Below are 113,850 nucleotides of genomic sequence, written 5' to 3' on the forward strand. Positions count from 1 at the left end.
CCGCGCGCGCGGCGGCCAGCTGCTCTGCCGCCAGTCCGGGATCGCCGTCGCCGCCGCGGGCACGCAGCCCGACGGCCTCTTCGGCAGCCGCACCTGCCTCACGTCGTGCAGCTTCAAACGCCTCTTCTGCGCGGCCCGCCTCCGCCTTGGCCGCCTGCTCCTCCTCCCGGGTCACCGCTGCCTCGCCGTCGCCCAGCGTTGCCGGGTGCGGATGTTCGACGCCGCCGCACACCGGACACGGTGCATCCTCCGCCAGACCGGCGGCCAGCTCCGCTGCGGCCTGGTCCAGCCTGGCCTGCAGCAGATCCTGCCAGGCTTCACGGAGGTCCTGGTATTCCTGCCGGGCCTGGGCGGCTGCGGCATCCGCGGCCTCGGCATGTTCCCGTGCCGAGGCATAGGCTGCGATGGCAGCCGCCAGTTCCTCAGCGCGCGCGACGTCGCTGCCGGCACGCTCCTGATCTGCTGCCAGCCGTTCCAGTTCCGCCGCGGCGCCGGCGAGCGAGGTTTCCTCGGCGCGCAGGGCTTCCAGCCTGGCTGCGGCAGCTTCCGCCCGTTCGCGCAGCCCGGCAGCCGCCGTTTCCTCATCCCGGGCCAGTACCCGCAGCTCCCCGATCCGTTTCTCATCCTCCAGCGCCGCCGTGGCCGCGGCGAGATCAGCGCCGATGAGTGCTTCCAGCCCTTCCGGCAGTTCGGGGCTTGAAAGGTATTCTTCCGCCAGCGCATGTTCCGTTAGCTCCGTCAGGGCAGCGGCAGCGGCCGTACGCCTCGTCTCGGTGCGCTGCGCTGCCGCGTCCGCTGCCCTGACCGGGCCTTCCACGGCAGCCGCTGCGGCGTGCACCTGCAGTGCAGCGCGCCGGGGGGCAATCTCCGCTTCCGCCCGGCGATGCTCGTTTTCATCCCGGACCAGCTGCTGCAGGGCCAGTCCCCGGGCACGGCGGTGTTCCAGCTCGTGCAGCTGCCTTTCGGCGCGTTCGCGTTCGGTACCCAGCTCGTCGAGCTCTTTCCGGGCAGCGGCCGCGCGGGAGTCCAGCTCCGCCCGGAACACGGCAATTTCCTCTTCGGGACGGTCCGCTGCGGGACTGTCCTGTCCGGAGCCCGGTGCGGGGCTGTCGCCGGATTCGGCGCCCTGTTCCGTCCGGTAGCGCCGGATTTCATCGTCGGCGCGGCGCAGGACGTGTTCGGACCGTGCCTGCGCAGCGTCGAAGCGTTCGGTGGCTTCGGCCAGATCGAGCTTCAGCTGCCGCTCAATGTCTTCGAAGCGGGAGGTACCGAAGAGCTGCTGCAGCAGCTGTTCGCGGGACGCGGCATCAGCACGCAGGAAGGCGGCGAAATCCCCCTGCGGAAGCATAACCACCCGGGTGAACTGCTCCCGGTTCATGCCCAGGAGTTCCGTGATTTCCGTCGATGCTTCGTCATTGCGGGAGGACTTCTCCACCCAGGCACCGTCAACGTACTCGCGCAGCAGGGTTTTTGCCTGTTCGGTGACGGTGCTTCGTCCGCCGGCGCGTTTTGCCGGGCGTTCCCACTGCGGGCTGCGGACCACTTCGAACCGCCGGGTGCCGGAGCTGAATTCGCACACTATCTCCGGTGCCGTCTGCGGGTCCGCGTGATCGCTGCGCAGCCTGCGTGCCTGCTGCCGGGCCCCCGGCACGGCGCCGTAGAGCGCAAAACAGATGGCGTCCAGGACACTGGTTTTCCCGGCGCCGGTGGGACCGTTCAGCAGGAACAGCCCGTGCTCCCCGAGCTGGTCGAAGTCGATGACCTGCCGGTCCGCGAACGGGCCAAAGGCCTGCATTTCCAGGCGGTGGATTCTCATTTGGCTGCCTCGGCTTCCCGGACCCTGTCGAGGACTTCGACAAAGAGGTCCTTCTCTTCCTGAGCGGCGCTGCGGGACCGTACGTGCTCCAGGAAACCGCAGCAGATATCCAGGTCATCGGTGGCGCCGGCCAGGCGCTGGCTGTAGGTGCGTGCCGGCCCGGCAGCCCCGCCTTCGGGTTCAAAAGCCAAGACGAGGGTATCCGGGAAGCGGGTGCGCACCTGGTCCATGGCCTTGGCTGGCCGCTCACGGTCTGTCAGGGTGACCTGGCAGTAGGCGGTTTCGGCATCGGCAAGGGCGGGGTCTGCCAGCAGATCGGCCAGCCGCCCGCGCAGCACGGCAAGCCTGCGCCGGGCAGGCCAGGTGACCGCTTCCACCGAGACCGGCACGCCGTCGTCGAACTCCAGGAGCCAGCCGCCTTTGTCCTGTCGGGCCTCCGAGAAGGAATACGGCAGCGGGGATCCGCTGTAGCGTGCATCCTCCCTGAGCTGCTGGCGCCCGTGCAGGTGGCCCAGGGCGGTGTAGGCGAAGCCGTCAAAGAGGTCCAGCGGAACAGCTCCAAGGCCCCCGACGGCGAGGTCACGTTCGCTGTCGCTGCTGATGCCGCCGCTGGCGAAGGTATGCGCCATGACCACCGCCGCAACCGGGGCGCCGGCCTGTTCCCGGGCCAGCAGATCCGCACGGATACGTGCCACTGCTGCAGCGGTCACCGTAAAGTGGCTCGGTTCCTGAACCTCCAGTTCGGCCGCTGCCAGCCGGGGCTCGAGGTAGGGAATGCCGTAGACCGCTACCGGCATGCCGGCAGCGGGCAGGATCACCGGCCGGGCAATGTCCGCGTAGCGGGTCCGCAGGTGGACTCCGGCGCGCTCAAAAAGCGCGCTGCCGAAACCGAGGCGGGCCGCGGAGTCGTGATTGCCGCTGGAGAGCACAACCACAGCCCCGGCGGCAGTGATGCGTTCAAGGGCCGAATCCAGCAGGCGGACGGTGTCCACCCCCGGAAGGGCACGGTCATAGACGTCGCCGGCAATCAGCACGGCGTCCACGCGCCGTTCCCGTACCGTCTCCACCAGACGGTCGATGAACTCCGCCTGCGCGGGGAGCATCCCTACGCCGTGGAAGGATCGGCCCAGGTGCCAGTCTGAAGTGTGCAGTATCCGCATGCCTTCAAAACTACCCGCCGGCTCCGACAGTTAACGGATCGGGGGCAGCGGCGTTCGCCACTGCCCCCGGAGGTTGCTACGGTTTTGCGGTCCTAGCCGCGGGTGCCCGGCGTCCCGTCCTGCGGGTTCTCCGGCGAACCGGCCGCGGGCTTGTCGAAGAAGCCGCGGGCTTCCTCATCCACGACGGGGGCCTCTGTGTCCCCGGTCCGGGCGGCCGGCTTGCCGGTGCTGCCCGTGGCGGGTGCGGGTGTCTCAGCGGCTGCAGGGGTCTCATCCGCTGCGTGGGTGTCCGGCTCCACAGCATAGAAGGCGGGATCGGAGCTGCGTGCTGCCAGCGTCATGTCCACACTGCGGAAAATCAGGCCTGCGATCACGGCGCCGAGCAGGGGCGCGGCCCAGAACAGCCAGAGCTGCTGCAGGGCCCAGCCTTCAGCGAAGATGGCAGTGGCCGTGGAACGTGCCGGGTTGATGCCGCCGTTGGTCACGGGGGCAAGCACGGTCAGGAGTACGGCGTAGGTCACGCCGACGGCGAAGGCACCGGCGACTGCGCCGGACCGGCGTGCCACGGAGCCGAGGAAGACGGCGGTCAGCAGGGCGCCGGCAATAACCTCAAGCAGCAGGGCGCTGGGCAGCGGGAACAGGTTCACCGAGTGATCCCCGTAGCCGTTGGAGACGCCGGTAAGGAACTGGCGGGTCTGCTCGCCGATCTGCTGGTGGCCGGTAATGGCCACCCAGAGGATGGCGACGGCGAGGATTGCGCCAAGCAGCTGCGCCAGGACGTAGGGCAGCACGTACTTCCACTGGGTGCGTCCGGCAACCGCGCTGCCCAGGGTGATGGCCGGATTGAAGTGCCCGCCCGAGATGTAGCCGAAGGCGACCATGGCACCGGCCAGCGCAAGCCCGAAGGCCAGCTGCGGGCTGATGCCGCTGCCGGCGGTGAAGATGCCCACTCCGATGCCCGCGAACACAAGCAGGAATGATCCAATCCCCTCGGCCACGGTCCGTCCCACGAACCCGTAGTCGTGGCCGCGGGTGTCGGACGCTGCGTCGCGGACGGGCGTTACGGCCCGGGCTCCGCTGGTTGATAAGGGCTCAGATGACATGGGAGAGACATTCCTAACGTGTGGTGGGCGGCGTGAACAGGCATGCCGCCGATATATAAGTCTTCTTATCGAACTCACAACAAAACTACCCCACCGTGTCAGTGCAGTCTGTTAACCCGCTGAATGCCCGCTGTGTGGCAGGTGAATCGAGTCTTTCCGGCCCAGCCCCGGCACCTATGCTGGAACAGTGAGCTCCGAACCGTATTCCGCACCCTTGTCCTCTTCCCATACAGCCCTTGGCGCCAAAATCCGAGCCTGCCTGCTCGGCGGGGCTCTGGGCGACGCACTGGGCACAGCCGGCCCGGAGCGCCTGGAGGACACGCTGTCGGTTTCTTCGGCTACCCAGCTGGCCCTGTATTCACTGGACGGGCTGCTCGAAGCCGTCGAATGGGCGAATTCGGGAGTGGGAGCCGATGAAACCGCCTGCATCTGGCTCGCCTACCTTCGCTGGCTCCGGGGCCGCGGCATAGCCCTCCCCGAGACCGGACTGGTTCCCCTCCCCCGGCCCCTTGATGCTGAGGAACTGCTGCACCCGACGCCGGCTGGCACAGCGGACGCGGGCACGGCGGACGCCGGCCTGGATCCGGAGGTGGTATCCGCCCTGTCCAGCGGTGAAATGGGGACACGCCAGCGGCCAGTGAACACGGAATCGGACAGTCCTGCCGCGCTGGTGCGCTCGGCGCCGTTCGGCCTGCTGCCCTATGTACCCACCGAAACCGTCTACAAGCTCGCACTGGATGCCGCTTCGCTGACCCACGGCCATCCCGCGGCCCGTCATGCGTCTGCCGTTTTCGCTGCGACCGTGCACGGGCTGCTGTCGCCGGGAACTACTCTGGCCGCAGCAGCGGAGAAGGCCCTGGCACCGGCAGAAGCTGCGGCGGACTCCGACGGCGGCGTCCCCGGACTTGCTGACCGGCTCCGCTCGGTCATCTCCGGACCGGACCTCGCGGCCGGCGGCACGACAGCCAGCGGCACGACGGCCGGCGACACGACGGCCGGCGGGACGACTTCCGGCAGCGGGGCAACCGGCGGGACGACTGCGGAAGGTGCGTTGACACTTGGACTGTCGGCGGCACTCAGGGCAGAGAATGCGCTCGCCCGGCAGGCGGCGGCGGGAGCCCCTGCCTCACCGGAAGACACCGTGACGGCGGCCCTTCGCGAAGCTGCGGCTGCCGGCGGGGCGCCGGCCGCCGTCGTCGCCGGCAGCCTGCTGGGCGCGCTGTACGGTGTGCTGGCCGGCCCCCTGCTCGCGTCGCTGCGTGAACGCGCAGCGGTCGAGCGGCTGGCCGACAGCTACGTCTCTGCGACAATCGCGCCCTAGCCCGCGGCTCACGGACCGGTTACTGCGAGCCTCGGGGCCAGATACCGCCCAGGGTTTGCAGGAACTCGGCTTCGGAGAGCACCTCGATGCGCTGGCCCCGCTCGTGCAGGTCCAGGACCCTGCGCGCCTTACCGGTGAGGCGTCCGCTGCGCAGGTCCGCCGGTTCAAAGCCGTCCCCCACCACCAGCACCGTGGTGGCGCGGGTGACGTTGCTGGCGGTGCGGGCTCCGGCCTCGGCCGCGCGGTCCTTCGCGGTCTGGCGGGGCATGCCCAGGTTGCCGGTGAAAACGATCGTCTGGCCGAACAGCGGATGGCGCGGATCCGCCAGCGGGTTGGGCGGCGGGTTCTCCCCTTCGGACGGCCAGCCCTGCCAGGGTGTTCCGGCAGCCGCCACCGCGGCTGCGGTGCCGGTACCCCGGGCCAGTGCGTCCCGGGTGGCCTTGGACAGCTGATGAGTGCCCGGCACATACGCGGGCAGGTGGGATGCCTGCAGCCCCTGGCGAAGGAAAAAGTCCGGCATGGACACCGCTCCGGCCCGGCGGGCAATGTCAATCATGATGCCCGCGCAGGCGCGGGCATCCTCGGTGGCATCGTGATGGTTCAGGAGCGGAACGCCCGCTGCCTCGGCAGCGAACGGCAGCGAATGTGAGGGCAGCTGATAGGTGCGGCGGGAATGCACCACGGTGCAGGTGTAGTCATAGGCCGGGCCCGCCAGTTCCGAGACTTCCAGCGCGGAGCGGATCACGCCCAGGTCGAACGCGGCGTTGTGCGCCACGAGCAGGTCGCTGCCGATGAAGGCACCGATTTCCGGAAAGAGTTCACCGAACCGCGGAGCCCCGGCCACCATGTCCGGTTCGATCCCGTGAATGCGCACATTGCGCCGGTCAAAATAGTCGTGCCCCTCCGGGGGACGCATCAGCCACGAGGCTTCCTCGACAACCTGCCCGTTCCGGACCCGGACCAGGCCCACGGAGCAGGGCGAACCGCGGAAGCCGTTGGCGGTTTCGAAATCTATTGCGGTGAAACTAAGCCCGGTTTCAGGCATCGGTGCCGGACACCGGCTTCCGCCGCCTGCTGCGGATCTTGGCGGTGATGAACCAGACCGCCGTGATGATGACCGCCGCGATGACAATCTTCTGGAACACGCCGGCGTAGGCCTCAACAACGTGCCAGCTTTCGCCCAGGTAGAAGCCGGCGACGATAAAGATGGCATTCCAGATCAGGCTGCCGGCGGTGGTCAGTGCGGTAAAGGTCAGCAGGTGCATGCGTTCAATGCCCGCGGGGATCGAGATCAGGCTGCGGAACAGCGGGATCATCCGGCCGAAGAACACGGCCTTGTACCCGTGGCGCTCAAACCAGGCCTCGACCTTGTCCACATCCTCAAGGTCCACCAGGGGAACCTTCTCCACCAGGCGGCGCATCCGGTCCCGGCCCAGCCAGGCCCCCAGGCCGTACAGTGCCAGCGCACCCACTACCGAGCCGAGCGTGGTCCAGAACAGTGCCGCCGCCATGGAGAAATTGCCCTGGCTGGCGGTGAAACCGGCCAGCGGCAGGATGATTTCGCTCGGCAGCGGGGGGAAAAGGTTTTCCAGGGCGATGGCCAAACCGGCGCCCGGGGCACCGATGGCCTCCATCACCCCGACCGCCCAGTCGGCCACACCGCCGAGGGCCGACGGCTCGGCAGTAGTAGAAGAGGTGGCTGCGGGAACGGCTGCTGTAATAGTCATCTCGCGGTCAATTCTGCCCTAGGCCCCCGGCCCGGGAAGAATCCCCGCGCGTCCCCGCGGCGTGTTTGGGACGCATCACACATCCCCCGGCCTGCGCCTAGGCGCCGGTTTTTTCCTCCGCCAGGGCGGCAACAAGGGCCGGAACCAGTGCCCGGAACGCCTGGCCGCGATGGCTGATCGCGTTCTTTTCGGCTCCGCTGAGTTCGGCGCAGCTGCGCTCCTCACCGGCCGGAAGCAGGATCGGGTCGTAGCCGAAACCGCCTTCGCCGCGCGGGGTTTCAAGCAGGGTGCCGCGCAGCTCGCCGCGTTCCACGGTTTCGACACCATCGGGAAGCGCCAGGGCCGCAGCACAGACAAAGGCCGCACCGCGGTGCTCAGCGGCAATATCCGCAAGCTGGGCCAGCAGCAGGGCCAGGTTGGCGGCGTCGTCGCCGTGCCGGCCGGACCAGCGGGCGGAGAAGATGCCAGGGGCCCCGCCAAGAACGTCCACCGCGAGGCCGGAATCGTCGGCGACTGCCGGAAGGCCGGTGGCAGCCGCGACGGCGTGGGCCTTGAGCAGTGCGTTTTCCTCGAAGGTCACGCCGGTTTCGGGAACGTCGGGAACTCCCGCCGCGGCGGCGTCGATCACCTGGGTGTCCACGTCGAGGCCGGGAACCTGCCCGCGCAGCAGTTCGCGCAACTCACGCAGCTTGCCCGGGTTGCGGGTGGCCAGGACCAGGCGGGGTGCCGGCGCCATTTATTCGCCGCCCAGGGTCCGGCGCTGGATTTCGGCCAGCTCCGCGGTCCCCTGCAGGGCCAGGTCCAGCAGCGCGTCCAGCTCGGCGCGGTCGAAGGGTGCGCCTTCCGCGGTGCCCTGGACCTCAACGAACTTCCCTGATCCGGTCACCACCACGTTCATGTCGGTTTCCGCGCGTACGTCCTCCACGTAGGGCAGGTCCAGCATCGGGACGCCGTCGATGATGCCAACGCTGATCGCGGCCACACTGTCCGTCAGCGGGTTGGCGTTGCGGGCAATCAGCTTGTTGTCCCTGGCCCAGGCCACGGCGTCTGCCAGCGCCACGTAGGCGCCGGTGATGGCTGCGGTGCGTGTGCCGCCGTCGGCCTGCAGGACGTCGCAGTCCAGCACAATCGTGTTCTCGCCCAGTGCCTTGGTATCGATAATCGAACGCAGCGAGCGGCCGATCAGCCGGGAGATCTCGTGGGTGCGCCCGCCCAGTTTGCCCTTGACCGATTCGCGGTCATTCCGGGTGTTGGTGGCACGCGGCAGCATGGCGTATTCGGCAGTGACCCAGCCCTTGCCTTCACCCTTGAGCCAGCGGGGAACCCCGGGGGTCAGGGAGGCGGTGCACAGCACGCGCGTATTGCCGAACTCGATCAGTGCCGAGCCTTCGGCCTGCTTGGACCAGCCGCGGGTAATGGTAATGCTGCGCAGCTGGTCCGGGGTGCGGCCGTCGGCGCGCAGGCTTGATGCAGGGGTGGGTGCGGTAGTCATGGGTTCAGTCTATCGCCGGGGCCGTACGGGCCCGGACAGGACCTAGACGCTGCGTGCCTTCTGGACCGCCAGCGGGGCGGTAAAGGGGGAACCGACGTCGTAGGAGACGCCGGCGACGGCGACGGCCAGGTCACCGCTGTAGGACCGGCGTGCTTCGGCGACGCTGACGCTGGCATCGTTCCACACCGGAAGGTGGGTGAGCAGCAGGCGGCGGGCGTTGGCGGCTGTGGCGGCGGCTCCGGCGCGCAGGCCGGTGAGGTGCACACCCTCGATACCGTCATCGCGGCCCTCGTGGAATGCGGCCTCGCAGAGGAAGACGTCGGTATCCCGGGCGGCTGCCTCCAGCCCGGGACAGGAATCGGTGTCCCCCGAGTAGGCCAGGGTCCGCAGTGTTTCCACACCGTCCGCGTCGGTGCTGCGGGCTTCCACCCGCAATGCGTAGGCTTCTTCGGCAGGATGCCGCACCGGGTACGGAGTGACGGTGAACGGGCCGATCTGCTGCGGCTGGCCCGGCGTCCAGTGGGAGAATTCGAAGTCCTCGTGCATGCCCGGGTCCAGTTCCAGGCCGTAGGCAGTGGCCATCCGGTCCGCGGTGGCGACCGGGCCCCATACCTTGATGCGGTCCCGGTTCCAGCCCGCGGGATCCCAGTGCACGGCCACATGCAGCCCGCACAGGTCCATGCAGTGGTCCGGATGGAGATGCGTCAGGAGCACCGCGTCAATATCGCGCAGGTCCATGTAGCGCTGCAGCGCGCCCAGGGAACCGTTACCGAGGTCCAGCAGGATCCGCCAGTCACGTTCGCCGTCGTTGGCGGTGACGAGATAGCAGGACGCCGGAGACGCCGGGCCGGGGAAGGAGCCGCTGCAGCCTACGATGGTCAGTTTCATGCTGTGCCGTTCCAGAGGGCACCCTGTGGCGCCCCCATGCGTTCGGGGGCGTCTGCCCGGGCTGCGGCAATCATCTGCGGAGTAACCCGCGCCATGCTGCCGGTGGGGTAATGCGCTGATACGTGGTCCACCTGCTGGACGCTGAGCACTTCGGGTCCCAGGAAACGCCGGGCCAGAAGTTCAAAGGAGGCCGCATCGCCGGTGGCGACAAAGGTGTGCTGGGGCGCCGTCCGCTCCTGCCGTTCAATGCCGTGGCTGATCAGGGCCCGGTAGACATCCTTGGCGGTTTCCTCGGCGCTGGAGACGAGGGTGACGCCGTCCCCCATGACATAGGAAATCACGCCGGTCAGCAGCGGATAGTGGGTGCAGCCCAGCACGAGCGTATCGACATCCTGTGCCCGCAGCGGCGCGAGGTATTCCTCGGCCGTTGCCAGCACGTCCGGCCCCGAGGTGACCCCGGCTTCCACGAATTCCACGAAGGCAGGGCAGGCAACCGAGGACACCCTCAGGTGGGGTGCGGCCGCGAAGGTGTCGTCATAGGCCCGCGAGCCCACAGTGGCAGCAGTGCCAATGACGCCGATCCGTCCGGTGCGGGTGGCCGCCACGGCGCGCCGTACGGCCGGCTGGATGACCTCGATAACCGGAATCCCGTACCGGTGTGTGTAGCGTTCGCGGGCGTCCCTCAGCACAGCGGCCGAGGCGGTGTTGCAGGCGATGACCAGGAGCTTGACTCCGGAGTCCACCAGTTCGTCCATAACGCCCAGCGCGTTGGCGCGGACCTCGGCAATCGGGAGGGGGCCGTAGGGGCCTTTGGCCGTGTCCCCCACGTACATCACGGCCTCGTTCGGCAGCTGGTCCAGGACGGCCCGGGCCACGGTCAGTCCGCCAACGCCGGAATCGAAGATACCGATGGGTGCATCCGGGTTGCGGACGCGGACTGAAGGCTCAGCGGACGTCGCGGGCACCTGCCCCTGCGGCGTCTCCGGGGAGCCGGATCCGGGTGCCCCCACGGGCTGCCCCGGGGACCTCTCCCCTGAATGTGCGGACGGATGGACCGGGTTTGAAATCATAATGTACTGACAATAGTCCTCCCTGCAGCGAGCGCACATTCACTGCCGCGTGCCCTTGCTCACAGGTACACCGGCAGGAATCACATGTGATCCTGCCGGCCCGCGCAGTGCCGCGGCGGAACCGGTATCAGGGCAGGGATTTCAGCAAAGCCTGCATCAGTGTGTCCTGCAGCCATGTGACGAAGTTGTAGACCAGCGCCAGGTATCCGTCCACGTCACGGGCCCGGGCCGGGTCCGTAATATCCTGCAGGCGTTCGGCATCTTCATCGCTGGCCAGGCCCAGCCGGTCCCCCAGGACCAGCCGGACGTCATTCAGCGCGCGGGCAAAAAGCTGCGCCTGGGCCGGGTCCAGCCGGAGCGGCGCCGTTTCGAGCTGCAGGGCCGCGGCGCGCAGGGCCGCCTGCTTGGACTCGCGCAGGGAGCGTTCAGTGAACCGGCGGAATTCCAGGGCGTCCTCGTCATTGCCCTCAATCCCGTTGGGGAGCAGCCGCTGCAGGGCCGTGTCCTGCGGGACGGCGGCGCTCATGTCAATGCCCACCATCGCTGCCAGGGGATCGCTGTCCGCCGCCGTCTCCGGTTCCAGCAGTTCCTGCACATCGGCAAAGAGCTTGCGCAGCAGATCCCGTTCCCCCGGTTCCAGGTTGGCGGTAATGCCCTTGCGGGTGAGCTTGAATCCGGTTGCCACTACTGTCCGTTCCTGTTGACGCGATCTTCAAAGCCTGCTGCCCGGCACCGGCTCACGCGGCGTCCGCCTTCTGGAAGGTGGCCCACAGCCCGTAGGAGTGCATCGCGAGGGTGTCGCGCTCCGCTGATTCCCGTGACCCGGTAGCCACCACCGACCTGCCGGCCTGGTGGACCTCCATCATGAGCCGGTGGGCCTTGGCTTCGGAGTAGCCGAAGTAGCTCTGGAAGACGTAGCTGACGTAAGTCATCAGGTTCACCGGATCATTCCAGACGATCACGACCCACGGGACGTCCGCAGCCACCAGGGACTCCGTCTCCTCATATGTCAGGGTGTCCGTGCCGGGGGCAGTGCTGGTAACCATGGGTTCAATTGTAGTGAGGAATCCTTGCGGACCCCGCCCGGGTCCCTCTTCTACTCAACGGGGATGCGCGGGTTAGAGTTTTGCCTGTGAACAGTCCCGCCGCTTGGCACACCCCAAACTCCGCCCTGTATACGGATCACTACGAGCTCACGATGCTCCAGGCTGCCCTCCATTCGGGCACCGCCTCCCGGCGGTCCGTCTTCGAAGTCTTTGCCCGGCGCCTGCCGGACGGCCGCCGCTACGGCATCACCGCCGGTACCGGCCGCATCCTTGAGGCGCTGGAAAGCTTCCGCTTCGAGGCACCGCAACTGGAATTCCTGGCCCGCAACAACGTTGTGGACCGGCGGACCCTCGACTGGCTGGCGGATTTCCGGTTCTCCGGGAACATCTACGGCTACGCCGAGGGTGAAGCCTACTTCCCCAACTCCCCGCTCCTGATTGTGGAGTCCACTTTCGCCGAGGCCTGCATTCTCGAGACCATGGTGCTGTCCATGCTCAACCACGACAGTGCCATTGCCTCTGCCGCGTCCAGGATGACCTCCGCCGCGGACGGCCGGCCCTGCATCGAGATGGGTTCGCGCCGCACGCACGAGGAGGCAGCCGTCGCGGCAGCCCGTGCGGCAGTGATTTCCGGCTTCCACAGCACCTCCAACCTCGAAGCCGGGCTCCGGTACGGGCTCAAGACCGTGGGAACCGCGGCGCACTCCTTCACCCTCCTCCACGACTCCGAGAAGGAAGCCTTCACCGCACAGACCGGTGCCCTGGGCCTGGACACCTCGCTGCTGGTGGATACGTACGACGTCGAACGCGGCGTGCGCAACGCCGTGGAAGTGGCGGGGCCCGCCCTGGGCGGGGTGCGGCTGGATTCCGGCGACCTGGTGGCCCAGGCACGCTGGGTGCGGGACCTGCTTGATGACCTGGGCAACACAAACACCCGCATCATGGTGACCTCTGACCTGGACGAGTACGCCATCGCCGCACTGGCCTCGGCACCAGTGGACGCCTACGGCGTCGGCACCTCGCTGGTGACCGGGTCCGGCGCACCCACCGCCGGCATGGTCTACAAACTGGTCAGCCGCGAAGGTGAGGACCATGAGTTTGTTTCCGTGGCCAAGGCGGCCAAGAACAAGATTTCCCGCGGCGGACGCAAGTATGCGCTGCGGCGGCTCGACGAACGCGGCAAGGCTACCGCTGAAGTCATCGGAGTCGGCCACGCGCCGGCCGACGACGGCAACGACCGGCCCCTGCTGCACCAGTTCGTGGCCGACGGACAGATCCTGCCCGGCTGGACCGGGCCGGAAGCCGTAACCCGCGCAGCGGAGCGGCATGCACTGTCCCTGGCCGAACTTCCGACCTCGGTAAACCGCCTGCAGCGCGGCGAACCGGCTATCCCCACCGAATACGAGGAGTAAGCATGGCCCGCGCCCTGATTATTGTCGACGTACAAAACGATTTCTGTGAAGGCGGTTCGCTGGCAGTGCCCGGCGGGGCGGATGTGGCCGGTGAGATCACCGACTACGTCGAAAGTTCCGCAGGACGCTACGATCTGGTGGCTGCCACACAGGACTGGCACATTGATCCGGGAGCACACTTCTCCGAAACACCGGACTTCGTGGACTCCTGGCCGCGCCACTGCGTCGCGGGAACCCCGGGAGCCCAGCTCCACCCGGATCTGGATACCGAGCTGGTGGACGCGGTGTTCCGCAAAGGCCAGTACGAGGCCGCCTACTCGGGCTTCGAGGGCGTCCTGGCCCCGGAGGAAGAAGTTCCCACGGGAGATCCCGAAGCCGAGCCGGAGTCAAAGGAGGAAACCCTGAGCCTGGATGACTGGCTGCGGGAAAACGACGTGGATGAAGTGGTGGTGGTGGGCCTGGCCGCGGATTACTGCGTCCGTGCCACCGCACTGGATGCCGTGGCAGCCGGTTACACCACTGCCGTGATCCCCGAGCTGACCCGCGGCATCACCCGGCAGGGCGCCCTGGCTGCCTGGGCCGAGGTTGAAGACGCCGGCGTGGAGATCATCGACCTCTAGCCGGCCCCTTGGCGCAGGAACACCACCGCGGGAACACCACTGCGGGAGCACCACTGCACTGAAACGCCCGCCGCACCGCGGCGGGCGTTTTCAGCACCTGACACTATTTCCGGCCGATGAACCAGTCCTGGAGCTTCTTCAGCCGCTTGTTCAGCTGCTCCTCGTTGGCCTGGGCCACCGGCGGTCCGCCGCAGATCCGGCGCAGCTCACTGTGCACCACGCCGTGGGGCATGCCGGAGCGGGCGGACCAGGCGGAAACGTTCTTCGCCAGTTCCCCGCGCAGCTCGGTGAGCCGGCGGTGGTCCACCACCTCGGGAGCTTCCGCCGGCACCTGGGCCTCGGCACCGGCGCGTTTGCCCCGGCGGGAGAGCTGCTCATGCTGGCGCTGGCGCAACAGCACGCTCATCTGCTCCGCATCCAGGAGCCCGGGAATACCCAGGAAGTCCTGCTCCTCCTCGCTGCCCAGCGCGCCGCCGGTGCCGAACTCGCCGCCGTCAAACAGGACCCGGTCAAAGGAGGCCTGGGATTCCAGCGCCTCGAACTTCTGCTTCATCAGCTCACCGGAGGCTTTGTCCTCGCGATTGGCCGCCTCCATGAGGCTGTCCTCGAGCCCGAAGCCTTCCTCTTCCAGATGGTTCTCCGGCCGGTCCAGGGCGTGGTCGCGTTCGACTTCCATCTGGTTGGCCAGCGCCATCAGGTTCGGCACCGAGGGCAGGAACACGGACGCCGTCTCGCCGCGCTTGCGGGCACGGACAAAGCGGCCCACGGCCTGGGCGAAGAACAGCGGTGTGGCGGTGGAGGTGGCATACACACCGACCGCCAGGCGGGGCACGTCCACGCCTTCGGACACCATCCGCACTGCCACCATCCAGCGCTGGGTGCCGGCGGAGAACTCCTCAATCTTCTCCGAGGCCTTCGCATCGTCGGAGAGGATGACCGTTGGGGATTCCCCCATGATTTTCTTCAGCCAGCCCGCGTAGGCCCGTGCGTCGTCGTGGTCGGTGGCAATCACCAGGCCGCCGGCGTCGGGAACGGACCGGCGGACCTCCGTGAGACGCTTGTCCGCGGCCGCCAGAACGGCCGGGATCCACTCGCCGGTAGGGTTCAGTGCGGTCCGCCAGGCCTGCGCCGTGATGTCCTTGGTGACGGCCGCTTCGCCCAGCGAGGCAGCCATTTCGTCGCCCGCACTGGTGCGCCAGCGCATCTGTCCGGAATAGGCCATAAACATGACCGGGCGGACCACATGGTCCTTGAGCGCCTGGCCGTAGCCGTAGGTGTAGTCGGCCTTGGACCGGCGGATCCCGTCCCGGTCCTCGACATACTCCACAAAGGGAATGGCTGCGGTATCTGAGCGGAACGGCGTACCCGTCAGGGAAAGCCGCTTGACCGCCGGTTCAAAGGCCTCCCGGATGCCGTCACCCCAGGACAGCGTGTCGCCGCCGTGGTGGATCTCGTCCAGGATGACCAGTGTGCGGGCCGCCTCCGTTTTGGCGCGGTGCAGCATGGGCTTGGAGGCCACCTGGGCGTAAGTGACGGCCACGCCGATAAAGCCGTGGCCGTGCCGGCCGTCGGCGTTCTTGAAATTGGGGTCGATCGCCAGGCCCACCTTCGCTGCGGCGTCGGCCCACTGCCGCTTGAGGTGGTCGGTGGGGGCGACGACGGTGATGCGGTTGACGATCCCACGCTCCACGAGTTCATTGGCAACCCGCAGCGCGAAGGTGGTTTTGCCGGCACCGGGGGTGGCGACAGCGAGGAAGTCGCTGTTATTGGAGGCAAAGTACTTCTCCAGCGCTTCTGCCTGCCATTGGCGCAGCTTCGGGGCGGTGCCCCAGGCGGCGCGTTCAGGATAGGCGGGAGGCAGGGACGCACCGGCGCCGAAAAGCGTTTCGGAACTCACGCTGGGAACGCAACCTTTCCAGGTACTCGATTGGTTGTTGCCGTGCGGGTGCCGGACGGGGACAGCTGGTGGCGCATGCAAAGGCGCGCAGGGGTTAACACAGAGGTCATGCAGGCATCAGGACTAACTGCCCTCGCAGGGGCTTGAAAACGGTGAACACGTCCGGGCGGACGGACTACTTCTTGTCCTTGGGCTTGTCTCCACCGGGGCGCAGGCCCTCGTAGATTTCCTTGCACGTGGGGCAGACCGGGAACTTCTGCGGATCGCGTCCGGGCGTCCAGACCTTGCCGCACAGGGCAATGACAGGTTCCCCCGACAGTGCGGACTCCATGATTTTTTCCTTGCGCACGTAATGAGCAAAGCGTTCGCTGTCGCCGGGTTCAATCTCTTCGCGCAGTTCTTCGCGCTCGATGGTGGCCGTGGACGTCCCGTTGTCATCCAGGCGGCGGGGATCGGATTCGAAAGGATCTGGGGGCAGGCTCATGGCTTCCATCTTAGTACCCGCCATCTACTTGTTGACGGAGACCTGCTGCAGCAGTTCCGGACCGCGGGCGTCCATCCAGCGTCCGCCCAGCCGGATACCGGCCACCAGCACCGCAGAGCCCAGCACGGTGCCCGCTGCCAGGGTGACAAAGCCCCAGGCCATGTTCTCCGTCACCACGGCGATCACTGCCGGGACCAGCACCGGCACGAGCAGTACCAGCAGCGCCATGGCGAAAATGCCTTGCACAAGGAAGGTCCGTCCGGCTGATCCGGGCGGCGTCTTGAACGCGTTTTCGCCCGGGACCGGAACGTTGTAGGTGTAGCGGGCGGACACGGCACTGGAAACCCCCATACCCATCAGCAGTGCGCCCAGGCTTACGCCGAGGACGGTGGGAGCCAATTGCGTCAAACCGCTCAGGAACGCCGGCAGGAGCGAGGCCAGCAGCACGGCCGGAACCGCGAATACCGCGCAGGCCAGCACGCGTCCCGCCCGGTCCGCCCGGCCGCTGACACCGGTGGCGAGGTGCAGCGCGAAGGCGGTGTTGTCGTAGGAGACATCGGCGTGGAGGGTATACCCCAGCAGGAACCCGACCAGAGGTCCCATCACCAAGGTGACCAGCAGCCCGGCGCTTCCGTCCGGCCCCGCATTGTTGGCCATAAACACCACCAGCACCGGCAGGATCGGAATAATCAGCAGCGAGGCGCTGTACCGCGGATCGCGGAACCAGTAGGTCAGGGCACGGGCCGCTACGGCGCCGGTGGGAGTGGCCGGGAAACGGGCAAAGAACCCGACCCCTGCGGACTTGCGTCCGCCGGCTGAGACCTGCGGCGGGTTTACCAGCGCCCGCAGCAGCAGCGCCTTCCACAGGAGAACCAGCACCGCCAGAAACACGACGCTGATGACGGTTTTGGCCGCTGCGGCACCGAAATGGCCCAGAGCAATATCCCCCGGGACGGCCCAGACTGCGCCCAGCGGTGTCCAGGAGAGTCCGTCAGCCAAACGGACGAGGAAGTCCCCGTTCATGCTGATGCCTTCACCCACTGCGGACAGCAGCGGGCCCACCAGGATGAGAGGGACAATCAGCAGCAGCCCGGTCACGTCGCGGAACCGGCGGGATCCGGTGAGGGAAACCGCTGCCGCCACGGTGACCCGGGCGGCTATCAGGCAGGTGAACAGAGCGACGCCGGCCAGCACCAGCGCGGCGGCCAGGGCGGGCGGCGAACGGAACCAGCTCAGTGCCTGCACCAGTACGGCCAGCAGCATGGTTGCCCCGGGGATGCCGATCAGGCCGCCCAGAGCCAGCCCCGTGAGCAGCTTGGGCACCGGAATGGCGAAGGTGGTGAACCGGGCGGGGTCCAGGGTCAGGTCCAGGCCGGAGAACACCACCGGTATCAGTGCCCAGCCGAGGACGGCCAGCGCGCCGCCCAGGATGACACCGGTCCGGGCAAGGGCAGGATTCGAGCCCGCCACAAACAGCGCACCCAGCAGCAGGGCCAGGATGCCGACCCCGTAAAGGCCGCCAAGCACAATGCCGACCAGCTGCCACGGGCTGCGCCGAAGCGAGTTACGCAGCAGAACCAGCTTCAGCCTTAGGAGGTGCGCAACCATTCCAGCCCTTCCGAGTGGGTCCGTCCGCCTACCAGCGAAACGAAACGGTCTTCCAGGCTTCCCCCGCCGCGGACCTCGTCCACGGTCCCCGCTGCCAGCAGGTTGCCACCGGCCACCACCGCCACGTGGTCACACATACGCTGGACCAGGTCCATGACATGGCTGGAAACAATGACCGTGCCGCCCGAGGAAACATAGCCGGCGAGGATGTCGCGGATGTTGGCGGCCGAGACGGGGTCCACCGCCTCGAACGGCTCGTCGAGGACAAGCAGGCGCGGGGCATGGATCAGGGCCGAGGCCAGGGCGATCTTTTTCGTCATGCCTGCCGAGTAGTCCACCACGAGTTTCCCGGCGTCCGCGCTGAGGTCCATGGCGGCAAGCAGGTCCTTGGTCCGGGACGAAACCGTATCGCGGTCCATTCCCCGCAGCAGGCCGGCGTAGGTGACCAGCTGCTCACCGGTGAGCCGGTCAAAAAGACGCACGCCGTCCGGCAGAATGCCCATCAGCCGTTTGGCTTCGACAGGCTGTGCCCAGACATCGGTTCCGTGCACCCACACCTGCCCCTGGTCCGGCCGCAGCAGGCCGGTGGCCAGGGACAGCAGGGTCGTTTTACCGGCACCGTTCGGTCCCACCAGCCCGTAGAAGGACCCGGCAGGAACATCCAGGCTGATGCCGTTGACGGCCGTCTTCGGGCCAAAACGCTTGGCCAGGCCCCGTATGGCCAGGGCCGGCGCGGCCGCCGATGGATCTGTCACAGGCGCGGAATCTGTCATAGGTTCAGACTAGCGGCCGCTGCTTTCGCTGACCTCCGCAGCAGGGACCAGATCCGGCGCCCGCGGGCGCCGGCCCCTCCCCCGTGCGGACTACCGCGTTGTTGCTAGAACCCGCCGGGGCGCCTGCCCCGTTCATACTGCGGCACCCAGGGCAGCTTCTGGTCCAGCTCGGCAGCCGCGCGCAGCCACCAGTGCGGATCGCGCAGGGCTGCCCGGGCGATCAGGGCGGCGTCGGCGGACCCTGCCTGCAGGATTTCCTCCGCCTGCGTGCCGGAGTCGATCAGCCCGACGGCGGCGGTGGGGATCCCCGCGCCGTGCCGGACGGCCGCGGCGAATTCCACCTGGTAGTTGGGGGCGACAGGGATGGTTGCTCCCGGTACGGCACCGCCCGTGGAAACATCCACCAGGTCCACGCCGTGCTCTCGGGCCTGGCGGGCCAGCACAACGGAGGATTCAGCGTCCACTCCCCCGGGCAGCCAGTCAGTAGCGGAAATCCGGAGCAGCAGCGGCATGGATTCCGGAATGACCGCCCGCACGGCGTCGATGACTTCCAGGGTCAGCCGGTTCCGGCCTGCTTCGTCGCCGCCCCAGGCATCGGTCCTGGTGTTGACCAGCGGGCTGAGGAACTGGTGCAGCAGGTAGCCGTGCGCCCCGTGGATCTCGATGGTGTCGAACCCGGCATCCACCGCACGCACGGCGGCCGCGGCGAAGTCGCTGATGACGCCGCGGATGCCGTCCTCATCCAGCTGCAGGGGTGGGGCGTAGCTGCCGAACGCATCGGCGGTGGGGCCCACTGTCTGCCAGCCGCCGTCGTCGGCCGGAACGCTGCCGTGCCCGGGCGCGAAGGGGGCATAGGTGGAGGCCTTGCGGCCGGCGTGTGCCAGCTGGATGCCGATCCGCGCGTCCACGGCGCCGTGCCGGTGCACAAAGTCCGTGATCCGCTGCCAGCCGGCGGCCTGCTCGCCGGTCCAGATCCCGGCGTCCTGGGGACTGATCCGGCCTTCGGGGCTGACCGCTGCTGCCTCGGTGATGATCAGGGCCGCGCCGCCGGCGGCGAAGGAGCCAAGGTGCATCAGATGCCAGTCGTTGGGCACACCGGGGGCGTTGCCGGGTACTTCCGGCAGCACCGGGTCAGCTGAATACTGGCACATGGCGGCGACCCAGCCGCGGTGGGCCAGGTCCAGGCCGCGCAGGGACATGGGGTCAAACAGTGACGCTGTTTCCATGAGGGTGCCCGCCGCCTAGAAGAGGGCCCGGGCCAGCGCCGAGCGGGCCTTGGTCACCCGGGGATCGCTGACACCCACAATTTCGAACAGATCCAGCAGCCGCAGCCGGGCGGTTTCCCGCTCCTCACCGTGGACCCGCCCGATCAGGGAAATGATGCGCCGGAAGGCATCATCGACGTGGCCTCCGGCAATATCAAGGTCGGCCACGGCCAGCTGCGCCGCCACGTTGTCGGGCTCGTCGGCACCGGCCCGGCGCACCGCCTCGGCGTCCGCGCCGCGGAGCCGGATCATCAGTTCCACCTGGGCCAGCCCTGCCTTCGCCTCGGCGTCTGCGGGCTGTTCGGCCAGTGCCTTGCGGTACGCTGCCGCGGCGCCGTCGTAGTCCTCGGCGTTAATGGCGTCGAAAGCTTCCTGATGCAGCGGCGGCAGGGGTGCTTCGGCAGCCGGATCCTCCGGCGCAGCGCCGTCCAGGGATCCGTTGACCCCGTTGGCGGCGGCCACCTGCAGCAGCTCGGCCACCACGGCCCGGATCTGTTCCTCGGGCAGTGCACGGTCAAACATGGGTACCGGCTGGCCTTTCAGCACGGCCGCAACGGTGGGGACGGCAATGGCCTGGAAAGCCTGGGCAATCTGCGGATAGGCATCCACGTCCACCCGGGCCAGGAGCATCCGGCCGTTCTCTTCGGCGGCAATGCCCGCCAGCACGGCGGACACGTTCTGCGATTCGGCGTTTGTCCGCGAATACAGGTCAATAACCACTGGCACTTCTGCCGAAAGCTGAACGATCTGCGGGAAGGTCTGCTCCGAAACCTCCACCACGAACGGCGACGGCGCGGCCGGGGCGTTTCCTCCCGACGGGGCAGCCGGGGCGGCCGGCGCGGCGGCGGGCGAGGCTGCGGAACGGGCCTTCAGCGCGGAGAGGTCAACGGCCCCGCGGAGGTTCATGGAGGACGGGGCCGCCGGTGACGGGCGGTGGTTCGGTGTGCTCATTTCTTCACCTTATTACCTTGCGCCCGGTCACCGGCAAGCCTGTCCCCGTTCCGGGGTCCCCGGCTACTTCAGGGTTGCCGAAAGCAGCTGCTGGGAAGCACCCACCACCAGCGCCTTGCCGGTGCCGCCGGAGGCCGGGACATAGATCATTACTGCCTCACCGTGCGTCACATCGATACCGGCATCCGTGTCCGGCGCACCGGTCAGTGCCTCATAGATCGTCCCGGCCAGGTTCACGGAATCACCGGCCTCCTTGGGGGTGCTGGAGAAGGTGTTGGAGAGGTAACCGAATACCAGCGCACCGCCGTCCTCGGTCCGCAGTGCATGCGTGGCCTTCGGATCCGGGGTGTGGCTGAACGTGATGTTGGCAAACTCGTTCTTGGGATCGTTCTTCACCCCGTCCTCGAATTTCACCACGTCATCGCTGAAGCGGTTGGACTCGAAGGTGTCCTTGTTGCCGCCCTGCGGGTTGGAGAGTGAGTCTGCCAGGGCGGTCACGGCTGCCTGGGGCGCCATGGCCAGGCCGTTGTCCGAATCGGCCGGGATCTGGTCCGTTCCGGTCTCGGCAGCGGGAGCCTGGGGGAAGGTGCTGGCCGGCAGCATCTCGACTGCGGAAGCGAGCTTGTAGTTGTCCCGTGCAGATGCCTGGACCAGAAGCAGGGCCTGGGGCACCTCGTTGCCTTCGCCCTGGGTCACCGCCACCACGGTGCGCGGCCAGGAGAAGGTTGAACTCACGGACTGGGTCAACAGGTCCTCGGCGGCCACGGGCACGGGCGCCTTGTGGTCGGGGATCTTTGCTGCGGCTGCGTAGTTGGCCTTGCGCATGTCCAGGGCTGCACCCGTGACCCGCTCATCCAGCGCAGAGGCGTCCTTGGCCGTGTCGCCGGCCGCCACGGTGTCAGCAACGGAGGCGAGGATCCGGTCCAGCTGCGAATCCAGGATGACGGGGTTGCCGGCCTCAGCGGATTCCTCTCCGGCGAGTGCCGGTGCGGGTGCGGCCACCAGAACCAGGGCGGCGGCAGCAGCAGCAGCCAGGACCGGACGACGCCGGCCACGGGACAGGGCGGTGAAGGGCGCGGTGCTGCCGGAAACGGTTTCGGTGCTTCGCACGGGGGCGGCACCGGTGTCCGGTCCGGTGCTGCGGCGTCCGCTGCGCGGGCCGTCGCCCCCGCTTCGCAGGAAGCCCAGTGCCAGGCCCAGGACGGCAAGCAGTGCGCCCAGAATGATCAGGGGGACGGCAAACGGGCGGGTTGCATCATTTTCCCAGCTCAGCGTGACGTCGGTGGGAGCCGGGGCGGTGCCGTCGGCGGCAAGCAGGATCTCCCACTCGCCCTCAGCCGGCGCTTCCCAGGAATAGGAGAGTTCCCCTTCAGCTGCTTCCTCTGCCACCCAGAGGTCAGAGCCTGCCGGGTTCGGGGCGGTGATGCCGGTGTCATCCGTGCCAACCACCAGGCCAAGGCTGCCGTCTCCCGGGCTCAGCCGGGTGGCGGATGCATCCCCCACCCATGCCTGCACGTCATTGGCACGTCCTACGGCCAGCGTGAACGGGGCATCGGAACGGACCGTGATATCCACGCCGTCCGGATACTCGTCCAGCAATTCCGATTCCAGGACGGTGACGACGGCGCCCGGCCCCTCGCTGCCCGACGTGTCCGCGGACACCGACTCGGTCTCCGGGGGTGCCCAGATGGTGCGCTGTCCGATGCCGATCAGCATCAGCAGCACCCCGAGGACTATCAGCGGAACTGCAAATTTGTTTCGCACAATTTACCTATCTTCGGTGAAGTGACATCTCCGGGTCGGCGCCGTCCGGCAGGCAGGAACAAAGCCTGCGGATGTGGTCGGCGGAAGCGCAGCGGTTCATCGGTGTCCTGGCACTTTATAACCCAATGGTAACGAAATCCCTTGACACGGCCCATTCGAGGGGTCCGGCAGAGATGTCCTTCCGGGGCCCGCCAGTGCAAAAACGCCCCCGGGGGCCGGTGCTGCTGATAAGGTTTCGCAACGTATCAGGCACCGCAAACGGCAGAGGAAGAGGCACCGCATGAGCGAAAACGAGGACCTCCCCGTCCACGCACCGCTCCCCGGCCCGGACCAGGTGCCTGCCGCCGGAGACCGGTCCCCGAAGGACGCTCCGGCCGCCGGGGCACCGGCTCCGCGCCGGCTGCCCGGTTTCATCTCCTCGCTGACGGGCCGCCTGCAGCAGGGCTTCCCGGGTGCCCGGCCGCGGCCGCGGTTTGAAATCCCGCCCGACGATCTTTCCGGCCCCGAGGTCACCGTGGACTCCGAGGTCCGTCTGCCCGATGAGCGGCTGGGTATTGGTGGAGCGCAGGCCGCACCGGATCCGGACGCCGGCAGTATGCGTGCACACCCCATCTACTTCGGATTTATGCTCACGGTTGGCGTGGGACTTGCCCTGCTGCTGTACTTCGTCATCACCAACGTCGGCGAACTTCTGGTGTGGATCGGCGCCGCCCTGTTCATTGCCCTCGGCCTGGACCCGGTGGTCCGCTGGCTCGCTGCGCGGCGGATTCCCCGTCCGGCAGGCATCGCCATTACGGTGCTGGTCCTGGCCGGCGTCGTTACAGCCTTCTTCGCCACGCTGATTCCCACCATCGTCAGCCAGACCTCGGAAATTGTCTCCAAGACGCCCGGCTACATCGATAATTTCCTGGCCTCGGACTTCTTCGTCAACATCGACCGGCAGTTCCAGATCCGTGACCGCATTGACGAAGAGGTCACCAAGTTCTTCTCCAACAGCGACGCGGTGGGTGGCGTGTTCGGCGGGGTGCTGAGCGTGGGCACGGTGATTGCCAACGGCCTGTTCGGTGCGCTGATCATCCTGGTGCTCACCCTGTATTTCCTGGCCTCCCTGCCGTCGATGAAAAAATGGGCCTACCGGCTGGCGCCGCGCAGCCGGCGCCGCCGGGTGGAGGCGCTCTCCGAGGAGATCACCGGCAGCGTGGGCAACTACGTGATCGGCCAGGGCTTCGTGGCCCTTTTGGACGCCACGTACGCGTTCATCGTGATGACCATTACCGGTGTCCCGTTCTCCGTACTCCTGGCCTTCGTAGTCGCCCTGCTGGCGTTCATCCCCCTCGTGGGACCGCCCATCGCCCTGGTGCTGGTGTCTCTCGTTGCGCTGACCGTGGGCTGGCAGACTGCGGTGGTGTTCGCCATCCTTTACATGGCGTACCTGCAGTTTGAGGCCTACTTCGTTTCGCCGCGCGTGATGCAGCGTGCGGTGGCAGTGCCCGGCGCTGTGGCAGTCATCGCCGTCATCGCCGGCGGCACCCTGCTCGGGGTCCTGGGCGCACTCATCGCCATCCCGACGGCGGCGGCCACGCTGCTGCTGCTCAAGGAAGTCTTTATCGCCCGGCAGGACCGGCACTAGCGCCCTTTCGGTAACGCGCTGTCCGGACTGCCAGGCCGATCCGCCTGTCCGGTCCGCCGGGACCTTGGCCTATTGGCCTATTGGCCTAGTAGCGCCGGCGGGTCCGCCAGCAGTGGCTGTGCCAGTGGCGCCGGCCTTCCACGGCCGCCTGCCTGCCCAGCAGCGAGTCTTCCTGCCAGACCACCAGGTGGGCGGTGCCGGGCGGGATCAGCACACCGCAGCCGGGGCACCGGTAGTCCTTGGCGGCGTTCTGCGCCGTGATCTGCCGCACTGACCACTCGCCGTCGGGACCGCTTTCATGCCGCGGCAGTCCGGCGCGGGTTCGCTCCAGATCCACTTCCGGCGGCGCGGAGGCCCACTTGCGGCGGGCGTTGCGCCCGGCGGGGCTGCCGGGCGATGGCACACGGCGGGGACGGTTGGAGCGGGGCATAGAAGTCATTTTGCCGCAGTTGAGCCGGTAAAGTGCAACTGTGCGTTTAGTAATAGCCCGATGCTCCGTTGACTACGTCGGCCGCCTCCGTGCCCATCTGCCCCTGGCCGTACGGCTCCTGATGGTCAAGGCCGACGGTTCCGTCCTGATCCATTCCGACGGCGGATCCTACAAACCGCTGAACTGGATGAGCCCTCCTGCCACCATGCGCAGCGTGGCACCGGACGAGACGGACGCCGAGGCCGGCGTCACCGAAGTGTGGAACGTCCAGAGTGCCAAAACCGATGACCGGCTGATCATCAGCATCCACGAACGCTTCTCCGACGTCTCCCATGACCTGGGAGTCGATCCCGGCCTGATCAAGGACGGCGTGGAAGCGGACCTGCAGCGGCTCCTGGCCGAGCAGATCAACCGGCTCGGCGAGGGACATACGCTGATCCGCCGCGAATACATGACCGCCATCGGTCCGGTGGACATCCTGGCGCGCGATGCCTCCGGCGCCACCGTGGCGGTGGAACTCAAGCGCCGCGGAGACATTGACGGCGTGGAACAGCTCACCCGTTACCTGGAACTGCTCAACCGCGATCCGCTGCTGGCACCGGTCAAGGGGATCTTTGCCGCCCAGCAGATCAAGCCGCAGGCACGGGTCCTGGCCGAAGACCGCGGAATCACCTGCCTGACCCTGGATTATGACGCCATGCGCGGAGTGGATGACCGGGATTCCCGGCTGTTCTGACTCTCCGGCACGGCCGGCATGCCTAGAATCGGTGCATGACGTCCACAGCCCCTGACCAGAACCGCGGCTGGATCCGCGGCGCCCTGCTCGCCCCGGATGAACTGGTCAGCGACGGTGTGCTGGCTTTTGAGGGCGACCGCATTGTCTATGCCGGACCGGCTGACGGCTTCGACGGCGGGGGCTGGCCGGATCCGGTCGCCGCCCCCGACGCCAGCCTCATCATTCCCGGGCTGGTGGACCTGCACTGCCACGGGGCGGTGGGCAGCGACTTCACCACGGCGGATGCCGAGGGGATGCGCCGGGCCGCCGGTTTCCTCCATGCCGCGGGAACCACCACACTGCTGGCCAGTACCGTTTCCGCGCCCCGGGATGTGCTGCTGGCGGCCGCCGGCAGGCTGGGCGCCCTCGCCCGGGAAGGGCTGATTGCCGGCATCCATGCCGAGGGCCCCTTCCTCTCCCCCGTCCGCTGCGGTGCACAGGACCCGGCCTCCCTGCTTCCTCCGGACCCCGACTTCGTGGATGAATTCCTCCTGGCTTCGGACGATGAACTGGTCACCATGACCTACGCCCCGGAACTTGCCGGTGCCGATGAGCTGGTGGACCGGCTGATTACCCGGGGCGTGACACCCTCATTGGGCCACTCCGATGCCTCGGACGCCACCGCAGCCGAGTCGCTGGAGTCTGCCCGGGAGGAGATGGAGGAAGCGGGCTTCGACGGCTACGCTCCGCGCCCTACCGTGACGCACCTGTTCAACGGGATGGCCCCGATGCACCACCGCTCCCCCGGCCCCGTGGCGGCCTGCCTGCGGGCGGCGCAGCGCGGTGATGCGGTGGTGGAGCTCATTGCCGACGGCGTGCATCTGGACCCGGCGATGATCCGCACGGTCTTTGACCTGGCCGGTGCCCAGAATGTGGCGCTGGTGAGCGATTCCATGGCCGCCACCGGGCTGGGGAACGGCAGATACCGCCTTGGGCCCGCCGACGTCGTGGTCAGCGGCGGTACCGCGAGGCTGGCAACCGACGGCGGGCTGGCCGGCGGGACGGCCACCCTGCTGCAGTGCGTCCGAACCGCGGTGGAGGCCGGCGTCCCGCTGGCCGATGCCGTGCTGGCAGCCACCGGCGTGCCGGCGGAGGTGCTCCGGCTTGCGGACGAGGTCGGCACGCTGAGGCGTGGGCTGCGGGCCGATGCGCTGCTGGTTTCAGCGGACCTGGAGCTGCTCGGTGTGCTGCGGGGCGGGACCTGGCTGCGGGCCCCGGAAAACACGTAGGAAAAACTTACAAATATTTCGTTTTCAGCATTGACCAGCGAAATGGCTTATGCGACTCTATTACCAGTCTTTGTGTAGGTGTTTTTTCATGCTCGCAAGACCGTTGCGAGCGAGAAGCTCCTCAAGGAACTGCTGAACGGCAAGAACTTGGGCTTTCTTGCTTCAGTAACATAAGCCGCACGGAGCGTGCAGGTAAGTTCCATTTATGAGGAGAAACAATGGCTCAGGGTACCGTCAAATGGTTTAACGCCGAAAAGGGCTTCGGCTTCATCACTCCGGACGATTCCGACGGCGACGTCTTCGTTCACTACTCCGAGATCCAGACCAACGGATTCAAGACGCTCGACGAGAACCAGCGCGTTTCCTTCGAGATCGGCCAGGGCGCCAAGGGCCCCCAGGCCACCGGCGTCACCGCCCTCTAAGGATTAGCCAGCAGTACATCCCGAAAGGGAAACCAGGAAAGCCTCCGGCATATGCCGGAGGCTTTCCTGTGTCCGCGGGCCTAGCCCCGCCGGCGCACCACGTTCGCGCCGAGGCCGCGAAGGTTTTCCATAAACCTTTCATAGCCGCGGTCAATATGATCAACACCGCGCACTTCGCTGGTTCCGTCCGCCGCCAGTCCGGCGATTACCAGCGCTGCCCCTGCACGGATATCGTTCGCTACCACCGGCGCCCCGGAAAGCAGCGGAACACCCTGAATCAATGCATGATGGCCGTCCAGGCGCACCACGGCGCCCAATCGTGCCAGTTCCGAGGTAAACCCCCAGCGTGCCTCGAAGACATTCTCGGTCACCATGCCGGATCCGGTGGAAACGGCGTTCAATGTGACCACAAACGGCTGCAGGTCAGTGGGGAAACCCGGATAAGGCAGCGTCGAAACGTTGATCGGCTCCGGGCGCTCGGGCCCCTTGACGGTGAATCCGTCCTGCCCGGTTTCAACTTCGCAGCCGGCCTGGACCAGCTTGTCCAGTACTACGGCGAGAGCTGACGCGTCCGCCTGGCGGACTTCAATTTCGCCGCCGGTAATGGCCGCAGCGAAGGCCCACGTACCCGCGACTATCCGGTCCGGCACCACCCGGTGCTCCACCGGATGCAGCTCCTGCACACCGTCAATGACCAGCGTGTTGGTTCCCACGCCGCTGATCTTGGCGCCCATGCCGGTCAGCATCAGCGCTATGTCAGTGATTTCCGGTTCGCGGGCGGCGTTGTCGATGATGGTCCTCCCCCGCGCCAGCGTTGCGGCCATCATCAGGTTCTCGGTCGCACCCACGGACGGGAAGTCCAGGATGTGGGCGGCACCGTGCAGCCCTTCCGGGACTGAGGCCATCAGGTAGCCGTGGTCGATACCGATGGTCGCACCCATCAGTTCAAGCCCCGCCCGGTGCATGTCCAAGCCACGTGAACCGATGGCGTCCCCGCCGGGCAACGCCACCTCGGCGCGCCGGCAGCGGGCAACCAGCGGGCCCAGGACCGAGATGGAGGCACGCATGGCCCGCACCAGGTCATAGTCCGCCTGGTGCCCCGGGAGCGCGGGAACGTCCACAGCCACCGATGCGGCGTCGACGTCGTAATCCACCGTGCAGCCAAGCCGGCGCAGCAGCTCGGCCATGATCCACACATCCTGGATGTTGGGCACATTGGTGATGACGGATCGGCCCTCGGCCAGCAGCGTGGCAGCCATCAGCTTCAGGACGCTGTTCTTGGCACCCGGAACGGTAACTGCTCCGCGGAGGGTGCTGGGGCCGGTAACAACAATGACGTCTTCCATTACTCCATCCTAGGCGGACGCCCGCGCAGCGCTTCGTTCGGCGGCGGGCGGCGGAGGGTGTTTCCGGGCAGCAAAAAAGGCACAGGGAATTTTCCCTGTGCCTTTTTCACGCCCTGCCGGATCTACCGCCAGGTGCCGATGCCGATGACCGGACCGGCTTCGAGCCAGGAGGAGAGGCCGGTGTAGGTTTCGTACTTCATGGCCACCAGGACCTCGCTGTCCTCGCAGGACAGCTTCACCACCACGGCACCGGGCTGGATGCGGGCACGCTCCGCTTCGGTGGGTTCCCGCCAGCCGTTGATTTCCAGCGAACTTCGCAGGAAACGGTACGGCGGACGGGGACTCAGCGATACAAGGCGCAGCCACTCCAGATGGGTGTCCGTATAACGGCAAACCCCCATCCGCCACCCGGCAGGCGGGAAGCAGATGGAGGCGTCAAAGGTCCCCAGGGTGCGCCGCAACGTGCTGCGGCGCACCCAGAAAAGCACTACTGCCAGGACCAGCAGCCCGAACAGGGCTGCCACAGCAATGAACACGTAGGAGCTGTCCATCGGTGGGGGTCAGCGGATCCCGGCGGTTGCTTCGTTGGTCACCTTGGCATTGTCGGCCACAATGACCACGCGGTTGTTGTCCACGGAGAAGAATCCTCCGTCAACGCTTACCTCAATGCGCGAGCCGGACACAGGCTCGATGGCCATGGTGCCCTCTGCCAGGATGGCCAGCACCGGTGAGTGGCCGGGAAGGATCCCGATCTCGCCGTCGCTGGTGCGGGCCTTGACCATCTTTGCCGCACCGGACCACACGAAGTGGTCTGCTGCAACAATCTCAACTTCGAGTTCAGCAGTGTCCGCCATGGGGCTCACTTCCCGGTCTGCTCTTGGATCTTCGCCCACTGACGCTCAACATCGTCCATGCCGCCAACGTTGAAGAAGGCCTGCTCGGCAATGTGGTCAACGTCGCCGTCGCAGATGGCCTTGAAGCCTTCAACGGTGTCCTTGATGGAAACCGTGGAGCCTTCGACACCGGTGAACTGCTTGGCGGTGTAGGTGTTCTGCGAGAGGAACTGCTGGATGCGGCGTGCACGCGAAACAACAATCTTGTCCTCTTCACCGAGTTCGTCGATGCCGAGGATGGCGATGATGTCCTGGAGTTCCTTGTTCTTCTGCAGGATCTGCTTGACGCGGATAGCCGTGTCATAGTGCTCCTGGCCCACGTACTGCGGGTCGAGGATGCGCGACGTCGAGGTCAGCGGATCCACGGCCGGGTACAGGCCACGCGAAGCGATTTCACGGGAAAGTTCCGTGGTCGCGTCCAGGTGGGCGAACGTGGTGGCCGGAGCCGGGTCGGTGTAGTCATCAGCAGGCACGTAAATGGCCTGCATGGACGTGATCGAGTGACCCTTGGTGGAGGTGATGCGCTCCTGCAGCAGACCCATCTCATCAGCCAGGTTCGGCTGGTAGCCCACGGCGGACGGCATACGGCCGAGAAGGGTGGAAACCTCGGAACCTGCCTGCGTGAAGCGGAAGATGTTGTCGATGAAGAGCAGCACGTCCTGGTTCTGCACATCGCGGAAGTACTCCGCCATGGTCAGGCCGGACAGGGCCACGCGAAGACGCGTTCCCGGCGGCTCATCCATCTGGCCGAATACAAGGGCCGTGTCCTTCAGGACGCCTGCCTCTTCCATTTCAACCCAGAGGTCGTTGCCTTCACGGGTACGCTCGCCGACACCGGCGAATACGGAGGTACCACCGAAGTTGCGGGCAACACGGGTGATCATTTCCTGGATCAGCACGGTCTTGCCGACGCCGGCGCCGCCGAACAGGCCGATCTTGCCGCCCTTGATGTACGGGGTCAGGAGGTCGATCACCTTGATGCCCGTTTCGAGCATCTCGGTGGAACCCTCAAGGTCCGCGAAGTTCGGAGCGGAACGGTGGATCGGCCAGCGCTCGGAGATTTCCAGCTGGTCCTCGGCAACGTCCAGGGGCTCGCCCAGCACGTTGAAGATGTGGCCCTTGACTCCGTCGCCCACGGGCACGGAGATGGGAGCACCGGTGTCCACCACGGCTGCGCCGCGGACGAGGCCGTCGGTGGCCTGCAGGGAGATGGCACGGACGAGGTTGTCACCCAGGTGCTGGGAGGTCTCGAAGGTGATGGTGCGGGTCTGGCCGTCGAGCGTCAGCTCGGTGGTCAGTGCGTTGTAGATGGTGGGGATTGCGTCAGCCGGGAATTCGACGTCGACAACCGGGCCAATGACACGGGCGATACGGCCTGTGGCGCCCGGTGCTACGGAGGTTGCTCCGTGCTCGGCAGTTTGGGCAGTCATCTCTCTCACTTCACTCAGTTAGATGGCGTGTGGACTAAGTTTTGTTTTGCGTTGGAGCTTGCTCGATTGCAGGCGGCTAGGAGGCGCTGAGCGCGTCCGCACCGGCGACAATCTCGGAAAGCTCCTGGGTGATTTCAGCCTGACGGGCGTTGTTGCGAAGTCGCGTGTACTTCTTGATCAGGTCCGTGGCGTTATCCCCTGCGGCCTTCATGGCACGCTGGCGGGCGGCAAGCTCGGAAGCGGCTGCCTGGAGCATGGCTGCGAAGATGCGCGACTCGATGTAGCGCGGCAGCAGTGCGTCCAGGACCTTTTCGGGCTCGGGCTCGTATTCGTAGAGGGGCAGGAACTCAGAGCTTGACTGGGCTTCTTCCTCCACTACCTCCAGCGGCAGCAGTCGGATGACCGCAGGTTCCTGAACAACCATGGACTTGAAGCGCGTGTAGACAATGTGGATTTCATCCACGCCGCCGTCTTCGTAGGCCGTATTGAAGTCATCGAGGAGTGCCTTGCCGATTTCTCGGGCTGTTTCGAACTCAGGTGCATCGGTACCACCGGTCCACACCCGTTCCACGGAACGGTTGCGGAATTCGTAGTACGCCTGCGCCTTGCGTCCGACAAGGTAGGTCTTAACTTCCTTGCCCTCTTCACGGAGCAATTCATTAAGTGCTTCGCCCTGCTTGAGGACACCGGCGGAGTATGATCCGGCAAGACCGCGGTCGGAGGTCATGATGACCACGGCTGCGCGCCGGATCTGCTCCGGTTCGGTGGTCAGCGGATGATCGATCTCCGACTGGGATGCCACAGCAGAAACGGCACGGGTGATCGCATTGGAGTAAGGCAGTGACGCAGCCACACGGGTGCGCGCCTTTCCAATCCGAGAGGCAGCAATCAGCTCCATCGCCTTGAAGATCTTCTGCATCGACGTGGTCGACGCGATCTTCTGACGGTAGACCCGAATTTGGGCTCCCATACTTTTCCTTTCAGTTCCTAGCGTTCGAACTAGGGGCTAAGGCAATGGCCAGGTGTTCCGCTGCCTGGCACCGGGCCCGGCAGCGGAACACCAAACCGCTAGCGCTTCTGCTTGACGATCTTTTCCTGGTCTACGGAGTCCTCGTCCAAGGCGGAGGTCTCTTCGTTGCCGGCGGCAACCATGCGGTTGTCACCTTCGCCGAAGAAGCCCTGCTTGAAGTTGGTGATGAGGTTCTTCATCTCATCGACCGTGGAATCCTCGAGCTTGTTCGTCTCGGCCAGGACGGTCATGACGGACGAGGAGTGGCGTACGTGCTCCAGGAACTCGGTCTCGAAGCGGCGGACGTCCTCTACCGGAACGTCATCCAGGTAGCCGTTGGTGCCCATCCAGATGGAGACAACCTGGTCTTCCACCGGGAACGGAGCGTACTGGCCCTGCTTGAGCAGTTCCATCAGGCGTGCACCGCGGGTCAGCTGCTGGCGGGAAGCCGCATCCAGGTCCGAGGCGAACATGGCGAATGCTTGCATGTCGCGGTACTGGGCCAGTTCCAGCTTCAACGTACCGGAGACCTTCTTCATGGCCTTCTGCTGCGCTGCACCACCGACGCGGGACACGGAAATACCGACGTCGACGGCGGGGCGCTGGTTGGCGTTGAAGAGGTCCGACTGCAGGAAGATCTGGCCGTCGGTGATGGAGATAACGTTGGTCGGGATGTAGGCCGAGACGTCATTTGCCTTGGTTTCGATGATCGGCAGGCCGGTCATCGAGCCTGCACCGAGCTCGTCAGAGAGCTTGGCGCAACGCTCCAGGAGGCGGGAGTGCAAGTAGAAGACGTCGCCCGGGTAGGCTTCGCGTCCCGGCGGGCGGCGCAGCAGCAGCGACACGGCGCGGTAGGCTTCAGCCTGCTTGGAGAGATCATCAAAGATGATCAGGACGTGCTTGCCGCCGTACATCCAGTGCTGGCCGATGGCCGAGCCTGCGTACGGTGCCAGGTACTTGAAGCCTGCGGGGTCGGATGCCGGGGAGGCCACGATGGTGGTGTACTCCATGGCGCCCTGGTCTTCCAGCGTGCGCTTGATTTCAGCGATCGTGGAAGCCTTCTGGCCGATGGCAACGTAGATGCAGCGAACCTGCTTCTGGACGTCGCCGGACTCCCAGTTGGCCTTCTGGTTCAGGATGGTGTCCACGGCAATGGCGGTCTTACCCGTCTTGCGGTCACCAATGATCAGCTGGCGCTGGCCGCGACCGATCGGGATCATGGCGTCGATTGCCTTGAGGCCGGTCTGGAGGGGCTCGTGGACCGACTTACGCTGGGTAACGCCGGGGGCCTGGAGTTCCAGTGCACGGCGTGCTTCAGCCTGGATCGGGCCCAGGTCATCCATCGGCTCGCCCAGCGGGTCGACTACGCGGCCCAGGAAGGCGTCGCCTACGGGTACGGACAGGACTTCACCGGTGCGGTGTACTTCCTGGCCTTCTTCGATACCGGCGAAATCGCCAAGTACCACGACACCGATTTCACGGGTGTCCAGGTTCTGGGCCAGGCCCAGCGTGCCGTCCTCAAACCGAAGCAGCTCGTTCGCCATAACGGAGGGCAGGCCCTCCACACGGGCGATGCCGTCGCTGGCGGTGGTTACCCGGCCAACTTCAACGCGCTCTGCGTTTCCGGGTTCGTAGGACGCCGCGAATTCGTTCAACGCATTACGGACGTCGTCGGCGTTGATGGTCAATTCGGCCATCTGCAGTCCCTGCTCTCCTATGTTGTGATCATCGCTTACTTCCGATGACCGTGATTGGTTCTCAATTGTTTCTCTGGCCGTTGCCGGCCCTGAAGGTGACTAGACAGCGAGCTTTCGGCGCAGTTCGGTCAGTCGTGTCGTGACAGTGGAATCAACTACTTCATCCCCCACTGTGACACGGATGCCGCCCAGAATCGTCGGGTCTACGTTGACGTTAATCTTCAGCTCACGGCCATACAGTCCGTTGAGAGAGGACTGCAGACGCTTCTGCTGCTCCTGCGTCAGCGGGCGGCTCGACTGCACTTCTGCAATCCACCGCTGCTGCCGGCCGGCTACCAGTTCCATGAACCGGGTGACCAGTGCCGAAGGACGCAGTCCGCGCGGGGCGGTAACTGCCTGCTTCACCAGCACCTTTGCTTCGGCTCCCATGCCGGGTACCAGCTTCATGGCCAGCGCGGAACGCGCCTCGGCCGAAGCCTGCCGTTCCTGCAGGGCCCGCTGGACCTCGTGGTTGGCTGCTACAACCTGGTTGAACCGGAACAGATCGCTTTCCAGATCTTCCAGGCCGGAGAGGCCGGGGCCCTTGTTTTCCGCCACTGCGGAAACAACCGTTGCACCCAGGGTTTCCAGGGCGTCGCCCATGTCGCGCGGGTTGCGCCACCGGGACTCCACCAGAGAAGCAACAAGCTGCTCGGCGTCGGTCGAAACCTTGCCGCCCACCAGCTTGGAGACCAGGGCTGCCTTGGCAGAGGCTTCACGAGCCGGATCCGTCAGGGCACGCAGCAGTCCAGCATCGCTGTCCAGCAGGCCCAGAATTCCAAAGAGTTCCTCAGCCAGGGACAGGCGTGCGCCGGGAAGCATTGTTTCCAGCTTTTCCTGTGCCGCGGCCAGTGACTCGCTCGATATACCTGCCATTACTGGACCGCACCTGCGTTCTGGGTTTCCAGGTCGTCAAGGAAGCGGTCAACGACACGGGCTGCACGCGCGTCGTCGGCGAGGGACTCGCCAACGATCTTGCTGGCCAGTTCCGTGGCGAGGGTTCCCACTTCGCTGCGAAGCGCAACGACAGCTGCCTGCCGTTCCGCCTCAATGGCGACGTGGGACTGTTCCATGATGCGGGCGGACTCGGCGCCGGCCTTGGCCTTGAGGTCGGCAAGGATCTGGGCGCCTTCGGCGCGTGCTTCCTCACGGATCCGGTTGGCCTCGGTGCGGGCGTCGATCAGCTGCTGCTTGTATTCATCCAGAGCTGCGCTGGCTTCTGCCTGGGCGGCTTCAGCCTTCTTGAGTCCGCCTTCGATGGCCTCGGTACGCTCTGCATACGTCTTCTCGAACATCGGGACGACGAACTTGACCACGATGTACATCAGCGCAGCGAAGCCAAGCAGTGTTACGAGGATCTCCCAGATGTTTGGGACCAGAGGATTCGCGCCTTCTTCAGCGGCGAGGATTAGTGCCTCGTTCATTTACCATCCGTCCTATCTACTTGGTTAGGAAAATACGCGCTGAAGTTAGAGAACGAACGCGAAAACCAGACCAAGGATAGCCAGTGCTTCGGTCAGCGCCAGGCCCAGGAAGGCGATGGGCTGCAGAACGCGCTGTGCTTCCGGCTGGCGTGCAACGCCGTTGATGTAGGCAGCGAAGACCAGACCCACGCCGATGGCGCCGCCGATGGCGGACAGACCGTAGCCGACGAGGTTGATGTTGCCGTTGATTTCACCAATCATTTGGCTTGTTCCTTTCAAGATGCCCGAGGGCAGGTTGTGGGTTCAGAGGTTTCCCCCGAAAAGGGGAGGTTTAGTGTTCCTCGGCCAGGGAGCCTTGGATGTAGATCGCAGTCAGCAGGGTAAATACGTAGGCCTGCAGGCACTGGATCAAAACTTCGAACAGGAACATGCCAACGCCGCCAACCAGGGTGAGGACACCCAGCGGCTTCAGCAGTCCTTCAGCCTCGAGCAGCAGGAACTCGGTTCCGCTTGCCGCCAGCATGATGATGAGGTGGCCCGACAGCATGGTCGCGAAGAGTCGCAGACTGTGCGTGATCGGGCGGACCAGGAAGGTGGAGATGATTTCGATCAGTACCACGAGCGGCAGAATCGCCATCGGCACACCGGAAGGAACCACGGCGAACTTGAAGTACGAAATACCGTGCTTCTTGATGCCCAGGATGATCCAGGTGAAGTAGACGATGCCGGCGAGGGCGTAGGCCGTTCCCACGTGTGAGGTGGTCGGCAGCTGCGCCAGCGGAATGCTGCCCCAGAGGTTGTTGATCAGGATGAAGAAGAAGAGCGAGAACAGCAGCGGGGTGAATGCCCGGAAGTCCTTTTCACCGATAATGTCCCGGCCGATCGAGTTCCGGACCATGTTGTAGCCGAACTCACCCAGGAACTGCAGCCGGCCCGGCACCAGCTGGCGCTTGCGCGCAGCGGCAATAAAGAACCAGCTGATAATGATGACGGAGATCAGGATAAGCAGCATCTGCTTACCGAAACCCTCACCGGTCGGGGCGCCCCATGGAAGGATCTCAGGGAGGTGCATGTCTTCGAGGGTGGGTGAAACGAATCCCTCGTCATTGGAGGCGGGAAGCGCAAGCGCGATCAACGCGTTTCCTCTCTGCTGTGTCCATCGTTGGGCATATCATTGGCGGGCACGCGCGAGGTGCGCCCTCTATTCAGGTTTTGTGAAGTCAATTCGATTTATCCGTATCCGGCTGTTTTCCGCCCGTGGTGGGCCGGTCCGCACCCGGGGTGCGCCTGTGCGCGGCGGCCACATAGTAGCCACTCACCGCACCCAAGACGATACCGGCCGGTAAAATCCAGCGAGTTCCCAGGAGACTATCCAGGCTCCACCCTATCAAACCCAAGGCGATGATTCCCGCCAGCACATACTGCAGTGCTTCCTTGCGGCGGGACGGCGGTGCCTGGAAGGCCACGGGTACGGGCTGTTTCTTAGGCATGTCCGGCTCCTTTGGTGGTCTCGTCGGGAATGTCTGCGTATATCAAGTGCCGTGTCCGTGAAAAGGCGCGGACCTCAGCAGCCTGCCAAAGCACCACAGCACCTACAGCCGTGAGGGCAAACCATTCCCGGTGCAGCCATTCCGGAGCGCCCAGGCCGAAAAGAATGACGGCGAAACCGACAACTTTAATGGCATAGGTGACCACAAACATTCCAATGGCACCTGACGGATTGCTGCGGCCCACGAAATGGCCAACCAAAAGGCTGATGCCGAAGAAAGCCGCAATCAGGAACCACCCCAGCAGCGAACTCGCTGCTGCGCCGGGACCCGTGAGGACTGCGGCCGCCGCTGCGGCGAGAACCGCTGCAGCACCGGTCAGGAGAAACGCCGCCCTGAGGATCCCCAGCCAGGGGGCCGCCGTTGGCCCGGAGGGGGTCAGGTACCCGCCGGAGCGGGAACCGTCTTCGGATCTCATGGTGTGGGCAGTCTTCCTTGCCTGGGCTGTGATGGGTTTGGATAAGGCGCGGGCTACCGCGACCCTTGAATTCTACAGTACATAGAAGAAGCCGTTGACAGCGTGACGGCCGGGCGTGTGCCCTCCGGAAGGCGGTGTCGCGTCCGGGTACAGCTAGGCCACGTACCGGCGGGCAAAGAGGCGCGGGGAGCTCAGGTAGAACACCACCACGGCTACGGCGAAGAGCACCCCTGCGGACGTAGCCCCGGCGCCGGCACCGGCCGTCAGCAGGCCGGTTCCGCCAACGGCGAGGGTGCAGGCCGTGACGAACAGGGACACCTGGATGTGGCTAAGCCCGCAGTCGGTGAGGCGCTGGTAGACGTGCTGGCGGTGCGCGGTATACCAGCGCTCCCCCCGGCGCACACGCCGAAGAAGGGTGGAGAAGGTATCCACCAGGTAAATGAGGATCGGGAACAGCAGGTACTCGATGTACACGCCGGCCAGGAACGCGGCAACAGCGGTTCCGGCGATCGCGGCTCCCAGGAGGTAGCTGCCGACGTCACCCAGGAACACCTGTCCCCGGCCGAGGTTCCACGGCAGGAACGCGGCAAAGGCGGCAGCTGTTACGGCGCCGGCCACGGTAAGCCACATATGGTCTGAGAGCACGCCGCTCACGGAGTACAGCGCTCCGACGGCCACACCGTGCAGCCCCGAAATGCCGTTGATGCCGTCCATGAAGTTGGCCACGTTGATGTAGCCGGCAATGGCAAGTGCCCCGACGGGAACCCACCACCAGCTCTGTTCCATGGTCCAGGCCAGGGCTGCTGTTCCCGCCAGTCCGATCAGGACCTGGCTTCCGGCCCGGGCGCGGACGGAAACTCCCCGCCAGTCTTCGATCCAGCCCAGCAGGGACGCCAGGCCGATGATTGCAATGAGGATGGCAACGATGGAACGGTCCACGGCCACCACGCCCGTGAGCAGGGACAGCACCAGTCCCGCCAGCAGCCCGGCGGCCACGGTAACCCCCACCCCGCGGATCACCACGGTGAAGTGGGAGGAACGTTCATTGGGCACGTCGAGCACGCCCAGCCGGCGCAGCAGCGGAATAAAAAGGAACGGCAGCAGCAGGCTCGCGAGGAACGCGACGGCTACGCACAGCACCAAAAGCATCAGCCTGTCCGCCGTTCATGGTAGGAACCGTCGGCGTCGGCGTCCGCACCGGTGTCGGGCATACGGACCACACCGCCGGGCGGGGTGTCGAGGCCGCAGCGCTGCAGCCAGTCGGAAAGGTCCAGCTCCTCCGGGTCAAGGACGGCCACGGAAGCGTGGGAGATCTTGGGATGGAAGGGCCGGGAATCCTCCTCACCGGTGCCCACCAGGATTTCGTGCATCTTTTCGCCCTGCCGCAGACCGGTGAAGACTATCTCCACGTCCTTACCGGACATGGCAATCATCCGGCGGGCGACGTCGAGGATTTTCACGGGCTCGCCCATGTCCAGGATCATGACCTCGCCGCCGCGGCCGATGGCTCCGGCCTGGATCACCAGCTGGCAGGCCTCGGGGATGGTCATAAAGAAGCGCGTCACCTCGGGGTCGGTCACCGTCACCGGGCCGCCCTGGCGGATCTGCTCGCTGAACAGCGGCAGCATGGAGCCGCGGCTGCCAATCACGTTGCCGAAGCGGACGGAGACGTACCGCTCCCCCGTGGCCCGGGCCATCCACGCAGTGAGTTTCTCGGCCACGCGCTTGGAGTGGCCCAGGACGGTGGTGGGGTTTGCCGCCTTGTCCGTGGAGATGTTCACGAAGTGGCGTACGTCCGCCTTGCGGGCGGCTGCCAGGACGTTGGCGGTGCCCAGCACGTTGGTCTTCCAGGCTTCGTGCGGGTACTGCTCGAGCAGGGACACATGCTTGAGCGCGGCAGCGTGGAAAACGACGTCGGGACGGCGTTCGCGGAAGATCTTCTCCAGCGCGTCGGGGTCGCGGATGTCCGCAAGGACCGTGTCCCGGCCGTCCAGCAGGCCGCGGCCGGTGATGGAGAGCTGGGTGAGCTGCAGGCCGGTTTCATCCCGGTCCACCATGATCAGCTCACCGGGGTTGAAGGCCGTGATCTGCCGGCAGAGCTCGGAACCGATGGAGCCGCCGGCACCGGTTACCAGCACCTTTTTGCCCGAAAGGTAGCCGGCCACCTCGTCCACGTGAATATCCACGGGACGCCGTCCGATCAGGTCCTCCACAGCCACGTCGCGGAAGTCGGTCAACCCGGCGCCGTCGCCCTTGGCCAGCATGTCCTTGAGCGGGGGAAGCACGAGCACCCGCAGGTCCAGGCCTTCGGCGCGGTCGGAGATTTCGCGCACCTGCTTGGCCTCGATGTCCGCCATCGCCACGATCAATACCGTGGCACGGGTCCGGTGCACCAGCTCGGGGAGGTCAACCAGCTTGCCCAGAACGGGAACGGTGGCCAGCCGCAGGTGCTTCTTGGCCGGATCATCATCAACCAGGCCGACGGGGTAATACGGGGATTCGGGATCCTTCATCATCCGCGTGACCAGGGAGTTGCCGAGGAAGCCTGCACCGTAAATGAGCGCACGCTGTGCTTCCTCGCCCGGCCGGGCACGGCTTTCCACGTACATCCGCTTCACGTACCGGATGGCAGCCATAAACAGGCAGGCGAATGGGAACGCGATCATGCCGGTGCTGCGCGGAATATCGATGACCAGGCCGAACAGGGCGCTGGCGAGGACCAGGATGGCGGAGACAATCAGCGTAACGACGGCCAGCAGGCGCATCTCATGGAAGCTGCCGAAACTGTAGCGTCCGCGGTACAGCGCAAACGAGTAGCCGACAATGAGCTGGGTCAGCACCGCGACGCCGCAGAAGACCGCAAGGCCGCCGGGGCTGATCTGCTCCACGGTCAGTTCATAGCGCAGCACCAGGGCAAGCACGATGGACACGATCCATGCCAGCGAGTCCAGCATGTACTGCGACCAGAGCCACAGAACCGGCTTTTCCCCCCGGGGAAGGCTCTTGTTGTCCGTAGGTTTTTGCCTCATGGTCCTCAACGGGTGGATACCCGGCTCTCTTCTCGGTGGTGCATAGAACTGGTGGAAGAATCCGGTGTAATAGACTGGAATCTATTCAGCATACTAACTGCACACCCTCTCCTGTTTCGGCTTTGGCCGATGCTCCGGGGTGCTTCGAAAGGAACATCTTGCCGGACTCAGTGGCGGTAGCGGCGGTCACCTTCGACCGCCCCGACGACGTCAAGACGCTCTTGGAAGCCCTGGCCGCGCAGACCGGAAACATCACATCCGTGGCCCTGGTGGACTCCGGAAAGAGCCCGGTTAAGGATATCGCCGAAGACTCGTCCGCCCCGGTCAACTACATCCGGTCTAACACCAACCTCGGCGGTGCCGGCGGATTCTCCCTGGCCATTCTCTCAGCAATGGCTTCAGGGGCCGAATGGATCTGGATCATGGACGACGACGCCCATCCTGAAGATCCCGAATGTGTCGCCACTCTTCTGGCAGCGGCAAAGGAACGCGGATTGGACGTTGTCCTGCCGCTGGTGGTCGCTCCCGGCGCACCCGACACCCTTTCCTTCCACTTCCGCATCGACGGCAAGCTCACCCACGACCGCGCGCTGGTGGCCGAACGGGGTTTCCTGCCCAACGTGGGTCATTTCTTCAACGGCGCACTGATCCGTGCCGATGTCTTCTACCGGGTGGGCCTCCCGGACCTGCGGCTGTTCATCCGCGGCGACGAAACAGATTTTATGATCCGGCTGCGGCGCGCCGGCGTGGAGTTCGGCACGGTCACCACGGTGGCGCTGACCCATCCTGCCGCCTGGGCCGAGGTCCAGCCTGTGCTGGGTGACCGGATGCACGTGCTGGTTCCGGAAAACGCGTTCAAGCAGTTCTATTTCTACCGCAACCGGGGCCACCTGACCCGCCGGTACCGGCGGGTCAGGTCACTGGTTGCCGACACCGTGGGCTACCCGGTCCACTTTGCCCGGACGAGGGATCCCAAGGGATTTGTCAGCTGGCTGCGCGCCTACGCAGCGGGCCTGGGCGGCCGCCGCTTCGGACCTCCGTCGGACTTCGGGTTCTAGCCATGTCCGCAGTGCAGGACCTGGCGGCCGAAGAGGCCGCTCTGACCATTGTCATCGCCACGTTCAACCGTTCCGGTTTCCTGGCAGGCCTGCTGCAGAGCATCCGTGCGCTCGATCCGGCCCCGGCCGCGGTGCTGGTGGTGGACAATGCCAGCACCGATGACACCCCCGAGGTGGTGGCGGCAGCCAGTGCGGATTTCCCCGTTCCGCTGCAGTCCATCCGGCTGGAGACCAATACCGGCGGCGCCGGCGGATTTGCGGCCGGCACCGAGGCCGCACTGGCCGCCGGGGCGCAGTGGCTGTGGCTTATGGATGACGACGTCGAGGTCCTCCCCGGTGCCGTGGCCTCCCTGCGCAAATGGACCGGCCGTTACGAATGCATCCATGGCCGCCGGTACGACGACGCCGGGGCGCCGTTCTTCTGGCAGCACCGCTTTGTGCCGTTCCTCGGCGTGCACCTGCCGGTGCGCGGCAACGTCTTCCGCGACTCCCCTGTCTTCGAAACGAATGTGGGCTGCTTTGAAGGCATGCTCATCAGTGCCGCGCAGGTCCGCCGGATCGGGCTGCCGGACGCACGGTATTTCATCAACGGCGATGACCTGATGTACGGCTGGCTGGCATCCCTGGACCGGCCCGTGGCGTACGTCAACGAGTTTGTACTGCGCAAGGTCCGCCCGCAGAAACAGATCGACCTCGGCATCCGCCACCTGAACGATTCCAGCAATCTGGGCCGTTTCACCTCCATGCGCAACCGCGGACACACCGCCCGCTATCTGCAGGCGCACGGCCGGTTCAGTCCGGTGGGCTTCGGGATAGGTACGTTCCTGACCGCTGCCAAGGAACTGCTGCGCCTGATGGCAGTGGAGCACACGCTGCACGGCGTGGAACGGCTTTGGGCCGGGTGGCGCGGTTCGCGCCGGATCCTGCGGGATCCGGCCTGGACTCCCATGCCGCCGCTGGAAGAACCATCACCACGAAAGCAGCAGGTTTGAGCACTCCCTCCACACCGCAGTCCCCCGGTTCCGCCTCCGTACCGTCCTCCGCACCCGTCTGGGTAGTGGTGGGGGCCTCAGGGTTTATCGGTTCCTCCGTCCATGCCGCACTCACCGCACGCGGTGCCCGCGTCAGGTCGGTTGCCGCACCCCGGTTACGGACGGACGCCACCGATGCGCGGGCTCTGGCAGCCGTTGCGGCCGGCCTGGTTTCGGAGCGGAAGGCACTAACCGAAGCCTTCGCGAATGCGGACGTAGTGATCAACGCCGCCGGACTCGCTACTCCCGGTGCCGGGGATTCACCCGAACTGCGTGGCGCAAACGCCCTGCTGCCCCTGCTGATTGCCGACGCCGCCGACGCCGCCGGAGTCCGCCGCTTTGTCCATCTGAGCAGTGCCGCCGTCCAGGGGCATCGCCCGTTCCTGGATGAGAGCAGCCACGTTGAACCCTTCTCCGCCTATTCGCGGGCCAAGGCGCTGGGCGAACAGGCACTGGCCGTCAGGCAGTCCGGGCCATGCAGCGTTGTTACCGTCCGAGCAACCTCGGTACAGGGCCCCGGCCGGCCAACGACGGCGAAGCTGGCCAGGCTGGCAGCTTCACCGCTCGCGTCTGTGGCCGCGCCCGGCACCGCACCGAGCCCGGTCAGTTCCGTGCATGCGCTGGTGGATTTTGTGCTGACCGTCGCCGGGCATATGGGCCCGGTGCCGCCGGTGGTCCTGCAGCCCTGGGAGCAGGCCTCGGTCTCCTCCGTACTCGAGTCCGCGGGCGGACGGCGCCCGGTCCGGCTCCCCGCCTGGTTCTGCCGCGGCGTGCTTCGTACCGGGTACGCTGTCTCATCACTCGCCGGGGAACGTTTCCACGGCCCGCTGCGCCGGGTGGAAATGATGTGGTTTGGGCAGCGCCAGGAACCGGGCTGGGCTGAAGCCACCGGCAACGTGCCGGAACCGCGCGTGCAGCACGTTCTCGAGTCCTCCCGCAGCTAGCGGGAGGACTGTTTCCGAACGGTTTTATTCCTTGGTCAGGGAGGGCGCAGCCGCCTCCGGTGCCGGTTCCGGTTCGGGTTCTTCGTCCAGGTCCAGGATGCCGGGCACCACGGCCCGCAGCGCTTCCAGGCTCACTGCCCCGCGGCGGACCACGCGCATCGGCTCGCTGGTGGCGTCCACGATGGTGGACGGGATCCCGTCTTCCTTGGCCGCCGGGCGGTGGCCGGCCTCCAGGTAAACCTCAACCGACTCGGCCAGCTGGCCCTGTGCCTCGGCCGCGGTCTGTGCCGCCGGGGATCCGGTGCGGTTGGCGGAGGAGACCGCCAGCGGGCCGGTGACCCCGAGCAGGTCCAGCGCTATCCTGTCATCGGGCATCCGCAGCGCCACGGTTCCCAGGGTGTCCCCCAAGTCCCAGCTCAGCGAGGGCTGGGCATGGAAGATCAGCGTCAGGCCACCGGGCCAGAAGGCTTCGGCAAGGCGCCGGGCATCCTCGGGGATGTCCGAGGCGAGTCCGTCCATGGTCTGCAGCCGCGGGATCAGGACGGGCGGGGGCATGCTCCGCCCGCGGCCCTTGGCGGCAAGCAGGGTGGCTACGGCCTGCGGGGAGAACGCGTCGGCGCCGATTCCGTAGACCGTGTCAGTGGGCAGGACTATGCATGCCTTTGCGGCAATGGCCTGCTGCGCGGCAGCAAGTCCTTCGCTGAGTTCTTCGGGGTTGGTGCAGTCATAACTGGTGCTCACGGCAACATTCTTTCACGTGTGGATGCCATCGGTTCTTCTCTCACTGGTTCGTCCGTGACGGTCCGCCGGATGCCTGATGTGGCGCGGGGCCGGTCATTGAGGTCCAGGTGGGTACGGACGTCCGTCCATGCCGGGTCCGCGGCCAGCAGCCGGGCGACGGCCGGTGCCTGCACTTCGGCATGTTCCATGACGAAGTATCCGCCCGGGACCAGCAGCCGTGCTGCCGTGCGTGCTGCAGCTGCGGGCAGTTCCATCCCGTCCGCGCCGCCGCCGTAGAGGGCCATCGCCGGGTCATGCTCGGCGGCCTCGGGTTCGTTGGGTACGGCTTCTGCCGGAATGTAGGGCGGGTTGGAAACCACCACGTCGAAACTGGCGTTGTGCTCCCCCAGTGCGGTACGCAGGTCCCCCTGTACCAGGTGGACGCCCAGCGGTGCCAGGTTCCGCTCCGCCCAGGCATAGGCGAGCGGGCTGAGCTCCACGGCATGCACCTCGGCGTCCGGAACTTCGGACGCCACGGCCGCTGCGATGGCCCCGGAACCGGTGCCGAGGTCCACAACCTTGGGTGATGGGGTCCGCCGGGCAGCATCAATGGCCAGCTGCGCCACGGTTTCGGTTTCCGGACGGGGCACAAACACACCGGGCCCCACGGCGAGTTCCAGATAGCGGAAATGGGCCTTGCCGGTGATGTGCTGCAGCGGAACCCGCGCAGCGCGTTCCGCCACCAGATCGGAAAACCCCTCCGGAGGCGGGGCATCGGTAAAGGCCAGTGCCCGTACCCTGCCCACGGTTTCACCCAGCAGGTGTGCGGCAAGCAGTTCGGCATCCACCCGGGGCGAGGGCACACCGGCCTCTGCCAGCCGTGCCGCCGCGCTTCGTAGTGCTGCGTCCAGGGTTTCCCCGGCGGTTCCGGCCGGGTTAGCTTTCGTCACCGATGGCGTCCAGCCGGGCCTGCTCGTCCATTTCAATGGCAGCCTGGACCACGGCTTCCAGTTCACCGTTCAGCACGGTGTCCAGGTTGTAGGCCTTGTAGCCGGTGCGGTGGTCCACAATCCGGTTTTCCGGGTAGTTGTACGTACGGATCCGCTCGGAACGGTCCATGGTGCGGATCTGCGACTTCCGGATGTCGGAATTCGCGGCGTCGATCTTCTCCTGCTCGTGCGCCAGGATGCGGGAGCGGAGCACGCGCATGGCGGCTTCACGGTTCTGCAGCTGGGATTTTTCGTTCTGCATGGCCACGACAATGCCGGTGGGCAGGTGGGTGATGCGCACGGCGGAGTCGGTAGTGTTCACCGACTGGCCGCCCGGGCCGGAGGAACGGTAGACATCGATCTTGAGATCGTTCTGGTTGATCTCGACTTCTTCGGGCTCGTCGACTTCGGGCAGCACCAGCACACCGGCAGCGGACGTGTGGATCCGGCCCTGCGATTCAGTGACGGGGACGCGCTGGACGCGGTGCACGCCGCCTTCGTACTTCAGGCGGGCGTAAACGCCCTCGGCCGGGTCATTGGAGGAACCCTTGATGGCCATGGAAACGTCCTTGTAGCCACCCAGGTCGGACTCGGTGGCCGAGATAATCTCTGTGCGCCAGCCGCGGTGCTCCGCGTAGCGGGTGTACATGCGCAGCAGGTCCCCGGCGAACAGGGCGGCTTCGTCGCCGCCTTCGCCGCCCTTGACCTCGATGATGACGTCGCGGCCGTCGTTCGGGTCGCGCGGGATGAGCAGGCGGCGCAGTTTCTCCTGGGCGTCGGCCAGCTGTTCCTTCAGGACAGGCACTTCGGCGGCGAATTCCGGATCCTCATCTGCCATTTCAGCTGCGGCGGCGAGGTCATCCTCGAGTCCGTGCCACTGGTTGTAGGCATCCACGATCCGGCTGAGCTCGGCGTAGCGGCGGCCCAGCCGGCGGGCCAGACCCTGGTCCGCGTGCACTGCCGGATCGGAGAGACGCAGCTGAAGCTCAGCGTGCTCATCCAACAGACCCTGAATGGACTCAAACATGTTTTAGGTTCCTCTTTCGACTGTGTATCCCACAGGCAGTTTATCGGCCCCGGCGGGGTGCGGGCGCGCGGAGGCTCCGCCGTCCTGCGTTAACGGACAAACCGCCCAGGCTCCGGCCCCGGGTTAACCGGGGGCCGGAGCATGAGCGGCTTGTAAGGCAGCTAGTCGTCCTTGCTGCCCAGGGTGGTCTTCTGGACCTGCATCAGGAACTCCACGTTGGACTGGGTTTCCTTGATCTTGCCGGTCAGCAATTCCAGCGCCTGCTGGGTATCCAGGCCGGAGAGAACGCGGCGCAGCTTCCACATGATCTTGACTTCATCCGGAGACAGCAGGTTCTCTTCGCGGCGGGTGCCCGAAGCGTTGACATCCACGGCCGGGAAGATGCGCTTGTCCGCCAGGTTGCGGGAGAGGCGCAGTTCCATATTGCCGGTGCCCTTGAACTCTTCGAAGATGACTTCATCCATCTTGGAGCCGGTCTCGACAAGCGCGGTGGCCAGGATGGTCAGCGAGCCGCCGTTTTCGATGTTGCGGGCAGCACCGAAGAAACGCTTCGGCGGGTACAGCGCCGAGGAGTCAACGCCGCCGGAGAGGATACGTCCCGACGCCGGAGCGGCCAGGTTGTATGCACGGCCCAGACGGGTCATGGAGTCCAGCAGCACCACCACGTCATTGCCCATTTCCACCAGGCGCTTGGCACGCTCGATGGCGAGCTCGGCCACGGTGGTGTGGTCATCGGCGGGACGGTCGAAGGTGGAGGCAATGACCTCGCCCTTGACCGTGCGCTGCATGTCCGTAACTTCTTCGGGGCGCTCATCAACCAGGACCATCATCAGATGGACCTCCGGGTTGTTGATGGTGATCGCGTTGGCAATGGACTGCAGGATGAGCGTCTTGCCTGCCTTCGGCGGGGAGACGATCAGGCCGCGCTGGCCCTTGCCGATCGGGGCCACGAGGTCAATGACACGCGGGCCGATCACCTTGGCGGAGGTTTCCAGGCGCAGGCGCTCGGAGGGGTACAGCGGAACCAGCTTGGAGAAGTCCACGCGGTCCTTGTTGTCCTCGGCGGGCTTGCCGTTGACGGAGGTCAGGCGAACCAGTGCATTGAACTTCTGGCGCTGATTGCCGCCCTGGTTTTCGCCCTCGCGCGGTGCACGGATGGCGCCAACCACGGCGTCGCCCTTGCGCAGGTTGTACTTCTTGACCTGGGCCAGGGAAACGTAAACGTCGTTCGGGCCCGGCAGGTAACCGGAGGTACGCACAAAGGCGTAGTTCTCCAGCACGTCCAGGATTCCGGCTACGGGCAGCAGGACGTCGTCATCAGTGACCTCGACGTCGTCAACCTCGGGGTTCTGGTTACGGTTGCGGCGGCGCTCGTTGCGGTCCCGGAAACGGTCGTTGCGATCGTTGCGGTCATTGCGATCGTTGCGGTTCCGGTTGCGGCGGTTACGCCCGCGGCCGTTCTCTTCGTTGTCGTCGCGGTTGTTGTCGCGGTCGCGGTTGTTCTCGCGGTTGTTGCCGCCGTCGCGGTTGTTATCGCGGTCGCGGTTGTTCTCGCGGTTGTTGCCACCGTCGCGGTTGTTATCGCCGTCGCGGTTGTTGCCGCGGTCGCGGTTGCGGCGCTCACGGCGTTCGCTGCGCTCGTCGTCGTTGGAGCGGTTCTCCGAACCGTTGCCCTGGGACGCACCATTGGAGGACGCTGCCTCATTGCTGCCGTTGGAGGAAGCGTTGCCGTTCGAGGAAGCGTTGCCGCGGTTCTCGCCGGCGTCCTGTGCTTCTGCGCCGGAGGTGCTGGTCTCGCTGCTGTCGCTGCGGCGGCTGCGGCTGCGGCGGTTGCCGCGCTCACGCTGGTTCTCGTCGCGGGCGTTGTCCTCGCGGGCCGGGCGCTCAGGGGCGGTCTCGGCCTGCGGAGCCTGCTGTGCAGCCTCCGGAGCGGGGGTTTCGGCCGCAGCTGAGGTGACAACACCGTCACTGGCCGCGCGGCGGTTGCGGTTCCGGGTCCGCGTGGGACGCTCGGTGGCGGTGCCCTGTGCCGGGGCATCCGCGGACTTCGCCGGAGCTGCCTGGGCTGACTCGGACCCGGCAGCGGCGCCCTTGCCTGCGGCGTCTTCGCCGGAACGGGATCCCCGCACCGGGCGGTCGGCTACTGCGCCGCCGCGCTGGTGGTTGGAGATGGCCGTGACCAGGTCTCCCTTGCGCATCCGGGAGCCGCCGGTGATGCCGAGCTGACCGGCAAGCGCCTGGAGCTGCGCAAGCTTGAGACCGGCAAGACCGGCACTCTTTGAAGTGTTCTCGCCGGTGGAACCGGCGGATGCTGAATCCACGCCTGCAGTCAGGCTGGTGGTATCTGTCACGAAGGATCCTTCCCCCTCGTCGGGCGGTCCGGCGCATTGCCGGCCGCGGTGATTGACCCCGGACCGATGATCAGACATAGGACCGGGTCCGCCACAATCCGGCCGGGGCCGGAAAAGGGGCGATTCTGCTGGGTGCCTTGTTTAGAAGAATCCACACGGAGTTTCGTCAGCTTTGCTGCCGAACACGCGGCATTCAATGGGACTCGCCGCTTCTTGGCGGTACCGGATGAAGGCTACACCGAAGACCGTACTTCCGCGGGTAAGGCGATTGCGTCAACTAAATCACCGGAACGGGTGCAGTTACACCAGGGGCGGCGAAGTGTCTTCAACGAAAGCCCGGGCGGCCCGAAACGGACGGCCATGCCTGCGGGAGCACAAGAACGGTAAAATTACCGCTGGTGCACTTCCACTCTAGCACCATCTCGCTCCACGCCAAGCCGGAGAACCCGCCAGTTTTCACCGGCTGCCTGCAGCTGGCGGGCCATCAGCTCCTCTGCCGCTGCGGCGGCGGATGCTCCGTTGGCAAGGCACAGGACGGTGGGGCCCGCTCCGGAAACCGCTGCGGCAAATCCTGCCGAGCGCAGTGCCTGGATCAGCGCAGCACTGGCGGGCATGGCAGGGGCGCGGAAGTCCTGGTGCAGGAAATCCTGCGTCCCCTCCGGCAGGAATGCCGGATCCATGGTCAGTGCATGGACCAGAAGCGCGGCACGGCCCGAGTTCGCGGCGGCGGTACGGTGCGGAACGGTGGCAGGGAGGAGCCCTCGCGCCCGTTCCGTGGACAGCTCGGTGGCAGGTATTGCCACCACCGGCACCACGTCGGGATGGACCGCGGCGCGGGCCGAGCGGAAGACGCCGTCGGTCTCCCATGAAATCGCGAGGTCACCTGCCAGTGCCGGTGCCACATTGTCAGGGTGGCCCTCCAGTGCTGAGCAGGCGTGCAAAACCTGTGCGGCGTCCAACCGGTCCGCGTCCGGCAGGAGCGCATTGGCGGCAAGGACGCCGGAGACGATCGCCGCGGCGGAAGATCCAAGCCCGCGGCCGTGCGGGATGACGTTCTCCGCACTCAGGTGCAGTCCGCGGACCGTGTAGCCGGCGTCCGCCAGGGTGGAGAGGATGGTGCGCACCACCAGGTGCGAGGAATCCAGCGGGACCTGGTCCGCGCCCTCCCCCGCCACCTGCACCGTGATTCCCGGTTCATCGGTGGTCCGTACCCGGACTGTGTCATACAGCGAGAGCGCAAGGCCCAGGGAATCAAACCCCGGGCCGAGGTTGGCACTGGTGGCCGGGACCGTTACGGCCACCTCCCGGCCGGGGGCCAGGAGTGTGGCGCCGGGAAGCTGTCCGGGCAAATCCACCTGCATGGCGGTCCTACTTGGTACCGGCGGCAGGTGCGGCTGCTTCCAGCCCCAGTGCCGCAGCAACGCTGACGACGTCGAAGTCCACCTTGGTGGGCTCCACCTCCGAACCGTCGGCGGTGCGCAGGGCCCACTGCGGATCCTTCAGGCCGTGCCCGGTGACCGTAATGACAATGGTCTTGCCCGCAGGCACCTCGCCCGCGGCGTGCTTCTTCAACAGTCCGGCAACGCCTGCGGCGGAGGCCGGTTCCACGAAAACGCCCTCGCGGGAGGAGAGCCAGCGGTGCGCCTCCAGGATCTCGGTGTCCGTGACGGCTTCGATAAGTCCGCCGGATTCATCGCGAGCTGCGATGGCGGCATCCCAGGATGCCGGGTTGCCGATCCGGATGGCGGTGGCAATGGTGTCCGGGTCCGTCACCGGATGGCCCTTCACCAGCGGCGAGGCGCCTTCTGCCTGGAAGCCCCACATGTGCGGGGTTTTGGTGGCTACCGGCGCAATTTCCTCACCGGCCACGTTGGTGTAGGGCGCGGCGTACTCCGTGTAGCCCTTCCAGTACGCGGTGATGTTGCCGGCGTTGCCGACGGGCAGCAGGTGGTAATCCGGGGCGTCCCCGAGGTAGTCCACCACTTCGAAGGATGCGGTCTTCTGTCCCTCGATGCGGGCCGGGTTCACGGAGTTCACCAGGAAAACCGGGTACGCCTCGGCGAGCTTGCGGGCCACCTCAAGGCAGTTGTCGAAGTTGCCGCGGACCTGCAGCAGCTGGGCGCCGTGCGCGATGGCCTGGCTGAGCTTTCCCATGGAGATCTTGCCGTCCGGAACCAGGACGGCACAGGTGATGCCCGCCTGCGTGGCGTAGGCGGCAGCGGAGGCACTGGTGTTGCCGGTAGACGCGCAGACAACGGCCTTGGCACCGGATTCCACGGCAGCGGTCATGGCCATGGTCATGCCGCGGTCCTTGAAGGACCCGGTGGGGTTCATGCCCTCGACCTTGAGGTAGACCGTGGAACCGGTCAGCTCGGAGAGTGCCTTGGCATGGACCAGCGGGGTACCGCCCTCCCCCAGGGTGATGACTTCGGTGCTGTCGGTGACCGGCAGCCGTTCGGCGTATTCGCGGATAACGCCGCGCCATTGGTGAGCCACGGCTCAGACTCCTTCTACCCGCAGTACGGATTTGACGTTCGTGATGACATCGAGGTTTTTGATGGCCTCGACGGTGGCCGCCAGTGCGGCCTCGGATGCACGGTGCGTGACGAAGCGCAGCTCGGCGCTGGCTCCTTCACCGTGGATGGTCTGGCGCATGGTCTCGATGGAGACGCCGTGTTCGGAGAAGACACGGGCGACGGCGGCCAGCACACCCGGCTGGTCTGCCACCTCCAGGCCAATCGAGTAGCTCGTGGTGACCTTCTCCAAAGGCAGGGCCGGCAGGTGCCCGGAGGCCTGCCCGGCCGGCACGGGACCGCCAAGGACCAGCCGCCGGGCCGCGGTGACGACGTCGCCCATCACGGCCGAGGCGGTGGGTGCACCGCCGGCGCCCTGCCCGTAGAACATCAGTTCGCCGGCATTCTCCGCCTCGACGAACACGGCGTTGAAGGCTCCGTGCACGGCAGCCAGCGGATGCCGGCGCGGCAGCAGGGTGGGGTGCACCCGCACGCTGACGCCTTCGCCGTTGTCCCCGTCGGAGAATTTCTCCGCGATGGCGAGCAGCTTAATGACGAAGCCGGCGTCCTTCGCGGCGCTCATGTCTTCGGCCGTGACCGAGCTGATGCCCTCGCAGGACACGGCTGAAAGGTCAAAGTCTGTATGGAAGGCCAGGGACGCGAGAATGGCGCCCTTGGCGGCGGCGTCGTGGCCCTCAACGTCGGCAGTGGGATCCGCTTCCGCGTAGCCCAGCCGCTGGGCCTCGGCCAGGGCGTCGCCGAACTGGGCACCGGTGGTGTCCATGGCGTCCAGGATGTAGTTGGTGGTGCCGTTGACAATGCCCATGACCTTGGTGATCCGGTCGCCGGAGAGGCTGTCACGGATGGGCCGCAGGATCGGAATGGCGCCGGCCACGGCTGCCTCGTAGGAAAGCTGGACGCCGGCGGCGTCGGCCTTCTCATACAGGGCCGCGCCGTCGGCGGCCAGCAGTGCCTTGTTGCCGGTGACCACGGCGGCGCCGTGGCCCAGGGCATGCAGGATCAGGGTGCGCGCCGGCTCCATGCCGCCCATCAGCTCAATGACAATGTCCGCGTCCTTGACCAGCGCCTCGGCATCCGTGGTGAACAGCTCCGCGGGCAGGTCAACATCGCGGGGAGCATCAACGTTGCGCACGGCGATGCCGGTCAGCTCCAGGCGTGCGCCGAGGCGGGCGGTGAGGTCCGCGGCGTCGTCAATGAGGATCCGGGCAACCTGCGATCCCACGTTTCCGCATCCCAGCAGGGCTACTCTCAGGGTCTTCAATGTGCGTGCCAACTCCTCTAACGGTTAGGAAACGTCGCGTGCCAACAGGTCGTCTTCGGTCTCGCCGCGCACAATCAGCCGCGCGGTTCCGTTCCGCACTGCGACAACGGGCGGACGGGGTACATAGTTGTAGTTGCTCGAAAGCACCCAGCAGTAGGCTCCGGTACCCGGAACGGCCAGCAGGTCCGACGCGGCTACGTCACCGGGCAGGTAGACGTCCCGCACTACTATGTCCCCGCTTTCGCAGTGTTTGCCAACCACCCGCGAAATAACCGCGTCATGTTCGGAGACGCGGGAGGCCAGCACCGCGGAATAGTCCGCGCCGTACAGTACCGGACGGGCGTTATCGCTCATGCCGCCGTCCACGCTTACGTAGCGCCGCGGGGAGGTGCCGCCGTCGGGCGTGTCCACCCGCACCGTTTTGATGGTTCCGGTGCGGTAGAGCGTGAAGGTGCTCGGCCCCACAATGGCCCGGCCGGGCTCAATGGAAATCCTCGGCACTGAAAGGCCCAGTTCGGCGCAGGTGCTGCCGACGACGGCGGCCATCGCATTGGCGATCTCGGCCGGCGGGCGCGGGGTATCGGCTTCGGTGTAGGCGATGCCGTAACCGCCGCCCAGATCCAGCTCGGCCAGTTCGACGCCGTAGGCAGCCTTGACCTCGGCCAGGAAACCCAGCAGCCTGCGTGCGGCCTCCTCGAAACCGGCCGCGTCGAAGATCTGCGAACCGATGTGGCAGTGCACGCCCACCAGGTTCACGCCGTCGTGCTTCAGCGCCGTTTCCACCGCCGTCAGAGCCGGGGAACGTCCGTCCAGCTCCGGATCGGCGACCATGGACAGGCCGAACTTCTGGTCCTCGTGCGCGGTGGCAATGAATTCGTGGGTGGAGGCGTGCACGCCCGGGGTCAGGCGCAGCATCACGTTGGCGCGTTCGCCGCGGGACGCCGCCAGCTGCCCGAGCAGTTCCAGCTCACCCAGGCTGTCCACCACAATCCGGCCCAGCTCCATGTCCAGGGCACGGGTCAGTTCGGCCACCGACTTGTTGTTCCCGTGCAGGCCCAGCCGGCTGCCGGGCAACCCGGCGCGGCGGGCCACAGCCAGCTCCCCGCCGGAGCAGGTGTCCAGGCGCAGCCCCTCGGAATCGACCCAGCGGGCCACCTCGGTGCAGAGGAAGGACTTGCCCGCGTAGTAGACGTCCACTCCCCCGCACAGCGGTGCGAACGCGGCGTCGAAGGAGTCCTTGAAGTCACGGGCCCGGGCGCGGAAATCATCTTCGGACATCACGAAGACCGGAGTGCCGAAGTCCTCCGCAATCCGGGAGACGGGAATGCCGGAGATTTCCAGCTCCCCGGCCTCCCCCCGCCGTACGTCGCGCGCCCACATCTGCGGGCGCAGGGCATTGGGGTCCTCCGGGTGGCTCAGCCAGGCGGGGGCCAGGGGTGAAGCAGTCATTACTTACATCCGTTCGGGTGCGGAAACTCCCAGCAGGTCCAGGCCGTTGGCCAGGACCTGGCGTGCGGCGAGGTTCAGCCACAGCCGGGTGCGGTTGGTGTCGGTGATTTCCTCGTCACCCTGGGGTGCGATCCGGCAGGCGTCATACCAGCGGTGGTAGGTGCCGGCGATGACCTCCAGGTGGCGGGCCACGCGGTGCGGTTCACGGAAGGCGCTGGCCTGGGCGACGACGCCGGGGTACTGGCCCAGCGCGGCAAGCAGTGCGCTTTCGGTGGGGTGGGTCAGCAGCGAGGCGTCGAAAGCGGAGTCATCCACGCCGGCGGCCTCGGCGTTGCGGGCCAGGGCGTGCGTGCGGGCATGGGCGTACTGGACGTAGAACACAGGGTTCTCGTTGCTGCGCTTGGTCAGCAGGTCCAGGTCCACGTCGATGTTGGAATCTGCGGAGAAGCGGGCCAGTGTGTAGCGGGCTGCGTCCACGCCCACGGCGTCCACCAGGTCTTCGAGGGTAACCACGGTGCCTGCACGCTTGGACATACGGACCGGCTTGCCGTCCTTGACCAGGTTGACCATCTGGCCGATCAGGACCTCCACGCATTCGGGGTCATGGCCCAGTGCGGCGGCGGCGGCCTTCAGGCGGGCCACGTAGCCGTGGTGGTCTGCGCCGAGCATGTAGACGTTCAGATCGAAGCCGCGCTCGCGCTTGTTCTGGATGTAGGCAATGTCGCCGGCAATGTAGGCGGCGTTGCCGTCCGACTTGATGACCACACGGTCCTTGTCGTCACCGAACTCGGAGGAGTTCAGCCACCAGGCGCCGTCCTTTTCGTACAGGTTTTCCGAGCCCTTGAGCTGTTCCAGGAGCTTCTCCACCTGGCCGCCTTCGTGCAGGGAGTCCTCGTGGAAGAAGACGTCAAAGTCCACGCCGAAGTTGTGCAGGGATTCCTTGATGTCGCCGAACATAAAGTCCACACCGACGGCACGGAAGCGTTCCTGCGCTTCGTCGTCGGGCAGGTCCACGATGCCCGGCTCGGCGGCCAGCACGCGGTTGGCGATGTCCACGATGTATTCGCCGGCGTAGCCGTCTTCCGGCGCGGGTTCGCCCTTGGCCGAAGCGAGCAGGGAGCGGGCGAAGCGGTCGATCTGCGCGCCGTGGTCATTGAAGTAGTACTCGCGGGTGACATCGGCACCCTGGGATTCGAAGACCCGGGCCAGGGCATCGCCGACGGCGGCCCAGCGGGTGCCGCCGAGGTGGATCGGGCCGGTGGGGTTGGCGGAAACGAACTCCAGGTTGATCCGGGTGCCCTTGAGGATTTCGGAGGTGCCGTACGCGGGACCGGCGTCGACAATCGTCTTGACCAGTTCACCCGCGGCACCCGCGTCGAGGGTGATGTTCAGGAAGCCGGGGCCGGCGATGTCCACCTTGGCCACGCCGTCGATCTGCTCGAGGCGGCCCTTGAGGATTTCGGCAAACTGGCGGGGATTCATGCCGGCCTGCTTGGAGAGCTGCAGGGCAATGTTGGTGGCCCAGTCACCGTGGTCCCGGTTCTTGGGGCGCTCCACGCGCACCTCCCCCGGCAGTTCAATGCTGAAGTCACCGGCATCGATGGCGTCTTGGAGGCAGGCAGTTACGGCGGAGGAAAGTTCTTCAGGAGTCACCGGTTAAGCATAGCCGGGTACGGCCGTGCCCCCGTTGACTATGACGGGCCTTACCCTGTGCCGGCTCAGCCGCTGCCGCCATGATGCGATGTAATAAAGAGGAAGCCTGGGTTTGACCCCTGCTGAGATTCCCATCCGGGGAACCCCCACCACCGAGGAGAACCGTGAACCGAGCGAGCAAGTCCCTGCTGTGTGCCGCCGCCGGCCTGTCCCTGCTGTCCGCGGCAGGATGTGCCGCTGGCGAGGAAGCCGATACTGCCGCACCCGCCGGCCCTACCAGTGAATCCCCTGCCCAGTCCCCCGCGCAGTCCCCCGCCGTGTCTGATGCCTCCGGGGCTGCCGGTTCCGGATCCGCTGCCTCAGGAAAGTACACCGACGGCGAGTACTCCGGCACCGGCAGCTACATCCCGCCGTCGGGCACTTCCGAAGACGTGGACGTGAAGCTCACGCTCGAGGGCAACGTGGTCACCGAGCTGGAAGTGGAAACCTCGGGCAAGAACCTGCAGTCCAAGCAGTACCAGCGCGAGTTCACCTCCAACATCCAGAAGCAGGTGGTGGGTAAGAACATTGACGAGCTGGACGTGGACAAAGTGGCAGGTTCCTCGCTGACCAGCCAGGGCTTCAACCGGGCACTGGACGCCATCCGCTCCGTGGCGGCGTCCTAGCCCATGCATTCCCTCGGGTTCGAAGCCATCGGCACACAGTGGACGCTCTCCACTGCCGAGCCGCTGGACGCTCCGACCCAGGCGGCTGTGGCGGAACTGGTCGAGGGCTATGACCGCACCTATTCGCGTTTCCGCAGCGATTCCACCGTGGCGCGGATGGCGGAGGGCGCCGGAAGCTTCGAGCTGCCCGCTTCCGCTGCCCCGCTGCTGGAGCTTTTCGACACATTGCACCGGCTCACCCGCGGCGCCGTTAATCCCCTGGTCGGGCGTTCACTGGAGGTTCTGGGGTACGACGCCGGGTACAGCTTCCGTGCCTCGGGCGCCCCTTCTCCCGCTGCTGACTGGACTGACACCGTGTCCTGGTCGGCCGGTCGCTCCGTGGTAGAGGTCAGGACCACCGCGCCGGTGACCTTGGACATCGGAGCGGCCGGCAAGGGCCAGCTGGTGGACCTGGTGTCCGCCGTGCTGGAATCCGCCGGGCACCGGGAGTATGTGGTGGATGCCGGTTCGGATCTGCGCCATGCCGGCGGCACTGCCCTGCGGGTGGCCCTGGAGTATCCCTATGACGCGGCGCGGGCTGTTGGCGTCCTTTCCGTCAGGAACCGTTCCCTGTGCGCCTCGGCGGTGAACCGCCGGCAGTGGGGGGACGGGCTGCACCACGTCCTGGATGCCCGGACCGGGGCTCCGGTCCAGGCAGTGGCAGCAACCTGGACGCTGGCGGCCGATACCCGAACCGCCGATGGCCTGGCCACCGCCCTGTTCTTCGCCGAACCGCGGGAGCTGGCTGCCGAATTCGAGTTTGATTATGTCCGGATGTTTACCGACGGCCGGGCCGACTATTCCCCTGCAATGGCTGGAGTCCTGTTTACATGAGTGTTTCCGCCCCGGCGCAGCCGCGCACCCTCAATACCTTCCTGGGCCGCTGGACCATGTACCGGCTCACGGTCTGGCTGCTGCTTGCCTGCGTGCTCTGGTCCTTTGTGCTCTCGCTTACCGGGGTGCTTTTTTACACACCTACAGAGCTCGCCGCGACCGCCGCCACGGCAGTTGCCTCCGCCCTGGTGACCAGCCGGGTGGCCGGACTGCTGCTGCGTACCCGGCCGCAGACCGACTCCTCCCTGATCACGGGCCTGATCCTGTACTTCCTGTTCTGGCCGGGCACCGACGGTGCCCAGCTGGGCATTGTGGCGCTGGCGGCGGCCGTGGCAACCGCGTCCAAATATGTGCTGGCCGTCCGGCGCCGGCACATTTTCAACCCCGCGGCAGTAGGCGCCTTTGTGGTGGCAGCGGCCGGGTTGGGCGGCGCGGTCTGGTGGGTGGCCACTCCGTGGATGCTCGTAGCCGTATTACCGGCCTCCGTCCTGATCCTGTACCGCAACCGGCTGCTGCCGATGGCCGGAGTGTTTGTCCTCACCGCCGCGGCGATCATCTTTGTCCGCTTCCTTGCTGCCGGTGAAGCACCGGTCGAGGCGCTGACCATCATTGCCGGTTCCTATCCCATCGTCTTCCTGGCCGGCTTTATGCTCACCGAACCGCTGACCCTGCCTCCGCTGCGCTGGCAGCGTCTGGCCGAGGCCGCCGTCGTCGGCGTGCTGTTTGCCGTGCCGTTCTCGCTGGGGCCGGTGGCCATGTCTCCCGAACTCGCGCTGCTGATTGGCAATGCTCTGGCCTTCGCGACGGGTCAGCGCGGAGCTGTGCGGCTGCGGCTGAAGTCATCCCGGGCGCTCACGCCCACTGCACGCGAACTTGTTTTCGAACCAACGCGTCCGGTCCGGTACCGTGCCGGCCAGTACCTGGAGCTTGCCGTGCCGCATTTCGAGCCGGACTCGCGCGGCTCCCGCCGCATTTTCAGCATCACCACGGCCCCGTCTGCACCGGACACCGTAGCGGTGGGGCTGCGGGTGGCAGATCCGTCCAGCAGCTTCAAGAAGTCGTTGCTGAAGATGCGTCCGGGTGCCGAAGTGACAGCTACCGCTGTGGCCGGGGATTTCCTGCTGCCTCGGGACCGGACCAAACCTGTCCTCATGATTGCTTCCGGTATCGGCATTACGCCGTTTATCAGCCAGTTGCGGCAGGCCTGCGGAGAGGGCCGGGACGTCGTCCTAGTGTATGCCGCTTCCTCCATTGACGAGCTGGCCTATGCAGGCGAACTGCAGGAGCTGGACGTGCGGCTCCTGATCTGTACGCCGACAGATCCCGGTTTTGCCGGCGGGACCTGGCTTGGTCCGGGGCTTCCAGGTGCGGACGTGCTGAAGCGGGAAGTTCCCGATCTTGCATCGCGGGCGCTATATGTTTCCGGCTCGCCGCAGGTTGTAGCCTCAGCGCGCAAGGCGGTCCGCGAGGCCGGTGGCCGGCGCGTGAGAACGGATCCATTCCTGGGGTACTAGTTTCGGGGTATTGCTGGTTATTGCTGGTTCCGGGGTATTGCTGGCCAGCAGTACCCCGCGCCACGCCAGGACCCGGCACCACCGCCAGCACACTGCCGCCGACTACCGACCGCGCAACGACATCCGTCCCCACCAAGCCGCACCCGTACCTCCCGCCCTACTATTACCGGCCGCCTACTACCGGCCGCGCGGCGCCAACCGTTCCTACGCCACACGTCCCACCGCTGCCCGGCCCGCACCTCCCACTCTGCGATCACCGACAGCGGGCATCCAACCTCCTTCCGCTGCCGGACGGCTTTCGACGTGGGACGAACCTCGTCAGAACGGGGGTACCTCTTCCGGACCGGGGACAGAGCGTGCGTTTGGATCCGCGCCCGCCAGTTCCAGGAAGGGCTCGGTCCGGTAGACCCGGCCGGTGGGCGAAGTCCATTCCAACACCCCCGGCGAAGGTTGGCAGGCCTTCCAATAACCCAGAGTCTTGAACCGGTGATGCCTCCGGCACAGGTGAGCCAGGTTCGAATGCTCAGTGTTCCCGCCCTTGGCCCAATCTTTGGTGTGGTCAATCTCGGTCACCCCGGTACTGACCCGGCATCCCGGGAACCGGCAGGTCCCGTCCCGTGCCCGGAGCCAGCGGGCGAGTCCGGCGGGGACTTTCCGGCGCCTGCCCACACCCAGGATCTCTCCGGTGCGCGGATCCCGGACGAGTCCGGTCCAGCGGGTAGCGTTGCGAGCCAGCCGGCGGGCCGCTTCGGCGCTGATGGGTCCGTAGCCGTGGAGCTCGGCGGGTTCCTCGTCAGCACCGAAGAGGGTTTCAGCGCTGATCAGCACCATGATCTCGGCCCGCGGGATGCTGCCAATATCGTCCGGATCGGTGAGCCCGGCACCGGTTTTGTCTTCGTGGCCTCCACCGTCGGGCCTGCCCGGGTGATCTCCACCGTCGGTGCAGCCCGTGTGACCAGCACCGTCGGCCGCGCCTGCGTGCCCTCCACAGCCGGGCCTGCCCGCCCGCTGGCTGCGGGCTGATCCCATGCCGCCCATCAGCAGTTGGGCCAGGATGTCGGCACGCAACTGGTCCCTGCTCCGCGGGTCCCCGTCCGCCTGTTCTCCCTGGGCGGAGGTGCTCAGGGCAGTGTAAATCTGCTGGGCTTCCGGTGCCGGCAGAAGGGCCGAGAGCCAGGACATGCCGTCCTCAACCGGATCCAGGGTGACCTTCCGTTTCTCGAACGCGCTTTGGTGCCGAGCAGGAATGGTTTGCGGATATTTCTTCTCCCGCAGTCTGCGGGCTTTGGCGGAGAACTGTGCCCGGGTCTGACCTTCGGCAGCGCTGAGCAGGTCCGCTTCGAGTTCCGGCAGGTCAGCAGCGGGAACGTTCTCGCACTGCTCCAGAACCACTTGCGCATGCGGGTAGCCGAGCGTGCCTTCCTCCAGGGCGGTGAGGGTGGCGGCGTGCGGGCCGCAGAGCCTGCAGGCCTCGTCCATCAGCCGTTGTGCCGTCATTTGCGGGACTCTTAGGATGGCCGCGCACTCGGCGGAGGCGAGGCTGAAGGCCATGCCCGGTTCCAGCCGGCCGGAGGCTTCCCGGTAGCTGTCCCGGAAGGCCTCCTGCATGCGGTTCATCAGCCGGGCTTGCTGCGCCTGCGCCCAGGCAATCAAATGTGCCATTCGGCCCAGAGCTTCGCCCGTGGTCACTTCGTCGCAGGACTCAAGATTCGCCAGAGCCAGGGTTCCGGTAAATCCGTCCGGATAAATGTTGCCTGAGCATTCCGCATTGCCGGGGGCGCCCGCGGGACTGGTGGAAGCAGTGCCGCTGGCTGTACGCGTGGAACTTGCAGCGGGCATGGCATCTGAAGCTAAGGGACTGGCTGCACCCATGGGACTCGCGGCGGGCACGGCATCTGAAGCTAAGGGACTGGCTGCACCCATGGGACTCTCGGCGGGCATGGCGTCCGCGGACCGTGCGACAGCTTCGCCTGCAGGGTCGGCACGATATACCGCGAGACTGGTCGGGGCCGGGGACGGTTTCCCGGGCGCATCCGCATTGTCGGCCGCCCCTTCCCGTGGAAGGTCCGTGCCGGCCGGTATTCCGGTTCCGCACCCGGATTTCCTGTCCTGATCCATGCTTCAGGATTTCATCCGGCACTGACATTTCAGGGTCAAAAACCGGCGCAAAACGGCACCTCGGAAAACTCCAGATACCCGTCTTTTTGCCAGCCGCTACCTGCCCGAAGCGGATTGGACAGCGCTCGAGAATTTCCGGCGCATAAAGACCTGGGAGGCTCCCCCGCTACGGTTCCTCGCATCCCCCGCCAGGAATCCCGGCGACGTGTCCTATGAGCCCGCGCACCATCCTGGACCTTCTCCACATTTCGCCTCAGCCTGCGAGGTTTTCCCCGACCCGCGGAAACCTGCTAAGCTTCTTGAGTCCCACAGGACGTCCGGTTTACCGGTGTCCTTGCCCTCGTAGCTCAGGGGATAGAGCGGTTGCCTCCGGAGCAACAGGCCGTAGGTTCGAATCCTATCGAGGGCACTTTGAGACACAGAGAGACCCCGCAGCCCAGCTGCGGGGTCTCTCTGCTTTTTATGGTTCCCGGGGTTGGACAGCCCTAGAGGACTTCCTCCGACCCATAAAACCTAGAAAGCTCCCAGTGTTGAAAAGCACCGGAGAACTTTAGGCGCATAAAGACCTGGAAACCCCCGCCACGATTCCCCGCGCCCGGCCGGCAAGCGCAAGGGACCGGATCAGTAGCGAATCGCGTCGATGACCTTTACCCTCACCGCCACCAGCGCCGGGACAAGCCCGGCCAGGGCACCTACCAGCGTCGCCGAACCCAGCCCTATCAGCGCGGCTTCCACGGGGAACGGCGGCAGCTCGGCGATGCCGCCGCCGATCACCCGTTGGACCACTGGCAGCTTCACCACCGCCACAGCGGCCATAACGCCCACAACACCCGCAGCAAAAGTGGCAACAACGGACTCCAACATGACGCCGAAGAAAATCCGTCCGGAGGTAGCTCCGAAGCTGCGCCGGATGCCGATTTCCCTGATCCGGTACTTCACGGTCACCATCGAAATGTTCAACAGACCGACTGCCCCGAGCAGCATCACCAGCGCGGCAATGCCGCCTACCGCCCAGGTCAGACCGCCCAACGGATCGCCGTAAGCGGCATAATCCGTCCGGTATGCGTCCACGTCGGCGCCCGGAAACTGTGCCGCCAGATCGCCCGTTATCGCGGGAATCAGCGGTTCTCCCAGTTCCTCCGGGACCCACAGCTCCAGGCTTGGCGTCTCTACGTTCAGCCCCAGCCCCGCAAACGCATCGCTGAGCAGAATGGCTGCCGGAGGTTCGTCAGAGTACTGGTCACGCCGCACGCCCACAACGACGGCGTCCAACGGCCTGCCGGATTCGATGCGGACCACCGGATGGTGCCTCAGGTCCGGACTGCCCATCTGCCGGTGGAACGCCTCATTAACGACGACGGCGGGAGCCAGTCTCTGCGCGTCTTCCGCCGTGAACCAGGCACCTTCGACCATCGGAATGCGACGCATCTTGGCATAGGCGGGGTCCACAACCTGCGTCTGCACCGGCATCACCCCGTTCGGCAGCTGAAACGGCACAAGAGCCTGATGGGTCAAAGAGGAATACTCCACCGAATACCGCTGTGCCACGTCCCGGAAAGCAGCAGTCACGCTCTCGGCATCCATGGCGGAGCCGTCGCGCTGGTACACCACCACCGTCAGTGTCGCCGGACGGCCGCTCTGCGCTTCGCTGCCCTGCGCGATCGATTCGCGCACCATGTTGCCCAGCGCGACAACCGAGGTCAGCGCGGCAACGGACAGAGCGACACCGATCAGCGCGAGCAGCACGCGGGTTTTATGAATCCGAAGCTCTGTCCAGGCCTCCACAAGTGAGGCGACAATACCGGAAAGGCTCATGCCGCCGCCTGCCGTCCAGGTTCCAGGAAGCCGTCCTGAAGCAGATAGTGCCGGCTGGCCAGGGCTGCCACCTTCGGGTCGTGCGTGATGGTCACCAGGGCGGCCCCGGATTCCGCTGCCACCTCCGCCAGCAGGGCCATCACGGATGCACCCGTGGCGATGTCCAGGGCGCCGGTGGGTTCATCGGCCAGGATCAGCCGGGGCGAACGTACCAGGGCACGGGCAATCGCTACGCGCTGCTGCTCTCCACCCGAAAGCCTCGCGGGCCGGTCCTGCAGCCGCTTCCCCAGGCCCACCCGCTCCAGCATGGCGCCGGCGAGCTGCTCCCGCTGCCAGAACTGCCTGCCCCGGGCGTACAGCAGCGGGGTCATGACGTTTTCCAGCGCCGTGCGTTCAGCCAGCAGGTTGAACTGCTGGAAAATGAACCCTACTGACGCTCCCCTGGCTGCAGCTCTGCGGCGCTGACTCATCCTTTCCACCGGTTCCGAGCCAAAGACCATCTCACCGGCACTGGGCACATCCAGCAGGCCAAGAATGTTCAGCAGGGTGGACTTGCCCGAACCGGACCGGCCGACAATTGAAACATGGTCCCCGGGATACACGGTCAGGTCCACCCCGGCGAGGATCTGCAGCGGGGCACGCCCGGGAAGACTGACTACCCGTGCCACTCCCGAGAGTGACACCAATGCACCGTCCTCATGCAGGGACACCGGCATCCCCTCATCATCGATGCGCCCGACACGCTGTCGCCGGACAGGCTGTCGCCCGACACGCCGCTCGCGGGCAGTGTGTTCACCTTCCGTATGTTCACCGGCAGTGTGTTCACCGGCGGACTCGGCGATGCTCACCCGCCCATCACTCCGGGCATACCCGTCATCGGATCAATGTCTGCTGCAGCGCCGGGAACAAACTGCAAAACCATTTCCCCTTCTGCCAGTCCGGAGAGAATTTCCACTGTGCTGCCATCATTCAGGCCAAGGCCCACTTCCCGTTCCACCGCGTCTCCGGCGCTATCCGGTCCCGCCTCGCCGGGAGCGACCCATACGATCCCCGTCTGCACACTGCCCCGGACCGCCGTCGTCGGCACCGTGACCACGTTTTCGGCGTGACCGGCAGTGATCTCGATGGTGGCACCAAGCCCGGCGAAGACGGGAACGTCGGCCGGCACGGTGCAGCGGACGCTTCCGGCCGCTTCCGGCTGTTCCTGGCCCGGCCCGGCGGGAACACGCTGGGCCTGGGCGTTGACCCCGGTGTCCGCTGCCGGCGTGCCGCCCATGCTCACGTTGCTGCAGGGGAAGGGCGCCGGACCCCCGTTGATACTCACCCGTGCGGTATTTGTCCGGTCGAGGATCCGGAACTGCTGGTCGCTGGTCAGGGTGCCCGTGACCGAATATGTCCCCGGGTCCAGGGACGCGGCCTCCGCTCCCACCGTGAGTTGTTGTTTGGGCAGGACCATCAGTTCGGCGACTGTCCCTGCCACGGTGGCAACGACGTCGTTGTATGCGTAAGCGGGCGGCGCGGCAGGTCCCGGTTCATCTCCCACCGGTTCCGGGAGCTCCAGCAGCGTTTTCACCTGGAACAGCGGCTCCCCCTTGAGCACGTTCTGTCCTGCCTCAACGTAGATGAACTCGACGGTGCCCTCAGCCGTGCTCCTGACGCTCACGAGCGGATCACTGATAACCGAACCCTGGACAGCCACGAGGTTGGTTACCGTGCCCAGCGCAGCAGGCACCAGCGGCGTGGTGAGCTGCGCCGACGGCTGCTCACCGACGGCTGCGGCATCAGCCCGCATCCCGTCAATGAAAGCGAGCTTGAACAGAGCGGCGGCGATAACGGCAAAGACCACCAGCCACAGAATCGGAAAGACGTAGCGCCGCACAGCAGCCATCGGTTCCCCCATAGGAAGTGACCGCGGCACCGGTCGCCGGCAGTCTGTTCGGGAGGCTACCAGCGAATATCAGGCCCAACCGCGTCAGACACGCTCAGGAAACATCCCAGGCTTCCGTTCCGGCACGGCCGGCACTTTCCACTGCTGCCCGGACATGCGGAGGGGCCAGGAAGAACCTGGGCTCCAGTTCTTCCCACCCGGGATGCTTCGTTTTCATTCCGTACGCAAGGTGCGCCTGATCCAGGGAATTGTCCGGAATGAGCCCCGGACTGTCCTGTCCTCTCAGCTGGAAGTGGTACATCCACCACGAACCGTCTGCTTCCTGGTTCAGGAACGTCGCTTCCACAGCCATCAGCTCACGCTCGAGCGTGGCCAAACATTCGTCGTAGCGTTTATGCAACATCTCCATCCAGTCATCGAAGGATGACTCTGCACCGTCCAGCAGCCGCGCCCTGCTCAACTCCATGCGCATTCCGCGGGGTACGGACGCTGGCATGTTCCAGCCCGGGAATCCCGGCCCGGCCGGGGTAAAGGGAAGGGGCGGGTGGGGAAAGTTCGACATTCACCAAACCCTAGCGGCAACGCCTGCTTGGCCGGCCGGCCGCCCCGCCGAAAACAAAATTCCCAAAAACCTTGCGCAGAACCGGCCTGCCGGGGTTATGGTGTTCGCACATACCAACCGGTCGGTCCGAACTGGAAACCGCCGGGCCACGACACGAGAACCCGGACACTGCCGCATGAAGACCATGAATATCAAGGAAGAGCTGGCACGGACATCCGTGGAGCTCTTCGCGCGGCAGGGCTACGCCAAAACCAGTGTCCAGCAAATCGTGGATGCAGCCGGCGTGACCAAAGGGGCGCTCTATCACTACTTCAATTCCAAGGATGACCTGCTCTTCGACATCTATGACCGCATCCTGACCCTCCAGCACGAGCACCTTACCGAGATCATCAGCCGCGGATTGCCGGCAGCCGAAACCATGCGCCTGGTCTGCGAGGACCTGGTCAGCACGTCCATTGACTGGATCCGGGAAGGGACGGTGTTCTTCCGCTCCCAGCACATGCTCAGCGAAGACCGGCTCGAAGAGGTGCAGCGCAGACGGCGCGAGTTCAACAAGGCGTTCACCGGCATCCTGGTCCGTGGCCAGGAAGACGGGGTGTTCCGCACCGATATCCCCATTCCGGTCCTCGCAGCGAATTTCTTCTCCGATCCGCACTACCTCTCCTACTGGTACTCCCCCGGAGGGGCCATCAGCCGCGAGGCAGTGGCGGCGCAGTTGACCGACCTCTACCTGGCGGGACTGCAGGCGAAGTAACCCCAGCCCGCCCAGCACCACGGCACCACCGGCACCACCGCAAAACCAGCACCACCGCACCTCCGCACCACCGCAAAACCAGCACCACCGCACCTCCGCAAAACCGGCACCTCAGCACCACCGCACCTCCCTCAGCACCGCAGCACCGCAGCACACGCGCCACCCGAGCACGGAAAAGCACGCAAGGTAAGAGCAGAGACGATGGAGTACTCATGCAGGAGCAACATACCGACCGGTCGGAACCACCCCGCCTCCGGTTGGACAACATCACCGTCCGGTTCGGCGGGCTGACCGCCCTGGACTCGGTGTCCCTGGACATTCCCGCCGGCCGGATCATAGGCGTCATGGGCCCCAACGGCGCCGGAAAGACCACGCTTTTCAACGTGATTTGCGGCGTCTTTCCCCCCAGCGGAGGCAGCCTGGAACTCGACGGGAGCGGGTTCACGCCCAAACCGCACCGCCTGACCCGCCACGGCGTAGCCCGCACGCTGCAGGGCCTGGGCCTGTTCCCGGGGCTTTCCGTCCGGCAGAACGTTGCCGCCGGGCTGGCTGCAACATCGCACCGCGGACTGGGGCTGCTGGCACTGCCGGGAGCCGTCCGGGACGAAAAACGCCTCGCCGTCCGGGCCATGGAAGCCCTGGACCTGCTCGGCGTCGCCGCATACGCCGACGCCCTGCCTGACACCCTGCCCTACGGCATCCGCAAGAAGGTGGCTCTGGCCCGTGCCCTCGTCTCCGAACCGAGGCTGCTGCTGCTCGATGAACCCGCCGGCGGACTGGGCCACGAAGACATCGAGGAACTCGCCGACATCATCCGCACCGTGCCAGGTGACGGATGCTCGGTTGTCCTGGTGGAACACCATGTGGACCTGGTGATGGCAGTCTGTGACCGCATTGCCGTCCTGGACTTCGGCCGGCTGATCGCCGAGGGGACACCGGCGGAGATCGGTGCCGACCCCGCCGTCGCGGATGCCTACCTGGGAGTTGAGGTGGCATGAGCGGCGGACTGGTCCTGGCGGATGTCAGCGCCGGCTACGGTGCCGTCCAGGTGCTGCACGGCATCAACCTGAATGTGGAGGACGGCTCCATCACCGCCGTCGTGGGGGCCAACGGGGCAGGGAAAACCACCCTGCTGCGCACCATCACCGGCCAGGTGCGCCCCACCGCAGGCACTATCCGCCTCGGCAACGGTGCAGACCTCAGCCGTGTCCCGGTCGAGGACATGGTCCGCCACGGTGTGGCACTGGTTCCGGAGGGCCGCGGGGTCATTACGGAACTGACCGTGGAGGAGAACCTGCGTTTGGGCGGCCTGTGGCGCCAGGACCGCAAGGCGGCAACTGCCGTGCTCGCGGACATGTACGACCTGTTTGAACCGCTGGCCCGCCGTCGGAAGGCGGCCGGACACCAGCTCTCCGGCGGCGAGCGCCAGATGCTTGCGCTCGGCCGGGCGCTGATGGCTGCCCCGTCGCTGCTCCTGCTGGATGAGCCCTCCCTGGGGCTTGCCCCCAAAGTCACCGCCCAGATCCTGGGCATGCTGCGCCGCCTCCGGGACGATACCGGACTGACCGTCCTGCTTATTGAACAGAACGTCCGCAGCGCGCTCGCCGTCGCCGACCACGGTGTTGTCCTCAACCTGGGCCGGGTAGTCGCCTCCCGGCCTGCCGCCGAACTGGCCGGGGACACCGACCTCCGCCACACCTACCTGGGGTTCTAATGGACAGATTCCTTTTTCTCACCTTTGACGGGCTCGCACGCGGTGCCGTGCTGGCAGCCTTCGCGCTCTCCCTGGTCCTCATCTGGCGTGCGGCGCGGATAGTGAACTTCGCCCAGGGCGCCATGGCAGTGGCGGCAACGTACATTGCCTTCACCGTCACCGCACTGACCGGCAACTACTGGGCCGGGCTGGCCGCCGCGCTCGCCGCGGGTTTCCTCATCGGCGCCATAGTGGAACGCGGAGTCATGCGCTTCGTGGGCAACACCTCCCCGCTGAATCCCGTAATCGCGGGGCTGGGACTGCTGATGCTGATCCAGGCGGTCCTGGGCATGATCTTCGGAAACAGCTACCGAACCATGGTGACCCCGTTCAGCTCCAATCCGGTGGAAATCTTCGGCATCACCGCCGTCTCCTCCTATGACCTCTTCGTCTTCGCCTGCATCGCCGTACTCGTAGGCGGACTGGTACTGCTGTTCACCAGGACCCCGCTGGGCCTGCGGCTGCGCGCCTCAGCCTTCGCTCCGGATCTCGCCCGGCTGCTGGGGGTGCGCACGTCCCGGATGCTGACGCTGGGCTGGGCCATGTCCTCGGCCCTGGGCGCCCTTGCCGCCCTGCTGGTCATCCCCACGGAACTGGGCCTGAACCCCCATGCCGCGGACACGGTGTTTGTCTACGCCTTCACCGTTGCGGTGATCGGCGGGCTTGATTCACCGGCCGGGGCCGTGCTGGGCGGGCTGGCCGTCGGCGTGCTGCTCAGCTGGGTCAGCGGCTATCTGGGCGCCACCCTGGCTCCCGTGGCCATCCTTGTACTCCTCCTGGCCGTGCTGCTGATCCGGCCCGGCGGCATCTTTTCCATGACGAAGGAGCGAACAGTATGAGCGTCCCCAAACGGTATCTGTTTGCCGCCGTCATTGCTGCCGGGCTGATCGGGCTGACGTTCGTCATACCGTCCTTCACCTCCTACCAGCTGGCCACCGTCTGCGCCTACCTGTGCGGAATCGCCGGCCTCACCCTGCTCACCGGCGCCGGCGGACAGCTCTCCCTCGGGCAGGCGGCACTGATGGCAGCGGGCGCCTACAGTTACGCGCTGAGCGCCAACACGATGTCCGACGCCGGCGTGGAAGGCCCGCTGCTGCTGGTCCTTCCGTTGCTGGCCGCGGTGCTGGGAGCAGCGCTGCTTGGCCTGGTGATCGGACTCGCCGCGGGGCGGTTGCACGGGCCTTATCTGGCCGGCTTCACCATGGCGCTGGTGGTGGCACTGCCCGCAGTGACCAGCACGTTCTCCGCCGTCCTCGGCGGCGACCAGGGGCTGTGGATCACCGTGGAAAAGCGTCCGACGTCGCTGCGCGGCACCGTCTCCAATGAGGCGTGGCAGGCGTGGCTCGCCGTCATCTGCGCCGTACTGGTTCTCACCGTGCTGGCAAACCTGCTGCATGGACGCTTCGGCCGGGAGCTGCGGGCAGTTCGGGACAATTCCGTGGCCGCAGCGCTCGCCGGGATCAACCCGGCACGCACCAAGGTCACCGCCTTCGTGGTCAGTTCCGCAGCGGCAGGCATGGGCGGCGGCCTGCTGGCCTACACCACGCAGAGCGCCAGCCCCGGCGCGTACTCCCTGGTCTTCTCCCTCTTCCTGCTGATGGCCGCCGTCGTCGGCGGTATCGGTTCCCTGACCGGCGCGGTCTGGGGCGCCCTGCTCCTGGTGGCCCTGCCGCACCTGATCAGCAGTGCCACGGCGCGGCTGGCATTGCCTGCGGACCTGGCCCAACGGCTGGACGGCAACCTTTCCGTAGCCATCTTCGGACTGGTCCTCATCCTGGTGATCCTGCTTGCCCCGCAGGGCATCCAGGGCCTGCTCCTGAAACTTCGGCGCAGGCCCGGAGCCGGATCTGCCCGCTCGTCAGCCCCCTCATCAGCTCCGGCAGCCGCGGCCGCCGACCAGCTGCCTGCCCCGTCTCTTCCGCTATCCGACCGGCACCAGTCGGCGGAGCTACCCGCAACCCAGAAAGGTCAATGATGACTAGTTCTCCGCTCCGCATAGGTGCCGCTGTCCTGGCAGCTGCAGCCCTTGGTCTCGCCTCCTGCGCTTCACCGGAAGGAGGTTCCGACGCCGCAGCCGAAGACGTGCCGGGCATCACGGACACCACGGTCACCGTGGGTACCCACCAACCGCTGACCGGCCCTGCAGCCGCCGGCTATGCCACCATCTCCCCCGCCACGAAGGCCTACTTCGACTATGTGAATGAAAACGGCGGGGTGAACGGCCGCACCATTGAATACATCGTCAAGGATGACGGCTACAACCCCGCCAACACGCAGACAGCCGTACGCGAAATGGTGCTCCAGGACGAAGTATTTGCCCTGGTGGGCGGGCTCGGCACGCCGCCGCACAGCGCCGTGCTCGACTTCGTCAACGACAACGAGGTTCCGGATCTGTTTGTCGCATCCGGCAGTCCCACCTGGAACCAGCCCGAGGATTACCCGTACACCTACGGTTTTATGGTGGACTACCCCACGGAATCCCGGATCCTGGCCACCCACGCCATGGAAGAGTTCCCGGATGCGACCTACTGCTTCTTTGGCCAGGATGACGACTTCGGCGAAGAGTTCCAGGCCGGGGTGGAATCCGTGGTCGGCGCCGACGGCCTGGCCAGCACCCAGGTCTACTCCACCGCCAACACCGACATTGCAGCCCAGATCAGCGCCATGAAGGCAGCGGGCTGCGAGGTCAACTTCCTGGCCACGATCAACGGCTTCAGCGCGCAGGCAGTGGGCACGGCAGCAAAGCTGGACTACTTCCCGCAGTGGATGGCCTCCTCCGCCGGCGGCGATTTCAACACCCTCTCCGGCTACCTCGGCGAAAACACCAACGCACTGCTGCAGGGCTTTGTCAGTGCGAACTACCTTCCCGGCTACTCGGACACCGAGGACGAATGGACCGCAAAGTTCAAGGAGATCAACGAGGAATACAACGGCGGGGCCGCCTTTGACGGGAACACTATCTTTGGCATGTCCATCGGCTACCTGTTTGTCGAGGCGCTGAAGGAAGCAGGCGAGAACCCCACCCGCGAATCCCTGCTCGAGGCACTTGAATCCGGCAATGTCACCGGTAACGGCCACACGCCGCTGGGATTCAGTGAGGACAGCCACCAGGGGTACACCGGCGCGATGCTGACCGAGGTGCAGGACGGCGTACAGTCCTATTTCGGCACTCCGTACGTGGTCTCCGGCGACGAGGTCACGGAGTACACCGAAGAGCGCCCGGCCATGCCGGCCGACGGGCTGCCGGAGTAGGTCCGGGCTCACAGTAGTTCCGGACCCACAGCGTAGTTGCGGACCCACAGCGTAGTTCCGGACCCACAGCGTAGTTCCGGACCCACAGCGTAGTTCCGAACCACAGCGTAGTTCCGAACCACAAACAGCCGGGGCCCGTCCAAACGGACGGGCCCCGGCTGTTTGTGCTTCCTTCCGGTCCGCGGGACGGGAAGATTACTGCTAGCCCAGGACGTAGAGGGAAATGGACTCCGCCACGGCTGCCGGCTTGTCCACGCCCTCAATCTCGATGGTGACCAGCAGCTTCACCCGCACCCCCTGGGCCACGGGCTCCACGGAAGCGATCTCCGAATGTGCCCGGACCCGGCTTCCCACGGGTACGGGATGCGGGAAGCGTACCCGGTCCAGGCCGTAGTTCACGCCCATCACCATCCCGTCCACCCGGAAGCGGCCCGAGGCGAGCGCCGGCAGCAGTGCCAGGCTCAGGTAGCCGTGGGCTATCGGTCCGCCGAAGGGACCCTGTTTGGCGCGTTCCGGGTCAACATGGATCCACTGGTGGTCATCGGTGGCATCGGCAAATTGGTTCACCCGTTCCTGGTCAATGGTGATCCAGTCGCTGGTTTCCGTCTGACCCACCGCAGCTTTGAGCTCCTCCACGGAGCTGAACCGGGCCACCGCTAGGCCTTCGGTCCGCCGGCGACGTAAAGGACCTGGCCGGAGACAAAGGAGGCATCATCCCGTGCGAAGAAGGATGCTGCCGCAGCAATGTCCTCCGGTTTGCCCGGCCGGCCCACCGGGATCTCCTTGGCAGCGTGCGCCACGAAATCCTCAAACGGCACGCCTATCCGCTCCGCCGTCGCCCGCGTCATGTCGGTTTCAATGAAGCCGGGTGCAATGGCATTGACCGTGACGTTGTACCGGCCCAGTTCTATCGCCAGGGTCTTGGTGAATCCCTGGATGCCCGCCTTGGCGGCGGCATAGTTCGCCTGCCCCCGGTTGCCCAGGGCCGAGGTGGAGGAAAGGTTGATGATGCGTCCCCATTCCTCCTTCACCTGATGTGCCTGCACCGCCCGGCTCATCAGGAACGCCCCGCGCAGATGGACACCCATCACGGCATCCCAGTCCGTCTCGCTCATCTTGAACAGCAGGTTGTCCCGGAGGATCCCGGCATTGTTGACCAGGATGGTGGGCGGACCCAGCTCCGCGGCGATCCGCTCCACCGCCTGTTCGACGGCGGCTGCATCGGAAACGTCGGCGCCGATGCCGAGCGCCGTGCCTCCGGCCGCGCGGATGGCCTCGACGGTCCGCTCCGTATCCTGCTCCCGCAGGTCGATGACGGCGACGGCGTTTCCGTCAGCGGCAAGCCGCATGGCGACGGCGGCACCGATCCCCCGTCCGGCACCCGTCACAACGGCTACACGGCGGATGGTGCTGTTTGGTGTTTCAGACATGGCTCTCCTAGGTTGCCGCCCGTGCGTCGGTGCACGGGCCGGCGTGGCAGGTCTGGCAGTGTGGGGCCGACAATACCGACCAGACGGTATGCAGCGCAATGGTTGGCAGCAGCGCAAAAGTGCGTGTCCGCTGCCGCGCCTGCGCCGGAGCGCTACCGCAGCCCGTGGGCGTACAGGTCGCGCAGCAGCGCGATCTCGGCCAGATGGTGGATCATTTCCCGGTTGATATGCAGCACCAGCGCGGACATGGGAGCCTCGGCCCAGCTGCCCTCCGCCTCACCGGCCGGCGCGTCCAGTTCCTCGGGACTCAGCGCCAGCACCCCGCTGATCCAGTGGCTGTAATAGGCGTCCAGCAGTTCCAAGGCGCCGTCAGCAGTGCCGGGGTAGTCGAAATCCTGATAGCTCACCGGCGGGCCGCCGAAGTGGGTGGCATTCCGCATGCCCAGGACACCCACAAGGAGATGGGCCAGCCGCCACGCGATGGTGGTCACCGGAGCGGGGTCGGGTTCGGGAAACGCAAAGTCGATGGTGTAGTCCCCCGCACCGCCCTGTACCGGAGCATTGCCCGTGCCCCGCGGATGCACGTTCCAGCAGCCGGGCACCGGTTCCCAAAAGTACTCGGCGTCCGTGAGCCCGGCCAGCCGCGGCCTCGCCTGGCTGTCCCAGTGCCAGGTGAGCTGCTCGGCAAGTGCCGCCGCCGCTTCCTGCAACCCGGGGCCGGTCCGCGGCTGGTGATCGTGCTGGTGTTCCTGCTGTTCCTGCTGTTCCTGCGTCATGGCTGACACCTTTCGATAGGGGAATTTACCCAGCGTAAAAAGAAATCAGGACAGCTTTTGACCTCAATCCGGCGTAACTTGAAGTTCATGTTGGAAACCTCCGCGCGGCTGCTGCAACTGCTCTCCCTGCTGCAGATGCGACGTGAATGGACCGGTGCTGCGCTGGCGGAACGGCTCTCCATTACCGAGCGCACGGTCCGCCGTGACATCGGCAAGCTGCGCAGCCTGGGCTATCCCATTTCCGCGTCCCCCGGAATCGCCGGCGGGTACCAGCTCGGCGCCGGTGCACAGCTGCCCCCGCTGCTGCTCGATGACGAAGAAGCCCTCGCCGTAGCGCTGGGCCTGACCGCGGTGGCCACCGGCCCGGTCACCGGGATCGGGGAGGCCTCGGTTCGTGCGCTGGCGAAGCTGGAACAGGTGCTGCCCGGGCGGCTGCGGCCCAAGTTCTCTGCGCTCCGCCAGTCCGTATCCACCCTCGCCGGGCCGGGCGGCGGAGTGGACCCGGAGATCCTGACGGCATTCTCATCCGGCATCACCGAACGCCGGGTGGTGGCCTTCCGCTATACCGCGGCCGACGGCGGTTCCGCACGCCGCATGGTGGAACCGTACCGGCTGGTAAGCACCGGGCGGCGCTGGTACGCGGTGGCCTGGGACCTGGAACGCGCCGACTGGCGGACCTTCCGGGTGGACCGCTGCAACAGCACCCCCTCCCAACGGGAACGCTTTTCACCGCGGCCCCTGCCGGCCACCGATCTGGCCGCCTATGTGCAGGAATCCATCACCCGCAATCCATACCGCTACTCCGTTGTGGTGCGGCTGGCGGCACCGCTGCATGCCGTAGCCGAACAGGTCCCCCCTGACGTTGCCCATGTCTCCGCTGACGGGCCCGGACACACCATCCTGCGCGGGGGCTGGGATTCCCTGGACCTGCCCCTGATCCGCCTCACGGCCTGGGGCGTCCCCTTTGAGATCCTTGAACCGCCGGAAATGCGTGAGCGTGCCCGCCGTGCCGCAGCCCTGCTGCAGCAGGCCGCGGAAATCCCGCCGACGGCGGAATCCGGGAAGCCGCACAGCCCGAGCCACTAGACTGGTGGCAATCATGGCACTGACAATTTCCTATCCCGCACAGCTGCCCGTTTCGGAGCGCCGCGAAGACATCATGGCTGCCATTGCGGCCAACCAGGTCACCGTCATCGCCGGTGAAACCGGCTCCGGTAAAACCACACAGATCCCCAAGATGTGCCTGGAACTGGGTTTGGCGGAAAAGGGCCTGATCGGCCACACCCAGCCCCGGCGGCTTGCCGCACGCACCGTTGCTGAGCGCATTGCCTCCGAGCTCGACGTCGAAATAGGCGACGAGGTGGGCTTCCAGGTGCGGTTCACCGGGGAAACCAGCCGAAAAACCAAGGTCAAGCTGATGACCGACGGCATCCTGCTGGCCGAAATCCAGCATGATCCGAAGCTGAAGAAGTACAGCACCATCATCATCGATGAGGCCCATGAGCGCAGCCTGAACATCGACTTCATCCTGGGGTACCTGCGCCGGCTGCTGCCCGAGCGCCCTGACCTGAAGGTGATTATCACCTCGGCCACCATCGACCCGCAGCGCTTCGCCGAGCACTTCGCCCTGGACGGCAAACCCGCACCCATCATCGAAGTTTCCGGCCGCACCTTCCCGGTGGAAATCCGGTACCGGCCGCTCAACCAGCCCGCCGACGGCGGCAGCGACGACGACGGCATCGAGGATGAGCTCGAAGAGGACCGCGACCCGGTGGACGCTGTCTGCGACGCCGTGGATGAGCTCTCCCGCGAGGCACCCGGCGACGTCCTGGTGTTCTTCTCCGGCGAGCGCGAAATCCGCGACGCCGCCGACGCCCTGCGGTCCTCCGTCTCCCGCAACCCGCGGCTGGCCAACACCGAAATCCTGCCGCTGTACGCCAGGCTCTCCCTGGCCGAACAGCACAAGGTCTTCTCCCCCGGGCGGAACCGCCGGATTGTGCTGGCCACCAACGTGGCTGAAACCTCGCTGACGGTCCCCGGCATCAAGTACGTGATCGACACCGGCACCGCACGCATTTCGCGTTACTCGCACCGCACCAAGGTCCAGCGGCTGCCGATCGAACGTATTTCCCAGGCCTCGGCCAACCAGCGCTCGGGCCGTTGCGGCCGTGTCTCCGACGGTATTGCCATCCGTCTGTATTCGCAGGAGGACTTCGAATCCCGGCCGGAGTTCACCGATCCGGAAATCCTGCGCACCAACCTCGCCGCCGTCATTCTGCAGATGGCCGCCATGGGCGTGGCCAAGGGCCCGAAGGACGTCTCCGACTTCCCCTTCGTCCAGCCCCCGGATTCCAAGGCGGTGAACGACGGCGCGGTGCTGCTGCGCGAACTCGGCGCCCTGCACCCCAAGGGCGGCATCACCCCGGTGGGGCGCAAGCTTTCCCAGTTGCCGGTGGATCCGCGGCTGGGCCGGATGATCGTTGAAGCCGGACAGCGCGGCTGCGCCAAGGAAGTCATGGTCCTGACCGCCGCGCTGACCATTCAGGACCCGCGCGAGCGCCCCTCCAAGGATGATCCGGCCCGGGCGCAGAAGGCCGCGGAAATGCACAAGCGTTTCGTGGATGAGAAGTCGGACTTCACCGGCTACCTGAACCTGTGGCGCTACATCCAGGAAAAGCAGAAGGAACTCTCCTCCTCCGCGTTCCGGCGGTTGTGCAAAAACGAGTTCCTCAACTTCCTGCGGATCCGCGAATGGCAGGACCTGTTTGCCCAGCTGCGCCAGCTGGCCAAACCGCTGGGTATCACGCTGTCCCCGCACCCGGTGGACCCGGTGGGCCGGCACAAGGAAATCCACATGTCGCTGCTGGCCGGACTGCTGAGCCACATCGGCCTTTATGACCAGCGCAAACGTGAGTACGCCGGTGCCCGCGGCACCCGCTTCGCGGTCTTCCCCGGTTCGGCCCTGTTCAAGAAGTCCCCGGACTGGGTGATGGCCGCCGAGCTGGTGGAGACCTCCCGGCTCTGGGCGCGGGTGGCAGCGTCCTTCGATCCGCTCTGGGCCGAGGAAGTGGCCCCGCACCTGGTCAAGCGCACCTACAGCGAACCGCACTGGTCCAAGAGCCGCGGCGCGGTGATGGCCTATGAGAAGGTCACCCTCTACGGTGTGCCCGTGGTTCCGCAGCGCAGCATCAACTACGGCCGGATCGATCCGGTGCTCTCCCGTGAGATGTTCATCCGGCATGCCCTTGTGGAGGGAGACTGGCGCACGCACCACAAGTTCTTCCACCGCAACCAGGCATTGCTGGCCGAAGTGGAGGAACTGGAGAACCGTGTCCGCCGCCGGGGCCTGCGCGTGGATGACGAAACCCTCTTCGAGTTCTACGACGAGCGCGTGGGCGCCGACGTCGTCTCCGAACGGCACTTCGACAAGTGGTGGAAATCCGCCCGGCATGAGAACCCGGCGCTGCTGGACTTTGACCCGGATGCTCTGCGCACCGACGACGCCGCCGGCCTGGATGAGAACGACTTCCCCAAGTCCTTCTTCTACGGTTCCTTTGAACTGCCGCTCTCCTACGAGTTCACGCCCGGGGTGCCCTCCGCCAATGACGGCGTCACCGTGGAAGTACCCGTGCTGTTCCTCAACCAGCTCACTCCCGGCCCCTTCGCCTGGCAGATCCCGGGCCTGCGCGCCGAGCTCATCACGGCGCTGATCAAGTCCCTGCCGAAGGCCGTGCGGAAGAACTTCGTCCCGGCCCCCGACGTTGCCCGCGCCGCAGCCGCCGCACTGGCAGCCGACTTCGACCCGGCAACGGATGAGTTGGAACCGTCCCTGGAACTTGTGCTGCGCCGGCTCAAGGGCTCCATCATCCCGCCCGGTTCCTGGAACTGGGATGCCGTCCCGGGACACCTGCGTATGACCTTCACCGTGGTGGACTCCTCCGGACGGGTGCTGGACGAGGGCAAGGACCTGGCCGCTTTGCAGGAAGCCCTGGCCCCGGCCACCCGCCGCGCGATCGCCGAGTCTCTGGGAGCAACGCCGTCGACCGTGCAGCCGCGCGGACCCAAAGCGCCTCATGGGCCCAAGGGCGCCAAGGGTGCGGCAGCGGCGAAGGGCGGCACCCCGGTCTCCGCCGCTGCTGACAACGGTTCCTCCGTGGCGGAGCGGACCGGGCTCACCGAATGGAGCGTAGGCACTCTGGAGAAGCAGGTGCAGCGGCTGGTGGCAGGCCACACCGTCACGGGTTACCCGGCCCTGGTGGACGAGGGAAGTACCGCCGGCGTGCGGATCTTCCAAAGCCCCGGCGAACAGCAGGCGGCAATGCGCGCCGGTGTCATCCGGCTGCTCGTACTGCGCGTGCCCAGCCCCGCAAAGTATGTGCTGGAGCATCTGAGCAATACCGAAAAACTGACCTTCAGCCAGAATCCGCACGGCAGCGTGGCGGCCCTCATCGAGGACTGCACGCTGGCGGCCGTGGACAAGCTCACTCCGGAAGCACTGCCGTGGTCCCGGGCGGAGTTTGATGCACTGTATGAAACCGTACGGGCCGAGCTCATCGATACTGTCTTCACCGTCACGGCGATCGTGGAGAAGATCCTTTCCAGCACCCGCCGGATCAACAAGGCACTGAAAGGCACCACGTCCCTGGCCCTGATCAGCGCCCTGAATGACATCAGGGCCCAGTTGGAGAACCTCGTTTATCCGGGATTTGTGGCGCGTACCGGCTACGCCCAGCTGATGCACCTGCCGCGGTACCTGGCCGGGATAGAGCGCCGGCTGGAGAAGCTGCCGAACAACGTCCAGCGCGACGGATTGCAGATGGCCGTTGTCCAGGGGCTGGAGGATGACTACGACGACGCCGTAGCAGCCCTGGCGCCCGGCCGCGGGACTCCCCCGGAACTGGCGGAGGTGCGGTGGATGATCGAGGAACTCCGGATCAGTTTCTTCGCCCAGGAACTGGGAACGGTGCGCTCCGTCTCGGAAAAGCGGATCCGGACCGCACTGAACTCGGCGCTGGCACCGGCGTAAGTCCCGGGCCGGAAACACCAGCGGCAGCCCCGCCCCCAGGGGCGGAACTGCCGCTGTGCTGTCCGTGCAGCCTCAGGCTGCGGGCACAAACTCCGCGTACCCGGCGTCCTGCAGCGCAGCCCTGATCTTCTGCGCGTTCTGCTCCATCCGGTCCGGGTCCGGATTCGTTTCGGCCCGGCTGAAATCGAAATCCTCCAGCGAGTTGGCCGGCCAGACGTGCAGGTGCAGGTGATCCACCTCGAACCCGGCGATGCTTAGGCCCGCACGCTCGGAACCGAAAACCTCCACCTGGGCCTTCCCGACAGCCTGGGCCACAGTGATGAGCTTCTGCATGAGTTCGGCAGGGGCATCCGTCCACTTGTTGATCTCCTGCCGCGGGACCACCAGTACATGGCCGTCGCTGAGCGGACCGATGCTCAGGAACGCCACGACGTCGTTGTCCTTCCACACGAAACGGCCGGGAATCTCGCCGTTGATGATCCGGGTGAACAGGGTGGGCATGGGTTCTCCTTTGGGGTGTTCCGTCCGGCGGGTGGCGGGCAGGGGCGCCCGCAGCGGCGGCGGGACGGGTCGGCCGGTAAACATGCTTCGACGCTACCCTTTTTCCGGCGGCACTTCAGCACGGCCGGCCCCCGGGCCCGTGGCCACGGGGGCGCCGGGCGTATTGGACCATTGTGACCAGGAGCCCGGGTACAGGGCCGCGGGGATGCCGGCGTAGGCCAGCGCGGCCACTTCATGGGCAGCGAAGATGCCCGAGCCGCAGTACGCTGCCACCGGGGCGCCGGGACGCACACCCAAAGCCTGGAACTCGCTCCGCAGCTCGTCCGGTGCACGGAAGGTGCCCTCCGGTGCCAGGTTGGCTGTGGACGGTCGGTTGACGGCTCCCGGAATGTGCCCGGCACGGGGGTCCACCGGCTCCGTGTCACCGCGGTAGCGTTCCGGTGCGCGGGAGTCGATCAGTGTTCCCGCCGCAGCAACCCCGTCCACGTCCGCAAGGCCGGCTACGGGCATATGGCCCCAGGAGAACTGCGCGGTTCCCTCCGTTGCCTTCACCGGCCCGCTCTCCAGTGCCAGGCCTGCAGCCCGCCAGGCGCCCAGCCCGCCGTCGAGAAGACGCACGTCGTTCCACCCCGCGTGCCGCAGCAGCCACCAGGCGCGGGCAGCTGCGGTGCCGCCGGCGTCGTCGTAAACAACCGCCGCATCCCCCTGGTTCAGCCCCCAGCTACGCGCGGCATCAGCGAATGCAGCCGGATCCGGCAGCGGGTGGCGGCCCTCCGCGGGAACGGCAGGTGCGGACAGCTCGGTATCCATATCCACGTAGACCGCGCCCGGAAGGTGCTCCCGCAGGTACTTCCCGCGGCCGTCACTGGCTCCGAGCACCCACCGCACATCCAGCAGCACCGGCGGACGGTCCGAGCCGAGGGCCTGTGCCAGTTCCTGCACCGAAATTACTACGTCCACTACAGGTCCACGGATTCGCCGGAGTCCAGGTGGCGGAACTCGGTGCCGTAGGTTTTCCCGAAACGGGTAACGTGCCCCTCGACCATGCCCAGTCCGGTCTCGTTCAGGAGTGCGTCGTGGATGTTGTACGCCCGCTCGGCGCCGGTGGCGATCACGAAATCGAGCACCTCCCCCACCTTGGACCACGGGGCATGCACCGGTACCAGCACGGTCCGAGGACGCAGCCCGTTGGGAACAACAAAGGAATCACCGGGGTGATAGACCCGCCCTTCCACGAGGTAGCCGATATTCGCCACCATCGGAATCAGGGGATGGATGAGGGCATGCTGGCCGCCAAAGGACTGGATACCAAAACCGGCTATGGTGAAGCTCGCGTTGGGCTCCACGTCATGGATGCGCCCGGCGAGGTCCCCGGCTTCCGCGCGCAGGGAATCTGCGAGGGACTTCGGTGCGTACAGCTCCAGGCCGGGCTGTTTCTGCATCTGCGCAAATACCCGGGAACGGTCCAGGTGGTCTGCGTGCTCATGGGTGACCAGGACGGCGTTCGCATCCTCGAGGGCAGTCTCGACTTCGGAAAAAGTCCCGGGATCCAGGACAAGGACACTGCCGCCTTGCTCGAAGCGGACACAGGAATGCGTGTACTTCGTCATTTTCATAGCGCCACCCTACTCTGCGCTGCCCGGGCCCGGCAGGGTTCCGGCCGGGCCCGGGGATTCACCCGCCGGCTGATAATCTAGACGGAGTGTCCGTACACCTACTGCCGGGAGGGGAATCCGTGTCATCCGAGACATCCCGGCCGTCCAAACGCGCACCGGAACAGCGGGTGACCCGCCAGCGGCTTGCCGTGGGGCGCACCTTGGACGAGCTGGACGATTTTGTCAGTACCCAGGAGCTGTTCCGGCTGCTGCAGGAACGCGGGGAACGCGTTTCGCTGGCCACCACCTACCGCATCCTGCAGTCCATGACGGATGAGAACCTGGTGGATGTGCTGCGCAACGGTGACGGCGAGGCAATTTACCGGCGCTGCGCCGTCGAGCACCACCACCACCATCTGGTCTGCCGCGACTGCGGAAAGGCAGTGGAAGTGGAGGCGCCGGCTGTTGAATCCTGGGCGGCGGGCCTCGGCGCCCGGCACGGCTTCACCGATGTGGCCCATACCGTGGAGGTTTTCGGGCTCTGCCCGGAGTGCAGCGCCCGTAAGGCCTAGCGGGGCGCCCGTAGGCCCGGCTCGGCGCGGCAAGGCCCGGCTCGGCGCGGCACGAGGCCGGCGGGCCGCAACAGGCTCAGTCAGGCGCCGGCAGTGGCGGTGTTCCTGCTGAGTTCCCGCCGTCCGCGCCCGGTCCGGAACCGGCGGATAAGCCGGCAGACCAAGTAGATGGCAAAGGACACGGTGGTTACGTACGGGCTGATCGGAATGCGGCCGCCCAGAGCCAGCAGGATCCCGCCCACGGACGAGACCAGGGCAAAGGCGACGCTGAGGAACACCACCAGCCGTGGCGAGGAGGTCACCAGCAGGGCCGCTGCGGCCGGGGTAATCAGCAGCGACAGCACCAGCAGCGCCCCCACCACCTGGATGGACAGCGCCACGGCCAGTCCGAGCAGGAACATAAAGACAATGGAGAGCACCCGTACCGGCACGCCACGCGCTTCGGCCAGGTCCGGGTCAGCGCTGGCAAAGGTCAGCGGACGCCAGATGAACAGCAGGGCGGCAACCACCACCGCGGCAACACCCGCCAGCAGGTTCAGCTGCACGGTGTCCACGGCAACGATCTGGCCGGTGAGCAGACCGAATTTGTTGGCTGAGCGGCCCTCGTAGAGGCTCAGGAACAGGATGCCCAGGCCCAGGCCAAAGGGCATAATGACGCCGATGATCGAGTTGCGGTCCCTGGCCCGCAGACCCATCACCGCCAGCAGCACGGCCGCTGCCACCGAGCCGGCAAGGGACCCGATCACCACGTTAACGCCGATCAGCAGGGCAAAAGAGGCCCCGGCGAAGGACAGCTCGGCAATGCCGTGCACCGCGAAGGCCAGGTCCCGCATCAGGACGAACGTGCCGATCAGCCCGCCGACAAGGCCCAGGATGGCGGCTGCCCAGATGGAGTTCTGGACCAGGGGCAAAAGCTCCCCGTAATCACTGAAATCGAAAACCGCCTCGAAGAAGCTACGCAGGTCCAAGATCACCCTCGCTCTCTCCGTGGTGGTGTGTGGTGGCGTCGGGGATACCCAGCACCACTATCCGTCCGTGGCTGCGCAGCACTTCCACGCGGCTGCCGTACATTTCCGAGAGCACGTCGCTGCGCAGCACCTCGGACGGTGTTCCGGTGCGGAACTGGCCCCCGGCCAGATACAGGACACGGTCCACATATTCGATCACCGGGTTGATCTCATGGGTCACGAAAACCACGGCAGAGCCGTCGTCGTGGCAGCGCCGTTCGATGAGAGAACTGATGGCCTGCTGATGATGCAGGTCCAGGGAAAGCAGCGGTTCGTCGCAGAGCAGCAGATCGGGGTTCGTTGCCAGTGCCTGGGCGGCGCGCAGCCGCTGCAGCTCTCCTCCGGAGAGGCGTCCCACGGGTTCGTCCGCATAGGCCAGTGCGCCCACCTGCTCCAGCAGCCGGTCCACCCGGCGGCGCACCGGCGCGCGGCGCAGCCGCAGCCCCCAGTGGTCGCCATCAACTCCGAGGCCCACCAGGTCCCGGCCGCGCAGCGGAGTGCCGGGGCTGAAGGACTTCTGCTGCGGAATGTAGCCGATGTCCCTGCTGCCGCGGTGCACATTGCGGCCGTTGATGGTGACGGTGCCGCCGCTGAGCGGCTGCAGGCCGAGCAGGACTTTCAGGAAACTGGTTTTGCCCGAGCCGTTGGGGCCCAGCACTGCCAGGAATTCGCCGGCGTTAATGTCCAGGTCGAGGTTCTTCCAGAGCGTGCGCTCACCAAATGAGAGCCCTGCGTCGCGCAGGCGCACTACCGGCGACGGAGCCGCTGCGGGCGTCACTGCAGGACACCTTCAATGGCCTCGGTATTCGCTGCCATCCACTGCAGGTAGTCCTGGCCCTCGGGCAGGGTCTCGGAGAAGTCCAGCACGGGGACGCCTTCGGCCAGTGCCGCTTCGCGTACGGCTTCGGTCTGCGGGGTGGAGGTTTGTTCGTTGTAGCCAAGGAAGACGATGGAACCGCCGGTGACCAGGTCCTGCATCTCCTTGAGCACCTGCGGCGGCACGTCGGCGCCCTCTTCCACGGCTTCGGTGAAGTCGGACGGGGTGGCATTGTGGAGCCCTGCTTCCTCCACCAGGTAATCCGGCACCGGCTCGGTCAGGGCCACGTCACGGCCGTCCGCCACGGGACGCATGGCGGCCAGGGCGGCATTGATGTCCTCGATCCCCGCGTTGAAGTCCGCGGCATTGCTGCGGAAGGTTTCGGCGGCGTCGGGGTCGAGCTCAGCGAGCCGTTCGGCCGCTGCCTCAGCGAGCAGGCCCATCGCCTCGGGGCTGTACCAGACGTGCTCGTTGAAGGAACCGTGGCTGTGCCCTTCGTGGGAGTGCCCAGCATCGGCGTGGTCCTCTTCGGCGTGGTCCTCTTCCGAGTGGCCCTCTTCTTCGGAGTGGTCAGCTTCGGAACCCTCGAGTCCGGAGATCTCCACCGCGTTGAGGATGTCATCCTCCGGAACGCCTTCATCGGCAGCCAGCTTTTCCATGAAACTGTCATACCCTCCGCCGTTGAGCACCACCAGGTCAGCCTTGGACACGGCGAGCCGGTCCCTGGCCGTGGCCTCATAGGAGTGCGGATCCTGGCTCGGCCGGTCAATCAGCGCGGTGACTTCAACCTTGTCCCCGCCGACGCTGGAAAGGATGCTGCCGTAGACGTCGGTGGAAGCCACCACGTTCACCGTGCCGCCGCCGCCGGAACCGCCGGAGGCATCGCCGCCTCCGCCGCTGCAGCCAGTAAGGACCAGTGCTGCTGCGGCAAGGACGGTTCCGGCCAGGCGGGCGGGGGTACGGCGCATAAGTTCAATATCCCTGGGTTAGGTGGTGGCATGGACGGCAGGACAGGCCGGCGCCGGCGCCTGACGGCAGCGCCGCAGACTGCCGGCCCGGCAGCGAAAGCCTCTACAGCATAACCTAAACGCGAACCATTCGCATCTAGACTTCCCGCCCTTTAGAGGCTTTCCCCGGTGCGGCGGAAGCCCTGCGCCTGGGTGGCGTCCCGGATCTCGCCCACCAGCTGTTCAATGATGTCCTCAAGGAACAGCACTCCCCGGGTGCTTCCGTCCGGTGCCAGCACACGGGCAAGGTGCGAACCCGTCCGCTGCATCACCGCCAGCGCGTCTTCTATTTCGTCATCGAGGCGCAGGTTCGCCAGGGTGCGCACCTTGTTCTCGGTGATCGGCCGTTCGTACGCCTCCGGCGGGATGGACATGATGTCTTTCAAATGCATGTAACCGGTCAGGTTGCCTGCTTCATCCACCAGCACAAAGCGGGAGAAGCCGGTCCGGCCCACTGCCCGTTCAAACTCTTCCGGAGTGGAATCAGTCCGCAGCGTCACCAGCTCATCCAGCGGCACCATGACCGTTCCGGCGCTTTGCCCGGAAAACTCCAGCGCACCCGAAATCACGCCTGAATTATCCGCCACGGTGCCAAGCTTCGTGGATTCCTCCACGATGGACTGCATCTCCTCAAGCGTGAAGGCCGAGGCAACCTCGTCCTTGGGCGTTATGCCCACCACGCGCAGGGCATGGTTGGCGAGCCAGTTCAGTGCGGCAATGACCGGCCGGACAAGTTTGGAAATGAAGACCAGCGGCGGCGCGAGCAGCAGCACGGCCCGGTCCGCCACGGACACCGAGATGTTCTTGGGGACCATCTCGCCGATGGTGACGTGCAGGAAAGTGACCAGCAGCAGCGCCACCAGGAACCCCGCGCCGTCCGCGGCCTCAGTCGGCAGCCCCACTGCTTCCAGCGGAACCGAGAGCAGATGGTGGATGGCCGGCTCGGCTACGGAGAGGATCAGGAGGGAGCACACGGTAATGCCCAGCTGGGCGCAGGCGAGCATCAGGGAAACATGCTCCATGGCCCACAGTGTTGTCCTGGCCCGTTTGGAACCGGCTTCCGCATAGGGCTCAATCTGGCTGCGCCGGGCGGACATCACGGCAAACTCGGCACCAACGAAGAAGGCATTGCCCAGCAACAGGACGACCAGCCAGAAAATCCCTGCCAGATCGCTCATCGGATGCCCTCCCTTCGTGCCGAACGGTCCTTACGGGCCTCGGCCCGCGGTGCTTCCATGTTGTCCTGATGCTCGGTGGGATGCTCCCCTTCGCTGTCTTCCGCAACGGGGATAAAGCTGACCCGGTCAATCCGGCGGCCGTCCATGCGTTCCACTTCCAGCATTCCGCCGGGAACCTCCACGCGGTCCCCCGCTTCCGCAATGCGGCCGAGTTCGGCCATGATGTAGCCGCCCACGGTTTCATACCCGGCTTCATCGGGCATCCGCAGCAGCGGCACCAGTGCGGAGACCTCATCCGGACGCATGATCCCGGGGAAGTACCAGGCACCGGATGCACTCTGCAGCACCCCGGGCTTGGCTTTGTCGTGTTCGTCCGAGACTTCCCCGACGATCTCCTCCACGAGGTCCTCCAAGGTGGCGACGCCGGCGGTTCCACCGTATTCATCGAGCACGACGGCGAGCTGCAGGTTGGCGTTGCGGAGTTCGGAAAGCAGCGAATCCAGGTGCACCGTTTCCGGCACCCGGAGAATGTCGCTCATGATCGCGGCGGCAGGCAGCGTTGCGCGTTTGCTGCGGGGCACCGCCACGGCCTTTTTCACATGCACGACACCGCGGATGTCATCCGGGGAATCCCCCAGCACCGGGAACCGGGAATAGCCGGTCCGGCGGGCCGCTTCAATCACGTCTGCGACGGGCTGCTCGGCGTCGATGGTCTCGAGCCGGATACGCGGGGTCATAACATCCGCCGCAGTGCGCCCCGCAAAGGAGAACGTCCGGGAGAGGAAGGCCGCGGTGTTTTTATCCAGTGTGCCCATCTCAGCGGACCGGCGTGCCATCGAGGACAGTTCAGCCGGGGTGCGTGCACCACTGACCTCTTCCTTGGCTTCGAGGCCGAAGAGATGCAGGATGCGGTTGGCGAACCCGTTCAGCAGCAGCACCGCGGGCTTGAAGACCACGGTGAAGGCCAGCTGCGGGCGTGCCAGTGCCTTGCCTACCCGGAAGGGCATGGCGATGGACATGTTCTTGGGGATCAGTTCACCCAGCAGCATGGACAGGAACGTAGCCAGGATCATTGCGACGGTAACCGAGACCGAGTCAACCAGCAGGGGCGGCAGTCCCAGCCCGGCCAGCGGGCCTTCCAGCAGGCGTCCCACGGACGGCTCCATGACGAAGCCGGTCAGCAGGGTTGTCAGGGTGATGCCCAGCTGGCAGCTCGAGAGCTGGGTGGAGAGCGTGGTCAGGCACCGAAGCAGGGGTTCAGCGGCCTTATCGCCGTTTTCCACCGCGCGGCGTACGGCCGGCTGGTCCAGGGCGACGAGCGAAAATTCCACGGCAACGAAAAAACCGGTACCGAGAATAAGGAGCAGACCGAAGAAGAGGTAGAGCCATTCCATATCAGGCCCTCACCGCCACTTCGCCGCAGCGCCGGGCCGGGATTGCGGCGGGCTCCCTTAAAGAAAGAGGCAAGGCCCGGGGAAACCGGGAAACAGGCGCTGCCGGGATACGTTCAGACGGAGGGTGGTCGGCTAAGGCCGGACTGGAAGGCTCCGATGAAGCGGCAGGCGAATGCTGGGTGGATCGGGCGCGGGATTTGCCGGCTCGGGGCGAACCGGCAGCGGGAGCCGCAGTCCGGGACGCAGGCCGGCGCCTAGAAAAACTGTCCATAGGAGAGTCAGTTTACAGGTTCGGGGCACGCCCGCCACAGGTGCCTGCTACAGCGCTTGCCGGCAGATCGCGCCGGGTGTACTTCACGCAACCCGGCGGGATTGGCCAGTTCTTCGAATATGTCACTAGACTGGCATGAAGTCTCGGTCACTGCGCACCGGGCCGCACCAACAAGTTCTTGTAGCGGAACCGCTCAGATCATGGTGCCATCAGGGCAAACGGCAACTCATGGAAGAGGCGTATATCTAGTGCCAGACCAATCCAACCACCGCCTGCCGGAAGAATTCGGCGGCAACGAGTGGCTTGTCGATGAACTGTACGAACAGTATTTGTCGAACAAGGATTCCGTTGACAAAAAGTGGTGGAGCATCTTCGAGTCCTTCAAGGCTGAAGACTCCCAGTCAGACAACGGCTCCAACGGGAAGGCATCCGGCTCTCCCTCAGAACTCGGCGCAAACCCGGTAACCAGGCAGCTGCCCGTAGTGAAGGCCGAGTCCACGGCCCCCAACGCACCCAAGGCGTCCGGTGAGTCCCCCGCTGCAACGCAGCAGTCGGGCAAACCGCCGGTGGCCAAGGAAAAGCCGAAGGCCGAGCCCGCCCCGCAGCAGGCCGCCAAGAGCGATCCGGCCCCCAAGGCTGCGCCCATCCCGGCCCAGCTGCCCAAAACCCAGCCCAGCGACGCTGCTGCGGAAGAGGACAAGGTCACCGTCCTGCGCGGACCGGCCAAGGCCATCGCCACCAACATGGACCTCAGCCTGAGCGTTCCCACGGCCACCACGGTTCGCGCCGTGCCGGCCAAGCTGCTCATTGACAACCGCATTGTCATCAACAGCCACCTGGAGCGGGCACGCGGCGGCAAGGTGTCCTTCACCCACCTCCTGGGCTACGCCATCATCCGCGCCGCAGCCCAGTTCCCTTCCATGAACGTGCATTACGACGAAGTGGACGGCAAGCCCGTTGCCGTCCAGCCGGCGCACGTGAACTTCGGCCTGGCCATCGACATGCCCAAGCCGGACGGCACCCGCCTGCTGGTGGTGCCGAACATCAAGAAGGCCGAAACGCTGAACTTCTCGGAGTTCTGGCACGCCTACGAGGATCTGGTCAAGCGTGCCCGCGCCGGCAAGCTCGGCGCCGACGATTACCGCGGCACCACCATTTCCCTGACCAACCCCGGCGGTATCGGCACCGTGCATTCGGTTCCCCGCCTTTCCAAGGGCCAGGCCGCCATCATCGGCGCCGGCGCCCTTGAGTACCCGGCTGAATTCCAGGGTGCCAATGAGAAGATCCTTGCCCGCAACGCGATCAGCAAGATCATCACGCTGACCTCCACGTATGACCACCGCGTCATCCAGGGTGCCGGCAGCGGCGAGTTCCTGCGCATCATCCACCAGCTCCTGCTCGGCGAGCAGGGCTTCTACGACGAGATCTTCGAATCCCTGCGGATCCCGTACGAGCCCGTGCGCTGGAGCCCTGACATCCAGGTGAACCCGGATGAGCAGATCAACAAGGTTGCCCGCATCCAGCAGCTCATCCACGCCTACCGCGTGCGCGGCCACCTGATGGCCGACACGAACCCGCTGGAATACGTCCAGCGCCGGCACGCCGATCTGGACATCCTGAACCACGGCCTCACGCTGTGGGACCTGGACCGGGAGTGGCCGACAGGCGGCTTCGGCGGCAAGCCGATGCTGAAGCTGCGCAAGATCCTCGGTGTCCTGCGGGACGCGTACTGCCGCACCGCCGGCATTGAGTACATGCACATCCAGGATCCCGAAGAGCGCCAGTGGTTCCAGGACCGCCTGGAAACCAAGTACACCAAGCCGAACCGCGAAGAGCAGCTGCGCATCCTCAGCAAGCTCAACGCCGCGGAAGCGTTTGAAACCTTCCTGCAGACCAAGTTCGTTGGCCAGAAGCGCTTCTCCCTGGAGGGCGGCGAATCCCTGATTCCGCTGCTGGACGCCGTGATTTCGGGGGCAGCCGACGACGGCCTCGAAGAGGTCGGCATCGGCATGGCCCACCGCGGGCGCCTCAACGTCCTGACGAACATTGCCGGCAAGACCTATGCCCAGGTCTTCCGCGAGTTCGAAGGAACCCAGGATCCGCGCAGCGTGCAGGGTTCGGGCGATGTGAAGTACCACCTCGGCACCGAGGGAACCTTCACCTCCGATAACGGCAACCAGACCAAGATCTACCTGGCCGCCAACCCCTCCCACCTTGAGGCCGGAGACTCGGTTCTTGAAGGCATTGTCCGCGCCAAGCAGGACCGGTTGGACAAGGGCGACGAGTTCCCCGTCCTGCCGATCCTGATTCACGGCGATGCGGCGTTCGCAGGCCAGGGCGTGGTGGCGGAAACGCTGAACCTCTCCCAGCTGCGCGGCTACCGCACCGGCGGCACCATTCACGTGGTGGTCAACAACCAGGTGGGCTTCACCACCTCCCCCACCTCCTCACGCTCCTCGGTTTACTCCACCGACGTGGCGAAGATGGTCCAGGCACCGATCTTCCACGTCAACGGAGACGACCCCGAAGCAGTGGTCCGGGTGGGCCAGCTGGCTTACGAATACCGCCAGCGGTTCCATAAGGACGTTGTCATCGACATGGTCTGCTACCGCCGCCGCGGCCACAACGAAGGCGACGATCCTTCGATGACGCAGCCGATGATGTACAGCCTGATCGAGGCCAAGCGCTCGGTGCGCAAGCTCTACACCGAGTCCCTGATCGGACGCGGCGACATCAGCCAGGAAGAGGCCGAGCAGGCGCTGCGCGACTACCAGGGCCGCCTCGAGCGGGTCTTCGCTGAGACGCACGCTGCCCAGACCTCCCCGATCCCGGTCATCACGAAGGACTCGGAAGCGGTTTCCGACCTGGAGCGGCCCGCCGCCCAGCAGGAGGGCACCACCATCATCAAGCCGGCCAGCACGGCGGTTTCGGCAGAGGTCCTGGCCCACATCGGCAAGGCCCACGTGGCGGTGCCGGAAGGCTTCACCATCCACCCGAAGCTCAAGTCCCTGCTGGAGAAGCGCGAGCAGATGTCCCGCGAGGGCAACATCGACTGGGGCTTCGCCGAGATTGCCGCCTTCGGCACCCTGCTGATGGAGGGTGTCCCGGTACGCCTCGCCGGGCAGGACTCGCGGCGCGGAACGTTCACCCAGCGCCACGCCGTCTTCCATGACCGCGCCACCGGCGAAGAGTGGATGCCGCTGGCCGAGCTGGACCCGAACCAGGCGAAGCTGTGGATCTACGATTCCCTGCTGTCCGAATTCGCTGCCATGGGCTTCGAATACGGCTACTCCGTGGAGCGTCCGGATGCACTGGTGCTCTGGGAAGCCCAGTTCGGTGACTTCGTCAACGGTGCACAGACCATCATTGACGAGTTCATTTCCTCGGCCGAGCAGAAGTGGGGCCAGCGTTCGTCGCTGGTGCTGATGCTTCCGCACGGCTACGAAGGACAGGGCCCGGACCACTCCTCCGCCCGGATCGAGCGCTTCCTGCAGATGTGCGCGGAAGACAACATGATTGTTGCCAACCCCACCACGGGTGCCTCGCACTTCCACCTGCTGCGCCGCCAGGCCTACAGCCGTCCGCGGAAGCCGCTGGTGATCTTCACGCCGAAGCAGCTGCTGCGCCTTAAGGCTGCCGCGACGTCGGTGGATGAGTTCACGCACGGCGAGTTCCAGCCGGTCATCCCCGAGCACGCGGAACTGGATGCAAACGCCGTGGACCGGGTCCTGCTGGTGTCCGGACGCCTGTACTACGATCTGCTGGCCAACCGCCAGAAGACCGGCGACGAAAAGACGGCTATCGTCCGCGTGGAGCAGCTCTACCCGCTTCCGGTGGAAGAGATCCGCGCTGCCGTTGGCAAGTACCCGAATGCGGAGATTGTCTGGGCACAGGACGAACCGGCGAACCAGGGTCCGTGGCCGTTCATCGGCCTGAACCTGCCGCAGTACCTGGACAGCCGGCTCCGCCTGGTTTCCCGTCCGGCGTCGGCGTCCACCGCTACGGGTTCGGCCAAGCGCCACGCCGTGGAGCAGGACATCCTCGTGAAAAAGGCCTTCGAACGGCAGTAGGCTACGTTTGGGTGGGGCGCTTCGGCGTCCCACCCTGTTTTTTGACCCGAGAAGGTGACTAGTGGAACAACGCAGAATCCGGCTTGCTGCGGTAGGTGACGAGCTATTGGCCGGACACGGGGATCCGCGGGCACTTGGCTGGCTGGGCCGTGTCCTGGCCCGGACCTCGCCGGAGAACGTAAACCTGCAGGCATACAGCCTCGCGGCCCCGCACGAAGGCACCGAGGCCCTGGCCAACCGGTGGCTCGCCGAGGCCGGACGGCGCTTTGATGACGGCTGCGAAAACCGTCTGGTCATTGGTCTCTCCGACCGTGACCTGGACCTGGAACTCACCACCGCACGGAGCAGGCTGAACCTGGCCAACATCCTCGACGGTGCCGCCCAGATGAGCATCAAGGTGTTCGTCGTCGGGCCTCCCCCGGGACTGGACCCGGAACGTAACCGCAAGCTCGCGGACCTCTCCGCAGCCTTCGGCGACGTCACCACCCGCCGCAAGCATGTCTACGTGGACACGCTGAGCCCGCTGCTGAACCACGAACAGTGGCGCAACGACCTCGCTGCGAACGGCGGCACCCCCGGACAGGCCGGCTACGGCCTGATGGCCTGGCTGGTGCTGCACCGCGGCTGGTACCAGTGGCTGGACCTCCCCGACATGAATTAGCGGGCACGAATAAGCCCGGCATGACGATGAGCCTGCACGGCAGGCACCGGCTCCGTAAGAGATCACGGACCCGGACAGGCAGGCCCCTGCGGAATATATCCGCAGGGGCCTTTGTGTCACTACTGGCAGCTTTGCGTCTTTTTGTTCCCCCGGTTGACCACGATCAGGTAACGATCAGTTAACAACATGTAACTTGTCTCACAGCCGAAACATTTAGTGGCTAGTGTTTCTCCACATGTGGCGGCTATCACTGGCCGCTTGGGGGGCCATCTTTGGTGGTTCCTGACTCCTCATCACCAGTTAGGACTACAGATGCGTACTAAGCGCACGGCAGCTCTTGCCGCACTTTCCGTGGGGGCCCTGTTCCTTGGCGCCTGCGGATCCGCCGGGGGCGGAAACGAAAGCGACGGGGAAACCGCTCAGGCGGAGAACCTTGCCTCAACCATTACGGTTGCCATCAGCCAGGCACCAGATGCCTACAACTCCGGCACGGCCAACACCAACAGCTCGTACAACAGCTACGTTGACAACCTGGTGCACAGCAACTTTGTGGAATACAGCCCCAACGGCATCATCCACGACGAGGAGTTCGGCACCTTCGAAAAGACCAGTGACGATCCCCTGACGGTGAAATACACCATCAACGAGGACGCCAAGTGGTCCGACGGCACCCCCATCGACTTTGATGACGTGCTGCTGAACTGGGCCGCCTACTCCGGCAAGACCGTGGGCGCTGACGGCGAGAACATCTTCCAGCCTTCCTCCACCAACGGTTACTCGCAGACCAAGATGATCGAGGGCGAGGCTGGCGCCAAGGAATTCGAGATGGTTTTCGAAACTCCTTACGCTGACTGGGAAGCCATGATGATCGGCCCGATCATGCCGGCTCACATTGCTGCCGAGCAGGGCGGCCTTAGCGTTGAAAACAACGGCGAAGCCCTGGTCAAGGCCATCCAGGACAACGACACCGCAGCGCTGACTCCGGTCGCCGAGTTCTGGAACACCGGCTGGAACTATGAAGCCGACCTGACCGCCCTCCCGGATGCCGCACTGATCCCCTCCTCTGGTCCGTACGTGCTGGACAATGCCACCGACGGCACGTTGACCCTGAAGGTCAACGAAAACTACTGGGGCGAGGCACGCAAGGGCCAGACCGAGAACATCGTCTTCAAGGCCATCGAGGACACCGAAGCCGTGCAGGCACTGCAGAACGGTGATGTTGACATCATCGAGCCGTCCGGCCCGACCGTCGACACCAAGACCTCCATCGAGAACATCGGTGAGAGCGTCACCATGCTCACCGGCCCGGAACTGACCTTCAGCCACATTGACCTGGACCAGTCCGAGAACGGCGTCTTCAAGGACCTGGCCGTACGCCAGGCCTTCGCCAAGTGCGTACCGCGCGAGGACATCGTCGAGAAGTTCGCCAAGCCCATCGATGAGAACGCCACCGTCGACAACCTGCGCGAATACCAGCCCGGCCAGGAAGATTACGAAGAGGTCCTGGCCGGCGCACCGTCCGCCAGCGAGTACGACGAAGTCGACATCGAAGGTGCCAAGAAACTCCTTGCCGACGCCGGCAAGACCGAGCCTGTTTCGGTCCGCCTGATGTTCTCCTCCACGAGCCAGCTGCGTGCGGACATCGTGACCCTGATCAAGACCTCGTGCGACCAGGCCGGGTTCGAGATTGTTCCTACCCCGGACAAGGACTGGAGCGCCAAGCTCAATGAACCCGGCGCCTGGGATGCCATCCTCTTCGCCTGGGCCGGTTCCGGCCTGGCTGCCAGCGCCCAGTCCATCTACGTCTCCGACGGCGAGCAGAACTACGGCAAGTTCGCCAGCGAAGAACTGGACAAGATCTGGGACCAGATCGCCCAGTCCACTGACGACGAAGAAGTCAAGGAACTGAAGACCCAGGCCGAGGAAATCCTCGCTGCCGAGGTCTACAACGTGGTTCTCTACGCGAACTCCGGAGTGGTTGCCCACTCCTCCAAGATGGAGAACGTTGAACTGAACCCGAGCCAGAACGGCATCACCTGGAATGCCTACAAGTGGACAAAGCAGGCCTAGCAAAAGCACCACGCTAGCCGTGTGAGAGGCGGGGATGGTCAGACCTCGGTCTGCCCATCCCCGCCTTGTGCACGCGGTGTCCAGTCCCACCCCCAAGGAGCCTTCGGTGTTCTACTTCATTCTCAAAAGAGCGGTGACCTCGTTCTTTATCCTTCTGGCCGCCACGGCGCTGATGTTCGTCCTGGCCGTCAATTCAGGCGATCCGTTCTGGGATCTGGCCGAACTGCGCAGTACGGACAAAGAGTCCCGCATCGCTGCCCGGACCGAGGCCATGCACCTGGATCAGCCCGTGTATATCAGGTACCTGCTGTGGCTGCAGGAGATCGGCCGCTGCGTCATCCCCGGCGGCGCCCAGTGCACCCTTGGCCTGGACCGGGTAGGGAACCCGGTGATCGACCAGCTGCAGTCCGCTGCCGGATCCACCTTCCGCCTCGTACTCGTCGCCACGGTCCTGGCCATCATCCTCGGCGTCCTGGTAGGCGTCGTCACCGCCCTGCGCCAGTACAGCGTGTTTGACTACTCGATTACCTTCGTCGCATTCCTGCTCTTCTCCATGCCGCTGTTCTGGCTCTCCACCCTGCTCAAGCAGTACCTGGCCATCGGCCTCAACACCTGGCTCGCGAATCCGGCAATGTCCTATCTGGGCCTATTGATGATGGGACTGATAGCGGGAGTTATCTGGATGATCGTGATCGGCGGAGACCGTAAGCGCCGTCTGCAGGTATTCGCCATAGCCGCAGTGGCTACCTCGGGCACCTTCCTGGTGCTGCTGGAAACCAACTGGTTCAAGACCCCCGGATTCGGTCCCGTGGGTATCCTCGTCAGCGCATTCGCCATTGCCGTGGGCGTCACCGCCCTCTTCGCGGGCTTCCGCCGCCGCAGGATCGTGTATGCCGCTCTTGCCACTGCAGCCACGGGGTTTGTCGGTTACTTGGTCACCATGAACATCATGGAAGATCCCAACTGGCTCACCATCGCCGGCCTGGCCATCGTGACCCTTGCGGTCTCCGCCGCCATCGGCCATTTCGTGGGCGGCCCGTATGCCAAGCAGGCCCGCACCCTGACAGCCGTCATCGGTCTGCTGATCGGTTTTATCGTTTTCGTGGATTCCCTGCTGCACGCCTACCCCTCGCTTTCACAGAAGAACGGCGGCCGTCCGATTCCCACCACCGGATCCTCCACCCCCAACCTGGAGGGCACGTTCTGGGAGGTGAACCTGGACTACGCGCTGTACCTGGTGCTGCCAACGATCGCCATCATGCTGATTTCCTTCGCCATGTACACCCGCTACACCCGGGCAAGCCAGCTCGATGTGATGACCCAGGACTACATCCGCACCGCGCGCGCGAAGGGCCTGAGCGAGCGCACCGTGATTGTCAAGCACGCCTTCCGCAACGCGATGATCCCCATCACCACGCTGATGGCCTTCGACTTCGCCGGTGTGCTTGGCGGAGCAGTCATTACGGAGGCCGTGTTCGGCTGGAACGGCATGGGCAAAATGTTCACTGACGGGCTGTCCAACGTGGATCCCAACGTGATCATGGCATTCTTCCTCGTCACGGCTGTTGCCGCCGTGACCTTCAATATGCTGGCCGACATCGCCTACGCGTTCCTCGACCCGCGCATCAGCCTGAACTGATTGGTAGTGCAATGACTGACAACAACAACTCAGCAGACGGGCCGAAGGACAGCAGTCCGGAACTGGCTGCCATGACGCTGGCAAGCCAGCGCACGGTCACCGCGGACGCACCCGCAACCCGGGATGTCGTCGCCGAACCGAAAATCACCGAGGCAAAAAGCCAGTCCCGGCTGGTCCGGGAACGCTTCTTCCGGCACAAAGGGGCCATGGGCGGCATGATCGGCCTGGCCCTTATTGTGGTGCTTGCCTTCTCCTCCATCGGCTTCAACATCGGTCCGCTGCACATCCCGGGCTGGTGGAAGCACTCGTTCACCGATGTTATGCCCACGGTCGAGGGCGGCAAGCCCACCCTGTCCTGGACCGGACTGGGCGAGCACCCCTTCGGCCAGGATGCCCTGGGCCGGGACTACTTCGCCATGACCATGCGCGGTGCGCAGATCTCCCTGATCATCGCCTTCATCGTCGGGATCGTGGGCACCATCGTCGGAACCGTCATCGGTGCCCTGGCCGGCTACTACCGCGGCAAGGTTGAAGCCGTGCTGATGCGTTTCACCGACGTCATCATCACCATTCCCCTGCTGGTGGTGGCCGCCGTGCTCGCCACCATCGTAGCCAAGGCCGGCATCGTGGTGTTTGCCATCTTCCTGGGCATGCTCACGTGGACCGGGCTCGCCCGTATTGTCCGCGGCGAGTTCCTTTCCCTGCGCGAAAAGGAATTCGTCGAGGCGGCGAAATCCGTGGGCGCAAGCTCCTCCCGGATCATCTTCAAACACATCCTGCCCAACACTGTGGGCGTCATCATCGTCTCGGCCACGCTGGCCATTTCCGGTGCCATCCTGCTCGAGACCGCGCTCGGCTTCCTGGGCCTGGGCGTGCAGGAACCGGACACCTCGCTGGGCAAACTGATTAATGAGAACCGGTCCGCGATGACCGTCCGGCCCTGGGTCTTCCTGTGGCCCGGCGTGTTCATCGTGGCCATCGCCCTCACCGTGAACTTCATCGGTGACGGCCTCCGGGATGCGTTTGATCCCCGACAGACAAGGAACAAGCAATGACCTCCACACCGGTATACAGCGACACCCCGGCCACCGGAACCGGGACCCCCATCCTGGAGGTCTCCGGACTCGGCGTCGATTTCAATGTCGACAACGAATGGGTCATGGCCGCCGAGGACGTCAACTACCGGGTCTATCCCGGCGAAATCCTGGCCATCGTGGGCGAATCCGGATCCGGCAAAAGCATGTCCTCCATGGCCCTGCTTGGCCTGCTTCCCGGCAACGGCCGCTCCAAGGGCAGCGCCAAGCTGCAGGGCAGGGAACTCATCGGAGCACCCCAGTCGGCACTGCGGAAGGTCCGCGGCAATGACATTGCCATGATCTTCCAGGAACCCATGACGGCACTGAATCCCGTGCTGACGGTCGGTGAACAGGTCAAGGAGATCATCGAGCAGCACACGGACGCATCGCCCGCCCAGGCGAAGGAACGCGCCATCGAGCTGCTGCGCATGGTGGAGATCCCCGATCCGGAAACCCGCTATGAAAACTATCCGCACCAGTTCTCCGGCGGGCAGCGGCAGCGGGCGATGATTGCCATCGCCATCGCCAATGACCCGATCCTGCTTATCGCGGACGAACCCACCACGGCTCTGGACGTAACAGTGCAGGCCGAAGTCCTGGAACTGCTGCGCAAGCTCAACAAACGCCTGAACAGTGCCATCCTGCTGATTACCCATGACATGGGCGTGGTGGCGGACCTCGCGGACAACGTGATTGTGATGCAGAACGGCCGGATTGTGGAAGCCTCCTCGGCGACCGACCTCTTTGGTGCCCCGCAGCAGGACTACACCCGGGCACTGCTCGACGCCGTACCCCACCTTGGGTCAAAGGTGGGTGGTGTGCTCGCGGCCGTGGAGGTCGAGGACGACGGCTCACTGCAGATCACCGAGGCCCCCCGCTCCGTGATGGCTGCTTCCGAGGAGGTAGCCGAGCCGACGTCGTCGCAGACGCCCGCCCTTCAACTGGAAAACGTCGCTATCGAGTACCCGGGGCGGTTCCGCCAGCCCGCCTTCCGTGCTGTGTCCGATGTTTCCTTCACCATCATGCCCGGCGAGGTCATGGGCCTGGTGGGCGAGTCAGGTTCGGGCAAGTCCACCATCGGCCGCGCCGTCACCGGCCTGCTTCCGGTGGCGGACGGCAGCGTGCGGATCAACGGGACGGACATTGCCGGACTCTCACCGAAGAAGATGCGTCCGCTGCGCAAAAAGTTCGCCATCGTCTTCCAGGACCCTGCAGCGTCCCTGAACCCGCGCATGTCCATTGGTGAAAGCATCGGAGAACCGCTTTTCCTGCATGAGAAGCTCAGCAAGGCCGAGCTGAACAAGCGGGTGGAGGGGCTGCTTGACGACGTCCAGCTGCCCAGGGCGTTCCGGAACCGGTATCCGCATGAGCTGTCCGGCGGCCAGCGCCAGCGTGTAGGCATTGCCCGCGCGCTCTCGCTGCGCCCCTCGCTGCTGGTGGCGGACGAACCCACCTCGGCCCTGGACGTGTCAGTCCAGGCACGGGTGCTCGCGCTGCTGCAGGACCTGCAGCGCGAATACGGTTTTGCCTGCCTCTTCGTCAGCCACGACCTTGCCGTGGTGGAGATCCTCGCCAGCCACATTGCGGTGTTGAACAAGGGCCGCATGGTGGAGCAGGGGTCCACCGAGCAGGTCCTGAAGTACCCGCAGGATCCGTACACCCGGCGCCTGCTGGCGGCGGCCCCCGTGCCGGATCCCGCCGAGCAGGCCTACCGCCGCGAGCAGCGCAACGCACTGCTCGCGGCCGGCAGCACCGACTAGCCGGCTCACCGGCTTAAGGCGGCGGCGTCAGTGGCGGAAGACAATCTTCCCCATGACGTCGCCGTCGTGCATTTTCCGGAACCCCTTCTCCGCTTCCTCCAACGGCAGGACCGAGTCAATCTCCGGCCGCACTCCGGTTGCCACCAGGAAGTTCACCAGCCGCACCAGCTCGGCACGCGTGCCCATGGTGGAGCCAAGGACCCGCAGCTGCAGGAAGAAAACCCGGTTCAGGTCCGCCGGCGGGTTGGGGCCGCTGGTGGCGCCGCAGGTCACTACCGCACCGCCGGGCTTCAGGGATTTCAGCGAGTGCGCCCAGGTGGCCTCACCCACCGAATCAAACACCGTGTCCACCCGCTCCGGCAGCCGTGCCCCGGCCTCGAAGGCCTGCTCGGCGCCCAGCTTCAGCGCGTGCTCCCGCTTCTCGGCGCTCCGGCTGGTGGCCCACACCCGGTAGCCGGCCGCCGAGGCAAGGCTGATGAGTGCTGTGGCCACTCCCCCGCCGGCGCCCTGGACCAGGATGGTGGAGCCCGGTGCGGCGGGATTGACCGTGAACAGCATCCGGTAGGCCGTCAGCCAGGCCGTCGGCAGGCAGGCTGCCTCCTCAAAGCTCAGCTCCGCAGGCTTCGGCACCAGGTTGCGGGCGGGAACCCACACCTCATCGGCCATGGCTCCGGGCAGGCGTTCGGAGAGCAGGCTGCGCTTCGGGTCCAGGGTCTCGTCGCCTTCCCAGCCCGGGGAGGAAATGACGCCGTGGACAATCACCTCGTTGCCGTCGTCGTCGATCCCGGCTGCGTCGCAGCCCAGCACCATCGGCAGGGCGTCAGCAGCGAGCCCCACCCCCTGCAGGGACCACAGGTCATGATGGTTCAGTGCCGATGCCTTAACCCGGACCCGGCGGAACCCCTCCGGCGGCTGCGGGGCGTCGAATTCCCCGACTTTCAACCCGCTGATCGGATCTTCCGCGGACTGCGTCTGCGCGTACACTGCTCGCATCGTGAACTCCCTCACTTCTGGCTCGGTTATCTGGCGTGCCCTCCATCCTAGGGGACCGTGCCTGCGGCCGCCCGAGACGCGTTAGGCGTGCGCATGAGGCATGTGGGACACTGGAGGGCAGAACTTTTCGGAATCAAAGGAGGCAGCTATGAGCAAGCGTGCACGCAAGCGTCGTGACCGTAAGCGCGGCGGCGCTAACCACGGTAAGCGTCCCAACACCTAAGCAGTGCTTTGGTAGCCGCGTGGCCTAACGGCCAGGCAAAAAGAACCCCCGGAACCTAACGGTGCCGGGGGTTCTTTTCTGTTGGACTGCGGCCGGCTAGTGGTCCGCGGTCTGGATCTGGCTGATGCGGTTAAGGATGCTGGCCTTCAGTGTTGCGGGGGCCGCTTCCGTGCACGAACGCTTGACCACCGACCGGATAACGCATTCCAGGTCGTGTTCCTGTGCGCACTCCGGGCAGCCTTCCAGATGCTCCTTGATCTCCACGAGATCCTCGTGGGACAGGGCACCGTCCAGGTATTCGTACAGCCGTTCAATGCGGGCGTCTTCGCAATCGCCCAGGCTCTGGCAATCGCTCATAGCTCATTCCCCTGTTTCTTGGTTGATGCGCCAACGGCTTCGGCTGCGGGCACCTTACCTTTGATTCCGCGCTCATGGGCGTATTCCGCCAGGAGCTCGCGGAGCAGCTTGCGCCCGCGGTGCAGCCGTGACATCACGGTGCCGATCGGCGTGTTCATGATTTCTGAAATTTCCTTGTACGCAAACCCCTCCACATCGGAGAAGTACACGGCCAGCCGGAATTCCTCCGGGATGGACTGCAGGGCGTCTTTGACGTCTGAGTCCGGCAGGTGGTCCAGGGCAACAGCCTCAGCCGAGCGTAGCCCGGTGGAGCTGTGTTCTGCTGCCCGTGCCAGCTGCCAGTCCTCAACACCGTCAGAATTGGCCTGCAGAGGCTCCCGCTGGCGCTTCCGGTAAAGATTGATGTAGGTGTTGGTCAGGATCCGGTACAGCCATGCCTTCAGGTTGGTACCCGGGCGGTACTGGTGAAAAGCGGAGAAAGCCTTGGTGTAGGCCTCCTGTACCAGGTCCTCCGCGTCCGAGGGGTTCCTTGCCATGCGCATGGCCGCCGAATAAAGCTGGTCCACATACTGCATGGCGTCCTGCTCAAAACGCAGCTTGCGTGCCTCGTCCGTTTCGGTGGCAACGTCGAGCTCGAAGTTTTCCACGTGGGGGCTGCCTTCCGGCGCGTCAGTTCTCATCACCTCCCAGTCTACGGTGCGGGCGGGCACCCGTAGGCGTAGCTTCGGCTCTCGGTCGGTCCGCGCCTGTCTCAGCGTGGCGGCTGGCACTATGCGTCTCCTGACGGTTGATTGCCTTGCGATATATGTGCCAACGGTCTGCCGGGGCCCGGTATTCCCGCGGCCCGCCGCCCGGGAACAAAGGACCACCGGCTGTGCCCTGCACGGCGGAATGCCAGACTAAGGTGGAGGCAGCACCAAATGTTGTTCTTTCGCGTAATTTGTGGATTCACCAGGAGGCCTTTATGTCGATAGTCCGTTTGTTTGCCCGCCCGCTTCTCGCCACCGGCTTCGTTGCCGTGGGCGTGGAGCGCCTGAGGAACGTTGACCAGACGGCGGAGCAGCTGGCGCCGACCCTGAAGCGGATCGGAAGCACGGTGCCCTCCGCAGCTTCGCTGGCCGCCAACCCCACTATGGTTGCCCGCGTCCTCGGCTACACCCAGGTGGGAGCAGCATCCCTCCTCGGCATGGGCAAGATGAGCCGCCTCGCGTCGCTGCTGCTGGCAGGTACGGCCGCCCTGAACGCTGTGGTGGAGTACCGCAACGCCGAGGCGTCCACCGCGCAGGAGCGCAAGGACCGGCGCTACCAGCTGCTCAAGAACCTCTCTTTGATCGGCGGCGTCCTGCTGTCCGCCGTGGATACGAATGGACGTCCCGGCCTGGCCTGGCGGGCCAACCACCTGGCAACGGACACCGGCCGGAAGACCCGGGCGGTCTCCAAGTCGGTGAAGAAGAGCACCCGCAAGCAGCTCGCCGCGGTTTCCAACGCCGCTTCGGACATCGTGGGTTCCTAGCAGTAATGAATGCTCCAAACGCCGGGGCGCCGGCACTGTGGCCGGCGCCCCTCGCCCCCTCCCCCGTCGACGCGGTCCTGTCCGTTCCCGGCTCCAAGTCCCTGACCAACCGTTACCTGGTTCTCGCTGCCCTGACGGAGGGCCGGTCCAGGCTGCGGGCTCCGCTTCATTCACGGGATTCGGTACTGATGGTCTCCGCCCTGCGGGCACTGGGCGCCACGGTCACCGAGGCTGAAGGAACCGGAGCTTTCGGTCCGGACCTGCTGATTGATCCGCCGCAGGCAGCCGCCTCCGCCGATCCGCGGCACGTGGACTGCGGGCTGGCCGGAACCGTGATGCGTTTCGTTCCGCCGCTGGCCGCCCTCCTCCGGGGCAGCACCTCCTTCGACGGTGACCCGCACGCCCGCACCCGGCCCATGTCAGCCATCATCGACGCACTGCGCACCCTGGGGGTGGGCATTGACGACGGCGGCACGGGCTCCCTGCCCTTCACCGTGTCCGGTTCGGGACAGGTGGCCGGCGGGAAGCTGGAGATCGATGCCGGCGCATCCTCGCAGTTCGTCTCCGCCCTGCTGCTGGCCGCGCCCCGCTTTGAACAGGGATTGCACCTGATCCACACCGGCAGTGTCCTGCCCAGCCCGGACCACATCGCCATGACTGTCTCGGTACTGCGCAGCGTCGGTGTCGAGGTGGATGATTCCGTACCCTTCCAGTGGCGGGTTGCCCCCGGCCCCGTGGCGGCCTTCGACGTCACCATTGAACCTGATCTTTCCAATGCCGGGCCGTTCCTGGGCGCCGCCCTGGTGACCGGCGGCACCGTCCGGGTGACCGGCTGGCCGGAGAAGACCGACCAGGTGGGCGATAAGTGGCGCAGCATCCTTCCGGCCCTGGGCGCCAGTGTTTCGCTCTCGGACGGGACCCTGACGGTCACCGGCACCGGCACGATCCACGGCGCGGAGCTCGCGGACACCAGCGAACTCGCGCCCACCGTCGCCGCGCTCCTTGCCCTGGCCGATTCGCCGTCGGTCCTCACCGGAATCGCGCACCTGCGCGGGCATGAAACTGACCGGCTCGCTGCGCTGGTCACTGAAATCAACCGGCTCGGCGGAGACGCCGAGGAAACCGCTGACGGGCTGCTGATCCGGCCGGCGGCCCTGCACGGCGGGACATGGGAAACCTATGCCGACCACCGGATGGCCACGGCAGGTGCGCTGATCGGCCTGGCGGTACCCGACGTCGTCGTCCGGGACATCGGCACCACGGCAAAAACCCTGCCGGAGTTCCCCGAGCTGTGGCAGCAGCTGACCGATTCGGCGGTGTCCTGACATGGCGCGCAGCACCTCCGGCTGGGACGAATCCGATGTCCGGGTCCGGCCGAACAAAAAGGGCTCCCGCCCGCGGACCAAGGACCGGCCGGCGCATGAGGACGCCGTGATCGGCCGCATCATCACCGTGGACCGGGGACGGTACACGGCGGTTGTCGATGAGGACACTCCGCAGGAACGCACGGTAATCGCCGCCAGGGCACGGGAACTGCGCCGCACCCCGGTGGTGGCCGGAGACCGGGTGGCGCTGGTGGGCGATGTGTCCGGCGCCCCGGACACCCTGGCCCGGCTGGTGCGGGTAGAGGAACGCGACACCGTGCTGCGGCGCAGCGCCGACGATACCGATCCGGTGGAACGGGTGGTCGTGGCCAACGCGGACCAGCTGGTCATTGTGGTGGCAGCCGCCAACCCGGAGCCTCGCACCGGATTTATCGACCGCGCGCTCGTGGCGGCCTACGACGCCGGCATCTCCCCCGTCCTGTGCATCACCAAGGCGGACATCAGGGATCCTGCCGAGCTGCTGGCCAATTATGAGCACCTGGATATGGACGTCATCATCAGCCGCACCGCGGCCGCCGATGCCTCCGGCATCGATGCCCGTTCCGATGACGGCCTGTCTGCCCGGTTGCAGGGCACCGCCGTCGAGGCCCTGCATGAAGTGCTGAAGGGAAACGTCAGCGTACTGGTGGGCCCATCCGGCGTCGGCAAGTCAACGCTCGTCAACGCCCTGACCGGTTCCGCCCGTGCCACCGGCGGCGTCAACGCCGTGACCGGACGCGGCCGGCACACTTCCTCATCCGCCCTAGCACTGCGCCTGAGTGATTCCCCGGCGGGCAGCTGGATTATTGACACCCCCGGCATCCGGTCCTTCGGCCTGGCCCACGTGGATCCGGACCGCATCCTGCAGGCCTTCCCCGATCTGGAGCCCGGTACCGCCGGCTGCGAACGGGGCTGCCGGCATGATGCGGCCGCCGTGGGCTGCGGGCTGGACCCGTGGGTGGAGGAAGGCCACGCCGGACCGGCCGGACCTGCCCGGCTGGCGTCGCTGCGACGGTTGCTGGTCACCGGCAGCCGGACCGAAAACAAATCCTCCGCCAAGGAGCTTGGCGAACAGTAGCGGCACGGGCTCCTGCCCGTCCCGTCCGCAGGACACTGCCCGGTTGCGGGCGTAATGCCGGGCAGTGCCCGCCGAATAAGGATAAGTTGAACAGTATGCCGTTCGTTCAGAACTACAACGATGACCTACGCCTGGCCCACGTCATGGCCGACTCCGTGGATGACCAGACCATGTCCCGGTACCGGGCCCTGGACCTGAAGATCGAGACCAAGCCCGACTTCACGCCGGTCACCGACGCCGACAAGGCCGCCGAAGACGCCATCCGGGGCCAGCTCTCCCGCGCCCGCCCTCGGGATGCTGTCCTGGGCGAGGAATTCGGTTCCTCGGGCTCCGGCCCCCGACGCTGGATCATCGACCCGATCGACGGCACCAAGAACTTCATCCGCGGCGTGCCCGTCTGGGCAACCCTGATTGCCCTGGTGGACGACGGCGTTCCCGTTGTCGGGCTCGTCAGCGCCCCGGCGCTGGGCAAGCGGTGGTGGGCAGCCACCGGCACCGGAGCCTACATGGGCCGCTCCCTGGCTGCGGCCACCCGGCTGCACGTCTCGAACGTATCCAACCTGTCCGATGCGTCCCTCTCCTACTCCAGCCTGGGCGGCTGGAAGGACCGGGGAAACCTGGAGGAATTCCTGGACCTTACCGAGTCGGTGTGGCGCACCCGTGCCTACGGCGACTTCTGGTCCTACTGCATGGTGGCCGAGGGCGCCGTCGACATTGCCTGCGAGCCCGAGCTGAACCTTTATGACATGGCAGCCCTGGTGCCGATCGTGACCGAGGCCGGCGGGCGTTTCACGTCCCTGGACGGCGAGGACGGACCGTTCGGCGGGAACGCGCTGGCTACCAACGGGCTGCTGCACAGCGAAGTGCTCCAGCGCCTGAATCCCGACCTGGACGACCTGCTGTAACAGTGGGTACCACCGGACCACGGCTCGAGGCGCTGAGGCGCCGGCAGCTGGCCGACAGCTACCGGGAGGGCGGCGAGCACTACGACCGCATCCGCCCCGGTTACCCTGCCGAAGCCGTTCACTGGCTGGTTTCCCGTCCCGGTTCTCCGATCGTCCGGGACGTGGCGGATGTTGGCGCCGGCACCGGAAAGTACACCCGAGAGCTGCACGCCGCCGGGTTGAACGTCCATGCGGTGGACCCCTCAGCTGACATGCTGTCCCAGCTTTCCCGGTCGCTGCCCGGGGTACCCGCGGGCATCGGTACGGCAGAGCAGACCGGGCTGCCCGATTCCTGCGTGGACGCCGTCACCGTGGCCCAGGCCTGGCACTGGTGTGATCCCAAAGCCGCGAGCCGCGAGTTTGCGCGCATCTTGCGCCCGCACGGCGTCCTCGGCCTCGTCTGGAACCAGTTGGACGTCAGTGTGCCCTGGGTGCACCGCTATTCGCGCATCATCCACGCCGGTGATGTCATCCGCCCGGGCTTCCGGCCCGTCATCGGCCCGGAATTCGCCCTCGACGACTCCTCCACTGTGGCCTGGAACCAGCCGATGACCCCCGAAGACCTGTTCGAGCTGGCCAAATCCCGTGCGTTCTATCTTTCCGCCGGACCTGAGGCCCGCCTGCGGCTGGAGTCGAACCTGACCTGGTACCTCTACGAGCACCTTGGCCACCGGCCCGGTGACCGGCTGGACCTGCCGTACCTGACCCTGACCTGGCGGGCGCTGCGCGCCTGAAGTTCCGTCGCGGATGCCCCGATGGATTCGCCGCGGCCGTCCGGCGGACGCGGGCCGACGGGCCGCAGCGCCTGAACGTAGTGCTTTCCGTCCGCCGCGCTACGTAGAATTGTCGGGGTCCGGCGTTTTCCTGGCGCAGGGAGATATTGAGATGGTCTCCACTTTCGGCATTGAAGAAGAGTTCCTGCTTATTGATCCGCTGACCGGGTTCCCTACCGGTTCGCCGCAGGTTATGCGCACGCTCAGGGCCGCTGTACGCCCCAACTTTCATTCCTCGGTGGAGCTGCTGGATGCGCAGGTGGAGAGTTCCACGCCTGTGTGCACCAGCAGGGAGGAAGCAATGGATTCCCTCCTGGCGTTCCGTTCCCTGCTGGCATCGGCGTCATCAGCCGCAGGCGTACGGGTGGCTGCCACCGGCGCGGCTCCGCAGATTCCGGACACACCGGCCTCGCTGACCGCTACGGACCGTTACCGGAAAATGGGCCGGCTGACCGGCGGGATCGCCCACGAACAATACGTTAACGGCACCCACATCCACGTAGGCATACCGACGCGGGACGCCGGTGTCCGCGTGCTCAATGGGCTGCGGCCATGGCTGGCCCTGCTGGGCGCCGTTGCCGCCAACTCCCCCTTTTGGCGGGGACGGGACACCAGCTTCGCCAGCTGGAGGATGGTCCATTACCGGCGCTGGTCCGTGCAGGGCTGCCCTCCAATCTTTGCCGACGCCGCCGATTATGACCGGCGGCTGCAGGGCCTGCTGGAGACCGACGTGGTGCTCGACGCGGGCCACGTGGGCTGGGCGGCGAGGCTCTCGGAGAGCTACCCCACCGTGGAAGTCCGTATTGCCGACGCGCAGCTGGAGGCCGGCGACTCCGTACTGCTGGCAACCCTGGTCCGCGGACTGGTCAGCTCCCTGGCGGCAGCCGGGGCGGCGCCCCGCCCGCCGGACCCGGAACTGCTCGACGCCGGGCTGTGGCAGGCTGCGCGCTTCGGGCTAGGGGCGAATCTGGTCTCCCACCCCGGCGGCAGCGTCCCGGCAGCCAGCCGTCTGGCGGCACTCCTGGATTTCGTGGCCCCCGCCCTGGAGGAGGCAGGAGATACCGAGTTCGTCGCCGCCGGAATCCACCGCGTCCTGGGCGGACACGCCGGCTCGGCCGCCGGGTCTGGAACCGGTGCCGAACGGCAGCGGCGGGCTGTCCGGCAGGGCGGCGAGCCGGCCCTGGCCGAGCTCTTCACCCGCTCCCTGGTGCTCGAACCCTGAGGAACCCGCCCCGCCGCGCGGCTCCTGCACCAGGAGCGCAGGCCGGACAGTGCCGCTTCACGCTGCAGATGCGGATTTTCTGCTGAAGCCTGGCGGAACTACTCTCGGGGAGGAACAAAAACTGCGGTGCCGGTTGGGGCCCGGCTCGAAAACCCACGGGAGAACACACATGGCGACATTGGGCATCGAAGAGGAATACCTTCTCCTTGATCCATCCACCGGGCTGCCGGTGCATAAGGCTGCCGAGGTCGAAGCCTTCCTTCACCGTTCGCCCCGGATCACCGAGGGCGAAATACAGCGGGAACTGCTGAGCTGTCAGCTGGAAACCGCCACACCCGTGTCTGCCACCCTCACGGAGGCCGAAGAGTACCTGCTCAATTTCCGCACCCAGCTGGAGGCCGGGGCCCGCAAGGCGGGCGTCATCGCAGCCGGTACTGCCAGCGCGCCGCGCATCGAGGAGCACTATCCGGAGCTGACGGACAAGGACCGCTACCGTGACCTGCAGGCCAGTGCCCCGGGAATCGTCGGAGACCAGTTCGTCAACGGACTGCACGTCCATGTGTCCGTCCCGGACCGTGAAACCGGCGTGCAGGCCCTGAACCGGATCCGCGAGTGGCTGCCCGCCATCATCGCCCTCAGCACCAACTCGCCGTTCTGGCTGGACCGGGACAGCGGCTTCGGCAGCTGGCGGGTGGTGCACTACCGCCGCTGGCCGGTACAGGGCTGCGCTCCCGTCTTCCGTGACGCGGCGGATTACGAGCGCCGGATCCAGCGGCTCGTGGACTCCGGCGCCATCATTGACCGTGGCGTACTGACCTGGATGGCCAGGCTCTCGGACAGCTATCCCACTCTGGAGGTGCGCGCCGGGGATGCCCAGCTCCAGGCACGCGACAGTGTCCTGCTCGGTGGCATCATCCGCGGACTGGTCAGTACCGCAGTGACCGAGGCCCGCGCCGGCGTGCCGTACTCAACTCCGGACGATGAGCTGCTCGACGCCGCCATGTGGCAGGCGGCGCGGGACGGTCTCACCGGAGATCTGGTGGACCCGCTCTCCGCCCGGCTCGTCCCCGCACGGGAACGCGTGCAGGCGCTGATGGCGTTCATAGCCGGGGCCCTGGAACAGGAGGGGGATACCCAGTGGGTGCAGGCCGGCCTGGCCGGGCTGTGGGAGAAAGGCACCGGCGCGCAGCGCCAGCGCCGTGCGATGCAGGAAGGCGGCATGCCCGGGCTGTTGGAGCTTTATTCGTCGACGCTTACGGGTGAGCTGTAGCGTCTCCTCATCCGCCGGGGTAAATGGACACGTCCAGGATCCTCGCTTCCCACGGACGCAGCAGACGGTGGTCCCCCGGGGTGATGTAGTTACCCAGGACCAGGTCACCTGACTCCAGGTTGGCGGGGACACCGAGCTCTGCCCCGGAGACATTGCCCAGGACGAGAAGTGCCTGGTCGCCGCGCGTGCGTTTGAAGGCAAACAGCGTCGGGTGTGCCGGGTCGAGCATGTGGAAGTCCCCCAGGGATACCAGCTCCGACTCGTGCCGCAGCCGGATAAGCCGCTGGTAATAGCGAAAAACGGACTTTTCCGCGGCCCGGTCAGCCTCCACGCTGGTTTCGGGAAATCCCTTTCCCAGCGGAATCCACGGCTCAACCGTGCTGAATCCGGCGTGGGGCCCGGAGGTCCACTGCATGGGGGTGCGGGCGTTGTCCCGGCTCATCCGGCGCAGGGACTCCAGCACGGCTTCCTGATCCATCCCCAACCGAAGTGCCTCGGCGTAGTGGTTGAGCGACTCCACGTCCCGATACTGGCCGATCGAGGTGAACCCGGCGCTCGGCATACCGATCTCTTCACCCTGATAGACGTACGGCGTGCCGCGCTGCAGATGCAGCAGGGTCGCCCACAGCGTGGCGGATTCGTACCGGTACTCTTCCTCATCGCCGAAGCGTGAAACTATCCGGGGCTGGTCGTGGTTGCTCAGGTAGAGACTGTTCCACCCGGTTTCCGCCAGTCCCCGCTGCCAGCGGTTCCAGCTGGTCTTCAGGTCGGCGAGCTCCAGGCCCTTGTAGTCGAACTTCCCGCCCGGCCCCTGGTCCAGGCTGACGTGCTCAAATTGGAAGACCATGTCCAGCTCATGCCGCCTCCTGTCCGTATACAGGCGCGCCTGCTCCACCGTTGCGCCGGGGGTCTCACCCACCGTTAGGTACTCGCCCTGGCGTTCGCTGAAGACCCGGTGGTGCATCTCCTGCAGGAACTCGTGGATCCGCGGACCGTTGACGTAGTGCGGGCTTCCGTCGCCCCAGACACCCCCTGCTTCAGAGACTCCGTCCGGCAAGGCGGGATCCTTCGAGATGAAGTTGATGACGTCCATGCGGAAGCCGTCTACGCCTCTGTCCAGCCACCAGTTCATCATCTCGTAGACACGCTCCCGCACCCTGGAGACTTCCCAGTTCAGGTCCGGCTGCTGCGGAGTAAACAGATGCAGGTAGTACTGCCTGGTGCGTTGATCGAAAGTCCATGCCGATCCGCCGAACATGGATCCCCAGTTGTTCGGCTCGGCGCCGGGTTCCCCCGCGGTGAAGCCCGGCCGGGGATCCCGCCACCAATAGCTGTCCCGCCGGGGTGAGCTGCGGGAGGACCTGGACTCCAAAAAGGCGGGATACTCACTGGAGGTATGGTTTACCACCAGGTCCATAATCAGTTTGATCCCCCGCCCGTGCAGGCCCTCCAACAGTTCGTCCAACTGCTCGTTGGTGCCGAACAGCTCGTCCACCCGGCGATAGTCGCTGATGTCATAGCCGTTGTCGAACTGCGGCGACTGGTGGATCGGGGACAACCAGAGGACATCAATGCCCAGATCCTGCAGGTGATCGAGGTGTTCAATGATCCCGCCGATGTCGCCGATACCGTCGCCGGTCGAATCCGCAAAACTGCGGGGATAGATTTGGTAGACCACTGCGTTGGCCCACCACGGGGTACGGGGTTCCATGGCAGGCCGTCCTTTCCCAGTCCCTGGCCTCAGGGTTTCCCTGCATGCTACGTCTGCGGACGCCGCCGGCACAGGCCTTCGGCAACTTCCCGGCCAAGCTGCCCGGTCATAGCCGTTTGCCTTGTACGCCGCCCATGCACACCGATAACGTTGGCGCTGCCGGCGGGTCGCTTGTACGGACACCCTCGTCGAACTCAACCGTTTGGAGTAACTGCCATGGCAACACTGACCGTTTGGAAATTCTCTGACGCCGGGGCTGCGGAACGCGCCACGGAAACCCTCGCCAGCCTGCAGTCCCAGGGGCTGATCAATGTCCAGGATGAAGCAATCGTCACCTGGCCCGAAGACAAGAAAAAGCCCAAGACCATCCAGGAGCATCATCTGGTGGGAGCCGGAGCCCTGGGCGGCGGCTTCTGGGGGCTGCTGTTCGGCCTGATTTTCTTTGTACCGCTGATCGGGGCCGCGGTTGGTGCAGCAGTGGGCGCGCTTTCCGCGTCCATGGTGGACGTCGGGATCAACGACGACTTCATCAAGCAGGTGCGTCAGGAAGTGACTCCGGGCTCCTCGGCCCTGTTCGTCCTGTCCACCGACGCGGTCGAGGACCGGGTAGCCGAAGCGTTCAAGGACTACCAGGGTGCCAAGCTGATCTACACCAACCTCTCCAAGGAGCAGGAAGCGAACCTTCGCGAGGCTTTCTTTGAGGCAACGCCTGCCTAGGCAGGCCCGCAACGCCTGATCACAATAGCGGGACGCCGGCCGGATGGCCGCCGTCCCGCTATTGCCGTTCCAGGGTATTCCTGCCCTGAAACGGATGAAGGCCCGTACGCCGTATCGTTTAACTGATGATTACTCGACGCCAAGCCGCACAAATACTTGATATTCCGCTTGAAATGGCCACCCGCCACGGTATCCCGCCACGGATGGAGGACGCCGAGCTGGCCCGGCTCCAGGCCGATCCTCCCGGGTGGCTACTCCAGTCACGGGCCAACCGCACCGGGAAACGCCCGGTATGGGTCGAGCTTTCCTGCACCGTGTGCGGTTACACCGAAACGGCGCGGCCGAAGAAGTGGTGGCCGGAGTTCACCTTCCTGGCGTGCGAGGACCACAGCGTCCGCGAACTGCCCGCCCTGCCCGACGGCGCGGTGCGCAGCGAGTACCCCGGCGTAGGCTCCCGGTTTATTGGCGTGGTGGACTCCGCCGTAAGCCCCGCGGACTGAAGATCCCTCGGCCCTGCCGGCGGAAGCAGGCCCGCCCGATGGAGCAGGGCCGGCTCCCTGAAGGCAGGCCCGCCCGATGGAGCCGTGCCGGCCGATGGAGCCGGACCGGCCCCCGGCGAGGTGCCGTGCCGCGGCTAGCGGGTAGCGCTAAGTCCGGTTCGTGCCATCGCGTCAGTGTAGGCGGCCTTCATATCGTCAAGGGCCTCCTGCTGGCGCTCCGCTGTGGCACCGAAGGAACGTCCCGAGAGTGAGCGGGCCTTGTAGACCTTGAAGCTCCGGCGGTAGATCATCCGGTTTTCCGTCTTCAGGAAGGCCGCGGCCAGACGCTGCGCCTCAGTACCGTGTGCCACGATCACCGAAGCACGCGGCACCAGGGCAAGGAAGCGAAGCAGCGGCCGAAGCCCTTCCTGCACCTGCTCCTTGGTCAGCTTGCCGTTGGGCTCGCCGGGCACATGCCAGGGATAGGTGTTCCACGGCATCACAAACTCGGGGCGGAGCCCGGCCTGCCAGTGGACACCCAGAAGCCGCGTCATGGCGTCGTTGTCCCCCGCCGTGATGAACCCGGACTCGTGCGCTTCGCCGATGTTGGAAAAAAGACTGACAATCCGGCATTCACCGATGTCATGCATGGGGTCCACATAGGGGACCTGGCTGCCCGGCTTGATTTCGGCCAGTGCGTCGCAAAGCTGGTTCACTTCCGCAACATTGGGGTCGTACCGTCGGTTCCAGAGGTCGTCATGCTGGGATTCAACTGCCGGGCTTTGCATAGAGTGGTGCGTCTCCTACGAGGTCTTCCGACCGGTTATATCGCCCGCTCCGGTGGGGGCCGGCGCGGGTAGTGCTTCAGTGCAAGTTTAGCAACGTGTCCCGCACGTCCCGGCGGCGGAGCCCGGACTTACGGCCTAAACGGGCGTGGGTGTGAGAAACAACTCCGCTCCGGTCCGATGCGCCGTCGGTCTTTAAACCCCAAGACGGGACGTGTCCGTGGACACGTCCCGTCTTGTGCGGAACACAGTGGAGATGGGGGGAATCGAACCCCCGTCCGATGTCGCTTTGTCAGGGCTTCTCCGGGCGCAGTCTGCATCGGATTTTCTCGGTCCCAGCCATCACGCAAACAAGTGGCTGATCCGGACCCAGCCGTCTAAAAGTCCCGAACACCCCAACGGCGAAGGTGTTCAGCAGTGGCCCTCTAAATGACGCCAGGCACCGGGGCGAGAGCATCCCCGGGCTGACGGACTATGCCTTACTGCTTAGGCAGCAAGAGCGAAGTCAGTGCGCTTTGATTCGGCACTTATTGGTTTACAGAGATCGTTAACGAGATAACCCTGTATCCTCGGCCCGCTTCCCCTGTCTCAACAAAACATCGTCGAAACCGGTCATCCCCTTATTGAGTTGCCAATCCGGCCGGAGCCGGAACACCCATTGTAGCCCATGCGCCGCAGGCCCGGGTTTAGAGGGTGAAGCCCAGTATTACTACCGGCGCCTGCCAGGCGATAAGAAGAATCCAGGAGACCAGGACAAACAGCACGGAGAGGATGCTCAGCGCCGTCATTCCAGGTGCTTTGCGCCGGAAGGCCCAGGCAAAAAGCGCTATGTTGGCTCCCACCAGCACCGGAGCCAGCCAGACCAGTACCGTTGCCAGGTAGAGATAAAAAGCGAGGAAAAACGGCACTACCACAAGGATCACTACGGGCAGCACGGCAAGGACAATCAGCAGATCAACGGCCGCCACCACCCAGGTCCAAGCCGGCTTCCGGACGCTTACCTCTTCGGCGGCATCGGGCTGCGCTTCCCAGAACGTGCCGCTCATGCGCCGCGGTTCTTCTCCCGCATGGCCCGAAGTGCCTCACGGTTGTCCTGCTTTTCCCGCAGTGTCTGGCGCTTGTCATACTCACGCTTACCGCGCGCCACGGCAATCTCCACTTTGGCCCGCCCGTCAACGAAGTAGAGCTGGAGCGGGACGATGGTGAAGCCTGATTCGCTGGTCTTCCGCATGATTTTTTCGAGCTGTTCGCGGTGCAGCAGCAGCTTCCGCCGGCGGCGGGCCGCGTGGTTGGTCCAGCTGCCATTCAGGTATTCGGGAATGTAGGCGGCTTCAAGCCAGAGTTCATTGTTGTAGAACGTGGCAAAGCCGTCCACCAGTGAAGCCCTGCCCTCGCGCAGCGATTTCACCTCGGTTCCCATCAGGACCATACCGGCCTCATAGGTGTCCAGGATTTCGTAATCGTGCCGGGCCTTGCGATTGGTGGCCACTACCTTCCGGCCACTTTCCTTAGGCACGGGGCAACTCCTTAGTGATTCAGCGTCAGCTGGTCTTTGAGCGAAAGTTCTATTGTAGGCCTACAACAGACCCATCGGGTCAACCAGGTTGCCGTTCAGGACCGTCTCGAAGTGCAGGTGACAGCCGGTGGAGTTACCGGTGCTGCCGACGTAACCGATCAGCTGGCCCTGGTTCACCCACTGTCCCCCACGGACGGCGAAGCCGTTGAGGTGGTAGTAGTTCGTGGCCAGGACGTTGCCGCCCACCACACCGTGGTTCAGGACAATGCGGTTTCCCGTGCCGATCATCTCGCCGCCGCCCTGGTCCGCCCGCCAGACTTCGCCGGCGGCCGCAGCGTAGACCGGCGTGTTGCAGGCAGGGGCGAAGTCGATGCCCGAGTGCAGGTACCCGCCGTTGCCAAAGAAGTCGATGGATCCGGGAGGCGTGGCACGCCACCCGTAGCCGGAGGATACGGGTGCACTGACTACCGGGTAACGCAGTCCGAAGGAGGACGGGCTGGAGGGCTGCGGCACGGTTTGGACGGGAGGGGCCGGCCGGTTGTTTCGGGCGGCCTCTTCGGCTGCTGCCCGGTTGGCAGCGTCAATACGCGCCTGCTCACGCTTGCGGTGCTCCTCGAGCAGTATCCGCTGCCGTTCGGCAATGTCCGCAGTGACCTGCGCGCTTTCCTTTTCCAAGGTGGCCATCTGCGCCTGCAGCTTCGGCTTCTGCGCTTCGAGTTCCTTGTTCATGGCAGTGGTCTCGGCGATGAGGCTGTCCACTTTGGCTTTCTCGGCGGCAGCGGCATCGCGGGCTGCCTGTTCGGCCTTCAGTGCTTCTTCGGCCTGGGCCTTCAGCTTGTTGATTTCCTCCGCAACGGCGGCCAGCCGCGCTTCGGAGTTGAGGTTGTTCGCGTTCTGCTGGGAGAGCTTCTCCACCGCTGCATTCTGACCCTTGAGCGCCTGTTCGGCCATGCCCAGGGAATCCGTCAGGCTGTCCGCACCCTTGGCGCCAAACATCAGCGACAGGGTGGAGGGAACGCCGCCGTTCTTATAGGCCTGGGAGGCTATCTGGCCGATGGCCTTCTCGGTGGCCGCAATCTCCTCACGGTCCTTTTCAATCTGGCCCATGATGGTCTCGTGCGTGTTCTGCGCCAGGGCCACCCGGTCATTGAGCGCGCCGACCTTGTCTGCGGCGGTGTTCACCCGGCCCTCAGCATCAGCCAGCTGCTGCTGTGCTGCCGGCAGCTGCCCGTTGTAAATGTTCAGCTTGGCCACGGTCTCGGCAATGTCCTCACCCAGATACTCGTAGTTCTGCTGGACCTGCTGCTTTTCCGCCTCGATGGCTTCAAGCCGGTTATCCAGTTCGTCAGCGCTGGCAGTACTGGTGAAGGCTATTGAAAGCGTCATGGTCAGGAGCACAACAACACCCGCGACCGCCCGTGATGCATGGGCGCGTCGGGACCGCTTGGACACGGCATTATCCATTGATGAGACTCTCCATGATGTTCAGCTTTCTCTTCCGGGTGCCCATGTACTGCTCATGACTCTAAACCTTCAGGTAACGACGCAGCGTCAACAGCGAGGATACGCCCGCCAATAGTGCTCCGAGAACAAGTAAGACGGGTGTTAGATACAGAACCTGTTCCGAGGAGATAAAGGCTGTGGTGGGGTACTGCCTGGCCAGCGCACCAATAAAGAAGTGTGCAGTGCTCCACAATGCCACAGAAGCGAGGATTGCGCCGATAACGGCGGCAATGACGCCTTCCAGGACGAAGGGCAGCTGGATGACGGCCTTGGAGGCTCCCACCAGGCGCATGATTCCCGTTTCCCGCCGGCGGCTGAAGGCCGAGAGCCGGATAGTCGTTGCTATCAGCAGGATGGCGCAGATCAGCATCACCGCCGCCACGCCCAGGGCTGCCACGGACGCCAGGTTCAGATAAGTGAACATCTTCTCGAAGAGTTCCCGCTGGTCGCTGACTGATTCCACACCCGGCTTGGAGGAAAACGCTTCGTTGATGACCTCATACTTTTCCGGGTCCACCAGGCTCACCCGGAAGGACTCGGGCAGCATTTCCGCCGTAATGCTGTCCACAATGGGCGAATTCGCAAACTGTTCACGGAAATGCGTCAGCGCAGTTTCCTGGTCTTCG

The 113,850-nt window shown here is 65.7% G+C and carries 105 protein-coding genes, 1 tRNA gene and 1 other RNA gene (1 of these 107 only partly in view); 39 read left to right on the top strand and 68 right to left on the bottom strand.

What is annotated here, in order from left to right:
* From AC5RVB_RS00005 to AC5RVB_RS00015, 3 genes are all read right to left on the bottom strand, one after another.
* On the bottom strand, window positions 1-1,816 hold a 1,816-nt coding region (locus AC5RVB_RS00005), incomplete at its 3' end, for an AAA family ATPase (RefSeq protein ID WP_494141669.1).
* The gene (locus AC5RVB_RS00010) at window positions 1,813-2,976 is read right to left on the bottom strand and encodes an exonuclease SbcCD subunit D (protein WP_290244777.1); all 1,164 of its coding nucleotides are present in this window, start codon (window positions 2,974-2,976) and stop codon (window positions 1,813-1,815) included. The genes AC5RVB_RS00010 and AC5RVB_RS00005, both read right to left, overlap by 4 nt.
* Window positions 2,977-3,068: 92 nt before the next feature.
* Window positions 3,069-4,079, bottom strand: coding sequence for an aquaporin (locus AC5RVB_RS00015; RefSeq protein ID WP_494141670.1), 1,011 nt, complete (start codon window positions 4,077-4,079; stop codon window positions 3,069-3,071).
* A gap of 214 nt (window positions 4,080-4,293) precedes the next feature.
* Between AC5RVB_RS00015 and AC5RVB_RS00020 the strand changes: the two genes are divergently transcribed.
* A complete protein-coding gene (locus AC5RVB_RS00020) occupies window positions 4,294-5,400 on the top strand; it encodes an ADP-ribosylglycohydrolase family protein (RefSeq protein WP_494141671.1) in 1,107 nt (368 codons plus the stop codon).
* Between the two features lie 19 nt (window positions 5,401-5,419).
* On the opposite strand, the gene AC5RVB_RS00025 is transcribed toward AC5RVB_RS00020, so the two are convergent.
* The 8 genes from AC5RVB_RS00025 to clpS form a co-directional block, all read right to left on the bottom strand.
* On the bottom strand, window positions 5,420-6,445 hold the full coding sequence (locus tag AC5RVB_RS00025; protein WP_227929508.1) for a 3'-5' exonuclease: 1,026 nt from the start codon (window positions 6,443-6,445) through the stop codon (window positions 5,420-5,422).
* Window positions 6,438-7,127 (bottom strand): DedA family protein, encoded by a 690-nt coding sequence (locus tag AC5RVB_RS00030; RefSeq protein ID WP_494141672.1) that lies wholly within the window; start codon window positions 7,125-7,127, stop codon window positions 6,438-6,440. The genes AC5RVB_RS00025 and AC5RVB_RS00030 overlap by 8 nt, the downstream gene beginning before the upstream one ends.
* A 97-nt stretch (window positions 7,128-7,224) precedes the next feature.
* Window positions 7,225-7,863 (bottom strand): RdgB/HAM1 family non-canonical purine NTP pyrophosphatase, encoded by a 639-nt coding sequence (gene rdgB, locus AC5RVB_RS00035; protein WP_494141673.1) that lies wholly within the window; start codon window positions 7,861-7,863, stop codon window positions 7,225-7,227.
* A complete protein-coding gene (gene rph, locus AC5RVB_RS00040; protein ID WP_269436389.1) occupies window positions 7,864-8,619 on the bottom strand; it encodes a ribonuclease PH in 756 nt (251 codons plus the stop codon).
* Between the two features lie 42 nt (window positions 8,620-8,661).
* A complete protein-coding gene (locus AC5RVB_RS00045; RefSeq protein WP_494141674.1) occupies window positions 8,662-9,507 on the bottom strand; it encodes an MBL fold metallo-hydrolase in 846 nt (281 codons plus the stop codon).
* The gene (murI, locus tag AC5RVB_RS00050; RefSeq protein ID WP_290244770.1) at window positions 9,504-10,517 is read right to left on the bottom strand and encodes a glutamate racemase; all 1,014 of its coding nucleotides are present in this window, start codon (window positions 10,515-10,517) and stop codon (window positions 9,504-9,506) included. The genes AC5RVB_RS00045 and murI overlap by 4 nt, the downstream gene beginning before the upstream one ends.
* Window positions 10,518-10,704: 187 nt before the next feature.
* Window positions 10,705-11,262, bottom strand: a complete 558-nt coding sequence (locus AC5RVB_RS00055; protein ID WP_227903321.1) for a DUF2017 domain-containing protein — start codon at window positions 11,260-11,262, stop codon at window positions 10,705-10,707.
* Between the two features lie 52 nt (window positions 11,263-11,314).
* Entirely contained in the window at window positions 11,315-11,623 is a 309-nt protein-coding gene (gene clpS / locus AC5RVB_RS00060) for an ATP-dependent Clp protease adapter ClpS (RefSeq protein ID WP_227903322.1), read from the bottom strand.
* Between the two features lie 86 nt (window positions 11,624-11,709).
* Here clpS and AC5RVB_RS00065 point away from each other — a divergent pair, with 86 nt between their 5' ends.
* Window positions 11,710-13,035: a nicotinate phosphoribosyltransferase gene (locus tag AC5RVB_RS00065; RefSeq protein ID WP_227903323.1), complete on the top strand. Its 1,326-nt coding sequence runs from the start codon at window positions 11,710-11,712 to the stop codon at window positions 13,033-13,035.
* 2 nt (window positions 13,036-13,037) lie between these two features.
* On the top strand, window positions 13,038-13,655 hold the full coding sequence (locus tag AC5RVB_RS00070; RefSeq protein ID WP_494141675.1) for an isochorismatase family protein: 618 nt from the start codon (window positions 13,038-13,040) through the stop codon (window positions 13,653-13,655).
* Between the two features lie 103 nt (window positions 13,656-13,758).
* Here the strand turns inward: AC5RVB_RS00070 and AC5RVB_RS00075 are convergent, their stop codons facing one another.
* The 7 genes from AC5RVB_RS00075 to AC5RVB_RS00105 all read right to left on the bottom strand — a co-directional run bounded on the left by AC5RVB_RS00075 (window position 13,759) and on the right by AC5RVB_RS00105 (window position 22,397).
* On the bottom strand, window positions 13,759-15,552 hold the full coding sequence (locus AC5RVB_RS00075) for a DEAD/DEAH box helicase (protein WP_494141676.1): 1,794 nt from the start codon (window positions 15,550-15,552) through the stop codon (window positions 13,759-13,761).
* Window positions 15,553-15,727: 175 nt separating this feature from the next.
* Complete coding sequence (locus tag AC5RVB_RS00080) at window positions 15,728-16,036, bottom strand: DUF3039 domain-containing protein (protein WP_423723748.1); 309 nt, start codon at window positions 16,034-16,036, stop codon at window positions 15,728-15,730.
* 24 nt (window positions 16,037-16,060) lie between these two features.
* Entirely contained in the window at window positions 16,061-17,644 is a 1,584-nt protein-coding gene (locus AC5RVB_RS00085) for a transporter (protein WP_494141677.1), read from the bottom strand.
* Window positions 17,626-18,399 carry an ABC transporter ATP-binding protein gene (locus AC5RVB_RS00090; RefSeq protein ID WP_494141678.1) on the bottom strand — a complete coding sequence of 258 codons (774 nt, stop codon included), beginning with the start codon at window positions 18,397-18,399 and terminating at the stop codon, window positions 17,626-17,628. The genes AC5RVB_RS00085 and AC5RVB_RS00090 overlap by 19 nt, the downstream gene beginning before the upstream one ends.
* A 122-nt stretch (window positions 18,400-18,521) precedes the next feature.
* Window positions 18,522-19,643, bottom strand: coding sequence for an NADH:flavin oxidoreductase/NADH oxidase (locus AC5RVB_RS00095; protein ID WP_494141679.1), 1,122 nt, complete (start codon window positions 19,641-19,643; stop codon window positions 18,522-18,524).
* Between the two features lie 15 nt (window positions 19,644-19,658).
* A complete protein-coding gene (locus tag AC5RVB_RS00100) occupies window positions 19,659-20,633 on the bottom strand; it encodes a co-chaperone YbbN (protein ID WP_494141680.1) in 975 nt (324 codons plus the stop codon).
* A gap of 63 nt (window positions 20,634-20,696) precedes the next feature.
* Window positions 20,697-22,397: a DUF8094 domain-containing protein gene (locus AC5RVB_RS00105; protein WP_494141681.1), complete on the bottom strand. Its 1,701-nt coding sequence runs from the start codon at window positions 22,395-22,397 to the stop codon at window positions 20,697-20,699.
* 280 nt (window positions 22,398-22,677) lie between these two features.
* On the opposite strand from AC5RVB_RS00105, the gene AC5RVB_RS00110 reads away from it, so the two are divergent.
* Entirely contained in the window at window positions 22,678-24,027 is a 1,350-nt protein-coding gene (locus AC5RVB_RS00110) for an AI-2E family transporter (RefSeq protein ID WP_494141682.1), read from the top strand.
* A gap of 85 nt (window positions 24,028-24,112) precedes the next feature.
* On the opposite strand, the gene AC5RVB_RS00115 is transcribed toward AC5RVB_RS00110, so the two are convergent.
* Window positions 24,113-24,457: an Rv1322 family protein gene (locus tag AC5RVB_RS00115; protein WP_227903333.1), complete on the bottom strand. Its 345-nt coding sequence runs from the start codon at window positions 24,455-24,457 to the stop codon at window positions 24,113-24,115.
* Window positions 24,458-24,497: 40 nt separating this feature from the next.
* On the opposite strand from AC5RVB_RS00115, the gene nucS reads away from it, so the two are divergent.
* The 3 genes from nucS (at window position 24,498) to AC5RVB_RS00130 (ending at window position 26,883) form a co-directional block, all read left to right on the top strand.
* Window positions 24,498-25,193, top strand: a complete 696-nt coding sequence (gene nucS / locus AC5RVB_RS00120) for an endonuclease NucS (RefSeq protein ID WP_227903334.1) — start codon at window positions 24,498-24,500, stop codon at window positions 25,191-25,193.
* Between the two features lie 35 nt (window positions 25,194-25,228).
* On the top strand, window positions 25,229-26,461 hold the full coding sequence (locus AC5RVB_RS00125; protein ID WP_494141683.1) for an N-acetylglucosamine-6-phosphate deacetylase: 1,233 nt from the start codon (window positions 25,229-25,231) through the stop codon (window positions 26,459-26,461).
* A 218-nt stretch (window positions 26,462-26,679) separates the two neighbouring features.
* Window positions 26,680-26,883, top strand: coding sequence for a cold-shock protein (locus AC5RVB_RS00130; protein WP_146361532.1), 204 nt, complete (start codon window positions 26,680-26,682; stop codon window positions 26,881-26,883).
* Between the two features lie 80 nt (window positions 26,884-26,963).
* On the opposite strand, the gene murA is transcribed toward AC5RVB_RS00130, so the two are convergent.
* The 14 genes from murA to AC5RVB_RS00200 form a co-directional block, all read right to left on the bottom strand.
* A complete protein-coding gene (murA, locus tag AC5RVB_RS00135; protein ID WP_227929495.1) occupies window positions 26,964-28,229 on the bottom strand; it encodes a UDP-N-acetylglucosamine 1-carboxyvinyltransferase in 1,266 nt (421 codons plus the stop codon).
* Window positions 28,230-28,351: 122 nt separating this feature from the next.
* A complete protein-coding gene (locus tag AC5RVB_RS00140) occupies window positions 28,352-28,780 on the bottom strand; it encodes a DUF2550 domain-containing protein (protein WP_227903342.1) in 429 nt (142 codons plus the stop codon).
* Window positions 28,781-28,789: 9 nt separating this feature from the next.
* On the bottom strand, window positions 28,790-29,083 hold the full coding sequence (locus tag AC5RVB_RS00145; RefSeq protein WP_227903344.1) for a F0F1 ATP synthase subunit epsilon: 294 nt from the start codon (window positions 29,081-29,083) through the stop codon (window positions 28,790-28,792).
* A 5-nt stretch (window positions 29,084-29,088) separates the two neighbouring features.
* Window positions 29,089-30,552: a F0F1 ATP synthase subunit beta gene (atpD, locus tag AC5RVB_RS00150; RefSeq protein ID WP_227903345.1), complete on the bottom strand. Its 1,464-nt coding sequence runs from the start codon at window positions 30,550-30,552 to the stop codon at window positions 29,089-29,091.
* A gap of 76 nt (window positions 30,553-30,628) precedes the next feature.
* Window positions 30,629-31,522, bottom strand: coding sequence for a F0F1 ATP synthase subunit gamma (locus tag AC5RVB_RS00155; protein ID WP_227903346.1), 894 nt, complete (start codon window positions 31,520-31,522; stop codon window positions 30,629-30,631).
* A gap of 98 nt (window positions 31,523-31,620) precedes the next feature.
* Window positions 31,621-33,258, bottom strand: a complete 1,638-nt coding sequence (gene atpA / locus AC5RVB_RS00160) for a F0F1 ATP synthase subunit alpha (RefSeq protein WP_227903347.1) — start codon at window positions 33,256-33,258, stop codon at window positions 31,621-31,623.
* A 99-nt stretch (window positions 33,259-33,357) separates the two neighbouring features.
* Entirely contained in the window at window positions 33,358-34,173 is an 816-nt protein-coding gene (locus tag AC5RVB_RS00165; protein WP_227903348.1) for a F0F1 ATP synthase subunit delta, read from the bottom strand.
* Window positions 34,173-34,721, bottom strand: a complete 549-nt coding sequence (locus AC5RVB_RS00170; protein WP_227903349.1) for a F0F1 ATP synthase subunit B — start codon at window positions 34,719-34,721, stop codon at window positions 34,173-34,175. The genes AC5RVB_RS00165 and AC5RVB_RS00170 overlap by 1 nt, the downstream gene beginning before the upstream one ends.
* 45 nt (window positions 34,722-34,766) lie before the next feature.
* Complete coding sequence (gene atpE, locus AC5RVB_RS00175) at window positions 34,767-34,982, bottom strand: ATP synthase F0 subunit C (RefSeq protein ID WP_191807777.1); 216 nt, start codon at window positions 34,980-34,982, stop codon at window positions 34,767-34,769.
* 70 nt (window positions 34,983-35,052) lie between these two features.
* On the bottom strand, window positions 35,053-35,856 hold the full coding sequence (atpB, locus tag AC5RVB_RS00180; protein WP_290244733.1) for a F0F1 ATP synthase subunit A: 804 nt from the start codon (window positions 35,854-35,856) through the stop codon (window positions 35,053-35,055).
* A gap of 85 nt (window positions 35,857-35,941) precedes the next feature.
* Window positions 35,942-36,211, bottom strand: a complete 270-nt coding sequence (locus AC5RVB_RS00185) for an AtpZ/AtpI family protein (protein WP_227903352.1) — start codon at window positions 36,209-36,211, stop codon at window positions 35,942-35,944.
* Complete coding sequence (locus AC5RVB_RS00190) at window positions 36,204-36,686, bottom strand: Cg1360 family ATP-synthase-associated protein (protein WP_494141684.1); 483 nt, start codon at window positions 36,684-36,686, stop codon at window positions 36,204-36,206. Before AC5RVB_RS00190 ends, AC5RVB_RS00185 begins: the two co-directional genes overlap by 8 nt.
* Window positions 36,687-36,839: 153 nt before the next feature.
* On the bottom strand, window positions 36,840-37,835 hold the full coding sequence (locus AC5RVB_RS00195; protein WP_494141685.1) for an MraY family glycosyltransferase: 996 nt from the start codon (window positions 37,833-37,835) through the stop codon (window positions 36,840-36,842).
* A complete protein-coding gene (locus AC5RVB_RS00200; RefSeq protein ID WP_494141686.1) occupies window positions 37,835-39,715 on the bottom strand; it encodes a polysaccharide biosynthesis protein in 1,881 nt (626 codons plus the stop codon). The genes AC5RVB_RS00195 and AC5RVB_RS00200 overlap by 1 nt, the downstream gene beginning before the upstream one ends.
* A 158-nt stretch (window positions 39,716-39,873) precedes the next feature.
* Between AC5RVB_RS00200 and AC5RVB_RS00205 the strand changes: the two genes are divergently transcribed.
* The 3 genes from AC5RVB_RS00205 to AC5RVB_RS00215 are packed head-to-tail and all read left to right on the top strand — an operon-like array spanning window position 39,874 to window position 42,748.
* Window positions 39,874-40,773 (top strand): glycosyltransferase, encoded by a 900-nt coding sequence (locus AC5RVB_RS00205; RefSeq protein WP_227903357.1) that lies wholly within the window; start codon window positions 39,874-39,876, stop codon window positions 40,771-40,773.
* Between the two features lie 2 nt (window positions 40,774-40,775).
* A complete protein-coding gene (locus tag AC5RVB_RS00210; protein ID WP_494141687.1) occupies window positions 40,776-41,765 on the top strand; it encodes a glycosyltransferase in 990 nt (329 codons plus the stop codon).
* Window positions 41,762-42,748, top strand: coding sequence for an NAD-dependent epimerase/dehydratase family protein (locus tag AC5RVB_RS00215; RefSeq protein WP_227929491.1), 987 nt, complete (start codon window positions 41,762-41,764; stop codon window positions 42,746-42,748). The genes AC5RVB_RS00210 and AC5RVB_RS00215 overlap by 4 nt, the downstream gene beginning before the upstream one ends.
* Window positions 42,749-42,772: 24 nt before the next feature.
* On the opposite strand, the gene AC5RVB_RS00220 is transcribed toward AC5RVB_RS00215, so the two are convergent.
* The 9 genes from AC5RVB_RS00220 to argS form a co-directional block, all read right to left on the bottom strand.
* The gene (locus AC5RVB_RS00220; protein ID WP_227929490.1) at window positions 42,773-43,489 is read right to left on the bottom strand and encodes an L-threonylcarbamoyladenylate synthase; all 717 of its coding nucleotides are present in this window, start codon (window positions 43,487-43,489) and stop codon (window positions 42,773-42,775) included.
* Complete coding sequence (gene prmC / locus AC5RVB_RS00225) at window positions 43,486-44,418, bottom strand: peptide chain release factor N(5)-glutamine methyltransferase (RefSeq protein WP_227903362.1); 933 nt, start codon at window positions 44,416-44,418, stop codon at window positions 43,486-43,488. The genes AC5RVB_RS00220 and prmC overlap by 4 nt, the downstream gene beginning before the upstream one ends.
* Window positions 44,405-45,484 (bottom strand): peptide chain release factor 1, encoded by a 1,080-nt coding sequence (prfA, locus tag AC5RVB_RS00230; RefSeq protein ID WP_227903363.1) that lies wholly within the window; start codon window positions 45,482-45,484, stop codon window positions 44,405-44,407. Before prfA ends, prmC begins: the two co-directional genes overlap by 14 nt.
* 161 nt (window positions 45,485-45,645) lie before the next feature.
* Entirely contained in the window at window positions 45,646-47,835 is a 2,190-nt protein-coding gene (gene rho / locus AC5RVB_RS00235; protein WP_227903364.1) for a transcription termination factor Rho, read from the bottom strand.
* Between the two features lie 389 nt (window positions 47,836-48,224).
* Window positions 48,225-49,196 (bottom strand): homoserine kinase, encoded by a 972-nt coding sequence (thrB, locus tag AC5RVB_RS00240; protein WP_227903365.1) that lies wholly within the window; start codon window positions 49,194-49,196, stop codon window positions 48,225-48,227.
* A 7-nt stretch (window positions 49,197-49,203) separates the two neighbouring features.
* Window positions 49,204-50,331 (bottom strand): threonine synthase, encoded by a 1,128-nt coding sequence (gene thrC / locus AC5RVB_RS00245; RefSeq protein ID WP_227903366.1) that lies wholly within the window; start codon window positions 50,329-50,331, stop codon window positions 49,204-49,206.
* A 3-nt stretch (window positions 50,332-50,334) separates the two neighbouring features.
* Window positions 50,335-51,630 carry a homoserine dehydrogenase gene (locus AC5RVB_RS00250; protein WP_227929537.1) on the bottom strand — a complete coding sequence of 432 codons (1,296 nt, stop codon included), beginning with the start codon at window positions 51,628-51,630 and terminating at the stop codon, window positions 50,335-50,337.
* A gap of 24 nt (window positions 51,631-51,654) precedes the next feature.
* Window positions 51,655-53,079 carry a diaminopimelate decarboxylase gene (gene lysA / locus AC5RVB_RS00255; RefSeq protein WP_494141688.1) on the bottom strand — a complete coding sequence of 475 codons (1,425 nt, stop codon included), beginning with the start codon at window positions 53,077-53,079 and terminating at the stop codon, window positions 51,655-51,657.
* A 3-nt stretch (window positions 53,080-53,082) separates the two neighbouring features.
* Window positions 53,083-54,732, bottom strand: coding sequence for an arginine--tRNA ligase (argS, locus tag AC5RVB_RS00260; protein ID WP_227903371.1), 1,650 nt, complete (start codon window positions 54,730-54,732; stop codon window positions 53,083-53,085).
* 164 nt (window positions 54,733-54,896) lie between these two features.
* Between argS and AC5RVB_RS00265 the strand changes: the two genes are divergently transcribed.
* The 3 genes from AC5RVB_RS00265 to AC5RVB_RS00275 are packed head-to-tail and all read left to right on the top strand — an operon-like array spanning window position 54,897 to window position 57,784.
* Window positions 54,897-55,397, top strand: a complete 501-nt coding sequence (locus AC5RVB_RS00265) for an FMN-binding protein (RefSeq protein WP_227903373.1) — start codon at window positions 54,897-54,899, stop codon at window positions 55,395-55,397.
* A 3-nt stretch (window positions 55,398-55,400) separates the two neighbouring features.
* Window positions 55,401-56,270, top strand: coding sequence for an FAD:protein FMN transferase (locus tag AC5RVB_RS00270; RefSeq protein WP_227903374.1), 870 nt, complete (start codon window positions 55,401-55,403; stop codon window positions 56,268-56,270).
* On the top strand, window positions 56,267-57,784 hold the full coding sequence (locus AC5RVB_RS00275; RefSeq protein WP_494141689.1) for an FAD-dependent oxidoreductase: 1,518 nt from the start codon (window positions 56,267-56,269) through the stop codon (window positions 57,782-57,784). The genes AC5RVB_RS00270 and AC5RVB_RS00275 overlap by 4 nt, the downstream gene beginning before the upstream one ends.
* A gap of 318 nt (window positions 57,785-58,102) precedes the next feature.
* Here AC5RVB_RS00275 and AC5RVB_RS00280 read toward each other — a convergent pair whose 3' ends face one another.
* Entirely contained in the window at window positions 58,103-59,623 is a 1,521-nt protein-coding gene (locus AC5RVB_RS00280; RefSeq protein ID WP_494141690.1) for an HNH endonuclease signature motif containing protein, read from the bottom strand.
* 615 nt (window positions 59,624-60,238) lie between these two features.
* Between AC5RVB_RS00280 and AC5RVB_RS00285 the strand changes: the two genes are divergently transcribed.
* Window positions 60,239-60,311: transfer RNA gene (locus tag AC5RVB_RS00285), tRNA-Arg, on the top strand.
* Between the two features lie 212 nt (window positions 60,312-60,523).
* On the opposite strand, the gene AC5RVB_RS00290 is transcribed toward AC5RVB_RS00285, so the two are convergent.
* The 4 genes from AC5RVB_RS00290 to AC5RVB_RS00305 form a co-directional block, all read right to left on the bottom strand.
* Window positions 60,524-61,717, bottom strand: a complete 1,194-nt coding sequence (locus AC5RVB_RS00290) for an ABC transporter permease (RefSeq protein WP_494141691.1) — start codon at window positions 61,715-61,717, stop codon at window positions 60,524-60,526.
* Window positions 61,714-62,565, bottom strand: coding sequence for an ABC transporter ATP-binding protein (locus tag AC5RVB_RS00295; RefSeq protein ID WP_494141692.1), 852 nt, complete (start codon window positions 62,563-62,565; stop codon window positions 61,714-61,716). Before AC5RVB_RS00295 ends, AC5RVB_RS00290 begins: the two co-directional genes overlap by 4 nt.
* Window positions 62,562-63,605, bottom strand: a complete 1,044-nt coding sequence (locus AC5RVB_RS00300) for an efflux RND transporter periplasmic adaptor subunit (protein WP_494141693.1) — start codon at window positions 63,603-63,605, stop codon at window positions 62,562-62,564. Before AC5RVB_RS00300 ends, AC5RVB_RS00295 begins: the two co-directional genes overlap by 4 nt.
* Window positions 63,606-63,699: 94 nt before the next feature.
* Window positions 63,700-64,071: a DUF6176 family protein gene (locus AC5RVB_RS00305; RefSeq protein ID WP_494141694.1), complete on the bottom strand. Its 372-nt coding sequence runs from the start codon at window positions 64,069-64,071 to the stop codon at window positions 63,700-63,702.
* Between the two features lie 271 nt (window positions 64,072-64,342).
* Here AC5RVB_RS00305 and AC5RVB_RS00310 point away from each other — a divergent pair, with 271 nt between their 5' ends.
* The 6 genes from AC5RVB_RS00310 to AC5RVB_RS00335 all read left to right on the top strand — a co-directional run bounded on the left by AC5RVB_RS00310 (window position 64,343) and on the right by AC5RVB_RS00335 (window position 69,926).
* Entirely contained in the window at window positions 64,343-64,921 is a 579-nt protein-coding gene (locus tag AC5RVB_RS00310; protein ID WP_227903382.1) for a TetR/AcrR family transcriptional regulator, read from the top strand.
* Window positions 64,922-65,133: 212 nt separating this feature from the next.
* Window positions 65,134-65,919, top strand: a complete 786-nt coding sequence (locus AC5RVB_RS00315; protein ID WP_494141695.1) for an ABC transporter ATP-binding protein — start codon at window positions 65,134-65,136, stop codon at window positions 65,917-65,919.
* Window positions 65,916-66,635 carry an ABC transporter ATP-binding protein gene (locus AC5RVB_RS00320; protein WP_290244690.1) on the top strand — a complete coding sequence of 240 codons (720 nt, stop codon included), beginning with the start codon at window positions 65,916-65,918 and terminating at the stop codon, window positions 66,633-66,635. The genes AC5RVB_RS00315 and AC5RVB_RS00320 overlap by 4 nt, the downstream gene beginning before the upstream one ends.
* On the top strand, window positions 66,635-67,513 hold the full coding sequence (locus AC5RVB_RS00325; RefSeq protein ID WP_227903385.1) for a branched-chain amino acid ABC transporter permease: 879 nt from the start codon (window positions 66,635-66,637) through the stop codon (window positions 67,511-67,513). Before AC5RVB_RS00320 ends, AC5RVB_RS00325 begins: the two co-directional genes overlap by 1 nt.
* Entirely contained in the window at window positions 67,510-68,649 is a 1,140-nt protein-coding gene (locus AC5RVB_RS00330) for a branched-chain amino acid ABC transporter permease (protein WP_227929480.1), read from the top strand. The genes AC5RVB_RS00325 and AC5RVB_RS00330 overlap by 4 nt, the downstream gene beginning before the upstream one ends.
* Window positions 68,649-69,926: an ABC transporter substrate-binding protein gene (locus AC5RVB_RS00335; protein WP_227929479.1), complete on the top strand. Its 1,278-nt coding sequence runs from the start codon at window positions 68,649-68,651 to the stop codon at window positions 69,924-69,926. Before AC5RVB_RS00330 ends, AC5RVB_RS00335 begins: the two co-directional genes overlap by 1 nt.
* A 201-nt stretch (window positions 69,927-70,127) precedes the next feature.
* Here AC5RVB_RS00335 and AC5RVB_RS00340 read toward each other — a convergent pair whose 3' ends face one another.
* The 3 genes from AC5RVB_RS00340 to AC5RVB_RS00350 all read right to left on the bottom strand — a co-directional run bounded on the left by AC5RVB_RS00340 (window position 70,128) and on the right by AC5RVB_RS00350 (window position 72,132).
* Window positions 70,128-70,580, bottom strand: coding sequence for a MaoC family dehydratase (locus tag AC5RVB_RS00340; RefSeq protein ID WP_227903389.1), 453 nt, complete (start codon window positions 70,578-70,580; stop codon window positions 70,128-70,130).
* 2 nt (window positions 70,581-70,582) lie between these two features.
* On the bottom strand, window positions 70,583-71,356 hold the full coding sequence (gene fabG / locus AC5RVB_RS00345) for a 3-oxoacyl-ACP reductase FabG (protein WP_227929478.1): 774 nt from the start codon (window positions 71,354-71,356) through the stop codon (window positions 70,583-70,585).
* Between the two features lie 152 nt (window positions 71,357-71,508).
* Window positions 71,509-72,132 carry a DinB family protein gene (locus AC5RVB_RS00350; RefSeq protein WP_494141696.1) on the bottom strand — a complete coding sequence of 208 codons (624 nt, stop codon included), beginning with the start codon at window positions 72,130-72,132 and terminating at the stop codon, window positions 71,509-71,511.
* Between the two features lie 87 nt (window positions 72,133-72,219).
* On the opposite strand from AC5RVB_RS00350, the gene AC5RVB_RS00355 reads away from it, so the two are divergent.
* Both AC5RVB_RS00355 and hrpA read left to right on the top strand, forming a co-directional pair.
* The gene (locus AC5RVB_RS00355; protein ID WP_227929476.1) at window positions 72,220-73,218 is read left to right on the top strand and encodes a helix-turn-helix transcriptional regulator; all 999 of its coding nucleotides are present in this window, start codon (window positions 72,220-72,222) and stop codon (window positions 73,216-73,218) included.
* A gap of 13 nt (window positions 73,219-73,231) precedes the next feature.
* Entirely contained in the window at window positions 73,232-77,158 is a 3,927-nt protein-coding gene (gene hrpA, locus AC5RVB_RS00360) for an ATP-dependent RNA helicase HrpA (protein ID WP_494141697.1), read from the top strand.
* A 72-nt stretch (window positions 77,159-77,230) separates the two neighbouring features.
* On the opposite strand, the gene AC5RVB_RS00365 is transcribed toward hrpA, so the two are convergent.
* From AC5RVB_RS00365 to AC5RVB_RS00375, 3 genes are all read right to left on the bottom strand, one after another.
* A complete protein-coding gene (locus AC5RVB_RS00365) occupies window positions 77,231-77,659 on the bottom strand; it encodes an HIT family protein (RefSeq protein WP_494141698.1) in 429 nt (142 codons plus the stop codon).
* A gap of 93 nt (window positions 77,660-77,752) precedes the next feature.
* A complete protein-coding gene (locus AC5RVB_RS00370; RefSeq protein ID WP_494141699.1) occupies window positions 77,753-78,619 on the bottom strand; it encodes a sulfurtransferase in 867 nt (288 codons plus the stop codon).
* Window positions 78,619-79,275 (bottom strand): MBL fold metallo-hydrolase, encoded by a 657-nt coding sequence (locus AC5RVB_RS00375; RefSeq protein ID WP_494141700.1) that lies wholly within the window; start codon window positions 79,273-79,275, stop codon window positions 78,619-78,621. The genes AC5RVB_RS00370 and AC5RVB_RS00375 overlap by 1 nt, the downstream gene beginning before the upstream one ends.
* 119 nt (window positions 79,276-79,394) lie before the next feature.
* Between AC5RVB_RS00375 and AC5RVB_RS00380 the strand changes: the two genes are divergently transcribed.
* A complete protein-coding gene (locus tag AC5RVB_RS00380; RefSeq protein WP_494141701.1) occupies window positions 79,395-79,826 on the top strand; it encodes a Fur family transcriptional regulator in 432 nt (143 codons plus the stop codon).
* Between the two features lie 80 nt (window positions 79,827-79,906).
* Here AC5RVB_RS00380 and AC5RVB_RS00385 read toward each other — a convergent pair whose 3' ends face one another.
* The 5 genes from AC5RVB_RS00385 to AC5RVB_RS00405 form a co-directional block, all read right to left on the bottom strand.
* Window positions 79,907-80,794 carry a metal ABC transporter permease gene (locus AC5RVB_RS00385; protein WP_227929473.1) on the bottom strand — a complete coding sequence of 296 codons (888 nt, stop codon included), beginning with the start codon at window positions 80,792-80,794 and terminating at the stop codon, window positions 79,907-79,909.
* Window positions 80,781-81,611, bottom strand: coding sequence for a metal ABC transporter ATP-binding protein (locus AC5RVB_RS00390; RefSeq protein WP_423723751.1), 831 nt, complete (start codon window positions 81,609-81,611; stop codon window positions 80,781-80,783). The genes AC5RVB_RS00385 and AC5RVB_RS00390 overlap by 14 nt, the downstream gene beginning before the upstream one ends.
* A complete protein-coding gene (locus tag AC5RVB_RS00395) occupies window positions 81,608-82,618 on the bottom strand; it encodes a metal ABC transporter solute-binding protein, Zn/Mn family (protein WP_227903399.1) in 1,011 nt (336 codons plus the stop codon). Before AC5RVB_RS00395 ends, AC5RVB_RS00390 begins: the two co-directional genes overlap by 4 nt.
* A gap of 152 nt (window positions 82,619-82,770) precedes the next feature.
* Window positions 82,771-83,835: a hemolysin family protein gene (locus tag AC5RVB_RS00400; RefSeq protein WP_227903401.1), complete on the bottom strand. Its 1,065-nt coding sequence runs from the start codon at window positions 83,833-83,835 to the stop codon at window positions 82,771-82,773.
* The gene (locus AC5RVB_RS00405) at window positions 83,832-85,229 is read right to left on the bottom strand and encodes a hemolysin family protein (protein WP_227903403.1); all 1,398 of its coding nucleotides are present in this window, start codon (window positions 85,227-85,229) and stop codon (window positions 83,832-83,834) included. Before AC5RVB_RS00405 ends, AC5RVB_RS00400 begins: the two co-directional genes overlap by 4 nt.
* A gap of 519 nt (window positions 85,230-85,748) precedes the next feature.
* Here AC5RVB_RS00405 and AC5RVB_RS00410 point away from each other — a divergent pair.
* The 6 genes from AC5RVB_RS00410 (at window position 85,749) to AC5RVB_RS00435 (ending at window position 96,776) form a co-directional block, all read left to right on the top strand.
* A complete protein-coding gene (locus AC5RVB_RS00410; RefSeq protein ID WP_227903404.1) occupies window positions 85,749-89,570 on the top strand; it encodes a multifunctional oxoglutarate decarboxylase/oxoglutarate dehydrogenase thiamine pyrophosphate-binding subunit/dihydrolipoyllysine-residue succinyltransferase subunit in 3,822 nt (1,273 codons plus the stop codon).
* A gap of 61 nt (window positions 89,571-89,631) precedes the next feature.
* The gene (locus tag AC5RVB_RS00415) at window positions 89,632-90,231 is read left to right on the top strand and encodes a GDSL-type esterase/lipase family protein (RefSeq protein WP_227903405.1); all 600 of its coding nucleotides are present in this window, start codon (window positions 89,632-89,634) and stop codon (window positions 90,229-90,231) included.
* A 312-nt stretch (window positions 90,232-90,543) separates the two neighbouring features.
* Window positions 90,544-92,301: an ABC transporter family substrate-binding protein gene (locus AC5RVB_RS00420; RefSeq protein ID WP_227903407.1), complete on the top strand. Its 1,758-nt coding sequence runs from the start codon at window positions 90,544-90,546 to the stop codon at window positions 92,299-92,301.
* 106 nt (window positions 92,302-92,407) lie between these two features.
* A complete protein-coding gene (locus AC5RVB_RS00425; RefSeq protein WP_494141702.1) occupies window positions 92,408-93,940 on the top strand; it encodes an ABC transporter permease in 1,533 nt (510 codons plus the stop codon).
* An 11-nt stretch (window positions 93,941-93,951) separates the two neighbouring features.
* Window positions 93,952-94,995: an ABC transporter permease gene (locus AC5RVB_RS00430; RefSeq protein ID WP_227903411.1), complete on the top strand. Its 1,044-nt coding sequence runs from the start codon at window positions 93,952-93,954 to the stop codon at window positions 94,993-94,995.
* Window positions 94,992-96,776: an ABC transporter ATP-binding protein gene (locus tag AC5RVB_RS00435; RefSeq protein ID WP_227903413.1), complete on the top strand. Its 1,785-nt coding sequence runs from the start codon at window positions 94,992-94,994 to the stop codon at window positions 96,774-96,776. The genes AC5RVB_RS00430 and AC5RVB_RS00435 overlap by 4 nt, the downstream gene beginning before the upstream one ends.
* A 27-nt stretch (window positions 96,777-96,803) precedes the next feature.
* On the opposite strand, the gene AC5RVB_RS00440 is transcribed toward AC5RVB_RS00435, so the two are convergent.
* Complete coding sequence (locus AC5RVB_RS00440) at window positions 96,804-97,769, bottom strand: zinc-binding dehydrogenase (RefSeq protein ID WP_227903415.1); 966 nt, start codon at window positions 97,767-97,769, stop codon at window positions 96,804-96,806.
* A gap of 148 nt (window positions 97,770-97,917) precedes the next feature.
* On the opposite strand from AC5RVB_RS00440, the gene AC5RVB_RS00445 reads away from it, so the two are divergent.
* The gene (locus tag AC5RVB_RS00445; protein ID WP_369299106.1) at window positions 97,918-97,992 is read left to right on the top strand and encodes a 50S ribosomal protein bL37; all 75 of its coding nucleotides are present in this window, start codon (window positions 97,918-97,920) and stop codon (window positions 97,990-97,992) included.
* A gap of 96 nt (window positions 97,993-98,088) precedes the next feature.
* Here the strand turns inward: AC5RVB_RS00445 and rsrA are convergent, their stop codons facing one another.
* The gene (gene rsrA, locus AC5RVB_RS00450; protein ID WP_227903416.1) at window positions 98,089-98,349 is read right to left on the bottom strand and encodes a mycothiol system anti-sigma-R factor; all 261 of its coding nucleotides are present in this window, start codon (window positions 98,347-98,349) and stop codon (window positions 98,089-98,091) included.
* Window positions 98,346-99,029 (bottom strand): sigma-70 family RNA polymerase sigma factor, encoded by a 684-nt coding sequence (locus AC5RVB_RS00455; RefSeq protein ID WP_227903418.1) that lies wholly within the window; start codon window positions 99,027-99,029, stop codon window positions 98,346-98,348. The genes rsrA and AC5RVB_RS00455 overlap by 4 nt, the downstream gene beginning before the upstream one ends.
* A gap of 284 nt (window positions 99,030-99,313) precedes the next feature.
* Here AC5RVB_RS00455 and AC5RVB_RS00460 point away from each other — a divergent pair, with 284 nt between their 5' ends.
* The 7 genes from AC5RVB_RS00460 to AC5RVB_RS00490 all read left to right on the top strand — a co-directional run bounded on the left by AC5RVB_RS00460 (window position 99,314) and on the right by AC5RVB_RS00490 (window position 106,513).
* Complete coding sequence (locus AC5RVB_RS00460; protein WP_227903424.1) at window positions 99,314-99,862, top strand: DoxX family protein; 549 nt, start codon at window positions 99,314-99,316, stop codon at window positions 99,860-99,862.
* 5 nt (window positions 99,863-99,867) lie between these two features.
* The gene (gene aroA / locus AC5RVB_RS00465) at window positions 99,868-101,187 is read left to right on the top strand and encodes a 3-phosphoshikimate 1-carboxyvinyltransferase (protein WP_227903425.1); all 1,320 of its coding nucleotides are present in this window, start codon (window positions 99,868-99,870) and stop codon (window positions 101,185-101,187) included.
* A gap of 1 nt (window position 101,188) precedes the next feature.
* Window positions 101,189-102,304, top strand: coding sequence for a ribosome small subunit-dependent GTPase A (gene rsgA / locus AC5RVB_RS00470; RefSeq protein WP_227929465.1), 1,116 nt, complete (start codon window positions 101,189-101,191; stop codon window positions 102,302-102,304).
* Between the two features lie 95 nt (window positions 102,305-102,399).
* Window positions 102,400-103,209, top strand: a complete 810-nt coding sequence (hisN, locus tag AC5RVB_RS00475; RefSeq protein ID WP_227903430.1) for a histidinol-phosphatase — start codon at window positions 102,400-102,402, stop codon at window positions 103,207-103,209.
* 2 nt (window positions 103,210-103,211) lie between these two features.
* Window positions 103,212-103,982: a class I SAM-dependent methyltransferase gene (locus tag AC5RVB_RS00480; RefSeq protein WP_227929464.1), complete on the top strand. Its 771-nt coding sequence runs from the start codon at window positions 103,212-103,214 to the stop codon at window positions 103,980-103,982.
* Window positions 103,983-104,091: 109 nt separating this feature from the next.
* Window positions 104,092-105,243 (top strand): carboxylate-amine ligase, encoded by a 1,152-nt coding sequence (locus AC5RVB_RS00485; protein ID WP_290244661.1) that lies wholly within the window; start codon window positions 104,092-104,094, stop codon window positions 105,241-105,243.
* Between the two features lie 169 nt (window positions 105,244-105,412).
* Window positions 105,413-106,513 carry a carboxylate-amine ligase gene (locus AC5RVB_RS00490; RefSeq protein WP_227903433.1) on the top strand — a complete coding sequence of 367 codons (1,101 nt, stop codon included), beginning with the start codon at window positions 105,413-105,415 and terminating at the stop codon, window positions 106,511-106,513.
* Between the two features lie 7 nt (window positions 106,514-106,520).
* Here the strand turns inward: AC5RVB_RS00490 and AC5RVB_RS00495 are convergent, their stop codons facing one another.
* On the bottom strand, window positions 106,521-108,224 hold the full coding sequence (locus tag AC5RVB_RS00495; RefSeq protein WP_494141703.1) for an alpha-glucosidase: 1,704 nt from the start codon (window positions 108,222-108,224) through the stop codon (window positions 106,521-106,523).
* Between the two features lie 216 nt (window positions 108,225-108,440).
* On the opposite strand from AC5RVB_RS00495, the gene AC5RVB_RS00500 reads away from it, so the two are divergent.
* Together AC5RVB_RS00500 and AC5RVB_RS00505 are read left to right on the top strand one after the other, a co-directional pair.
* The gene (locus AC5RVB_RS00500) at window positions 108,441-108,941 is read left to right on the top strand and encodes a DUF1269 domain-containing protein (protein WP_227903439.1); all 501 of its coding nucleotides are present in this window, start codon (window positions 108,441-108,443) and stop codon (window positions 108,939-108,941) included.
* A 125-nt stretch (window positions 108,942-109,066) separates the two neighbouring features.
* Entirely contained in the window at window positions 109,067-109,441 is a 375-nt protein-coding gene (locus tag AC5RVB_RS00505; RefSeq protein ID WP_227903441.1) for a hypothetical protein, read from the top strand.
* 134 nt (window positions 109,442-109,575) lie between these two features.
* Here the strand turns inward: AC5RVB_RS00505 and AC5RVB_RS00510 are convergent, their stop codons facing one another.
* The 6 genes from AC5RVB_RS00510 to ftsX form a co-directional block, all read right to left on the bottom strand.
* Window positions 109,576-110,208 (bottom strand): uracil-DNA glycosylase family protein, encoded by a 633-nt coding sequence (locus tag AC5RVB_RS00510; protein ID WP_227903442.1) that lies wholly within the window; start codon window positions 110,206-110,208, stop codon window positions 109,576-109,578.
* A gap of 245 nt (window positions 110,209-110,453) precedes the next feature.
* Window positions 110,454-110,825: a transfer-messenger RNA gene (ssrA, locus tag AC5RVB_RS00515) on the bottom strand.
* A 66-nt stretch (window positions 110,826-110,891) separates the two neighbouring features.
* Window positions 110,892-111,251 carry a hypothetical protein gene (locus AC5RVB_RS00520; RefSeq protein ID WP_227903443.1) on the bottom strand — a complete coding sequence of 120 codons (360 nt, stop codon included), beginning with the start codon at window positions 111,249-111,251 and terminating at the stop codon, window positions 110,892-110,894.
* Window positions 111,248-111,721, bottom strand: coding sequence for an SsrA-binding protein SmpB (gene smpB / locus AC5RVB_RS00525; RefSeq protein WP_227903444.1), 474 nt, complete (start codon window positions 111,719-111,721; stop codon window positions 111,248-111,250). The genes AC5RVB_RS00520 and smpB overlap by 4 nt, the downstream gene beginning before the upstream one ends.
* 60 nt (window positions 111,722-111,781) lie before the next feature.
* Entirely contained in the window at window positions 111,782-113,107 is a 1,326-nt protein-coding gene (locus AC5RVB_RS00530; protein ID WP_494141704.1) for a peptidoglycan DD-metalloendopeptidase family protein, read from the bottom strand.
* A gap of 139 nt (window positions 113,108-113,246) precedes the next feature.
* On the bottom strand, window positions 113,247-113,850 hold the 3' portion of the coding sequence (gene ftsX, locus AC5RVB_RS00535; protein ID WP_227903447.1) for a permease-like cell division protein FtsX. Its footprint extends 299 nt past the window's final position; 604 of the gene's 903 nt are visible here — the last part of the coding sequence; the start codon falls outside the window, past its right edge; it ends in the stop codon at window positions 113,247-113,249.

The organism is Arthrobacter sp. Y3225209, assembly GCF_059090685.1.

What these genes read in the sequence shown, in the direction of transcription:
- AC5RVB_RS00400 (WP_227903401.1), bottom strand. Translation starts at nt 83,835, where the DNA reads ATGAGCGATCTGGCAGGGATTTTCTGGCTGGTCGTCCTGTTGCTGGGC.
- AC5RVB_RS00190 (WP_494141684.1), bottom strand. Translation starts at nt 36,686, where the DNA reads ATGAGATCCGAAGACGGTTCCCGCTCCGGCGGGTACCTGACCCCCTCC.
- AC5RVB_RS00110 (WP_494141682.1), top strand. Translation starts at nt 22,678, where the DNA reads ATGAGCGAAAACGAGGACCTCCCCGTCCACGCACCGCTCCCCGGCCCG.
- AC5RVB_RS00195 (WP_494141685.1), bottom strand. Translation starts at nt 37,835, where the DNA reads ATGCTTTTGGTGCTGTGCGTAGCCGTCGCGTTCCTCGCGAGCCTGCTG.
- AC5RVB_RS00300 (WP_494141693.1), bottom strand. Translation starts at nt 63,605, where the DNA reads ATGGCTGCTGTGCGGCGCTACGTCTTTCCGATTCTGTGGCTGGTGGTC.
- AC5RVB_RS00520 (WP_227903443.1), bottom strand. Translation starts at nt 111,251, where the DNA reads ATGAGCGGCACGTTCTGGGAAGCGCAGCCCGATGCCGCCGAAGAGGTA.
- AC5RVB_RS00440 (WP_227903415.1), bottom strand. Translation starts at nt 97,769, where the DNA reads ATGCGAGCAGTGTACGCGCAGACGCAGTCCGCGGAAGATCCGATCAGC.
- AC5RVB_RS00460 (WP_227903424.1), top strand. Translation starts at nt 99,314, where the DNA reads ATGTCGATAGTCCGTTTGTTTGCCCGCCCGCTTCTCGCCACCGGCTTC.
- AC5RVB_RS00185 (WP_227903352.1), bottom strand. Translation starts at nt 36,211, where the DNA reads ATGCCTAAGAAACAGCCCGTACCCGTGGCCTTCCAGGCACCGCCGTCC.
- AC5RVB_RS00155 (WP_227903346.1), bottom strand. Translation starts at nt 31,522, where the DNA reads ATGGGAGCCCAAATTCGGGTCTACCGTCAGAAGATCGCGTCGACCACG.
- AC5RVB_RS00045 (WP_494141674.1), bottom strand. Translation starts at nt 9,507, where the DNA reads ATGAAACTGACCATCGTAGGCTGCAGCGGCTCCTTCCCCGGCCCGGCG.
- prfA (WP_227903363.1), bottom strand. Translation starts at nt 45,484, where the DNA reads ATGTTTGAGTCCATTCAGGGTCTGTTGGATGAGCACGCTGAGCTTCAG.
- AC5RVB_RS00125 (WP_494141683.1), top strand. Translation starts at nt 25,229, where the DNA reads ATGACGTCCACAGCCCCTGACCAGAACCGCGGCTGGATCCGCGGCGCC.
- AC5RVB_RS00210 (WP_494141687.1), top strand. Translation starts at nt 40,776, where the DNA reads ATGTCCGCAGTGCAGGACCTGGCGGCCGAAGAGGCCGCTCTGACCATT.
- AC5RVB_RS00335 (WP_227929479.1), top strand. Translation starts at nt 68,649, where the DNA reads ATGACTAGTTCTCCGCTCCGCATAGGTGCCGCTGTCCTGGCAGCTGCA.
- AC5RVB_RS00100 (WP_494141680.1), bottom strand. Translation starts at nt 20,633, where the DNA reads ATGAGCACACCGAACCACCGCCCGTCACCGGCGGCCCCGTCCTCCATG.
- AC5RVB_RS00365 (WP_494141698.1), bottom strand. Translation starts at nt 77,659, where the DNA reads ATGCCCACCCTGTTCACCCGGATCATCAACGGCGAGATTCCCGGCCGT.
- AC5RVB_RS00200 (WP_494141686.1), bottom strand. Translation starts at nt 39,715, where the DNA reads ATGAGGCAAAAACCTACGGACAACAAGAGCCTTCCCCGGGGGGAAAAG.
- atpA (WP_227903347.1), bottom strand. Translation starts at nt 33,258, where the DNA reads ATGGCCGAATTGACCATCAACGCCGACGACGTCCGTAATGCGTTGAAC.
- AC5RVB_RS00330 (WP_227929480.1), top strand. Translation starts at nt 67,510, where the DNA reads ATGAGCGTCCCCAAACGGTATCTGTTTGCCGCCGTCATTGCTGCCGGG.
- AC5RVB_RS00510 (WP_227903442.1), bottom strand. Translation starts at nt 110,208, where the DNA reads ATGCAAAGCCCGGCAGTTGAATCCCAGCATGACGACCTCTGGAACCGA.
- AC5RVB_RS00085 (WP_494141677.1), bottom strand. Translation starts at nt 17,644, where the DNA reads ATGGTTGCGCACCTCCTAAGGCTGAAGCTGGTTCTGCTGCGTAACTCG.
- AC5RVB_RS00010 (WP_290244777.1), bottom strand. Translation starts at nt 2,976, where the DNA reads ATGCGGATACTGCACACTTCAGACTGGCACCTGGGCCGATCCTTCCAC.
- aroA (WP_227903425.1), top strand. Translation starts at nt 99,868, where the DNA reads ATGAATGCTCCAAACGCCGGGGCGCCGGCACTGTGGCCGGCGCCCCTC.
- AC5RVB_RS00115 (WP_227903333.1), bottom strand. Translation starts at nt 24,457, where the DNA reads ATGCCCCGCTCCAACCGTCCCCGCCGTGTGCCATCGCCCGGCAGCCCC.
- AC5RVB_RS00455 (WP_227903418.1), bottom strand. Translation starts at nt 99,029, where the DNA reads ATGAGAACTGACGCGCCGGAAGGCAGCCCCCACGTGGAAAACTTCGAG.
- AC5RVB_RS00015 (WP_494141670.1), bottom strand. Translation starts at nt 4,079, where the DNA reads ATGTCATCTGAGCCCTTATCAACCAGCGGAGCCCGGGCCGTAACGCCC.
- AC5RVB_RS00170 (WP_227903349.1), bottom strand. Translation starts at nt 34,721, where the DNA reads ATGAACGAGGCACTAATCCTCGCCGCTGAAGAAGGCGCGAATCCTCTG.
- rsrA (WP_227903416.1), bottom strand. Translation starts at nt 98,349, where the DNA reads ATGAGCGATTGCCAGAGCCTGGGCGATTGCGAAGACGCCCGCATTGAA.
- AC5RVB_RS00290 (WP_494141691.1), bottom strand. Translation starts at nt 61,717, where the DNA reads ATGAGCCTTTCCGGTATTGTCGCCTCACTTGTGGAGGCCTGGACAGAG.
- thrB (WP_227903365.1), bottom strand. Translation starts at nt 49,196, where the DNA reads ATGCAGGTGGATTTGCCCGGACAGCTTCCCGGCGCCACACTCCTGGCC.
- AC5RVB_RS00530 (WP_494141704.1), bottom strand. Translation starts at nt 113,107, where the DNA reads ATGACGCTTTCAATAGCCTTCACCAGTACTGCCAGCGCTGACGAACTG.
- AC5RVB_RS00355 (WP_227929476.1), top strand. Translation starts at nt 72,220, where the DNA reads ATGTTGGAAACCTCCGCGCGGCTGCTGCAACTGCTCTCCCTGCTGCAG.
- AC5RVB_RS00080 (WP_423723748.1), bottom strand. Translation starts at nt 16,036, where the DNA reads ATGAGCCTGCCCCCAGATCCTTTCGAATCCGATCCCCGCCGCCTGGAT.
- AC5RVB_RS00505 (WP_227903441.1), top strand. Translation starts at nt 109,067, where the DNA reads ATGATTACTCGACGCCAAGCCGCACAAATACTTGATATTCCGCTTGAA.
- atpD (WP_227903345.1), bottom strand. Translation starts at nt 30,552, where the DNA reads ATGACTGCCCAAACTGCCGAGCACGGAGCAACCTCCGTAGCACCGGGC.
- hisN (WP_227903430.1), top strand. Translation starts at nt 102,400, where the DNA reads ATGCCGTTCGTTCAGAACTACAACGATGACCTACGCCTGGCCCACGTC.
- AC5RVB_RS00095 (WP_494141679.1), bottom strand. Translation starts at nt 19,643, where the DNA reads ATGGAAACAGCGTCACTGTTTGACCCCATGTCCCTGCGCGGCCTGGAC.
- murA (WP_227929495.1), bottom strand. Translation starts at nt 28,229, where the DNA reads ATGGAAGACGTCATTGTTGTTACCGGCCCCAGCACCCTCCGCGGAGCA.
- AC5RVB_RS00070 (WP_494141675.1), top strand. Translation starts at nt 13,038, where the DNA reads ATGGCCCGCGCCCTGATTATTGTCGACGTACAAAACGATTTCTGTGAA.
- AC5RVB_RS00495 (WP_494141703.1), bottom strand. Translation starts at nt 108,224, where the DNA reads ATGGAACCCCGTACCCCGTGGTGGGCCAACGCAGTGGTCTACCAAATC.
- AC5RVB_RS00165 (WP_227903348.1), bottom strand. Translation starts at nt 34,173, where the DNA reads ATGGCAGGTATATCGAGCGAGTCACTGGCCGCGGCACAGGAAAAGCTG.
- AC5RVB_RS00315 (WP_494141695.1), top strand. Translation starts at nt 65,134, where the DNA reads ATGCAGGAGCAACATACCGACCGGTCGGAACCACCCCGCCTCCGGTTG.
- AC5RVB_RS00130 (WP_146361532.1), top strand. Translation starts at nt 26,680, where the DNA reads ATGGCTCAGGGTACCGTCAAATGGTTTAACGCCGAAAAGGGCTTCGGC.
- fabG (WP_227929478.1), bottom strand. Translation starts at nt 71,356, where the DNA reads ATGTCTGAAACACCAAACAGCACCATCCGCCGTGTAGCCGTTGTGACG.
- AC5RVB_RS00490 (WP_227903433.1), top strand. Translation starts at nt 105,413, where the DNA reads ATGGCGACATTGGGCATCGAAGAGGAATACCTTCTCCTTGATCCATCC.
- AC5RVB_RS00500 (WP_227903439.1), top strand. Translation starts at nt 108,441, where the DNA reads ATGGCAACACTGACCGTTTGGAAATTCTCTGACGCCGGGGCTGCGGAA.
- AC5RVB_RS00270 (WP_227903374.1), top strand. Translation starts at nt 55,401, where the DNA reads ATGCATTCCCTCGGGTTCGAAGCCATCGGCACACAGTGGACGCTCTCC.
- AC5RVB_RS00420 (WP_227903407.1), top strand. Translation starts at nt 90,544, where the DNA reads ATGCGTACTAAGCGCACGGCAGCTCTTGCCGCACTTTCCGTGGGGGCC.
- lysA (WP_494141688.1), bottom strand. Translation starts at nt 53,079, where the DNA reads ATGACTGCTTCACCCCTGGCCCCCGCCTGGCTGAGCCACCCGGAGGAC.
- AC5RVB_RS00310 (WP_227903382.1), top strand. Translation starts at nt 64,343, where the DNA reads ATGAAGACCATGAATATCAAGGAAGAGCTGGCACGGACATCCGTGGAG.
- AC5RVB_RS00430 (WP_227903411.1), top strand. Translation starts at nt 93,952, where the DNA reads ATGACTGACAACAACAACTCAGCAGACGGGCCGAAGGACAGCAGTCCG.
- AC5RVB_RS00280 (WP_494141690.1), bottom strand. Translation starts at nt 59,623, where the DNA reads ATGCCCGCTGCAAGTTCCACGCGTACAGCCAGCGGCACTGCTTCCACC.
- rsgA (WP_227929465.1), top strand. Translation starts at nt 101,189, where the DNA reads ATGGCGCGCAGCACCTCCGGCTGGGACGAATCCGATGTCCGGGTCCGG.
- rdgB (WP_494141673.1), bottom strand. Translation starts at nt 7,863, where the DNA reads ATGGCGCCGGCACCCCGCCTGGTCCTGGCCACCCGCAACCCGGGCAAG.
- AC5RVB_RS00140 (WP_227903342.1), bottom strand. Translation starts at nt 28,780, where the DNA reads ATGGACAGCTCCTACGTGTTCATTGCTGTGGCAGCCCTGTTCGGGCTG.
- clpS (WP_227903322.1), bottom strand. Translation starts at nt 11,623, where the DNA reads ATGGTTACCAGCACTGCCCCCGGCACGGACACCCTGACATATGAGGAG.
- AC5RVB_RS00375 (WP_494141700.1), bottom strand. Translation starts at nt 79,275, where the DNA reads ATGAAAATGACGAAGTACACGCATTCCTGTGTCCGCTTCGAGCAAGGC.
- AC5RVB_RS00325 (WP_227903385.1), top strand. Translation starts at nt 66,635, where the DNA reads ATGGACAGATTCCTTTTTCTCACCTTTGACGGGCTCGCACGCGGTGCC.
- AC5RVB_RS00320 (WP_290244690.1), top strand. Translation starts at nt 65,916, where the DNA reads ATGAGCGGCGGACTGGTCCTGGCGGATGTCAGCGCCGGCTACGGTGCC.
- AC5RVB_RS00435 (WP_227903413.1), top strand. Translation starts at nt 94,992, where the DNA reads ATGACCTCCACACCGGTATACAGCGACACCCCGGCCACCGGAACCGGG.
- AC5RVB_RS00030 (WP_494141672.1), bottom strand. Translation starts at nt 7,127, where the DNA reads ATGACTATTACAGCAGCCGTTCCCGCAGCCACCTCTTCTACTACTGCC.
- AC5RVB_RS00405 (WP_227903403.1), bottom strand. Translation starts at nt 85,229, where the DNA reads ATGGAATGGCTCTACCTCTTCTTCGGTCTGCTCCTTATTCTCGGTACC.
- hrpA (WP_494141697.1), top strand. Translation starts at nt 73,232, where the DNA reads ATGGCACTGACAATTTCCTATCCCGCACAGCTGCCCGTTTCGGAGCGC.
- AC5RVB_RS00305 (WP_494141694.1), bottom strand. Translation starts at nt 64,071, where the DNA reads ATGGAGTTGAGCAGGGCGCGGCTGCTGGACGGTGCAGAGTCATCCTTC.
- AC5RVB_RS00025 (WP_227929508.1), bottom strand. Translation starts at nt 6,445, where the DNA reads ATGCCTGAAACCGGGCTTAGTTTCACCGCAATAGATTTCGAAACCGCC.
- AC5RVB_RS00275 (WP_494141689.1), top strand. Translation starts at nt 56,267, where the DNA reads ATGAGTGTTTCCGCCCCGGCGCAGCCGCGCACCCTCAATACCTTCCTG.
- atpE (WP_191807777.1), bottom strand. Translation starts at nt 34,982, where the DNA reads ATGATTGGTGAAATCAACGGCAACATCAACCTCGTCGGCTACGGTCTG.
- AC5RVB_RS00395 (WP_227903399.1), bottom strand. Translation starts at nt 82,618, where the DNA reads ATGCGCCGTACCCCCGCCCGCCTGGCCGGAACCGTCCTTGCCGCAGCA.
- AC5RVB_RS00350 (WP_494141696.1), bottom strand. Translation starts at nt 72,132, where the DNA reads ATGACGCAGGAACAGCAGGAACAGCAGGAACACCAGCACGATCACCAG.
- AC5RVB_RS00145 (WP_227903344.1), bottom strand. Translation starts at nt 29,083, where the DNA reads ATGGCGGACACTGCTGAACTCGAAGTTGAGATTGTTGCAGCAGACCAC.
- rph (WP_269436389.1), bottom strand. Translation starts at nt 8,619, where the DNA reads ATGACTACCGCACCCACCCCTGCATCAAGCCTGCGCGCCGACGGCCGC.